This window comes from Streptomyces sp. NBC_00683 (assembly GCF_036226745.1).
GTDB lineage: Bacteria > Actinomycetota > Actinomycetes > Streptomycetales > Streptomycetaceae > Streptomyces.
In genome coordinates this window covers 2,126,267-2,240,078 of the sequence record NZ_CP109013.1, presented here as the reverse complement: position 1 = coordinate 2,240,078, position 113,812 = coordinate 2,126,267, and the positions used below count along the sequence as shown (strand labels likewise).

The window sequence follows — 113,812 nt, the reverse complement described above, 5'->3', positions numbered from 1 at the left end:
CGCGGGCGCCAGCGTGCCCGCCTCGGCACCCTTCGCGGGCGGACTGAGCAGGGTGGACGTCCGGGCCGACGGCAGCGGCTGCGACCTGGTCTGGGACAACGAGCTCCGCTCCGCCGCCGTACCGAAACTCTCCACCGCGGACGGGAAGCTGCACACGGTGCTGCGGAACCCGGTCATTCCCGGAACCAAGGGGACCAGCCTGCTCGACCCCTACCGCTACGCGCAGATCGACCCGGCCACGGGACAGGTCCTGCGCAGCAAGCTGATAGGGGTCGGCGCCCTGTACGACACCCTCCAGATGGCCGGCACCGTCGCACCGGACGGCGCCTACCTGCAGGGCACGGTCACGGGCATCCTGCGGATCACCGCGGGCTGAGGGAACGCCGAGGCGTCAGGGCCCGGTCCCGCCGGACCGGGCCCTGCGCGTCCGGAGCGCCGTGTCAGTGGCTCAGGGTGAACGCCTGGGCCGCGGACCCGTTGCACGGCTGCTGCGACAGCCCGGCACCGTTGGCGGCGGAAGAACCGTTCACCGTCAGGCACTTGCCGCTGTGGCGCGCGACGAAGCGATACGCGCCGGCCGAGCCGACGGCCTCGGGCCGCCACTGCTGGTTGGTGCCCCCTTCGTAGCTCCAGAGGTGGACCCTGGTGCCGTCGGCGGTCGCGCCGGTGCCGCCGTCGACATCCCAGACCTTCGCGTTGTGCTGGTTGACGACCTGGTAGTTCCCGTCGGTGGTCGGCCGGAACTGCCAGCTCTGGTTGGCACCGTTGCCGCAGGCCCACTGCTGGAGCCCGGTGCCGTTGGCGGTGCCCCAGTCGGCGGCGTCGAGGCAGGCGCCGCTGTGGCCCCTGACCTGGTACCAGGTGCTCGGATCGATGGAGCCGACGGGCGGCTCGGTGGTCCCGCCGTTGCCGTTCCAGACGAAGGTGGCGACCGCGCCCGCGGGGAGGGTGTAGGCGAGGGACTTGCCGTTGTCGGTCACGGAGAAGCGCTGGGCGCCGGCCGCGGTGTTGACGACGTAGGCGACGCGGGTGCCGTCGGGGTTCTGGAAGGCGACGTTCTGGACGCCTCCGGCGCCCTGGCTGGTGGAGCCGATGCGGGTGGCGCCGGGCTTGATGAACTTGGTGACATGGCCGAGGACGTAGTACTCGGCGTTGCGGCTGACGTTGCCGTTCGCGATCTCGACGATGCCGTTGCACCGGTTGGTGCAGTGGCCCTGGTGGGGGCCGCCGTTCTGGTCGAGGGCGAGGTTCCAGTTGATGACCGTCTCGCCGCCGTTGCGCATGTTCTGCACGACGAGGTTCTCGGCGTGCCACTGAAGGGTGTCGCGGAAGGTCGTGCCCGGGTCGGCGCTCTCGGTCCCGGAACACTCCGTGAAGAAGACACGCTTGCCCGCGTTGACCACCTGCTGCTGCGCCGAGGGCGTGCCGCCGTAGCAGTGGAATGCGGCGCCGATCACACGGCTGATGCCCTGGGTGCCGTTGAAGACTTCGACCGGGTAGTTCGGGTGGTCCCAGTTATGGTCGTAGGCCAGCAGGTTGGTCGGCAGGCCGGCCGAGGTGAGGGTGCGGTCGAGCACCTTGAAGAATTCGGCCTGCTGCGAGGACGTCATGCTCATGGACGGGTAACTCGTGGCGAACTCGGGCTCGTTCTGCACAGTCAGGTCGGTCAGGGTGATGCCCTGCTGGCCGTACGCCCTGATCGAGGCGACCAGGTAGTCGGCGTACGCCTGGTAGTGCTCGGTCTTGAGGCTGCCGCCGTTGAGCGAGTTGCCGGTCTTCATCCACGCGGGCGGTGACCAGGGCGATCCCATGAAGCGGATGGCGGAGTTGACCGCGGTGGCCTGCTCCAGGACCGGGATGATCTCGCTCTTGTCCCGGTCGATGGAGAAGGCGCCGCGGGTGTCCTCGTAGGTGTAGAAGTCGCCGGTGGCGTTGAAGTCGGTGCTGCCGAGCGGCTGGCGCAGGTAGTTGAGCCCGATGCCGTCCCCGTCGGCGGAGAACAGCGACGTCATCAGCGCGTTGCGCTTGTCCTGCGGAAGGCTCTGGACGAGGCGGGCCGAGGCGCCGGTGACCGAGGCGCCCGCACCGGTGAACTTCTGGCTCCTGCTGTTGCCGTCGATACGTATGTCGACGGACTGGGGGGTGTCGGTGAACGGCACTGCGCCTTCGGCGGACAGCTTCTTGCTGCCGTCGGCCGTGGTGACCCACACCTGGGCTGTCGGGTCGGCGGCCTGCGCCGTGCCAGCTCCGGTGCCGGTGAGACCCAGCCCGGTCACGGCCAGGACGAGGGCGGCGCCCGCGGCACGTGTCCGCGGACGGAGGGAACTGAGGGGACTGAGAGGTGGCATGGTGCGGCTCTCCTTCGGTCGGTACCTGACGGGGTGGTGCGGCCGGCTGTCGCACCCCGGTGCGCCGGCGCCGGGGTGGGTGGACGGGTCTCGCCGCAAGGGCTCCCGGTCGGCAGGTGAGACCGGTGCGCGTAAGGAGGCCATGAGCGCCCTTCCTGCCGTGACGTCGGCTTTTCGTGGGGACGACGGCGACATAGAAGCACACTCACTAAGTGGTTAGTAAGTACTCTGCCGGGGCTTTCCTCAAGACGTGAAGATCGCCATGGGATCACCGGGCGGGCTTAGGCTGTGCCCGTGAGCAACCAGTCAGTGGGCGGACCGGCGCGTCCGGCCGGGCCCCGTGTTCCGCGCAGCCCGGAGGCCCGGCAGCGGCAGCGGGACATCCTGCACATCGCGACGGACACCTTCGCCGCGCGCGGCTACAACAACGCCTCGCTCGCGGAGATCGCGGACCGGGCCGGCCTGACCCAGGCAGGCGTGCTGCACTACTTCCGTTCCAAGGCGCTCCTGCTCACCAGCGTCCTCGAACTGCGCGACCAGACGGACATCGAGCAGCTCGGGGCCGACCGGCCCCAGGGCCTGGAGTTCCTGCGCCATCTGGTCGACACCGCGCTGCGCAACGCCGAACGGGAAGGAATCGTCCGGCTCTACGCCGTGCTGTCGGCCGAATCCGTCACCGACGACCACCCGGCGCAGGCATACTTCCGCGACCGCTACAGCGGGCTGCGCACCTTCGTCGCGGACGCCCTGCGCGAGGCGTGCGACCTTTCCGAACACGACGCGGACAGAGCCGAGAACGCGGCCAACGCCATCATCGCCGTCATGGACGGCCTCCAGGTGCAGTGGCTTCTCGCACCCGACGCCGTGGACATGGCTGCCTCGACCGAGCTCGTGGTCACCGCCCTGCTGACAGCTCTCGCGCCGGGCACGTTCGGCCCGGCCGCCGGGACCCCGTAGCCCGGCTTCTGTCCGGCCGCCCGCAAGAGCGAGGCGTTACCGGCGACGAGCGGCCGGTCCCCGTCCGTCCGGGTGCGCGCCGCCCGGCGAACTCACAGCGCACCGACGATGGCGGAGGCGACCTCGGGGACGTGCTGGTCGAGATAGAAATGGCCGCCGTCGAAGACCTGCGCGTCGGTGCCCTTGGTGGTGTGCGCCTCCCAGGCCGTCACGTCCGCGGCCGAGGTCACCGGGTCGGATGCGCCCGCGAACACCGAGACGGGACAGGTGAGCCGGGCTCCGGGCGGGGCCGTGTACGTCTCGACCGCGCGGTAGTCGGCCCGTACGACCGGCAGGATCAGCTCCCGCATTTCGGGGTCCTCCAGAACGGACCGGTCCGTGCCGCCGAGCCGCACGATCTCCGCGACCAGGCCGTCGTCGTCGCGGAGGTGGACCGTCCCCTCGCGTGCGATCGACGGCGCCCGGCGGGAGGAGGCGAAGAGCCGCACCGGTCCGTGCGGTGTCTGCTGCTCGAACCGGCGGGCCACCTCGAAGGCGACGACTGCGCCCAGGCTGTGGCCGAAGAAGGCGAAGGGGGCTTCGAGCCGGTGGCGCAGGACGGCGAAGGCGGCGTCGGCCAGCTCGTCCACGCTGTCGAGGAGCGGCTCCCCGTGCCGGTCCTGGCGCCCCGGGTACTGGATGGCCAGTGTGTCGATCCCGGGTGCGAGGGCGTGGGCCAGGAGACGGAAGTATCCCGCCGATCCTCCCGCGTGCGGAAAGCAGACGAGTTGTGCCGTGCTCTGCGCGGTGGGCGCGAAGCGCCGTATCCAGGAATCGTCGTCATGTGCGTGCTGCTGAGACATGAGTTCACCAAGTCGGGGGGAGCTTGCTGGCGGTGGCAGAACAGGATAAGTGTTCATGACCTGCCGCACGGGACAATGCGTCCCCGCGCCCGCCGGTGCGTGCCTCGCTTGCGGTCGGCGGATCGGGGCGGCAGGGTTCCTTGGTGTGGCCACTCTGCTGATCGTGCATCACACACCCTCGCCGAACTGCCAGGCGCTGTTCGAAGCCGTCGTCTCCGGTGCGACGACGGAGGAGATCGAAGGGGTCAGGGTCGAACGGCGCGCGGCGCTCTCCGCCACCGCCTCCGACGTGCTCGCCGCCGATGGCTACCTTCTCGGGACCCCGGCGAACCTCGGCTACATGTCCGGCGCCCTCAAGCACTTCTTCGACCAGGTCTACTACCCGTGCCTGGACGCGACGCGCGGCCGGCCCTTCGGCTACTACGTGCACGGCGGCAACGACGTCACCGGCGCCGTGCGGGCCATGGAGTCGATCACGACCGGCCTGGGCTGGCGCCGTACGGCCGACGCCGTGACGGTGACGGGCGAGCCGGGCAAGGCCGACATCGAGGCGTGCTGGGAACTGGGAGCGACGGTCGCCGCCGGGCTGATGGGCTGAGGCGGCGCGCCCTCCCGGGCGCTGCTCGGCCCGGCACTGCGAGCCGCGGGTCACGCAGTGCCGGGCAGGACGAACCGTCCGCTGCTCAGTGCGGCCGCCAAGTGAGCTTGCCGCCGCCCACCCATCGCACCGTGGCGGGGTCGTCGAGGTCATGGACGGTGATTCCGGCCGCATTGGCGATGACGAGCACGTCCGTCATCGCCGTCGCCCTGCCGACGATCTCTCCGTCGATCTCCACGAGGCGGAAGGGCGGATCTCCCGGCTGAACGGCCAGGACGGTGATCGGCGGGTTCGAGGGGCTGGGGCTCGCGCTTTCGGTCATGCGTGGATCGGTTCCACGTGGACGTCCGCGGTATGCCCAGGTGCGGCTTCAATGGGCTGTATGCCGGATTTGGTCGTTTTTCGGTATTGATCCCGCAATTCATAAGGCCCCATATCGTGCGGCCCGTGATCTTTCGGCACAGCGCAAATCGCCCTTATCGGACTCCGTGACCAGCGTCACCTGTCGTGCCGACGACGTCGTGGGCCGTCGGCCGGTCCCCTTGTGCGCCAAGAAAGTTGGCTTCGCCGTGTGGGGTCGATTACACGAATTTCCATCATTCGATCTTGCGAATGAATTGTGATCACCAATTCGGGGCTTGTTCCTTTCGCTATTTCTCGCCTACGGTCACCCTCACTCCGGATGGAACGCCGAATCCTGCCGCCGTCCGGTAACCCGACCACTCACGTACGGCAGGAGCGGGGGACCCAGGTAAGCGCCGATCCGGTATCCGGAGCGGCTCGGGGTGAAGTCGCATTCGCGTGCGACCGGGCATCTCCAGCCCGAACCCGACAGCTCACTTCGCAGGCGACGGAGAGGAATTCACCATGCCCGCAAAGGGTAAGCACCGTCGTTCCAGGACCAGTTCGCTGACGCGCGGCATCATCGCCGTGAGCACGGGCGGAGCCGCTCTGGCCCTCCCCGTGATCGGTGCGACCGGCGCCTTCGCGGCACCGGCCCAGCCGGTCGCCATCGAAAAGGCGTCGACGTCGACTGCCGTTTCCGTAAAGGGAATTACGGCCAAGAAGTCCGCGCCCGTCACCTATTCCGTGATCTTGGGCGACTCTCTCGCCAAGATCGCACGGGGACATTCCGTGAGCGGTGGCTGGCAGGAGCTGTACAAGGACAATCGCGCGGCTGTCGGCGACAACCCCGATCTGATTCGCCCCGGTCTGAAGCTGACCATCGGCGCCAAGGCCGAGAACAAGGCCGCGAAGGCCGGCAAGGCCGAATCCAAGGCCTCCGGCGCTGCGGACCGCGCCGAGAAGAGCGCCGACCGCGCCGACCGTTCGGAGCGCACGAGCACGAAGCTCGCCGCCCAGGGCGCGCCCGCCGCCGCTCCCGCGGCCCAGCCGGCCACGTACACGAACGACCTCGACGGCTGGATCAAGGAGTCGCTGGCGGTCATGGCCGAGCACGGCATCCCCGGCAGCTACGACGGCATCCACCGCAACATCATGCGTGAGTCCTCGGGCAACCCGCTCGCCATCAACAACTGGGACTCGAACGCCGCCGCAGGCATCCCGTCCAAGGGTCTCCTGCAGGTCATCGACCCGACCTTCGAGGCCTACCACGTGCCCGGTACGTCCTCGGACAGCTACGACCCGGTCGCCAACATCACCGCCGCGTGCAACTACGCCGCAGACCGGTACGGCTCGATCGACAACGTCTTCGGAGCCTACTGACACACGGCCGTGTGACGGCTGAGAACGACCGACGGGTGGTGCGGGTTCGGACGAACCCGCACCACCCGTCTGTGTGTCCCGCCCTCCCGCGCCGGTCCTACGACTTCAGGTAGTGCAGCACCGCGAGGACCCGGCGGCTGTACTCCGTGGTGCTCGGCAGCTCCAGCTTGTCGAAGACGGAGCCGAGGTGCTTCTCGACCGAACTCAGCGACAGGTGCAGCCGCTGTGCGATGGCGGCGTTGGTGCGACCCTGCGCCAGCTCCTGCAGGACCGTGCGTTCCCGGGGAGTCAGCCCGGCCAGCGGATCGCTGTGGGTACTGCGGAGCACCAGCTGCCGTACGACCTCGGGGTCGAGCACCACACCCCCCGCCCGGATCCGCTCCAGCGCGTCGAGGAACTCGTCGACCTGCGCGACCCGGTCCTTGAGCAGGTACCCCACCCGCTCGGCGCCCCCTGACAGCAACCGGGCCGCATAGGTGCGCTCGACATGCTGGGACAGCACCAGCACACCGACCGCCGGCCACCGCTCGCGGATGTCCAGGGCGGCCCGCAGCCCCTCGTCGGTATGGGTGGGAGGCATCCGGATGTCGACGACGACGAGGTCCGGTGTCCGCGCCTCGGCCTCCCGGACCAGGGATGTTCCGTCTCCCACCGCGGCGAGGACGTCGTGCCCCTCCTCCGCCAGCAGTCGGACGAGGCCCTCCCGGAGCAGCGTCGAGTCCTCGGCGAGCATTACGCGCACAGCAGCTCCGCGGTGATGGTGGTCGGTCCCTTCGGGGGGCTTTCGATGTGCAGCAGGCCGTCGAGCGCGTCGACCCGGCTCCGTAGCCCGGTCAGCCCGCTGCCCGCAGGATCCGCACCACCGATGCCGTTGTCCCGGACCCGCACCGACACCCGGTTCCCGTCGCCCCGGACGGTGACGGAGATGTGTGTGGCACCGGAGTGCTTGGCCGCGTTGGTGACGGCCTCCGAGACCACGAAGTACGCGGCTGTCTCCACCGGCCTGGGCAGCGGCACCGCGAGAGCGAACTCCATGCGCAGCGGAATCACGCACCGCTCGGCCACGCCGCCGAGCGCCTCCTCGAGACCCAGGCTGTCCAGCGCCGACGGATAGACGCGCCAGGCCACCTCCCGTAGCTCCGTGAGGACGTCCCTCGACTCCTTGTGCGCCTGGCGCAGCAGCGCTTCGGCCTGTTCCGGCGTCCGGTTGCGGCGGGCGCGGCCCAGGAGCATCGCCAGGGCGACGAGCCGCTGCTGGACGCCGTCGTGCAGATCGCGTTCGATGCGCCGGCGCTCCGTGTCGACCGCTTCGAGGACCCCGGCACGACTGGCGGCGAGTTCGTCGATCCGCTGTTCCAGCAACTCCCGTGCGGAGGGGCCGAAGTGCTCACGGGCCAGCCGGGCGTCGAGGGCGCCCAGGGAGACGAGCCCCTGCAGGTCGAGGAAGAGCAGGACACCGCCGAGGGCGGCCTGGGGCAGCAACTCCTGCCAGCTCGTGGTCGACCGGACCACCCCGGCGGCCAGGAGTCCGGCCAGTACGGCCCCGAACACGAGCAGCCCGGTCACGAAGGCGAACAGGACGCCGGTCCAGGTGCGCGCGGCCACGTAACGCAGGACGGCCCGCCCGGACGCACGGTGTACGGGGAACACGTCACCGAAGAAGACACCGCGCCGCCACCGCTCCAGCTCCGCGAGCCTGCGGGCCCCACCGGCCAGCAGGGCGAGCGCGCGGCCGTGGGTACGGGGCCACAGGAGGAACGGTCCCAGCGCCGCGCCCGGAACCGCGAAGTACAGCAGGCCCAGGAGCGCGGTGCAGCAGCCGAGCAGAGCGCCGGCGGCCCGGCGGGGGAGCGGGAACGGCTGTGCCGCGGGGACGGTCCCGGCGCCCCCGGAGTCCCGGAGCGGGCGTGCCGCGTCGTCCATGACGTCCTCCTGCAGGGATACCGGGACAGGCGCGGGCCACACGATACCGGCGGACCGTGATCGTCCCGCGGACGGCCGGGAGCTCACGGGGTACGGCGGTGCTGCCCCCGGTCGCGGGAGCGCAGCCGCACTCCGACGTACCCGGCGACGGCCACCAGGGCGAGTACGACGACGGCCTTGGACAGCACTCCGACGTAGGCCTCCACGGTGTCCCACCCGTCGCCGAGCCAGTAACCGGCCATCACCAGGACCGAGTTCCACATCAGGCTCCCCAGGGCCGTCAGGACGACGAAGAGAGCGAACGGCATGCGCTCCACGCCGGCCGGTACGGAGACGAGGCTCCGGAACACCGGCACCATGCGGCCGAGCAGAACCGCCTTGGTGCCGTGCCGGGCGAACCACTGCTCCGTACGCTCCAGATCGGCGGGCTGGACCAGCGGCAGCCTCGCCCAGACCGCGTGGACGCGGTCGCGGCCGAAGAGCATCCCGACTCCGTACAGGACCACCGCGCCCACGACCGAACCGAGCGTCGTCCAGAACAGCGCGGACGTCAGGCTGATGACGCCCTGCCCGGCCGCGAATCCGGTCAGCGGGAGGATGACCTCGCTCGGCAGCGGCGGGAAGAGGTTCTCCAGGGCGACGGCGAGGCCCGCCCCGGGAGCACCCAGGGCGTCCACGAGACCGGCCGCCCAGCCGGCGATGCCGTCCGCGGGTTCCTGGGGAAGGGCAAGCGGTGCGTGATCCATGAGCGGTCTCCTGGCCGGGGCACGAGACGCGCGGGGTCCGCCACGCCTCTCCAGGAACGCTAGGGAGCGCGGCGCTTCACCGGTACGAGGGTCGCCGTCGTGGCCGTGGGGGTTCACCGCACGGGGCACCCTGCGGGTTCCCGCAGGGTGGGGACGAGAGCCGGGCCGCGGATCAGCCCCGGCATCGGACAGGTCCTCGGCGTCCGCCCCGTTGCTCCGCCGGCCGGACCGCTGTGACTGGTCTCGTACAGGTTCGTCGTCCATACTGCCCGCCGTGGAGCAGCGCATAGATTCGAACACCAAGCCCGAGTTCGCCGCGGGAACAGACCCGGCGTACATCCCCGGCCTGACGGCCCCTGCCCCCGCGCGGACGGAGGGGGATGCGGAGAAGGCGCCGGAGGAGTCCGACGTGCTCGATGAGGGCGCCGGCGAGGACGGTTCGACGGCTGTCGCCGACGAGGCGGAGACGCCGCAGGACGCGAAGCCGGAGCCTGACGGCCCGGAAACGCCGGAGGAGTCCTCGGAGTCCGCGGAGTCCTCGGACAAGGCGGAGAGCGGGGAGTCCTCGGACAAGGCGGAGTCGTCCGACGAGGAGGACGGTCCGGTCTTCGAGGTCAGCGACCGGCGCGGATCCATCAGGGTGGCCCGCGAAGGTGTCCGGTTCCGGCTGGACGACCAGGAGGCGGAGTTCGACTGGGCGGAGATCGGCGCGGTCGAGGTCAGGACCGGCCGCTTCGGGCGCCGGTTCACCGTCACGGTCCACCTGTCCAGCCGCCGGTGGTTCAACGCCGAGGTCGAGGCCGGAGCGAGGAGCAGCCTCAAGGAGTGGACGGCGGAACTCGACGCCGCCCTGGACGCCTACTTCGAAGAGGCCTGACCGCGTCCTTCGGCCGTGCGCCGGACCGTGCGCCGGGTGGAACACCCGCCCGCCGCACGGTCCGTCGGCGTGCCCGTCAGGCCCCGGCGGCCGCGTCGAGGACCACCGACCGGGTCAGGTGGCGGGGAAGGTCGGGGTCGAGGCCGCCGGCCACCGCACGGGCGATCGCCAGGCGCTGGACCCGGACCAGCTCGGCCAGCGGGTCCAGGCCGCTCTCGATCCAGCGGGCGCCGGTGGCCAGCACCTGCTCCGCAAGGCCCTCGGGCGCGGAGCCGAACATCCAGGTCGCCGTCCCGGTGGTGGCGATGCTGATGGGACCGTGGCGGTACTCCATCGCCGGATAGGACTCGGTCCAGGACAGGGACGCTTCCTTCATCTTGAGCGCCGCCTCGTTGGCGAGACCGACCGTCCAGCCCCGGCCCAGGAAGCTGAACTGGGTGCAGTCCAGCAGTCCTTCGGGCAACGGTTCGGCCAGGGCGGTCTCCGCGTCCCGCACCGCGTCATCGGTGTGCAGGCCGAGGTGGGCACGGAACAGGGTGAGTGCGGTGGTGGCGAAGCGCGTCTGCACGACGGACTTCTCGTCGGCGAAGTCGAGCACGACCACCTCGTCCGCGGCCGTCATCACGGGGGTGTCCGGATCGGCGGTCACGGCGACGGTGGGTGTGGCGCCGCTCAGCCGGCTCAGCAGGTCGAGCACCTCGGTCGTGGTCCCCGAACGCGTCAGGGCGACGACCCGGTCGTAGCCGCGGCCCATGGGGAACTCCGATGCGGCGAAGGCGTCGGACTCGCCCTGGCCGGATTCCTCACGGAGCGCGGCGTAGGCCTGCGCCATGTAGAACGACGTTCCACAGCCGACGACGGCGATGCGCTCACCGGTGGCGGGCAGGACCGCCGCACGGTCGGCTGCGACCTCTGCGGCGCGACGCCAGCACTCCGGCTGGCCGGCTGTCTCGGTCTCGACATGGGACACGTCTGGGCTCCGCTTCCGCTTCCGCTGTTCGCTCGTGCCTGGGATGCCCCGGACCGGTGCGGCCCTGGTGCAAGAAATCTTTGCGTGCATGTTCAATTTTGCATATTACATGGGTCAATCGAGCAAGAACAAGCATGAGCGGGATGGATCAAGGGGCAGTGGTCCAGCTGTTTTCAGCCATGCTCAGCGGGTAGTCGGCTCAATCCGGTTCCGTCGCAACAGGCTGGGTATCTGCCGCGTGATACGAGGCCCAAGGGTGAAATTCCGGGGAAAGAGCGGAAAGTCCGCCACACCTCAGGGGATGGGTGACCCCGGACGGTCACCGAGGCGCGGCGTGCGGCCGGACGGAGGGGCGGTTTTGCGTCATTGAGCTCTCCAGTTGGCCGAGTTCGAACACGCGGCCGGAACGCTGTCGGCATAATCGCCCCATGTCGATCACGGGTGGAGACGTCGCTGACCTCGGCAGGGGCCTGTATGCCTGGCTGCCGCCGAAGCGGGGCTGGGGGCTGGCCAACTGCGGTCTTCTCGTGTCGCCGCGCGGGGCGCTCTGGATCGACACCCCGTACGACCCCGTGCTGGGCGGACAGTTCCTCGCGGAGAGCGAGAAGCGGCTGCCCGACGGGGTGACCATCGACCGTGTGATCGTCACGCACGCCAACGGGGACCACTTCTGGGGCGCCGGCGTGCTCCCGGACGCCGAGATCATCGCGACGCGCGAGGCGCGGGAGCACATCCACTACGAGCCCACCCCGAAGCAGCAGCACGCACTCGTGGCCGGCAGCGATCCGGCCACGCCCCTCGGCGCGTACCTCAACCGCCACTTCGGCGACTTCGACTGGTCGGGCACCGAACCGGTGCAGCCGACCACGTACTTCACCGGGGAGCTCGAACTGACCCTGGGGGAGTACGCGGTCCAGCTGTCGGCCCTGCCGCCCGCCCACACCACGGGCGACCTGATCGTCCATCTGCCCGCGCAGCGCGCCGTGTTCAGCGGCGACATCATCTTCTCCTCCACCGCGGAGCAGCCGGGCGACCACCCGATCCACTGGGCCGGCCCCCTCAGCAATGTGATCGCGGCCTGCGAACAGGTACTGGCCACGGGCGCCGAGGTGATCGTGCCCGGCCACGGACCGGTGCTCGATCCGGCCGGCGTACGGGAGCACATCGGCTACCTCTCCTACGTGCGCGAACGCGCCCACGCCCTCCATGCGGCGGGAGTGCCCGCGATCGAGGCCGCACGCCGGGTGATCGGCGAAGGCCGCTACCCCGCTCTCGGCCTGGCCGAGCGGCTGGTGGTGACCATCGGGAGCGAGTACCGGCACCTGGACGGCTCCGAACTCCCCGGCGTCCTGCAGGTGATGTCCGATGTGGCGGCGCTCGCGCACGAGAGCGAGCGGGGACCGTCCGGCGGCGAGCCGGAGTGACCGCGGGCCGGAGCGACAGCCTGAAGTCCCGCGGCCCCACGGGGTGCGGCCTCCGCCCGACAAGAGAGACACGGTGACGCTGTGCTGGCATGGATCGTGGCGCTGATCGCCGTCATCACGGCGGTGACAGCCGTCGTACGGGCCCATCAGGCCCGCCTCGACGCATACGGGGCCTCCGCGCGCGCCGAGCTGGCCGACCGTCAGGCAAGGTCGGCCGAGGCCCGGACGTTGGCCCTCACCGAGGAGATACGCCAGCTGGCCGAGAAGCGGATACCCGCCGCGGCGACCGCCCTCTCCCACCCGACCGCGCCGGTTCCCGGACTGCGGGAGGCCGCCGGGATCGAGGGCGACGCCGCGCGCCTGCTGACCGAGTCCGTACAGGCCGCGCGCAACGCGGTCATGGAGGAGCGGGGGCGCGTCGACGCCGCCGCCCGGTCGGCCATGCGCGGTACGTCCGCCAAGATCCAGTCACTGCTCAACCAGTCGCAGCACCTGCTGCAGGAGCTCCAGCACGAGTACGACGATCCGCGGATCCTGCAGCTCGACTTCCGGAACGAACTGGCGCTGCGCCGCACCCAGGCAACCGCCGTGCTCTGCGACGCCTGGCCGGGGCTCGCCCGGGAGAACTCCTCGCTCGTCGAGGTCGTGCTCGGCGCCCAGTCCCGGGTCCCGGGATACGAGCGGATCAAGGTCGCCAACCATCTGCGCCAGGAGCGGCTCGCACTGGTCGCCCGGGCCGCCGAGCCCTTCGCGATCGCCCTCGCCGAACTGCTGGCCAATGCGACGGCGTACTCGCACCCGGACACCGAAGTGCCCGTGACGGTCCAGCAGACGGCGGGGCGCGGCGCCCTGGTCCTCGTCGACGACGCCGGGATCGGCATGGACGAGGACGCGCTGAAACGGGCCCGCGCGCTGCTGGCCGGGCCCTCGGAGGTACTGCTGACCGAGCTGGGGGATCCGCCGCAGACCGGGTTCGCCGTGGTGGGGAGGCTCGTCGCGCGGTACGGGTTCAGCTGCCACATCGAGTCGTCGCCGTACGGGGGCATGCGCACGATGCTGCGCATCCCCGCCCATCTGCTGACCGTGATCGACGACGACCGCACCCTGTCCGTGCTCGCGCCGAAGCCGGTGCAGACGCGTACGGTCGCGGCCGGTGCGGGTTCGGGCGCCGGCGACACGGCCGCCAGTGCGGACCCGAGCCCCATCGGCGAGGAGGACGGTTCCGCCACCCCCGTCATCCCCGCGGCCTCGCCGGACGAGCGCCCCTCCGCACTGCCCAGCCGGCGCCGCAGGAACCGTCGGACGGCCGCCCCGGACGCCGCAACAGCCGCACCGGGCGCGGCGCTGGACGAGCCCGTGCTCCGTACGCCCGAACAGGCGGGGGCGTCCTGGACCGCGCTCCAGCAGGGCACCGTCAGCGGCAGGAACGCTCCGGCAGCCGCCGCAGAGCCGGCGCCCTCAGCGGATCCGGCGTCATCCGCAGACCCGGAGCCCTCGGCCGCCCCGGCCTCCTCAGCACTCTCAGCATCCTCATCGGACGACCAAGGAGACGACGAGACGTGAGCACCACTCCCACCACCGGTGATCTCGCCTGGGTGCTGACCCCGCTGCTGGAACTGCCCGGTGTGCAGCACGCCGTGGTCGCCACCGGTGACGGGCTCGTCGAGGGCGCGTCGCCCGGCCTGGACCGTGCGTCCGCCGAGCGGGTCGCCGCGATGACAGCCACCCTGCACGCCGCCGCCCGTGCCTTCACCACCGCCTTCACGGAGGCGGAGTCCCCCCGGCTGGCACAGACGGTCGTGGAGTCCGACCTGGGCTTCGCCATCGTCGTACCCGCGGGCAGGAACACCACCCTCGCGCTGTTCGCGGCACCCGACGCGCACCTGGGCAACATCGCGTACCAGATGCAGGTCCAGGTAACCGCGCTGACCCGGGCGATGCACGCCCCCACCCGCCTGCCGGACGCTGCCACCCGGCCATGACCCCCGGCCCAGGACGCCGCCTGATTCCCGCATACCTGGTCACCGGTGGCCGTTCCACGCCCACCGGCCCCGCGCTCGACCGGCTCGCCGTGCTCGTCCGTACGGACGAGGCTCTGCCGCCGGGCTCCGGTTCCGAGCAGCGCAGACTGTGTGAACTCCTGGAGCCGGGAGCCCTCACGGTCGTCGAGTGCGCAGCACACCTGGAACTTCCGGTCAGCGCCACGGTCTTCCTGGCCACGGACCTCGTGGCCGCCGGACATCTGCACGCTCGACCACCGATCCCCAGTGCCGGTGAGATCGACCGGTCGCTCGTCGAGAGGCTGCTCGTTGGACTCCGTTCCCTCCACTGACCGGGGCGGCATCGGCTATCTGCCGAGTGCCGCCGAGACCCTGATGAAGCTCGTCGTCACGGGTCCCTTCGGCGTGGGCAAGACGACCCTGATCCGTACCCTGTCGGAGATTCCGACTCTGCACACGGAAGAGGTGATGACGCAGTCCAGCACCGGACTCGACGACACCGCCGGGCTTCCGGACAAGACCACGACCACCGTCGCCATCGACTTCGGCCGGCTGACCGTCCAGGACGATCTGGTGCTCTACATGTTCGGCACCCCGGGCCAGGAGCGCTTCTTCCCGCTCTGGGAGGACATCGCGCGCGGCGCCCTCGGCGCCCTCGTGATGGTCGACACCCGCCGCCTCAAGGACTCCTTCGCCGTCATGGACATGGTGGAGGAGCAGGGGCTGCCGTACGCCGTGGCCGTGAACCGCTTCCCCGACGCACCCGCCCACACCGACGAAGTCCTGCGCAAGCATCTCGACCTCGCCCCGGGCACCCCGCTCGTACAGTGCGACGCCCGTGAACGACGCGGCAGCATCAACGCCCTGATCGCCCTCGCCGAGCATGCGCTGACGTGCCTGCCCAAGCCCCAGGACCCGTCATGACCGCGCACACCCCGGGCGCCGTGCCCGCAACCCGCACCTCTCCCTACGAGCCGCTCGAGCTGTACGGACCGGGTTTCGCGGCCGATCCGCACGGCCACTACCGCGAACTGCGCGCCCAGGGGCCGCTGGCCCGGGTCCGTATCGCTCCCGGTATCGACGCGCTGCTGGTCACGGACTACCAGGCCGCCGTCGACCTGCTGCGCGACACCGACACCTTCACCAAGGACCCGCGCACCTGGCAGGCGGGCGTGCCGGCCGACTCGCCGGTCCTGCCCGTGCTCGGCTACCGGCCCACCGCGCTCTTCACCGACGGCGCCGTCCATGCCCGGTACCGCGACGCCATCAACGACACCCTCGCGCTGATCGAGCCGCATCTGCTCAGGACGGAGGTGGCCCGGGTCGCCCAGCAGCTCATCGGCGCCTTCTCGGCCACCGGCAGCGGTGATCTCATCGCCCAGTACGCCAGGCTCCTCCCGCTGCACGTCTTCACCGCGGCCTTCGGAGTGCCGCCGCAGGACAGCGAGCGGATCGTCCGCGGCATTGCCGGGATGATGAACTCCGCCGAGGGCGCGGCAGCGGCGTACGCCGACCTCGTCGGCGTCGTGACCGACCTCGTCGCCGACCGGCGTGCGCGTCCGGGGCGCGACCTGACGACGTACCTGCTCGCGCATCCGGCGGCACTGGACGACCACGAGGCCGTGCGACAGATCACATTGATCATGAGCGCCGGGCACGATCCGACGACCAATCTGATCGGCAACGCGCTGCTCCACATGCTCAGCGGCACCGGGCACACCGGATCCCTGCACGGCGGTGCGACGACCGCGCACGAAGCGATCGACGAAGTGCTGTGGCGGGATCCGCCGATGGCCAACCTGGGGGCCCACTACCCCCGGCACGACACGGAGTTCCACGGCGTCCCGCTCCGCGCGGGGCAACTGCTCCTGGTCTCCTTCGCCGCCGCCAACACACAGTCCCTGCCCGGCCTTTCGGACCCTGCGGTGCGTTCCGGGACGGGTGCCCATCTCGCCTGGTCGACGGGTCCGCACCGGTGCCCGGCGAAGCAGCCCGCGCTGCTGATGGCGATGACCGCGATCGAGCAGCTCACCAGTCAGCTCTGCGACCTCGAACTGGCCGTCGACGCCGCGGAGCTGGTCTGGCGACCCGGCCCCTTCCATCGTGCGCCGGCTCATCTGCCGGTCCGGTTCACCCCCCTCGACACCCTCCCCGCAACGGACACCCGTTCGACCCAGGAAGGTGTCGATCACACCGCGACCCGTGTCGGTGGTACGCCGAACGGGTGAGGGGCGAGAGAATTGCCCGATGAACAGCGAGCGCAGCCGGCGCACAGCCAACCGGCTTACGGACGGGGTGGTTCTGTGAGCAGGTACGACAGGTACGACAGATACGACGCCACCGACGAACAGTGGGAGGGGCTCGCCCAGGTCGTACCGCTGAGGGGGCGCAACGAATGGCCCTCCCGCGTCGACCACCGCACGGTCCCCGAAGAACGCGTTTCGGTCGAACAGCGCCGGCTCGTCGTGCTGAGGGTCCAGGTGTTCGCGGACGCGCGCGAGGTGGCCGAGTACCTGGTGGCACAGATTCCGGTGCTGCTCGATCTGACGGGCGCCGAGACCGACGTGGCCAAGCGGATCCTGGACTTCAGCAGCGGCGTGGTCTTCGGACTGGGCAGCGGGATGCACCGCGTCGACCGCAACGTCTTCCTGCTCGCGCCGGTCGGCATGGAGGTCGAGGGGGTCACCGCGGCGGGCGTACCCCAATCGTAGGAAGGTCGTGCGGGCGGAACGGTTCGCCGGTCGGCGGCGTGCGTACGGTCCGCTCATGACTGTGATCACCACGAGGACCACCCCGACGCGCACCGGTGTCCCGGCCCGTCCCGCCCGCCCCTTCGTCAGCGAACTGAGGCTTTCCGCCTTCGCCTCGTACCGCCGTGCCGCGATTCCCCTTGGCCCGTTCACCCTCCTGACCGGGGCGAGCGGCAGCGGGAAGACGACCGCCCTTCGCGCGCACGAGGCGCTGGCGCGGCTCGCTTCCGGCGACCCGCTGGAAGAGGTCTTCCCGGACCCAGGGGCCTGGGTGCCCGAACGGACCGGGGCCGATGCGCAGGGGCGGCGGGGATTCAGGCTCGGCTGCACCGTGGAGGGCCCCGCCGGTCCGGTGGGACTGGATCTCGCCGTCCAGGCCGAGCCCACCCTCCGCATCGTCGGCGAACGGCTCGTGGACGGCGGCGAGACGCTGCTGACCACGGCTCTGCGGGATCCCAGGCGCTCCGCCGTCCAGGCGGCCTGGCACACCGCGGGGGCGGTCCCGGTGACACGGGCACCGTTCCCCGACGACCGGCTCGGCACGGCGCTGTTGCCGCTGCGCGTCGCGGGAACCACCGAGGGGCAGTTACGGGTGCTGGCCGCCGCCGAGCAGGTGGTGGTGGCGTTGCGGTCGGCCTTCGCCTGCGATCCGCAGCCGCAGCGGATGCGTGGGGCGGTTCCGGTCGGGGAAGGGCGCCTGAGGCCCGCTTGCGACAACCTCGCCGACGTACTCCGCCGCACCCACACCCAGTGCGCCCAACGGCACGCCCGGCTGGTCGCCACCGCGGACGCCGGGTGCGCGGGACCCGTGACGGGACTGACCGTCGAACACCTCGCGGGCGGAGCCGTGCGGGCACGGGCGGGGCGCGGGGCCGGGCACAGCACCCCCTTGTGCCGTCTCGGCGACGGTGAGCTCAGGTACCTGGCGTTCGCCCTCGTGCTGCTGACCGGTCCTCATGTGCTGGTGGTGGACCCGGCCGCGGAGGTGCCGTCGGCGATGCAGGCGCTCACGGTGCTGGCCGACGGGCTCGACCGGAGCCTGGACGCGCGGCAGACACGTGAGCTGCTGGCACTGGCGGCCTCGATCTGCGGGGACGGCCACATCCGGGTGCTGGGCACCGTCACCGAGGCGACCGCGGCACTGGCCCGCGGGACGGCGGGAGTGACAGTGGTAGACCTGGCACCGTGACGGACTTTGATGTAGCTGAACTGCAGCGGCGGCTGGCCGACTTCGCGGCGGCACGGGCCTGGGAGCAGTACCACACCCCGAAGAACCTGGCGGTCGCGCTGAGTGTCGAGGCCTCCGAACTCCTGGAGATCTTCCAGTGGCTGACACCGGAGCAGTCGGCCCGGGTGATGGAGGATCCCGGGACGGCGCACCGGGTCGCGGACGAGGTGGCCGACGTTCTGGCGTATCTGCTGCAGTTCTGCGAAGTGCTCGGTGTCGACGTGCTGGCGGCGCTGGCGGCCAAGATCGACCGGAATGAGGTGCGCTTCCCGGCGCCGAAACCCACTCAACTCGACGGTCGTCACTCTTCGGAGTGATCGACTTCTCCACAATCGACTTCCTGTCCACAGATTTCCGATTTCCTCTGGCTTTCCGGTGCCGCTCACCTCACTGTGGGTAATGAAAGAGGTGAGCGGGTTTTCGCAACGACGGGGGAATCACATGGAAGCGGAGCGGCTTATCGAGGCCGGGCGGCGGGCCCTTGCGGCGAGCCGGGGGGCCCCGGCCGTCATGGCGGAGGCCTGGCAGGCGCAGGCGCTCGCCCGGACGGTCGGCGGACAGCTGGTGCGCTGCGGACCGGCGGAGTTGCGGACCGACGCACGCGGACTCAGCGAGATCGGCGGACGGGGCGCCGCCGTGCTCGACCACCCGATGGTGCCGGCCGGTGCCGCGCGGGCCGCACAGCTCTCCGAAGTGGCCGATGTGCCAAGAACGTTGGGCGCACTCGGGCTGCTCCTCGGTGACGTGGGCATCGCGCTGGTCGGGGTCGCCTGCGACACGGAGGAGGACGGGCTCTACTGGCAGTGCATCGAGGCGATAGACGCCGTCGACGAGTCGATCGACAGGGTGCACGGGATGCTCAGACGGCTCGCCGCACAGGAACAGGAGCGGGAACAGGAGCAGGGCCGGGAGCGTGACGGTCCGTACGGGGTGATTCGCGGGCCGGCCGGCTTCGTGGCCGGGCAGCCATGAGCCCGACCCGAAGGTGCAGGATGGAGGCATGGATCTTCGAATCTTCACCGAGCCCCAGCAAGGGGCCGACTACGACACCCTGCTCACTGTCGCCAAGGCCACCGAGGACCTCGGCTTCGATGCCTTCTACCGTTCGGACCACTATCTCCGCATGGGCTCCGGGGACGGGCTGCCCGGACCGACGGACGCGTGGATCACCCTGGCCGGTCTGGCCCGCGAAACCAAGCGGATCCGGCTCGGCACGCTGATGACGGCGGGCACCTTCCGACTGCCCGGAGTGCTGGCCATCCAGGTGGCCCAGGTCGACCGGATGTCCGGCGGCCGGGTCGAGCTGGGCCTGGGTGCGGGCTGGTTCGAGGCGGAGCACAAGGCGTACGGCATTCCGTTCCCCAAGGAGAAGTTCGGCCGCCTGGAGGAGCAGCTGGCGATCATCACGGGGCTGTGGGGGACCGAGGTCGGCAAGACCTTCACCTACGACGGCACGTACTACCAGCTCACCGACTCACCCGCGCTTCCCAAGCCGGCCCAGGCCAAGGTGCCTGTCCTGATCGGCGGGCACGGTGCGGTCCGCACGCCGCGGCTGGCCGCGCAGTACGCGGACGAGTTCAACATCCCCTTCGCGTCCATCGAGGACAGCGAGAAGCAGTTCGGCCGCGTCAGGGAGGCGGCCAAGGCGGCCGGCCGTGCCCCGGACGACCTGGTGTACTCCAACGCCCTGGTGGTCTGCGCCGGGAAGAACGACGCGGAGGTGGCCCGGCGGGCCGCCGCGATCGGCAGGGACGTCGAGGACCTCAAGGCGAACGGCCTGGCGGGCTCACCCGACGAGGTGGTCGACAAGATCGGCCAGTACGCGGCGATCGGAGCGTCCCGGATCTATCTGCAGATCCTCGACCTGCACGACCTGGAACACCTGGAGCTGATCTCGTCGCAGGTCCAGGCCCAGCTGAGCTGACGGGAAGGAGCAGCTGTGGAATCCGCCCGGACTCCCCACGAGCCGACCGGCCGTACCCTCGGCGACGCGCTCGCCGAAGGCACCGTTGTGCTGGACGGAGGTCTCTCCAACCAACTGGGGGCGCAGGGGTGCGACCTGTCCGACGCACTGTGGTCGGCCCGGCTCCTGGCCGACGCGCCCCAGCAGATCGAGGCGGCCCACGCGGCCTATGCGCGGGCGGGGGCGCAGGTACTCATCACCGCCAGCTACCAGGCGACGTTCGAAGGGTTCGGGCGGCGCGGCATCGGACGGGACAGGGCCGCCGAGCTGATGGCCGGCAGCGTGGCGCTGGCACGCGGGGCCGGTGCGGGCACCGGGCGGGAGCTCTGGGTAGCAGCCTCCGTCGGACCGTACGGGGCGATGCTCGCGGACGGCAGCGAGTACCGCGGCCGATACGGGCTGAGCGTCCGCGAGCTGGAGCGCTTCCACCGCCCCAGGGTGGAGACCCTGGCTGCGGCGGGCCCCGATGTGCTGGCCCTGGAGACGGTGCCGGACCTCGACGAGGCGGAGGCGCTGCTGGAGGCGGTTCAGGACTGCGCCGTCCCGGTCTGGCTCTCGTACAGCGTGGCGGGTGACCGGACCAGGGCGGGCCAGCCGATCGAGGAGGCCTTCGGGATCGCTGCGGGCAACGACCAGGTGGTGGCCGTCGGGGTCAACTGCTGCGACCCGGCGGACGCGGAGCGTGCGGTGGAGGTGGCGGCGGCCGTGACGGGCAAGCCCGTCGTCGTCTATCCGAACAGCGGCGAGGTGTGGGACGCCGTGGGCCGGAGGTGGACCGGGGAAGGCACCTTCGACCCGGGGCGGGTGCGGGACTGGCAGCGGGCCGGCGCCAGACTCATCGGGGGCTGCTGCCGGGTCGGCCCGTCCGAGATCGCCGAGCTGGCGGCTCTGCCGAGACCGACCGGACCCGAAAATGCCTGGTAGGAGGTGGGGTGCAGGGCCATACTCGGACGGGTGTTCCTGACTATCAGCACGACCGGCACCCCGGAGCGTCCCGCCACCGATCTCGGCTTTCTGCTGCACAAGCATCCCGAGAAGGCGCAGACGTTCTCCACCTCGCACGGCACCGCGCATGTCTTCTACCCCGAGGCATCCGCGGAGCGCTGCACGGCCGCGCTCCTGCTGGAGGTGGATCCGGTGGCGCTGGTTCGGCGAGGCAAGGGCAAGGGCCGGGGCGGCGCCCCCGATGCGGCGCTCGCGCAGTACGTCAACGACCGGCCGTACGCCGCCTCGTCCCTCCTCTCGGTCGCGATGACGACGGTCTTCAAGTCCGCGCTGAACGGGGTGTGCCGCGCCATGCCCGAGCGCGTCCAGGAGCCCCTCCCGCTGCGCGTCGAAGTGCCCGCACTGCCGGCCCGCGGCGGCGTCGAACTGGTGGAGAAGCTCTTCGGGCCGCTCGGCTGGAGGAGCGTGGACGCCGTAGCCGTACCGCTGGACGAGAAGTTCCCCGAGTGGGGCGACTCGCGCTACGTACGGCTCGTGCTGGAGGGGGAGTTGCGTCTCGCCGACGCACTGCGCCAGCTCTATGTGCTGTTGCCGGTGCTCGACGACGCCAAGCACTACTGGGTCGCGCCCGACGAGGTGGACAAGCTGCTGCGGGCGGGCGAGGGGTGGCTGGCCGAGCACCCCGAGCAGCGGCTGATCACCAGCCGCTATCTCTCCCGCCGCTGGGGTCTGACCCGGCAGGCGATGGAACGGCTCGAACTGGTGCGGCTCGCCGAGTCCGACGACCTGGAGGTGGAGAGCGTCGACAACGCCGTGGACGAGACCACCGACACCGAGGAGAAGCCGGTGCCGCTCGCCGAGCAGCGCCGTGCGGCGATCCTGGAGGCACTGCGCGCCGCCGGGGCGAGCCGGGTGCTCGACCTGGGCTGTGGGCAGGGCCAGTTGGTGCAGGCGCTGCTCAAGGACGTGCGGTTCACGGAGATCGTCGGGGTCGACGTGTCGATGCGTGCTCTGACGATCGCCTCCCGCAGGCTGAAGCTGGACCGGATGGGGGAGCGGCAGGCCGGCCGGGTCACGCTCCGGCAGGGCGCACTCACGTACACCGACAAGCAGCTCAAGGGGTACGACGCCGCGGTGCTCAGTGAGGTGATCGAGCACCTCGACCTGCCGCGACTGCCCGCGCTGGAGTACGCGGTGTTCGGTTCGGCGCGGCCGCAGACCGTGCTGGTGACCACGCCGAACGTCGAGTACAACGTCCGCTGGGAGACGCTCCCGGCCGGACACGTGCGCCACGGCGACCACCGTTTCGAGTGGAGCAGGGAGGAATTCCGCGTCTGGGCCCGGCAGGTGTCCGAGCGTCACGGCTACGGCGTCGCGTTCGTACCCGTGGGGCCGGACGACCCCGAAGTGGGGCCGCCCACACAGATGGCCGTGTTCACGATGTCCACGGAGAAGGACACGACCGGCGAAGAGTCCGGTGCGGAGAACGACGAGAAGAACGACGGAAAGACGAAGGAGGCGAAGGCCGCATGACCAGTACCTCTCGCACGCTGCCGGTGACCGACCTCTCCCTCGTCGTGCTCATCGGCGCCAGCGGATCGGGCAAGTCCACCTTCGCCCGCAAGCACTTCAAGCCCACCGAGATCGTCTCCTCGGACTTCTGCCGCGGCCTCGTCGCCGACGACGAGAACGATCAGAGCGCGAGCCGTGACGCCTTCGACGTCCTGCACTACATCGCGGGCAAGCGCCTCGCGGCCGGACGGCTCACCGTCGTCGACGCCACCAACGTGCAGGCCGAGAGCCGCAAGCAGCTCGTTCAGCTGGCCAGGGAGCACGACGTGCTGCCCATCGCCGTCGTGCTCGACCTGCCCGAGGAGGTCTGCCTCGCGCGCAACGCGAAGCGGCCCGACCGCGCGGACATGCCCCGCCACGTCGTCCAGCGCCACCGGCGCGAGCTGCGCCGTTCGCTGCGCGGACTGGAGCGCGAGGGCTTCCGCAAGGTGCACGTCCTGCGCACCGAGGAGGAGGCCGACAGCGCCGAAGTCGTCCTGGAGCGCCGATACAACGACCTCCGCCACCTCACCGGCCCCTTCGACATCATCGGTGACATCCACGGCTGCAGTTCCGAGCTGGAGTCCCTGCTCGGCAAGCTCGGATACACCGACGGCGCGCACCCCGACGGGCGCACCGCCGTGTTCGTCGGCGACCTCGTCGACCGCGGTCCCGACAGCCCCGGTGTGCTGCGCCGCGTCATGTCCATGGTGTCGGCCGGCAACGCCCTGTGCGTTCCGGGCAACCACGAGAACAAGCTCGGCCGGTACCTCAAGGGGCGGCAGGTCCAGGTCAGATACGGCCTCGCCGAGACCATCGAGCAGCTGGAGCGGGAGGACGCGAAGGACCCGGAGTTCCGGGAACAGGTGAAGGAGTTCATCGACGGGCTGGTCAGCCACTACGTCCTGGACGGCGGCAAGCTGGTCGTCTGCCACGCGGGCCTGCCCGAGAAGTACCACGGGCGCACCTCGGGGCGGGTCCGTTCGCACGCGCTGTACGGGGACACGACAGGCGAGACCGACGAGTTCGGCCTGCCCGTGCGCTACCCGTGGGCGGAGGACTACCGCGGCCGCGCGGCCGTCGTCTACGGCCACACCCCGGTGCCCACCACCTCCTGGGTCAACAACACCCTGTGCCTGGACACCGGAGCGGTCTTCGGCGGGAAGATGACCGCGCTGCGCTGGCCGGAGCGCGAGATCGTCGACGTACCGGCCGAGCAGGTCTGGTACGAGCCCGTGAAGCCCCTGACGACCGAGGCTCCCGGAGGCCGTGAGGGGCGTCCGCTCGACCTCGCCGACGTGCAGGGCCGCCGCATCGTGGAGACCCGGCACATGGGCCGGATCGCCGTGCGCGAGGAGAACGCGGCGGCGGCCCTCGAGGTGATGAGCCGGTTCGCCGTCGACCCGAGACTGCTGGCCTATCTCCCGCCGACCATGGCCCCGACCGCGACGTCCCACGAGGAGGGCTTCCTGGAGCATCCGGCCGAGGCCTTCGCCCAGTACCGGGCGGACGGCGTCGCCAAGGTCGTCTGCGAGGAGAAGCACATGGGTTCGCGTGCGGTGGCCCTGGTCTGCCGCGACGCGGACACGGCGCGTGAGCGCTTCGGCGCCGAGGGCCCCACGGGGGCGCTGCACACCCGTACCGGCCGGCCGTTCCTGGACGACGTGGCGCTCACCGAGGTGATCCTCGGCAGGCTCCGCACGGCCGTCACCGCCGCCGGACTCTGGGAGGAGTGGGACACGGACTGGGTGCTGCTGGACGCCGAGCTGATGCCCTGGTCCCTCAAGGCGGCCGGGCTGCTGCGCTCGCAGTACGCGGCGGTGGGCGCCGCGTCGGGTGCGGTCCTTCCCGTGGCGGGCGAGGCCCTGGCCGCGGCGGCTGCCCGCGGTGTGGACGTCGGCGCTCTCGCCGGACGTCAGCAGGAGCGTGCCGCGGACGCGGCGGCCTTCACCGAGGCTTACCGCCGCTACTGCTGGAGTACCGAGGGGCTCGACGGTGTCCGTCTCGCGCCGTTCCAGATCCTTGCCGTGCGGGGCCGCTCACTCGCCTCCGTACCGCACGACGAGCAGCTGGCCTGGCTGGACCGCCTGGTCGAGCACGACCCCACCGGGCTGCTCCAGGTCACCCGGCGGCTGGTCGTCGACACCGGGGACGAGGACTCCGTGCGCTCGGGGATCGACTGGTGGCTGGAGATGACCGGGCGCGGCGGCGAGGGCATGGTCGTCAAGCCGCTCGGCGCGCTCGTCAGGGACGCGAAGGGCAGGCTGGTCCAGCCGGGCATCAAGGTGCGCGGCAGGGAGTACCTGCGGATCATCTACGGCCCCGAGTACACGCGTCCGGAGAACCTGGACCGGCTGCGTTCGCGGTTCCTCGGCCACAAGCGGTCGCTGGCCCTGCGGGAGTACGCCCTCGGCCTGGAGGCCCTGGACCGGCTGGCCGACGGAGAGCCCCTGTGGAGGATCCACGAAGCGGTCTTCGCGGTACTGGCCCTGGAGTCCGAGCCGGTCGACCCCAGGCTGTAGCTCCCGGGCCCGTCCGGGAATCGGTTGGCCGTTCGCAGGGTGAACGGCGCTCCGCGCGGTGAGGATGGAGACATGGGATTCCATGTCGATTCCGAGGCCGGGCGGCTGCGCCGCGTCATCCTGCACCGCCCCGATCTGGAGCTGAAGCGGCTCACCCCCAGCAACAAGGACGCGCTCCTGTTCGACGACGTGCTGTGGGTGCGCCGCGCGAGGGAGGAGCACGACGGCTTCGCCGATGTGCTGCGCGACCGCGGTGTGGAGGTCCACCTCTTCGGTGATCTGCTCCGTGAGTCCCTCGACATCCCGGTGGCGCGGCGGCTCGTCCTCGACCGGGTGTTCGAGGAGAAGGAGTACGGGCCGCTCGCCACCGAGCATCTGCGTGCCGTCTTCGAGGAGCTGTCGGCCGCCGAGCTGGCCGAGGCGCTGGTCGGCGGGATGACGAAGCGGGAGTTCCTTGAGCGGCACGCCGAGCCGACGTCCGTCCGCTTCCATGTCATGGACCTGGACGACTTCCTCCTCAACCCGCTGCCCAACCACCTCTTCACCCGCGACACCTCGGCATGGATCTACGACGGGGTGTCCATCAACGCGATGCGCTGGCCGGCCAGGCAGCGCGAGACCGTGCACTTCGAGGCGATCTACCGGCACCATCCGCTGTTCACCGGCCCGGAAGCGGGCGTCTTCCACCACTGGTCGGAGGGGCAGCACGACTACCCGTCCACCATCGAGGGCGGCGACGTCCTCGTGATCGGCCGGGGCGCCGTCCTCATCGGGATGAGCGAGCGCACCACCCCGCAAGCCGTGGAGATGCTCGCCAGGGGTCTCTTCGACGCCGGGTCGGCCCGGACGATCGTGGCGCTCGACATGCCCAAGCGCCGCGCGTTCATGCACCTCGACACGGTGATGACGATGATCGACGGGGACACGTTCACGCAGTACGCCGGGCTGGGGATGCTCCGTTCCTACACGATCGAGCCGGGCAGCGGCCCCCGGGAGCTGAAGGTCACCGACCATCCGCCCGAGCACATGCACCGGGCCGTCGCCGCCGCGCTGGGCCTGGACACGATCCGGGTCCTCACCGCCACCCAGGACGTCCACGCGGCCGAGCGCGAGCAGTGGGACGACGGCTGCAACGTGCTGGCCGTGGAACCCGGGGTCGTCGTCGCGTACGAGCGCAACGCCACCACCAACACCTTTCTGCGCAAGGAGGGCATCGAGGTCATCGAGATCCGCGGCAGTGAGCTGGGGCGGGGCCGAGGCGGTCCGCGCTGCATGAGCTGCCCGGTGGTGCGCGACCCGGTGTGAGCCCGATCCGCCCGGTGGCGCGTGGCCCGGACGGGCTGCCGGGCGGCGCGCGACCGGGCTCCTTCAGGGGCGACCGGGCACCCCACCGCCTCTGTATATCAATGCGTAGTCTCGTATAGACTTCCAGGGTCAGTGTATGCGTGCCCTCAGCCCGACCCAGGAGCAGTCACCATGGCCATAGACCTCGCAGGCCGCCACTTCATCAAGGAGCTGGATTTCACGGCCGAGGAGTTCCGCGGCCTGATCGCTCTGGCTGCCGAGCTCAAGGCCGCCAAGAGGGCGGGCGAGGAGGTGCAGCGGCTGCGGGGGAAGAACATCGCGCTGATCTTCGAGAAGACCTCGACCCGCACCCGTTGCGCCTTCGAGGTGGCCGCCGCCGACCAGGGCGCCTCCACGACGTACCTCGATCCCTCCGGCTCCCAGATGGGCCACAAGGAGTCGGTCATGGACACCGCTCGTGTGCTCGGCCGGATGTTCGACGGCATCGAGTACCGCGGCGACAGCCAGGAGTCGGTCGAGCAGCTGGCGGCGTACAGCGGCGTCCCCGTCTTCAACGGCCTCACCGACGACTGGCACCCCACCCAGATGCTCGCCGACGTCCTCACGATGACCGAGCACAGCGACAAGCCGCTGGACCAGCTGTGCTTCGCCTACCTCGGCGACGCCCGCTTCAACATGGGCAACTCCTACGTGATCACCGGCGCCCTGCTCGGCATGGACGTCCGGATCGTCGCGCCCGAGGCGTACTGGCCGGCCCAGGAGGTCGTGGCGCAGGCCCGCAAGCTCGCGGAGTCCAGCGGTGCGCGCATCACCCTCACCGAGGACATCGCCGAAGGCGTCCGCGGCACCGACTTCGTCGCCACCGACGTCTGGGTCTCCATGGGGGAGCCCAAGGAGGTCTGGGACGAGCGGATCGCCGCGCTCGCGCCGTACGCCGTGACCATGGACGTCCTGCGGGCCAGCGGCAACGACGGCGTCAAGTTCCTGCACTGTCTCCCCGCCTACCACGACCTCGGTACGAAAGTGGCCCGGGAGATCCACGAGCGCCACGGCCTCACCGAGCTGGAGGTCACCGACGAGGTCTTCGAGTCCGGGCACTCCGTCGTCTTCGACGAGGCCGAGAACCGGATGCACACGATCAAGGCAGTCCTCGTGGCCACCATGGCAGGCCAGGGGCAGTACGCATGAGCATGCACCCGATTGGGTGAACATGCGTGGTGGCGCCTACGATGGTGCCACTTGGTGGGGTTCGGGCTCGCACGCTCGAACCCCATTTCTGTGCGCTCGGGCCGAGTCCTCCCCACGGGCTCCTCTGTCCCGCCCGCAGGCCCAGGTCCTCCCCACAGCTTCGCCGCACCACACCCCGCCCCACGCTCCACCAGAGAAGAGAACGTCCCCCCATGAGTTCCCTCCCCTCCCCCCGGACACCCGTGAGCCCGCCGGTGAGCCGGGCGCGCATCAAGAGCCCCGACCTGCTGGTCGCCGAGTCCGGTGCCGACCTGGAGGGCCACGGCCTCCGGCGCACCATGGGGCTGTTCCAGCTCGTCTGCTTCGGGGTCGGCGCGATCGTCGGCACAGGGATCTTCGTCGGCCTGTCCGACAGCGTCGCCGAAGCCGGCCCCGCGGTCGTGGTCTCCTTCGTCCTTGCCGCGGTCACCTGCATCTTCACCGCCTTCTCCTTCGCCGAGCTCGGCGGTGCCATCCCGGTCTCCGGCAGCTCGTACTCGTTCGCCTACGCCACGCTCGGCGAGCGCGTCGCGTTCCTCGTGGGCTGGTGCCTGCTGCTGGAGTACGGCGTCTCGGTCTCCGCGGTCGCTGTCGGCTGGAGCCAGTACGTCAACGAGCTGCTGAACAGCATCTTCGGCTGGGAACTGCCGGCCGCCCTCTCCTCGGGACCCGCGGACGGGGGAGTGGTCAACCTGCCCGCCGTCGTCGTGATCATGATGGCCGCCACTCTGCTGGTGCGCGGCATCCGGGAGAGCGCGGGGGCCACCGCGGCGATGGCGGTCCTCAAGATCGGCATCCTGATCGCGTTCTGCGTGATCGCGTTCACCGCGTTCGAGGACGGAAACCTCTCCCCGTTCGCTCCCGAGGGCGTGGCCGGGGTCACCGCAGGCGCGTCGCTGGCGTTCTTCTCCTACATCGGGTTCGACGCCATCACCACTGCGGGCGAGGAGGTCAAGAACCCCAGGCGGAACATCCCGATCGCGATCATGATCTGCATCGGCCTCGTCACGCTGCTCTACTGCGCGGTCGCCCTCGGTGCCATCGGCGCGCTGGGCGCGGACGCCGTGTCCGACAAGCCGGCCGCGCTCTCGCTGGTGGTCGACCAGGTCACCGACTCCGAGGTCGGCGGCGGGATCATCGCCTTCGGCGCGGTGGTCGCGATCGCGTCCGTCGTGCTCGCGGTGATGTACGGGCAGACCCGGATCCTGATGTCGATGTCCCGCGACGGACTGATTCCCCGGGTCTTCGAGCGGGTCTCGCCCCGGACGCACACACCGGTGGCCAACACCTGGATCGTGGCGCTCCTCTTCGCGATCCCGGCGGCCTTCTCCTCCCTGGACGTCGTGGTGAACCTGACGACCATCGGCACCCTCGCGATCATGGCGGTGGTGAACATCGCGGTGATCGCGCTGCGCCGCCGCAACCCGGAGCTGAAGCGCTCCTTCCGGGTGCCGCTCTACCCGCTCAGCCCGGTCCTGGGCGTCGCCTTCTGCCTGTACCTGATGTACGGGACGGGCTGGTCGACCTGGGTGCAGTTCGTGGTCTTCCTGGCGGTCGGTGCCCTCGTGTACGCCGGCTACGGGCGCAGCCGGTCCCGGCTGGTCAGCCCCGGGGGCCGGGCGGCGGCACCGACGGAAGGGTGAACCAGACGGCCTTGCCGTGCTCGGTGGCGCGATGACCGCAGGCGGAGCTGAGGGTGCGGATCAGGACCAGTCCCCGGCCGTGCTCCTGCCATGGGTCCGGTTCGCTGCCGGGCCGGGGGCGTGTCAGGTCTCCGGGCGGACCGGGGTCGTGATCGTGCACCTCGACCTGGCAACCGGTCGCCATGAGCTCCACGACCAGTTCGATGGGCCCCGCGCCGTCGGTGTGCTCCACGGCGTTGGCGACCAGTTCCGCCGTGAGGAGCTCTGCCGTGTCGCTGTCCGCCGGTGCGTCGATGTCCGCCAGTGCCGTACGGATGAGGGCACGGGCGATCGGCACGGCGGCCGTGGAGTGCGGCAGTGCGACGCGCCAGGAGGTGGGCACGGGGGCGGGGGCGTCGGGCGGCAAGGCGGTTTCCGTTCGGGAGCGGGACATCCTGCACCGGGCTTCCCTGCCGAGCTGCACCGGAGGGTCGTACCGGACGTCTGTACGGAGATTTCTGTACGGAGAATTCAGTACGGAGATTTCAGTAACGAAGGTTCTGTACCGATGTTCCGTACGGAGGCTCTGTACCGAAGTTCTGCACCGAAAGTTCTGTACCAGGACTTCCTGGGTTCAACCTTACGAAGTGGACCGCCTCAGACATAGGGGCGGTCGACCGGTACAAACGGGACCTTCGCCACACCGGCGCGACGGATCAGTTATTGCGTACTCATGACGGAAGTCACGTATGGGTGATAACTTCGAAGCGGATCACAGCAGCCCGACGGCTGAAGGGGACCCCTTCCATGAGCCCGTTCACCGGCTCCGTCCCGCGTACGGAGCGATGGGAACATCTGCGCCTGACGAGGCACGACGGGGTGGCGACCGTCACCCTCGCCCGGCCCGAGAAGCTCAACGCGCTCACCTTCGGCGCCTATGCCGACCTGCGCGACCTCCTCGCCGAGCTCTCCCGTGAACGCTCCGTGCGCGCGCTCGTGCTCGCGGGTGAGGGGCGCGGATTCTGCTCCGGCGGCGATGTCGACGAGATCATCGGCGCCACGCTCGCCATGGACACCGCGCAGCTGCTCGACTTCAACCGGATGACCGGACAGGTCGTACGGGCCCTGCGGGAGTGCCCCTTCCCCGTCATCGCCGCCGTGCACGGGGTCGCCGCCGGGGCCGGGGCGGTCATCGCGCTCGCCGCCGACTTCCGCGTCGCCGACCCCTCAGCCCGCTTCGCCTTCCTCTTCACCAAGGTGGGTCTCTCCGGCGGCGACATGGGGGCCGCCTACCTCCTGCCGCGTGTCGTCGGCCTCGGTCACGCCACCCGGCTCCTGATGCTCGGCGAACCCGTCCGCGCCCCCGAGGCCGAGCGGATCGGAATGATCAGCGAGATGGCCGAGGAGGGCAGGGCCGACGTACGGGCCGCGGAGCTCGCCCGCCGGCTGGCCGACGGCCCCGCACTCGCACTCACCCAGACCAAGGCACTGCTCACCGCCGAGCTCGACATGCCGCTCGCGGCGTCCGTCGAACTGGACGCCGCCACGCAGGCGCTTCTCATGAACGGCGAGGACTACGCAGAGTTCCACGCCGCCTTCACCGAGAAGCGGCCGCCGAAGTGGCAGGGCCGGTAGCGCGATGCCCTCCTCCGCTCCAGGCACTTCGCGCACCGGACGGATCGCGGTCATCGGCGGCGGGCCCGGCGGGCTCTACGCCGCGGCCCTCCTCAAGCGGCTCGACCCCCGGCGCGAGATCACCGTCTGGGAGCGCAACGCACCCGACGACACGTTCGGATTCGGTGTGGTCCTGTCCGACGAGACGCTCGGCGGCATCGAGCACGCCGACCCCGTCGTGTACGCGGCACTGCGGGACGAGTTCGTCCGCTGGGACACCATCGACGTCGTCCACCGGGGCACCACCCAGACCTCGGACGGCCACGGCTTCGCCGCGCTGGGCCGCCGTCGGCTCCTGCAGATCCTGCACGAGCGCTGCGCGTCCCTGGGCGTACGGCTCCGCTTCGGGGCCGAGGCCCCGCCCGCCGCCGAGCTCGCCGCCCACCACGACCTGGTCATCGCCGCCGACGGCGTGCGCAGCGCCACCCGCGAGGACCGTGCCGCCCACTTCGGCCCGCGGATCTCCACCCACCGCAACCGCTACATCTGGCTCGCCGCCGACTTCGCGTTCGACGCGTTCCGCTTCGAGATCGCCGAGACCGAGTACGGCGTGATGCAGCTGCACGCCTACCCCTTCTCGCCCGACGCCTCCACCGTCATCGTCGAGATGCGCGAAGAGGTCTGGCGGGCGGCCGGTCTCGACACGTGTGATGCCACCGAGTCGACCGAACGCTGCGCCAAGGTCTTCGCCGAGGCCCTCGGCGGCCGGCCGCTGCGCTCCAACAACTCCTCCTGGCTGACCTTCGCCACCGTCACCAACACCCACTGGGCCCACGGGAACACGGTCCTCATCGGCGATGCCGCCCACACCGCCCACTTCTCCATCGGATCGGGCACCAAACTCGCCGTCGAGGACGCCCTCGCGCTGGCCGCCTGCATCGAGGAGCAGCCCGACCTGCCCACCGCCCTCGCCGCGTACGAGGCCGAGCGACGCCCGGTCGTCCTGTCCACGCAGCGCGCCGCGGCGGCGAGCCTGCGCTGGTTCGAGGAACTCCCGCTGTACGTGGACCAGCCGCCCAGGAGGTTCGCCTTCAACCTCCTCACCCGCAGCCGCCGCGTCACCCACGGCAATCTGCGGCTGCGCGACTCCGACTTCACCGGAGCCGTCGAGGCGGAGTTCGGCTGCCCGCAGGGAACCCCGCCGATGTTCACCCCGCTACGGCTGCGCGGCCTCGAACTCCGCAACCGCGTCGTCGTCTCGCCCATGGACATGTACTCCGCCGTCGACGGGATGCCCGGCGACTTCCACCTCGTCCACCTGGGTGCCCGCGCGCTCGGCGGCGCCGGACTCACCATGACCGAGATGGTGTGCGTGAGCCCCGAAGGCCGCATCACCCCCGGCTGCACCGGCCTGTGGACCGACGAACAGGCCACCGCCTGGAGCAGGATCACCCGCTTCGTCCACGACTCCGCCCCCGGCGCCGCGATCGGCGTCCAGCTCGGCCACTCCGGCCGCAAGGGCTCCACGAAACTGATGTGGGACGGCATCGACCAGCCGCTGGACGAAGGCAACTGGCCACTGAGCGCCGCCTCCCCGCTCCCGTACGCACCGGGCGTCAGCCGGCTCCCGCACGCCCTGGACCGGGCCGGGCTCGACACCGTCCGTACCCAGTTCACCGACGCCGCCCGGCGGGCCGCCCGCTGCGGGTTCGACCTCCTCGAACTGCACTGTGCGCACGGCTATCTGCTCTCCGGCTTCCTCTCCCCGCTCACCAACCGGCGCACCGACGCCTACGGCGGGCGCCTGGAGAACCGCCTCCGCTTCCCCCTGGAGGTCTTCGACGCGGTCCGTGAGGTGTGGCCCGAGGACAGGCCCATGACCGTCCGGATCTCCGCCACCGACTGGGCCGAGGGAGGTACGAGCCCCGAGGACGCCCTCGGGATCGCCCGCGCCTTCGCCGAACACGGCGCCGACGCCATCGACGTCTCCACCGGCCAGGTCGTCCCGGACGAACGCCCCGAGTACGGCCGCTCCTACCAGACCCCGTACGCCGACCGGATCCGCAACACCCTGGACGTTCCCGTCATCGCGGTCGGCGCCATCTCCTCCTGGGACGACGTCAATTCACTGCTCCTCGCCGGCCGTGCCGACCTCTGCGCCCTGGCCCGCCCGCATCTGTACGACCCGCACTGGACCCTGCACGCCGCCGCCGAACAGGGTTACGAGGGACCGGGCGCCCCCTGGCCCCTCCCGTACCGTGCGGGCAGCCGCACCCCGCCGACGGGCCGCACCGACGCACCCAAGCCCCGGCTCACCCTGGGCTGAGCGTCAGACATTCGTGGCAGCGGCAGGGCTGGGGATGAGGCGAGCCCCACGAGGTGGTGCGGTACTCGGCCGCCAGCCGTTCGAGCAGTACGGCCAGCTCCTCGGCGTCCTGTCGGCTCGGCCGGCAGCCGCCCGCGCCTGCCTCCTCGCACAGCCGCAGCACGGTCGGGCTGTGGACCGGCACGGCGCGGAAGGTGTGCAGGTTGCGCGTCGCCATGTCGATGGTGATGTACGTGCCCGTGTGGCGCCCGCGTCCGATCGTGGTCAGCTGCTCGTGGGCCATTCCCGGGTAGGTCGAGACCACATGCACCTTGGAGCCGCCCCGGTAGGACTTGGTGCCCGGCCGGAGCTCCTGCCCGCCGTCCCCGTACCGCCGCCAGCGCACCACGTTCGCGGCGACCAGCCAGGCCTGTTCCGGTGGCGTCTCCCGCTCCCCGTCGGTCACTTCGGCTCCGCGGTGATCAGCAGCCGGTCGGAGACGGCCTCGTAGCCGATGCGCCGGTACACCCCGTTGCTCGTCGGATTCGCGAGGTCGGTGAAGAGCAGCACCTCCTCGGCGCCGGCCTCCCGTGCCGCCCGGCTGACCTCCGCCGTCACCGCCGCCGCGTACCCCCGGCCGCGGTGCTCCGGGGGCGTGTAGACCGTCGTCACCCGCACCGTGCCCGCGATCCTGCGCGAGACGCCCGCCATCGACACCGGGACACCGTCGTCCTCCCAGAGGGTCAGCCCGCCGTGCGACGTCCGGTCGTCCACGATCCGTTCGGCCCGGTCGCCCGACTGTCCCGTCTGTTCGCCGAAGGCCCGGAACCAGTCGATGAGCAGCGCGCGGTCGGCACCGGTCGCGGTACGCGGCCGTCCGGCGGGCGCCGGGGAGGGCGGAACCAACTCGCCCAGGCGGTACAGCCGGTGCTCCTCGTCGACACGGTGGCCGGGCCAGCGGGCGGCCAGCGCCTCGGCGGTGGCGCGGTCCGCGTTGATGCCGGGCAGGGCGAGCCCCTCGGCCAGCGGACCGATCGCCTCCGGAGCCACCGTGCCCAGGATCGGCACGAACGGCGGCGTCCGCACGAGCGTCCCGGCGACCTGCCCGTCGGCCCCGCGCCACCACCCCAGCAGCGGGGTGCCCTCGCCGTAGGCGTGCGGACCGCTGTGCCGCAGGGTCGCGGTGACGGTCAGTACCAGGGTGTTCTCCGCGGGCCGGGCGGCCAGCGACGCGCCGGCCGCGTCCAGGAAGACACCGACGTCATCAGTGAAGGTCCAGGTCATGCCTCATCCTGCCGGGTCGGCAGCCTTCGGGGCACCCCGATTTCATCCCGCGTCGGCCTTCGAGCCCACGAACTCCGCGCCCGCGTCACGCAGTTGTGCGTGCAGCCGCCCGAACACCTCCGCCGAGCGGCCGCCGGGCCAGTCCTTGGGCAGCAGTTCCTCGGGCAGCCCGGGATCCGCGTACGGCAGCCGCCGCCAGGAATCCAGGGCGAGGAGGTAGTCCCGGTAGGCACCCTCCGGGTCGGGCGCGCCCCCGCCGGACCGTGCCTCCCAGCCCCGCAGCACGGGCTCCTGCTGCTCCAGGAAGTCCAGATGGAGCCGGGCGATCGCGTCCAGGTCCCACCAGCGGGTCACCGACTCCTTCGTCGCGGCGAAACCGAGGTGTTCCCCGCGGAACAGCTCCACGTACGGGGCGAGTTCCAGCCGCTCCAGGGTGTGCCGGGTCTCCTCGTACAGTCCGGCGGGCGCGATCCACACCCCGGGGGCGGCCGCGCCGAAGCCGAGGTTGCCGAGGCGGGAGCGCAGCAGGTGACGCTTGTGGCGCTCCGCCTCCGGTACGGAGAAGACGGCGAGCACCCAGCCCTCCCGGAGACCGGGCGCCGGATGCCGGTAGATCCGCCGGTCGCCGTCGTCGAGCAGCTGACGTGCGTCGGCCGACAGGGCGTATCCGGCGGCCCCGTCCGCCGTCCGGGCGGGGACGAGCAGCTCACGGCGCTTGAGCCGGGAGACGGAGGAGCGTACGGAGGGAGCGTCGACGCCGACCGCGTGCAGCAGCCGGATCAGCTCGGACACCGCCAGCGGGGCGTTGTCCGCGGAGCGACCGTACGCGCCGTAGAGGGTGACGATCAGGGAACGGGGAGAGTGCTCGGCCACGTGATCACTCTAGAGCGACTCGGCCGTGCGGGTCCGGGGAGGTGCGCAGGAGGAAGCGCTGGAGTTTGCCGGTCGCGGTCCGCGGGAGCGAGGGCAGGAACTCGATGGCACGAGGGCATTTGTGGGGCGCGAGCTCCGACTTCACATGGGCGCACAGGGAGTCGGCCGACTGCTCGGCACCCTCGCGGAGCACCACGTACGCGGCCACGATCTGACCGCGCAGCTCGTCCGCCCGGCCCACCACCGCCGCCTCCACGACGTCGGGATGGCGCAGGAGGGCTTCCTCGACCTCGGGGCCCGCGATGTTGTAGCCGGAGGAGATGATCATGTCGTCGGCGCGGGCGACGTAGCGGAAGTAGCCGTCGGGCTCGCGGACGTAGGTGTCGCCGGTGATGTTCCAGCCGTGGCGTACGTACTGGCTCTGGCGCTCGTCGGCGAGGTAGCGGCAGCCGACCGGTCCGCGCACCGCCAGCAGGCCGGGTTCGCCGTCGGGCAGTTCCTCGCCGTCGCTGTCGACCACCCGCGCCTGCCAGCCGGGCACGGGTGTGCCCGTCGTGCCGGGGCGGATCGCCTCGTCGGCCGCGGAGATGAAGATGTGCAGCAGCTCGGTGGCCCCGATGCCGTTGATGATGCGCAGACCCGTCCGCTCGTGCCAGGACTGCCAGGTGGCCGCGGGCAGGTTCTCCCCGGCCGAGACGCAGCGCCGCAGCGCGGAGAGGTCGTGGCCGTCGAGTTCGTCGAGCATCAGGCGGTACGCGGTCGGCGCGGTGAACAGCACCGAGACCCGGTGGGCGGCGAGCGCGGGCAGGAGCTGCTTGGGGCCGGCCTGCTCCAGCAGCAGGGACGAGGCCCCGGCCCGCAGCGGAAAGATCACCAGACCGCCGAGCCCGAAGGTGAAGCCGAGCGGGGGGCTGCCGGTGAACACGTCGTCCGGGCCGGGCCGCAGGACGTGGTGGGCGAAGGTGTCGGCGATGGCCAGCACATCGCGGTGGACGTGCATACAGCCCTTGGGCCGTCCGGTGGTCCCCGACGTGAACGCGATGAGGGCGACGTCGTCGGCGGCGGTGTCCACCGCCCGGTAGGGACCCGGCCGGGCCGCCGCGAGCTGCGTCAGGTCGTCGGGGGCACCTCCGCCGAACGCCGTGACCCGCAGCCCCGGTACCTGCGCCTTCAGCAGGTCCTCGACCGACCTGATGTCGCACAGGGCATGACCGACCCGGGCGAGGAGACAGATCGTGGCGAGTTCCGTCGGCCGCTGCTGGGCCAGTACGGTCACGGCGACCGCGCCCGCCTTCATCACGGCGAGCCAGCAGGCGGCGAGCCACGGGGTGGTGGGGCCGCGCAGCAGCACCCGGTTGCCGGGGACGACGCCGAGGTCGTCGGTCAGTACATGGGCGATCCGGTCCACCCGGTCCCGCAGTTCCCCGTAGCTCCAGACTCCGCCGTCCGGGCTGCGGAAGGCGGGGCGGTCGTCCCCGAAGCGCTCCGCGGTCCGGTCGAGCAGCTCGTACCCGCAGTTCAGCCGGTCGGGATAGAGCAGCTCCGGGAGGTCGAAGACCAGCTCGGGCCACTGTCCGGCGGGCGGGAGATGGTCGCGCGCGAACGTGTCGGAGTGAGCACTTGCGGTACCTGACGGCTTCATGAAGCATCGCCCCCTTGTCGCCCTTGGAGCGTATCGTTTGAGTGACGGCAGTCAACAGTCCGCGATAGGTCCGCGAAGAGTCGTGACAAGAGAGGCGCCGGTATGACGGCATTCTCCCTCGATCCCGGTCAAACCGCATGGTGCGACGAGCTGTACACCCTCTCGGGGGAACAGCTGCGCCCACTCGCGGAGAAGGGCACCCCCGGCCGTGTCAACCGCCCGCTGGTCGCCGCACTCGGCGAGCTGGGCCTCCTCGGCCGGATGCTGGGATCCGGCGCGCTCGACCTCTGCCTGCTGCGCGAGTCCCTGGCCCGCGGCTGTACCGAGGCGGAGACCGCGCTCGCACTCCAGGGCCTCGGTACGTATCCCGTCGTCCAGGCGGGCACCCCGCTCCAGCGCGAGCGCTGGCTCCCCGAGGTGAGTGCCGGCCGCGCCGTGGCCGCTTTCGCGCTCAGCGAGCCGGGCGCCGGATCCGACGCGGCGGCACTCGCCCTCGATGCCCGGCGCTCCGCGGGCGGCTGGCGGCTGACCGGGGAGAAGTGCTGGATCTCCAACGCCCCGGAGGCCGACTTCTACACCGTCTTCGCCCGTACGGCGGAGGGCGAAGGGGCCCGCGGCGTCACCGCGTTCCTCGTACCCGCCGACCGCCCCGGACTCACCGGAACGGCCCTGGACATGCTCTCCCCGCACCCCATCGGCACCCTCGACTTCGACGGCGTACCCGTCACGGGCGACGATGTCCTCGGCGAACCCGGCCGGGGCTTCCGGGTCGCCATGAACACCCTGAACCTCTTCAGGCCGAGCGTCGGCGCGTTCGCCGTCGGCATGGCGCGCGCCGCGCTGGACGCCACCCTGGAACACACGGCGCACCGCACCGCGTTCGGCGGACCGCTCAAGGACCTCCAGGCCGTCTCCCACCAGGTCGCCGAAATGGCCACCCGCACCGAGGCCGCCCGGCTCCTGGTGTACGCGGCCGCGGCGGCGTACGACGCGGGTGAGCCCGGAGTGCCCGGGCGCGCCGCCATGGCGAAGCTGTACGCCACCGAGACCGCGCAGTTCGTCGTCGACGCGGCCGTCCAGTTGCACGGCGCACGCGCGCTGCGCCGCGGCCATCTGCTCGAACATCTCTACCGGGAGGTCCGCGCGCCCCGGATCTACGAGGGTGCCACCGAGGTACAGCGCACCATCATCGCCAAGGAGTTGTACGCGACACAGGAGACGCCCGTATGAACCCGCTCACCCGGATCAACCCCACCGAGCTCGCCCCGCCCACCGGCTTCTCGCACGCCGTCGCGGTCAGCGGCGGCCGGCTGGTCTTCCTGGCCGGCCAGACCGCCCTCGACGGAGACGGAAAGGTCCTCGGCGCCACCCTGCCCGAACAGTTCGAGACGGCGCTCGGCAATCTGCTCACCGCCCTGCGCGCGGCGGGCGGCTCCCCGGCCGCCCTGGCCCGGGTCACCGTGTACGCCACGGATGTCGCCGACTACCGCTCCCACGCCCCCGAACTGGGCAGGATCTGGCGCAGGCTGGCGGGGCGCGAGTACCCGGCCATGGCTGTCATCGGGGTGGCCAGGCTCTGGGACGAACAGGCGCTGGTCGAGCTGGACGGTGTCGCGGTGCTGGACTGAGAGCCCGGACAGCACGCACGGCGAAAGGCGGCCGGGGCAGCCGAAGGACCGGCTGCCCCGGCCCCGGTGGCTCAGTACGGCTTGACCAGCACGTGTGCGGCGCCCGGGATGCCGATCTTGAGGAGCTCGTCCTCCTCGGGGGTCGTCGCGCCGCCCGTCTCCTGCTTCAGGAGCGCGCGCGACAGGTTCTGCACGAACATGGCGCGCGGACGCCGGCGGGCCTCCCAGGCAGCGAGCGCCGCGGACACGCCGTCCTCGGCGTCCAGCGACTCGGCCAGCACCAGCGCGTCCTCCACCGCCATGGCCGCACCCTGCGCGAGATGCGGGGTGCTCGCGTGCGCGGCATCACCGGCGATGACGATCCGTCCGACGTGCCAGGGCGCGTCCACCGTGACCTGTGAGATCCGCGAGTACACGACGGCGTCCGGGTCCGTGACATGCGTGAGCGCCTCTGCGACCGGCCCGGAGAACGCGGCAAGCCGCTCCGCGAGCTGCTCGTGGGCACGCGCGGGATCCGGCCGGAAGTCCGCCGTCTCGGCGAACACCGCTCCCAGGTACATGAGTTCGTCCGTGATCGGCGTGAGCAGCGCCTTCGCTGCCTGGTTGCCCGTGCTCATCACGACACCCTGGACGGCGGGCAGGCGCGGCACGGTGACCCGCCAGTTGGCGAAGCCGGTGTACTCGGCCGAGAAGCGGTCGCCGTACAGCCGGGTCCGCAGCGGGGAGCCGATGCCGTCGAAGCCGACGACCAGGTCCCAGCGGCCCGTCGAGCCGTCGGACAGGGTCGCATCGACCCCGGCACCGTCGTCGGCCAGCTCCTCGATCGTCGTACCGAAGCGGATCGCGACCCCGTGAGCCGCGGCGGCGTCCCCGAGCACCCTGGCCAGGGCGGGGCGCGGGATGCCGTTGCCGCACGGGGCGTCGCCCATCCGGGGCTGCGGGATCTTGGCGAGTGTGGCGCCGGCCGGATCGCAGATGGTCAGCACCTCCCACTCGAAGCCCGCCGCGACGCAGGCGTCGAGCACGCCGATCTCGCGCATGACGTGAAGGGCGTTGGACGGCTGGATGATGCCGACGCCCAGTGCGTCCAGCTCGTCGCGGAGCTCGGCGACCTCGACCGTGTGACCGCGCCGGGCGAGCGCGACGGCGAGTGTCAGACCGCCGATTCCGCCGCCATGTATCAGTACACGCAGGGGTGTTGCCATCTCAGATCTCTCCAGAGCGAGAAGAATGAAGACACGTTGCCCCAGGCTCGCATGTGGGGCGGGGAGCGCCCGCACGGTCCTCCCCGTGTCCGTCGAAGTCTCGGGATGCCGGGGCCGGCCGGGTAGCGGAGCGCCTGCTCCGGGGTGACGCTGGAGAAGTCGGTATTCCGTATACAGCCCGACGCACGCGACGGGAAGGCCAGCGGTGACCAGCGAACCGCCTCCGCACCCTGCGACCAGGTCGTACGACGGTGAAGGCATCACCGTGAGCTACGACGCGCACCGCTGCCAGCACGCCGCCGAATGCGTGCACGGGCTGCCCGATGTCTTCCAGGCCGGGCGCAGGCCGTGGATCATGCCCGAGGCCGCGCCGGCCGACGAGGTGGCGGACGTCATCCGGCGCTGCCCCAGCGGAGCCCTCCAGTACCACCGCACCGACGGGCTGGCGGACGAGGTCCCCGACGTGCCGACGCACGTCTCCCTGCACGGCGACGGGGTGCTCCATGTGCGAGGGGACCTGGAGGTGGCCACACCGGAGGGCCCCCGGCGGGAGACCCGGGTGATGCTGTGTGGCTGCGGGCGGACCGGGAACACGCCGTTCTGTGACCACAGCGGAGCGTGCGCCGACCACGTCTGAGCGCGGCCGGGAGCAGGACCGAGCCCGTGCGGCGCGCCGGACGGGTGAATGCGGCCGGGGGATATATCTGTATTTGGTGCCCCTTGCTCCGGACCCCACCCTGTGATCGCGCTCATCGTCTGCCACTTCGTGCTGGCTGCCTGCGCGGGGCCGCTGGTGCGCAGGCTCGGCAGGCGCGCGTTCGTGGTGCTCGCGCTGCCCCCCGCCGCCGCCACGGTCTGGGCGGCCACCGAGTGGGGCACCGCGGCGGCCGGACGGACGGTCGACCGGTCCTGGGAGTGGATCCCCGCCTACGGCGTCTCCGTCGATCTGCGCCTGGACGCACTCGCCGAGCTGATGGTGCTGCTCGCCGCCGGAGTCGGCACGCTCGTCCTGCTGTACTGCGCCTCCTACTTCACCGACGACACCCCGCAACTGGCCGCCTTCGCGGGGAACCTGCTGGCCTTCGCCGGCGCCATGCTCGCCCTCGTCCTCGCCGACGACCTGATCACCCTCTACGTGTTCTGGGAACTGACCACGGTCTTCTCCTACCTGCTGATCGGCCACAGCAGCGAGCGCAAACAGAACCGCCGCTCGGCACTCCAGGCACTCACCGTCACCACACTCGGCGGTCTCGCCATGCTGGTCGGCTTCCTGATCCTCGGTCAGGCGGCCGGCACGTACCGGATCTCCGCGATCGTCGCCGATCCACCGGAGACGACCCTCGCCGTCTCGGTGGCCGTCGTCCTGGTCCTGTGCGGGGCGCTGTCGAAGTCCGCGATCTGGCCCTTCAGCCTGTGGCTGCCGAACGCCATGGCCGCCCCCACCCCCGTCAGCGCCTACCTGCACGCGGCGGCCATGGTCAAGGCCGGTGTCTACCTGGTGGCGCGGCTCGCCCCCGCCTTCGCCGACGTCCCCGTCTGGCGGCCCGTCGTCCTCGTACTCGGCGCCGCGACCATGCTGCTCGGCGGCTGGCGCGCACTGCGCCTCAACGACCTGAAGCTCGTCCTGGCCTACGGCACCGTCAGCCAGCTCGGCTTCCTGACCGTCCTCGCCGGGGCCGGTAACTGGGACGCCGCACTCGCCGCCGTCGCGATGATCCTTGGCCACGCCCTGTTCAAGGCCGCGCTGTTCCTCGTCATCGGCGTCGTCGACCGTGCGGCGGGCACCCGTGACCTGCGCAGACTCTCCGGGGTCGGCCGCTCGCTCCCGTACGTCTGCACGGTCGCCGTACTGGCCGCCGCCTCCATGGCCGCCCTGCCGCCGTTCCTCGGCTTCGCCGCCAAGGAGGCCGCCTTCTACGCGCTGCTGCACGGCGACGCCTCGGACCGCTGGGTGCTGGCCGCCACCGTCGTCGGGTCGGTGCTGACCGTCGCGTACACCCTCCGCTTCGTGTGGGGCGCGTTCTGGCGCAAGCCCGGCGTCGCGGACACGCCCGTGCGCCGTGTCGGCGCCGCCTTCCTGGCCCCGCCCGCGCTGCTCGCCGTGGCCGGTCTGGTACTCGGTCCCGGCGTCGGGTGGACGGACCGGCTGTTCGGCGCGTACGCCGACGCCTTCCCGGTCCCCGCCCACCCCTACCACCTCGCGCTCTGGCACGGCTTCGGGACGGTCCTGTACCTGTCCGCCCTCACCTGGGCGGGCGGCGCCGTGCTCTTCGCGGGGCGCACCGCCGTCACCCGGCTCTCCCGGCGGATCGCCTGGCCGACCGCCGACAGCGTCTTCGGGCACATGCTGCTCGGGCTGGAACGTCTCGCCCTGCAGATCACGGGCTTCGTCCAGCGCGGCTCGCTCTCCGTCTACCTGGCCACCACCCTGCTGGTGATGCTGGCCGGGCAGCTCGCGGTCCTGTTCACCGACCGCCCCTGGCGGGGAGCCGTAGCCCCCAGGCTGTGGGACGCGCCGCTCCAGGGCGCCCTGGCCGTGCTGACCTGCGCGGCCGCCCTGTTCTGCCTGACCGTCAGCCGCCGGATGAAGGCCGTGGTGCTGGCGGGACTGACCGGGTACGGAGCCGCCCTGCTCTTCGTCGTCCAGGGCGCCCCCGATCTGGCGCTCACCCAGTTCTGCGTCGAGACCGTGTCGATGATCGTGTTCGTGCTGGTGCTGCGCCGGATGCCGGTGCACTTCCAGGAGTCGGTCAGCACCTGGCGGCGGGCCGTGCGCATCCCCGTGGCGCTGGGCGCTGCGGCGACCCTCGGCGTGGTCGTGTGGGTGTCCGGCGCCGCACGCGTCGCCGAGCCGGCCGGCGCCGCGATGGTCGAGGAGGTCGCCCACCACGGCCTCAAGGACGTCGTGGCCACCATCCTCGTCGATCTGCGGGCCTGGGACACGATGGGGGAGTCCGCCGTACTGGCAGCGGCCGCGATCGGGGTGACCAGCCTCGTCTATCTGCACCGCCGCAGCGAAGCACCCCCCACCAGACAGGAGCTGCAGGGCAGGACGGCCTGGTCCCTGAACGCGCCGCAGCTGACCGGGATGCCGCAGGGCGACGACACCGCGCCCGAACGCAGCTGGCTGGCCGCCGGTTCGACGCTGGCACCGGAACACCGCTCCGTCGTCTTCGAGGTGGTGGCGCGGCTGCTCTTCCACCCGATCCTGGTGCTCTCGCTGTACCTGCTGTTCTGCGCGGAGAACATGCCGGGCGGCGGATTCGTCGCCGGACTCGTCGCGGGACTCGCCTTCATCACCCGCTACCTGGCCGGCGGCCGGTTCGAACTCGCCGAGGCCGCGCCCCTGCAGCCCGGCCTCTTCACCGGCCTCGGCCTGTTCCTCTCCACCGGGGTCGGCCTGTTCGGCCTCGCGGAGGGCACCGTGCTGCACGCCTGGACGTACCAGGGACATCTGCCCGTGTTCGGCAGCTACCACCTGGGCACACCCGTCGTCTTCGACTTCGGCGTCTATCTCCTGGTCCTGGGCGTGGTCCTGGACATCGTGCGGGCACTGGGCGCGAAGGTCGACCGGCAGATCGAACGGGCGGCGGGCGCACTCGCCCCCGTACCCCGCACCGGGACGGAGGGCCGCGGATGACGGTCAGTGTCTCGCTCCTCGCCACCGCCGTGGTGCTCTGCGCGGTCGGCGGCATCCTCATGCTCACCCGACCCCTCACCCGCATCCTGCTCGGCGCGGTCATCGCGGGCAACGGCATCAACCTCCTCGTCCTCTCCGCGACGGGTTCCGCGGGCGAGGCCCCGCTGCTCTACGGCGTGCCGCTGCGACAGGTCACCGACCCGCTGCCCCAGGCCATCGCACTCACCGCCATCGTCATCACCCTCGCCACGACGGCGTTCCTGCTGGCCATGGCCTACCGCAGCTTTCAGCTGACCGGCACGGACGAGGTCCACGACGACCTGGAGGACCGGCGCATCGTGCTGCGAGCCGAGGTGCTGGGGGAGTGGGCCGAGCTGCGCGAGGAGTACCGGGCGGAGGCCGGCCGTACGCCGGAGGAACGTGCCCGCTACCGCGAGGAACGACACCGGTTGCGCGCCCGGCTGCGCGCCGACCGCGCGCTGCAGGCCCGGGGCCGGGACGCCACCGGCGATCTGTGGCACGACGTGCTGGGAGCCGATCCGGAGGACTACGTGAGCACCGACCCCGAATCCGCCGGACCCGACGACGGGGGGCCGGACTCCGGCGGCCCCGGTCCCGACGCGGGTCCCGGTCCCGACGCAGGTCCCGGTCCCGACGCGGGTCCCGGTTCCGCCGGCCCCGACCGAGGAGCCGCCGGATGAACGCGCTCGTCCCGCTGCCCGTGCTGCTGCCGCTCTGCGCCACCGGACTGAGTCTCGCCTTCGGCACCCGGCTCGCCCACTTCCAGCGCTTCATCAGCGTCGCCGTGCTCACCGCCGTCCTCGGGCTCTCCGTCGCCCTGATGATCGCGGCCGACCGCCGGGGACCCCTCTCCGTCCACCTCGGCGACTTCGCTCCGCCGCTCGGCGTCACCCTGGTCGCCGACCGGCTGTCCGGACTGATGCTGACCGTCTCCTCGGCCGTCACCCTGGCCGTCCTGGTCTACTCGCTCGGCCAGGGCATGGCCGACCGGGACAAGGAGACTCCGGTCGCCGTCTTCCACCCGGCCTACCTCATCCTCGTGGCGGGGGTGTCGTGCTGCTTCCTGGCGGGTGACCTCGTCAACCTCTACGTCGGCTTCGAGATCATGCTGGTCGCCAGCTTCGTACTGCTCACCCTCGGCGGAACCGGGCCGCGGATCAGGGCGGGTTCCACGTACGTGATCATCTCGCTGTTCTCCTCGATGCTGTTCCTGACCGCCATCGCCATGGCGTACGCGGCTGCCGGAACCGCCAACTTCGCCCAGCTGGCGCTCCGGCTGCCCGAACTGCCGCTCGGCGTACAGACGCTGCTCCAGGCGATGCTCCTCACCGTCTTCGCCATCAAGGCAGCGGTATTCCCCCTCGCCGCCTGGCTCCCCGACTCCTACCCGACCGCGCCCGCGCCCGTCACCGCCGTCTTCGCCGGCCTGCTGACCAAGGTCGGTATCTACTGCATGCTGCGCACGGAGACGCTGCTGTTCCCCGGAAACCGGCTCGGCGACCTCCTGATGGCCGCCGCGCTCGCCTCCATGGTCGTGGGCATCCTCGGGGCGGTCGCCCAGACCGACCTGAAGCGGCTGCTCTCCTTCACCCTCATCAGCCACATCGGCTACATGGTCTTCGGGATCGGCCTCGCCACCCGCGACGCCTACGGCGGGGCGATCTTCTACGTCGTCCACCACATCACCGTCCAGACCACGCTCTTCCTCGTCGCGGGGCTCATCGAACGCCGGGGCGGCACGAACGAACTCACCCGGCTCGGCGGAATGGCCAGGGCGGCGCCGCTGCTCGCCGTCCTCTTCTTCGTACCGGCCATGAACCTCGCCGGGATCCCCCCGCTGTCCGGCTTCATCGGCAAGCTCGGACTGATGCGCGCCGGTGTCGCCGAAGGCAGTGTCTGGGCCTGGATCCTGGTCGCCGGGTCGACGGTGACCAGTCTGCTCACCCTGTATGTGATGGCCAAGGTCTGGAACCTGGCCTTCTGGCGCAAGGAACCGCCGGGTCAGACCGCCTACGGCACCGTTCTCGAGTCCGCCGACGAAACCGACGACGACGATGTCGACCCGGGTCCCGACCGGATCCCCGGCACCGGGGACGAACCGGTCGGGGGCGCTCCGCGGCCGGCGGGGCAGGCCGTTGCCGCGAGTCTGCAGGGACGGGCCGTCATCACGACGACCCGGCCGCCCGCAGCGATGACCGCCGCGACCGCGGGGGCGGTCGCACTCGGTCTCGCCTTCACCGTGCTGGCCGGTCCGCTCACCGCCTACACCGACCGCTCGGCCGACGAACTCGTCGAACGGACCCCCTACGTCGAGGAGGTGCTCGGCCCGTGAGACGCCTGATCACCCTGTCCTACCGGAACCCCGAACTCCCGCCCTTCAGCTGCGAGTTCGCCGGCCGTCGCCGACGTGTCCTCGACCTGCCGCTGGTCGCCTGGCTCACCCTCATCTGGGTGCTGCTGTGGTCCACCCTGACCTGGGCCAACGTCGTCACCGGAGTGGTCGTCGCGGTGGTCGTCTGCCTGGCGTTCCCCCTGCCGACGGTCGACCTGGGTCTGCGGCTGCACCCCTGGGGCATCCTTCTGCTGGCCGGCTACCTGCTCTACGACATGTACACCTCGGGCGTGAAGGTCACCCGGCAGATCTTCGCAGGCCGTCCGCACCGGCCCGCCGTGATCGCCGTACCACTGCGCTGCCGCAGCGACCTGATGCTCGCCGCCACCGCAGTCGCCATGTCCAACGTGCCGGGCGGATCGATCGTCGAGGTGCGCAGGGACACCGCCACGGTCTTCCTGCACGTGCTCGACGCCGACCTGCCCGCGGCGCTGGACGCGGCCAGGCGCTCCGTCTGGCGCCTGGAGGAGCTGACGGTACGGGCCTTCGGCACCCGCGACGAGATCGCGAGGGTCGCGCAGCCGCCCCCCGCGACCACACAGTCCGACGACGGGAGGGAAGGGTCATGAACGAAGTCGAGACCGTCGACCGAGTGCTGCTGACCGCCGCCGTGGTGGTCCTCGTCGTCGCGGGGGCGCTGCTGCTCGCACGGATCCGGCGCGGCCCGTCCATGCTGGACCGGGCGATCGCCCTCGACGTCGGCGCCGCCCTGATCATCGCGGGCCTCGGCGCCAAGTCGGCGCTCGCCCGGGACCCGTTCTACTTCCCGATCATGCTGGTGCTCGCGTTCCTCGGTTTCACCGGATCCGTGGGCATCGCCCGCTTCATCGCCGTGCGCGACCGGCCGCCGTCCCGCCGGACGCCCGCAGGCAAGGAGGAGCAGGAATGAGCATCTGGCTGCAGATCACCGACACGGCCGGTGCGGCCCTGGTGTTCATCGGCGCGTTGATCTGCCTGCTCGGTGTGATCGGCATGCTGAGGCTGCCCGACGTGCTGTCGCGCAGCCACGCCGCGACCAAGCCGCAGGCCCTCGGCCTGCTGCTGGTGCTGGCCGGGGTCGCCCTGCGGCTGCGCAGCGGCATGGACCTGGCGACGCTCGCCCTCATCGCCTTCTTCCAGCTGATGACGGGCCCGGTGGCGGCACACCTGGTGGCCCGTTCCGCGTACCGGACCGGTCAGATCGAGCTCGGTGAGCTGCTCTTCGACGAACTGGACGAGCAGCTCACCGAGCGGGATCCGGGCGCCGGGCCGGGAGCCGGAAAGGGGTGACTCCTCCTCATGCCCCGGGAATCCGGTCCAGGAAGCCGCTGACCGAGCTGACCCTGCCGTCCTCCGCCAGCGTGATCACGTCGAACCCAGCGGCGGGCGCCGAGCCGTCCGCCCGGGAGACCAGGTCCCAGGTGAAGCGGACCAGGCCGTGGTGCCCGTCCGGCGTTCCGGTGGGTACGAAGTCGAAGCCGGGGAACTGCGCCTGCGCGCCGCTGATCGCCGCGGTCAGCCCGTCGTGGCCGCGCACGTCGGCCAGTGGGTCGGTGTAGGTGGCGTCCTCGGTGAAGGCGGCGGACACCGCCTTCTCGAGCTCCTCGGTGCTGCCGGCGTTCCAGGCGGCGAAGTAGCGTCGGACGGCGTCCTCGTGAACGGTCACGGTGAGTCCCTTCCCAGGTGCTGTGGCTGCCGATCCGTGGTCCGGAGCGGCAGGAGCAGCTTGTCCCGGGGCGGCCGGGGGCGTCGATTACCTGCCAGGTCATGCCGCCGGTACGAATCCCGGGCGTCCGGGGTTCCTGCGTGCCATGATGCAGCGGGGAACAGGCCGGACGCTGGGGGGCGTATGGAAAGCACGGGTACGGTGCTGCGCGAATTGCGCGGTGCGCAGAAGTCGTCCAAGGGTGTCTCGCTCTACTCGCGGTACGTGAACCGGCCGGCCGGACGCCTGCTGGCGGCAGGTGCGTACCGCGCCGGGCTGACGCCCAATCAAGTCACCTTGATCAGCGCGGTCTTCACGTTCGCGGCCCTTGCGGCGGTGGCGCTCGCCGAGCCGTCGTGGTGGCTGGGGGTCGCCGTGTACGCGGGCCTGGCCGTCGGATTCGCCTTCGACTCGGCCGACGGGCAACTCGCCCGGCTGACCGGCCGGGGCGGCCCGGACGGGGAGTGGCTCGACCATGTCGTGGACTGCGCGAAGATGATCCTCGTCCACACCGCCGTACTGATCTCGTTCTACCGCTTCGCCGAACTGCCCTCGGAGGCCTGGCTATTGCTGCCGCTCGGCTTCCTGTTCGTCGCCGTGCTCACCTTCTGCGCCGGGCTCCTGCGGGAACAGCTGGGCAAGGCGGCCGCCCGCACCGCACCGGCGGCCGCAGGCGCCACGGCTCCGGTGTCCCGGGTACGGGCCGTGGCGCTGCTTCCCGCGGACTACGGGGTGTTCGCCCTTGTCTTCCTGCTGCTCGGCGCTCCCGTGGTCTTCCGGGCCGGTTACGCCGTACTCGCTGCCGTGCACGCGCTGTTCCTGGTGGCGTTCCTGGTCAAGTGGTTCAGGGAGCTGAAAGCGCTCCGGGCCGGCTGACGAGGACATCGAGGGCGCGGCGCAGCTGGGTGCTGGACGTGTGTACGGTGTACGGGAAGTAGACGACCTCCACCCCGACTTCGGCGAAGTCGCGCTCCAGGCGCTTCCCCTTCTCCGTGCCGCGCCAGTCGTCGCCCTTGAAGATGACGTCGAACCGGACCTGCTGCCAGGTCTCGACCTTGTCGGGGACGGTCTCCACGAACGCGGCGTCCACGTAGCGCACGCTGCGGACGATCTCCAGCCGCTCGGTCAGCGGGATCACCGGCTTGTGGCCCTTGGCGAGTGCGGCCATCTCGTCCGAGACGACCCCGGCGACCAAGTAGTCGCACTGACTGCGGGCATGCCGCAGGATGTTGAGGTGGCCGACGTGGAACAGGTCGTACACCCCCGGCGCATAGCCGACTCTGTGCTGCACCATCCGTTCTCTCCCCCCACGGTGGAACTGGTTCAACGACCTTACTGTGAAGAACACTTGTGCAACCCGTGAACGGATAAGCTCAAGGGGAGGCTGTTCCGGGGGGAAGGCGATCGTCCGATGTCCGCTGATGAGCACCACAGGCCGTTCGAAAACCGCAGGCTACTGGTGGTCTCCACCAACTACGCGCCGGAGCTGACGGGCATCGGTCCGTACGCCACCCAGCTCGCCGAACACTGGGCGGCATCCGGTGCCCGTACCGATGTCCTGACCGGAATGCCGCACTACCCCGCGTGGCGCGTCGACGAGCAGTACCGCGGCAGGTGGCGCGGGCAGGAGAGCCGGGAGGGCGTGACCGTCCACCGGCGGCGGCACTATGTGCCGCCGCGTCAGAGTGCGCTGCGAAGAGCGTGGTTCGAGGCGTCCGTGCTCATCCACGGGACCCTCGCACCGCCGCCGGGACGCCCCGACGCGGTGGTCTCCCAGATGCCGAGCCTCGCGGGCGGAGTCATGGGGGCCCGTATCGCGCGCCGCCACGGAGTCCCCCACATACCCGTCGTCCAGGACCTGATGGGCGCCGCCGCGGCGCAGAGCGGCATTCGCGGTGGTGGCAGGGCGGCCGCCGTCGCCGGGGCCGCCGAGCGCTACGCCCTGCGGGACGCCGCCGCCGTCGGTGTCATCCACGAGAGCTTCGTACCCGGGGTCCTGGCCCTCGGCGTCGACCCCGCGCGCATCCGGGTGGTGCCCAACTGGACGCACGTGGAACGGCCTTCCGCCGACCGGGCCGCCACCAGGGCCCGGCTCGGCTGGCGCGAGGGGACTCAGGTGCTGCTGCACTCCGGGAACATGGGCCTCAAGCAGGGCCTCGACGTCCTGATCGAACTGGCCCGGCTGGCCCCGGACATCCGCGTCGTACTCATGGGCGACGGGAACCAGCGCGAGGGACTGCGCGAACGCGCCGGAGGCCTGCCGAACATCGACTTCCTGCCGCCGGCCGGAGCGGACGACTTCACCGATGTGCTCGCCGCCGCCGACGTCCTCGCGGTGACCCAGCGTGCGTCCGTGCTCGACATGAGCGTGCCGTCCAAACTCACCTCCTACTTCGTCTCGGGGCGGCCCGTCGTCGCCTCCGTGGCCGACGAGGGCGGCACCGCCGACGAGGTGCGCCGCTCGGGCGCCGGGGTGCTCGTGGCACCCGAGGACCCGGCCGCGCTCCTCGACGCCGTACGGAAACTCGCCGGCGACCCGGAGGCCGCGGACGCGCTCGGCGCGCACGGCCCGGACTACGTCGCACAGCACCTGAGCAGGGAAGCGGGCCTCGCACGCTTCGACGCGCTGCTCACCGAGGTACTCGGGGACGCACCAAGGAGGCCAAGCCGATGACGCATCCGATCCGCGCCCTGGAGGACCAGGACGAACCGGCGCTGCTGCGCGACCAGTTCCGCCAGCTCCTGCGCTACCGGGCCCTCCTCGCCGCGGGTGTCGTGGTGGGCCTGCTCGGCGGCGGGTTCCTCGCCCTGAGCGGCGAAGACACCTACACCGCCAGCGGCGAGGTCCAGGTGCGCTCCGCGACCTCCGATCCCTTCGCCACCGGCGCCTCCGCCGACAAGGGCATCAACATCGGCTCGGAGCGGCAGACCGCGGTCAGCGACACCGTGGGCGAGCTGGCCGCCGGCACCCTGCTCAAGAAGGGGGACGACGTCACCGCCAGGAAGCTGCTCACCGGCCTCCAGGTCACCAACCCGCCCAACACGCTCACCCTCCGCTTCTCCTACACCGGGGCCACACCCCAGAAGGCCCGCTCCCGCGCCGAAGCCCTGGCCAATGCCTACCTGGCGCACCGCAAGGCGCGCACCGAGGAGAGCATCGAAAACATGGCGAACGGCTACCGCGCCCAGCTCGAACCACTGGAGGAGAAGCGCGACCTCCTGGAGGAGCGGACCGGGGCCGGTGCCGACGACGTCAGCAGTGCCCGCGCCAACATCATCGTCTCCATCTCCGAGCTGAGCCGGAAGATCTCCGAGCTCAAGGCGCTCGACACCACCCCCGGCTACCTCAACAAGAAGCCCGTCGCCCCCACCGAGCCGGCCGGAGCGGGTCTGCCGCTGCTCCTGGGGCTCGGCGCCGTCGTCGGTCTCGCCCTCGGGCTCCTGCTGTCCTGGGTGCGGCTCGTCTTCGACCCCGCCGTACGCTCCCCGCGCGAGCTCGTGCGCTCCCTCGGGGCCCCGCTGCTCGGCACCCTGCCCAGGGAGCGCGCCGCCGCGGGCACCCTGCTCGCGATCGGGCGGAGCGGTTCGCGGCTGGCCGAGGAGTACCGCGCGGTCGCCTTCCGGCTCGCCTACGACCCGTCCTTCGCGGAGCGGCGCCGGCTCCTGGTCACCGCGCCGCGCGGGGACAACGCCGCGGCGGCCGCCGCCGCGGTCAACCTGGCCGCCGCCTTCGCCGAGATGGGCCGTGACGTCCTGCTCGTCGAGGCCGATCTGCGCACCCCGTCGCTGGCCCGGGACCTGGGACCGGCGGCCCACGAGGTGCGGCCGCCGAGCTGGGCCGCCGACGAGGGCGACCGCAGCTGGCCCGCGGGCGGCAGGTCCAACGTGGACGTCCCCGGCTCAGGCGCATTCGCCCTGGTGGCCGGGGCCACCGCGGACAACGTGCCGCGCGCCCTGACCTCCGCGTCCGTCGGGCGCATCGTCGCCGAGGCCGACCGCCCCGGCGCCGTCGTCATCGTCCTGGCCCCGCCGGTGCTCTCCTACGCCGACGCCGTCGCTCTCGTGGACCGGGTCGTGGGCGTCATGATCGTCTGCGACCCGCGTGAGGTGCACCGCAGCGACCTGGAGCGCATCCGCGAGATCATCGGGGCTTCCGGCGGCCAGGTGCTCGGGGCCCTGCTCCACCCCGGCCGCGGCCGGTTGCGCCGCGCGGAACGCCGGCCCAAGCCGGCCCGGCGCCACAGCGGCGGGGGGCCCCAGGGCCCGGCCGTCGACGAGGACGCTCCGGAGGTCACCGGGGACCCCGCCGAGACGATGGGCCTGCGCTCGTTCACCCTGCCGGGGGCGCGCCGGTGAGAGCCCGTACCGCGATCCTCTGCTCGGTCGCGGACCAGGGCGTGGCCGCGCTCACCAACATCCTGGTGCTCGTGGCCGCCGCCCGGCTCTCCACCGTGGCCGACTTCGCCCGCTTCTCCGCGGTCTACCTCGTCTTCACGGTGCTGCTGGGCGTCTCCGGGGCGTACAGCGGACAGCCCCTGGTCCTGCGGCGCGGCGACGGCGAGGAGACCCGGGGGGCCTGCCGCTCGGCCGTCGCGTTCACCGTGGCCGCCTCCGCCGCGCTCGGGGCGCCGCTGGCCGCCGTCTGCCTACTCGTCCCGGGGGACACCGCACGCGCCCTGACGATGCTCGGCCTCGTCCTGCCGGTCGTGCTCGGCCAGGACGCCTTGCGGTACGCCTTCTCCGCCCTCCAGCAGCCCCAGCTCGCCCTGAGCGCGGACGTGGTGAGGCTGGCCTGCGTGCTGGGTGCCCTGTCCGCCCAGGAGTACGGGGCGAGCCCCGCCCGGCTGATCGCGGTCTGGGGGCTGTCCGCCCTGCCGGCCCTCCTGCTGTCCGCCGTGCTGCTGCACCGCAGGACCGCCGGGGCGGCGACGCGGTTGCGTCCGATGCTCGGGCGCGGTCACCTCGGGAAGCGCTTCGTCGTCGAGTTCGGTGTCGGCAACGCGACCAGCCAGCTCTCCGTCCTCGGTCTCGGTGCCGTCGGCAACCCGCTGCTGGTCGGCGCGCTGCGCGGGGCTACGACCCTGTTCGGGCCGCTCAACGTGCTCTTCACCTCCGCCACCTCCTTCGGCCCCCCGCTGCTCGGCCGCGTCGGCGACGAGAGACGCCGGGTGCGGGCCACCGCGGGACTCGCGGCCGTCCTCGCCGCCACCGCCGCCCTCTGGGCCACCGCCCTGGCCCTGCTCCCCGATGGGGCCGGGCGTGAGCTGCTCGGCGACACCTGGCCGACGGCCGCCGCCCTCCTCCCGGCGACCGGCAGCCAGTACGCGGCGATGGCCGTGGGCACCTGCGGACTGCTCGCCCTGCGCATGCTCGACCCGCGTACGACCCTGAGCATCCAGGTGGTCTTCTCACTCACCGCCGTGGCCTTCATGGCGGGGGGCTACGCCCTCGGAGGCGTCCCGGGAGCCGCCTGGGGGCTGTGCCTCGGGTCGCTCTGCAAGGCCGCCGCCACCTGGATCCGGGTGGCCCGGATCCGACGCGGGAAGCCGGTGCCCGACGAGGCCGTCACCGCCGACGCCCTGCCCTCTGCTCCTTGAACGTGCTGATCAGCAGCAGACACAGCGCGGCGATGGCCAGCTTCCCCGCCGCCTGCAGGAGCGGGCCACGCAGCAGGATGAAGGTGTATCCGGCGATCAGCGGCGCGGCGATGGCCAGCACACTCCCGGGGCCCGGTCCCGCCCGGGTGACGGCCAGCGCGTACCGGCGATCGGTGCGCGCCACCGCGTAGCCGATCAGTGCGAGGCCGCCGATCACCCCGGACGCGCCGAAGTCGACCCAGAACTCGGTCCACAGCGGGGCCGAGAGGTTGGTCATCCGCAGACCCATCCACTGACCGACCCGGACCCCGGTGTCCTCCGGCTTCCCGCTCCACACCGCGCGCGGCACGAAGAACAGGGCGGATCCCGTCAGTTGGCGGCCGTAGGTGTGTCCCCGGGTGTCGACCCACGAGATGCTGTTGGCGAACATCACCATCTGGTCGTAGTCCTTGGTCACCAGCGGCTCGAAGACCGAGGCCGACTGCGCGGGCCGCTGTCCTTCGTCGTCGTACCGGAACTTGTCGGCGTACGGGAACACCACCAGTGCCCCCACCACCCCCGTCGCCAGCACGATGCGGTAGATCGCCGCACTGCTCGGGAAGGCGGTGAACACGAAGGCCATCAGCACCGTCAGGAACCAGTAACGGGCGTTGGAGACCGGGTTGTTCACCACAAGGTTCAGCGCCACCAGCGCCACCCACACCAGCACCGTCGACGGGGCGCGCCGGGCCCGGTAGGAGGTTGCCAGACGGCGGGTGTAGAAGAGCAGCGCCAGCAGCGCCGGGACCTGGCCGAAGCCCTTGACGAACGCCGAGCCGACATTGGAGCCCTCCGAGACCACCCCGCTCGCCGCGACGGTCTCGTTGATCTCCTGCCGGCTGGAGAAGAAGACCGAGGGCCCGCCCAGCTTCAGCACGTAGAACGCGCTCGCCGCGAACGCCAGCAGCACCAGCAGGCGCAGCCGCAGCGGATGCGCCACGGCCGGTCCTCCGCCCGGGCCCCGCGTGGCGGGCGTACGGCGCCGCAGCGGGCGCCGCGAGGCCAGCAGCGCCCCCAGGTCGAAGGCGGCACACCCCACCAGGACCATCGCGATGGCCGTGACCAGGTCCTGGCGCGGCCCCACCATCGGCGTCGGTGTCTGCCCGATCACCACCTGGGCGAACGGCGCCACGCCCATCGCGATGTACACGAACATCCAGAAGACGCCCTGGAGCAGCCGCCGCCGGGTGGAGAGGATCATCGTCGCCAGCCGGGCCCCCGCGTAGCAGGTCAGCACCAACTGGAGCCAGTACGCGGTGTCCCGGACCCCGCTGCCGGGCTGGGCGGCGATCACCGCGGGCAGGAAGCACACCAGGCCGAGGATGAGCGGCACGGACAGGGCCCGCGACAGCATCGACCAGGCGATCGGCTGCTCGGTCGGCTCCGGGACGCCGCCCCGCCGTGCCCACTCCGGGGACGCGACCGAGCGGGCGGCCTGCTCCGGCGCCGATGTGTGCACCGACGTCATGCGCCCCCCCCGGGATCAGTGAACCGCTGAACACTCTAACGAATCAGCCCACTTGAGGAGGCGAGATGACTACTCTGTGAAGTATTGGCCGCAGTTGAGGGGAACTCTGGTGAAAATCCTGCACGTTGTCACGCTCCACACTCCGGACCATGCCTTCGGCGGGCCGACCCGGGTGGCGTTCAACCTCTCCAAGGTCCAGCGGGCGAACGGTGACGACGCACGCGTCATGGCCCTCGGCGACGGCTTCCCCGACGGTGAACTGCCCAGCCACGTGGAAGGCGTTCCCGTCCACCTCTTCCAGGCACGGCACCTGCTCCCGATGTTCGAGGTCAGTGGCATCACCTCCGCCGCGCTGCTTCGCACCGCACGCCGCATGATGCGCGGCGCCGACCTCGTGCACGTCCATCTGATGCGGGACCTGGTGACCCTGCCGGCCGCGCTCCTCGCGCTCGCGACCCGTACACCCCTGGTCGTCCAGACCCACGGCATGATCGACCCCACCGAGAAGAAGGTCGCCCAGCTCACCGATGTCCTCGGGGTCCGCAAGGTGCTGCGCGAGGCCGACGCCGTCCTGCACCTCACCGAGATGGAGCGGGTCGACGTGAACGCCGTCGCAGCGCCCGTTCCGCTCACCCGTACCGTACGGCTGGTCAACGGTGTCCGCCCGCAGGAGCGCAAGCCCGCCCGCGACCCCGGCCGCCCGCCGACCGTGCTGTACCTCGCCCGCATCCAGGAGCGCAAGCGGCCCGAGGACTTCATCGCCGCGATGCCGCACGTCCTCGCCCACCACCCGGATGCCCGCTTCGTGCTGGCCGGCCCGGACACCGGCGCGCTCGCCGGCACCCTCGCCCTCGCCCGGAAGCTGGGTGTCACGGACTCCCTCGACCATGTGGGCCCGCTGGAGCACGACGCGGTCCTCGCCGCCGGGCGCGAGGCCGATGTGTATGTGCTGCCGGCGATCGAGGAGCCGTTCCCGGTCTCGGTCCTGGAGGCGATGTCGGTCGGCACCCCGGTCGTCATCACCCGCACCTGCGGGCAGGGCCCCGATGTGTCGGGGGCCGGTGCGGGCCGGGTCATCGACAGCCGGGTCGGAGAGGACGCGGCCAACGCCCGTAAGGTCGCCGACGCGATCCTGGAGCTGCTGGAGCCGGAGGCCGCCGAGCAGGCGGGCAAGGCCGCCTGGCAGCTGGTCAACGACCAGTTCACCATCGAGGCCGTCACCGCCACCCTCCGGCGGACCTACGAGGACGTGGTCCGCCGGAGGCGAGGGTGAGGGCTCGGCCCGTCAACGTGCAGGCGACTCACGGGACTTGAGCGCGATCTGCCAGCGGTAGAAACTCATGGCAAGGGCGAAGTCCAGCCCGGCCCGCCCGTCCAGGAACCCGCGCCGGTAGACGTACATGTAGGCGAAGGAGACGAGCGGCTTGAACGGCGCCTTGTGGAAGAGCTGCCCCTGACGGGACTTCACCTTCCGCACCTGTTCCTTGACATCGGGGTGGTGCTCCAGCCACGCCTCCCAGTCCGAGTACCGGTTGTGGCGCTCGAACCAGGCGGTGACGGGGTCGAGGTCCTGGTGCTCGATGGGGTTGCGCAGCGCCTCGGCCGTCGCGGCGACCGGCTGGTAGTGCCCCTCCACCTCCCCGATCCCCGGCGCGTCGAGGTCCCCGACCTCCGGGTAGTGGCAGCGGGTGCGGTCGGTCAGCGATCGCTTGCGGATCGTGTAGCCGTGGCGCAGCCGCTTCCCGGAGAACCAGTACCCCAGCGGTATGTCGTACGCGGCGGGCTTCGGGGCGTCGGGGTCGGCGAATATCTGCCGCAGCTCCGCCAGCAGGCCGGGGCTGAGCCGCTCGTCGCCGTCCAGCACCAGGATCCAGTCCAGATCGGTGCGGACGTGGTCCAGGCACCACTGCTTCTTGCGCGGATGGCCCCCGTCCCAGGTGTACTCGACCACCTCGGCCCCGCACTCCTCGGCGATCTTCGCCGTGTCGTCCGTGCTGTGGGAGTCCACGACGACGACCGCCTCGAAGTGGCCGAGCACCGACTTCACGGCCTCGGCGATGTTCAGGCCCTCGTTCTTCGTGGGGATCGCCACGGCGATGGGCAGCTTGTTCAACTCTTGTCTCCTTCGGGCAGCCAGGCGTAGCAGCCTGTGGAGGTGAACGTGCGGGCAGCCTCCGGGACGGTGATCTCCACCCGTCCGCCGGTGTCCGAGGAGCCGGAGCCCAGCACCTTGCCGTTCGCCCCGGTCAGCTGCCAGCTGCAGTCCTTGGTGGGGGATGCGGCCCGGTAGCGGCCGGGCCGGAGCTTCGCTCCCTGGTGCGTGCCGTCGGCGTAGCCGAGCGCGGCCTCGTCCACCAGGTCCTGGTGCTGCGGGCACAGATGGGCGACGGCGGGCTTCGCGTCGGCGACCTCGCCCGTGACGATCGCGCCGACGGCGATGTCCCGGTCGGCCTTGACCAGGTAGCGGAGCCTGTCGCAGGTCTCCTGACCGGTCTGGAGCACCGCGGCCGGGTCCATCCCCTTGGGGACACGGTCGGTCAGGTACTCCTTCTGCTTCTTGGTGAACGAGCCGGTGGCCGGGGTGATCCCGTCGGCGGGCACCTTCGGCGGTTCGCTCGTCCGGGCGGCCCCCGGGCCGGCCGGGGAGGCGGACGGCCCGGCCACGGACGGCGCGGGCGGGGCCGCCGCGGGCGGCTTGCTGCCCGCGGCGGCCTCCTTGCTCCCGTCGGCGGACGAGCCGCAGGCGGCCAGCGCCGCCGTCGCGATGACGACGACGGCGCCGGCCAGGAACGGATACCTCATCAACCCGTCCTCAGGGCGTAATGGGCGCTGACCTGCGAAGCGGCCAGCGCGGTCGGGTACACGGCGGTCTCGTCGATCTGCCCGGCGAAGAAGTTGCTGGTCGGGCGGTTGGGCCAGTTGTTCAGGTTGTCCCCGCCGACCCGCCAGTAGCCGGGGTAGTTCTCGTTGGTGGTGTAGAGGAAGTTGGCCGCACGCAGCTGCCCGTCGACGTACAGGGCCATGCCGCCGGGGCCCTGGGTGGCGACGACGTGGTGCCAGGCGCCGTTGTTGTACGAGCCGGGCGTCGTGATGGTGCGGGTGCTGCCGTTGTGGATGCCGAAGACCAGCCGCCCGTCATTGGCCATGTACACGTGCTTGTCGTAGCGGGAGCTGTTCTGCATCGTCAGATTGCCGAACCCGATGATCTTGCCGCCCCGGACCGTGGTGGTCTTGATCCAGGTCTCCACGGAGAACCGGGTGGGCTGCGGGTGGAGCTTGTTGCTGTACGCGTACTCGTCGGAGCCGTTGAAGCCGATCGCGGTCGAGGCTCCCGCGACGGCGGCCGGGGTCTGCCGGTAGGCGGGTCCGTTGCGCAGGAAGCCGTTGTTCAGCCCGCCCGTGGTGTCGGCGGCGAAGGTGGACGTGCCCTCGTCGTAGCGCCAGTACAGCGAGGCGCCGTCGGCCAGCACACGCGCCGGATAGCTCTCCGCCGTCGCCGCCACGGTCGCGGACTGTGCCGGGGACTTGGCGCTTGTGTTGGTGCCGTCGCTCGCGGTGATGCGGTAGGAGTGGGTCTCGCCGACCGCCACATCGGTGTCGGTCCACTTCAGCTGGGGCCGGTCCCAGAACAGCGAGTACCCGGTCGTCGTGTGTACGGGCGTGCTCGCCCCGTCCTTGTAGATCCGGTAGGTCAGCTCCCCGTCGTCCGTGTCGAAGCTGGTCTGCCAGGTGACGTCGATCTGTCCTGCAGCGACCGTGGAGAGGCTGACGTTGGGCACCCACGGCACCCCGGTGTCCGGGCCGTCGGCGAAGCGGGTCAGCCCCTGCTGCGCGGCGCCGTTGACGGTGGTGAACTCCCCGCCCACCCACAGGTAGTGCCTGCCGCCCTTGTCGGTCTGGGTCATCACCCGCGGCCCGACGGGCTCGCCGATGCCGTCGTTCGTGTCCGGGAACCAGGGCAGCAGCTCCGGGTCGTCGACGGACTGGGCGAGCAGATGCCTGCGCGGCTGGTCGGGGAAGCCGCCCATGCTGGCGCAGTCATGGGCGTGGCTTCCGCTGTACAGCACGCCCGAGTGCACGAGGACGGTCTGGGTGGCTCCCAGGCAGGTGTCCCGCCACCGCTGCTGGAAGTCGTCGAGGTCGATGGCGATCCGGCCGTCGAAGACACCGCCGCCGGTGCCCTCGTTGGCGGTGTACAGGCCGGTCGCGTCCGTCGTGAGGTCCTGCACCGTGGAGGTGTTGGGGATGAAGCCGGGGTAACTCCTGGTGAGCGCACCCGTGGTGGCGTCCACGACGGCCAGTGCGTGCGAGGTGGTGCCGTTGACGGTGAAGAAGTCACCGCCGAGCACCACGTGCTGTCCGTCGGGTGTCACCTGGACTGCGCGGGCGACCTCGTCGGCGTTGGCCGTCCACGGCAGCAGGTCGGCGCCGGTGGTGACGGCGGCGAAATTGTTCCTGGTCTGCCCGCCGACACTGTTGAAGTCGCCGCCCAGGTAGACGGTGTCCGCGGTGACGTCCAGGGCCCGCACCGTCGCCGAGACGGCGATCTTGAAGTCCTGGCGCGGGGTGCAGGTCGAGGTGTCGATGGCGGCGATGTTGCTGACGCCCTCCCCGTTCACCGCCCCGAACTGCCCGCCCGCGTACAGGGTCTGTCCGTCCGGCGACAGCGCCAGCGCGCGAACGGTGGCCGTGCCCGACGAGAGCGTGAACGACAGGCTGCACCCCGTCGGTGCGCCCGTCGCCGCGTCGAAGGCGGCGAAGTTGACCGCGGGCTGCTCAGAGGTGCCGGCCGCGGCGTCCGGCGGCCGGACGGTGGAGAAGGTGCCGCCGGCGTAGACGACGCCGTCGGTCGCGGCCATCGACCAGACGATGCCGTTGGTCTGCCAGGTGGTGAGGTCGTCCGCGGTGAGAGACACCGGAGGTGTCAGTGCCGCCGTCGGGGATGCCCCGGCCGCCGCGGCGGTCAGGGCGCCGGCGAACAGGCAGAGAGCGGTGGAGACGGCCCGCACACGGCCGCGTCCTCCGGGTCTGTGCCCCGTACTTGCGTTCATCATTCAGCTCCGAAGGTGAGAACGAGCTGCGGCCGGTAGGCCGCGGTTCCTGCCTCGCCCGACCAGATGCGGAGACTGTCCGTCCCGCTGCTGGTGAGGGCGAGTGAGTAGACGGAGCCCAGGGCCCCGCCCAGTGCGGACGCGTTCAGCTCCACCGTGTCGTCGGTGGAGACCGAGGTAGCGCCGGTGATGGTCCCCAGCACGGTCGCGGCGAGCGCCGGCCGGGTGTTGTAGGTGACCGTCGACTCGGTCCACGTGCCGGTGACCGGCACGACGCTGTGGCTGTCCAGGGATCCCGCCGTCGAGTCCGACGACGTGCGGAAGGCGAGTCGGGCGCTCTTGAGCACCTGGCCGGACGGGGCCGGCGGAACGGTGAACCGCAGATAGCTCAGATAGGCCGTGGTGCCCCGGGAGGCTAGCTGGCTGTCGTTGTAGTTCGTGTTCGCCGACACGCTGTTGACGTACGCGTCCTCGTCCGGTGGGACGCTCAGCGTGGTGTCGCCGGGGCCGGGCGGGGTGTCCGCCAGCGCGTGGTGCGCGGCGACCTGGGCGGCGGTGAGCGCCGTCGGATAGACCGCGGTCTCGTCGACCTGTCCGGCGAAATAGGTGCTCGTGGGCCGGTTCGGCCAGGCGTTGTTCATGGCGTCCCCGCCCACCCGCCAGTAACCGTTGTACGAGCGGTTGCCGGTGGCCGCGTTCGTGCCGACGGCCGCCCCGTCCACGTACAGGACCATGCCGGACGGCCCCTGGGTCGCGACGGCGTGGTGCCAGGAACCGTCGTTGTACGTGCCCGCCGTGGTGATGGTGGGCCGGGTGCTGCTGTTGCCGGACTGGACGCCGAACGCGAGGCGCCCGTTGTCCGTCAGGTACAGCAGCTTGTCGGAGGTGCCGCTGGTCTGGCCCTGCGCGGTCCCGATGTTGCTGCCGTAGCCGATGATCCGTCCGCCCGTCGTGGAGGTCGTCCGGAACCATGTCTCGATCGAGTACGGCGTGGGCGAGGTGTACCGGTGCAAGCGGTCGCTGTAGACGTACTCGTCGACGCCGTTGAGGGAGAGCGCCGCCGAGCCGGCCACCGCGGACGGTGCGGAGCGGTACGTGGGGGCGTTCATGTACACCCCTGAGTTGTCGTCGGGCGAGGCGTCCGCCGCGAAGGCACCGCCCGCCTCGTCGTAGCGCCAGTACAGGCCGGCGCCGTCGGCGAGCACCTTCTCCTGGTACGGGGAGGCCGAGGCGGCGGCCGTCACCGAGGCGGCGGCGGACAGCCCGCTGGTGTTGGTCCCGTCGCTCGCCGTGATCCGGTACGAGTACGTCCTGCCCGCCACCACGTTCGTGTCGGTGAAGGTCAGCTGCGGCCGGCTGAAGAAGAGCGAGGAACCGGTCGCGGTGTGGACGGGAGTCGCGCCGCCGTCGCGGTAGACCCGGTAGGTCAGCAGGCTGTCGTCCAGGTCCAGGCTCGAACGCCAGCGGACCTTCACCTCTCCGGCCCGCGGTGCGGACACACTCACGGCCGGAGCGGCGGGCGCACCCGTGTCGGGAGTGTTGGCGAACCGCGTCAGCGCCTGCTGGGACACCCCGTTGACCGTGGTGAACTCGCCGCCCACCCAGAGGAAGTCGCGGCCGCCGCGCGAGGCGACGGTCAGGGCCCGGGGCCCGACCGGCTCCCCGATGCCGTCATTGGTGTCCGGGAGCCAGCCCAGCAGCGCCGGGTCGTCGACGGACTGGGCGGTGAGGTGCTTGCGGACCTGGTTGGGGAAGCCGCCCATGGACGAGCAGTCATGGACGTGACTGCCCGCGTACAGCACCCCCTGGTAGACGCGCAGCGCCTGGGTCGCACCCTGGCAGGTGTCCCGCCACCGCTGCTCGAAGTCGTCGAGGCCCAGGGCGAGCCTGCCGTCGAACGACGAACCCCCGGCCCCCTCGCCCGCGACGTACCAGCCGTCGGAGGCGGCGTCCGTGACGATGTCCTTGATCACCGCGGACGACGGGATGAAGTTGCCGGTGTAGGCGCGGGTCGGCGCACCCGATGAGGCGCTCGTCACCGCGAGAGCGTGCGACGCGGCGCCGCCGACGGTGAAGAAGTCGCCGCCGATGAGCACACTCGCCCCGTCGGGGGTCACCTTCAGCGCCCGGCCGGGCTCGTCCGCGTCGGGGTTCCACGCGGTCAGGGCGCCCGTGGCGGTGACCGCGCCGAAGTAGCGCCGCGTCTGGCCGTTGACCGTCTGGAAGTCACCTCCCGCGTAGACCGTGCCGTTCGCGGCGACGTCCAGGGCGCGCACCGTCGCACCGAAGTCGGGAGAGAATCCCGGACGCAGCTGACAGGTCGCGGTGTTGATCGCGACCAGGCCGTTCGCGGCCGTCCCGTTGACGGCGTTGAAGTAGCCACCCGCGTACAGCGTGGCCCTGTCCGCGGAGACCGCGAGGGCCCGGACCGTGGCGGTCCCGCCGCTGCGGGTGAAGGAGAGCGAGCAGCCGGTGGGCGCCCCGGTGGCCGCGTCGAACGCGGCGAAGTTCACGGCGGGCGTCGTGTTGCTGCCCGCGGGGGAGCCGGCCGGGCGGACGTTGGAGAACGTACCGCCCGCGTAGACCACGCCGTTCGCCTCGGCGAGCGACCAGACGATGCCGTTGGTCTGGTACGTGGAGAGGTGGTCGGCCGTGAAGCCGACCGGCGGGGTCAGCGCGGCCGCAGGGGGAGCGGCGCCCGCGCCGAGCGCACCCGCACCGAGGGCGAGAACCGCCGCGAACACGGCGCTCCGGGTCCGTCTGAGGCGTCCTGGCCCTCTCATCGGTCCACCCGCACGGCCGCACCCGTGAGCTGGTCGGTCAGCAGCCGGATGTCCGCGTCGACCATGATCCTGGCCAGCTCCTGCGACTTCACCTCGGGCTTCCAGCCCAGCAGTTCCTCCGCCTTGGAGGCGTCACCGATCAGTGCGTCGACCTCGCTGGGACGCTCGTACTTGGGGTCGTAGCGCACGTACTCGGCCCAGTCGAGGCCCGCGTGCTCGAAGGCGTACTCGACGAACTGCCGGACGCTGACCCCCACGCCGGTGGCCACCACGTAGTCGTCCGGGGTGTCGCACTGCAGCATCCGCCACATCGCTTCCACGTACTCGGGCGCGTACCCCCAGTCCCGTACGGCGTCGAGGTTGCCCAGATGCAGCCGGTCCTGGAGTCCGGCCTTGATGCGCGCCACCCCGCGGGTGATCTTGCGGGTCACGAAGGTCTCGCCGCGGCGCGGGGACTCGTGGTTGAACAGGATCCCGTTGACGGCGAACATGTCGTACGCCTCGCGGTAGTTGACCGTCGCCCAGTACCCGTACACCTTGGCCACGCTGTACGGGCTGCGCGGGTGGAAGGGGGTGCTCTCGTTCTGCGGGGGCGGGCTGGCGCCGAACATCTCGGACGACGAAGCCTGGTAGATGCGGGTGTCGATCCCGCTGGCGCGGACCGCTTCCAGAAGCCGCATGGTGCCGAGACCCGTGACGTCCCCGGTGTACAGGGGCGCGTCGAACGAGACCCGGACGTGCGACTGCGCGCCCAGGTTGTAGACCTCGTCGGGGCGGATGTCACGCAGCAGGTTCACCAGGGCGACGCCGTCGGACAGATCGGCGTGGTGGAGGACGAACGAACGATTCGCCTCCTCGGGACCCTGGTAGATGTGGTCTATCCGCTCCGTGTTGAAGCTCGACGATCTGCGTATCAGACCGTGGACCGTGTACCCCTTCTCGAGCAACAGCTCCGCCAGGTACGAACCGTCCTGACCGGTCACGCCGGTGATGAGTGCGGACTTCGCCATGACTCCCCCCTTCTGTGGTCGCCCGATGGGCGGTTGGTTCACCGAAATATCAACATCTGAGCGCTTTGGGCAAAAGCTCACCCGGACGCGGTGCTGCTGGCACAATCCGAGCCATGACGACCGATATCCCCGGCCCGCCCCAGGAATCCGTCCGCCCCCTCCTACGCCCCGGCTCCCGCATATTCGTCGCGGGGCACCGCGGTCTCGTCGGCTCGGCGCTGGTGCGCCGCCTCACCGCCGACGGCCACGAGGTGGTCACCCGTGACCGCGGCGACCTCGATCTGCGTGACGCGGCACCGACCGAGGCGTTCCTGCGCGACGCCCGTCCGGACGTCGTCGTACTGGCCGCCGCCAAAGTGGGCGGGATCATGGCCAACAGCACCTGGCCGGTGCAGTTCCTGGAGGACAACCTGCGCATCCAGCTCAGCGTGATCGCCGGGGCGCACGCGGCGGGGACGGAGCGGCTGCTCTTCCTCGGCTCGTCCTGCATCTACCCCAAGCACGCCCCGCAGCCGATCCGCGAGGACTCGCTGCTCACCGGCCCGCTGGAGCCGACCAACGAGGCCTACGCGCTGGCCAAGATCGCCGGAATCGTGCAGGTCCAGTCCTACCGCCGGCAGTACGGCGCCTCGTTCATCAGCGCCATGCCCACCAACCTCTACGGTCCCGGTGACAACTTCGCCCTGGAGACCTCGCACGTCCTGCCCGCCCTGATCCGCCGGTTCCACGAGGCGAAGAGGGACGGTGCGCCCGAGGTCACCCTGTGGGGCTCCGGCACCCCCCGCCGTGAATTCCTGCACGTCGACGACCTCGCCGCGGCCTGTGTGCGGCTGCTGGAGTCCTACGACGGGGACGAGCCGGTCAACATCGGCTGCGGCGAGGACCTGACCATCAGGGAACTCGCCGAGACCGTACGGGATGTGACGGAGTATCAGGGGAGCATCGGCTGGGACACCTCGAAGCCGGACGGCACCCCGCGCAAGCTCCTCGACGTGTCCCGGCTCTCCTCCCTCGGTTTCAAGCCGCAGATCCCCCTGCGCGACGGCATCGCCCGCACCTACGCCTGGTGGCTCGGGCAGGGCTGACCGCCCCGCCCGGCACCCATGGGCTCCTCGTCCGAGTTCCTCCATCGCGATCAGTACGCCCCGCGGCCGTCGGTGACGGCCCGCACCGTACGGGCGAGGAGCCCCATGTCCGTGACCACCGACCAGTTGTCGACGTACCAGAGGTCCAGCGACACGGTCTCCTGCCACGAGAGGTCCGAGCGCCCGCTGACCTGCCACAGGCCGGTCAGCCCCGGCTTCACCGCGAGCCGGCGCCGCTCACGCTCGTCGTAACGCGACACCTCCTCGGGCAGCGGCGGGCGCGGACCTACCAGGGACATGTCACCCCGTAGCACGTTGAGAAGCTGCGGGAGTTCATCGATGGAGGTCCGGCGCAGCGCATGGCCGATCCGGGTCACCCTCGGGTCGCGGCGCATCTTGAACATCGGGCCTTCACTCTCGTTCGCCCCGGTGAGCTGCGCCTTACGGGTCTCCGCATCCGCCACCATCGTGCGGAACTTCCACATGGTGAAGGGCCTGCTGTGCCGTCCGTGCCGGATCTGGCGGTGGAACACCGGGCCGGGTGACGAGAACCGGACCGCCAGGGCGACCACGAACAACAGCGGGGCCAGCACCAGCAGTCCGAGCGCGGCACCGCTCCGGTCCACCACGGTCTTGAGCCAGGGCTGCGGACCGTGCCGCAGCGGAGGCGCGATGTGCAGCAGGGTCAGCCCGGCGGCGTCGGAGGGCCGCACGCGGCTCGCCGAGACGCCCGACAGTTCCGAGAGCACGCAGAGCGCGAGCCCGCTGTCGTGCAGGCCCCACGACAGCGGGCGCAGCCTCTCGTCGCCGAATTGCGGCCCGGGCACCACGAGTACGAGGTCCGCATCATGGGCGAAGGCACCGCCGAGCACCGTGGACACGTCGTCGTCCGCCGGCTCCGGGGCGAGCCGCCCCGGTACCGGTGTGTCGCAGCTCAGCTGCGCAGGTCCCACCGGAACGGCGGCCGCCACCGTGTACAGGTGGTCCGTACGGGAGCTGAGCAGGGTCACCGCCCGGTCCACCCCCGCGGCCCCGCCGACCACCAGCACCCGGCGTGACGCCTGCCGGTGGCGGGTGGAACCGGGCCTGCCCCGCAGTCCCGAGGCGAGCACGGTCACGGCCAGGCCGGGCACCAGCGCCAGGACCGCGGTCGCCGGGTCGAGGGATCCGCCCGCCGCCGCACACAGCACGGCGAGCACTCCGACGAGCACCAGCCAGTCGCCGACCGCACCGGGCGCCCCACCGGAGTCCGCCGGCAGCCGGTCCGTGTACCGGCCGCGCGCCAGGCGCACCCCGGTCCACACGAGTGTCGTCAGGGCGCCGATGATCAGTGGTCGCGGCTGATCGGCGGCGCTCAGGACGAGCCAGGCCGGAATACCGAGCCCCAGCGCGTCGGTCAGGACCAGGAGCGGCAGGCGCCGGCCCGGCTTCTTCTTCGTCCGCGGGCGGTCCGCGTCGTCGCGCTGTGCGGTCGGAGCTCTCCACAACTGTTCGAGAGCCGCCGTGCGGTTCCGGGACGCAGCGGTACGCGGCCGTGGTGCGCCCGCCAGTCCCACCGGCCCGGATATGTCTGATTCAGGTATTTCGACATGCCCCATGAACCCCCCAGCCACAGTTGCATCCCCACAAACGGGACGCATCCGCCGATCCCATGGACTGACGGATGCGCCCTCGCTCGGTGCACGATATCCACACACGTGCCATTTCGCTGGAGTTCTCGTGAAGTTCAGACACCGGCGGAGCGCCCGGCTCCGCGGCATTCCGGAGCGGATCTCGGGGTCTGTGCGTAGTTGTTGGGGTCTGGTGGCTTTGGGCAAGCGCTTGCGGCCGGGTGGAGGTCAGGCCATGTGCGCCCAGTTCAGGGCCATGTGATTGTCCGTCAAATTGACTTGAAAACAGGCGAGTTGACTCTCACCGGTCGCCGGGCCCGCTACCGACCGTGCCCTCGCCGCCCGATGCCGCTCCGCCGGCGCGGGCCACTTTCAGGGCGCGGCAGAGGGCTGGATGCGCCAGATCACGTTGATCCCCGACTCGCTCTGCGTATCCGGCCCGCCGGGAACCGGCGCACGCTCGATCTCGGTGAAACCCAGACGGCGGGGGACGGCTTCGCTCGCCCGGTTCGCCGCATCGTGGTGGATCTCTATCCGATCGATCTCCGGCAGGGCGAAACCCTGCCGGAGGAGGGCGGCAGCGGCCATGGTGGCGAGGCCCCGCCCGGTCCACCCCGGGTGGAGCCAGTAGCCGATCTCCAGCCCGCCGGTGCCGATCCGCCGCATGAGGCCGCAACTGCCGATCACCGCACCGCCTGAAGTGATCGCATAGCTGTAGGCCTGGCCGGACTCCCACTCGCCCTCGCTGCGAGTCAGGTAGTCGGCGATCGTGGTGTGGTCGTAGGTGGACGCCCAGGGCATCCACGGAAGCAGGTGGGGGAGCGATTCGGTGACCACGCGGTTCAAGGTCTCGACGTCGCTCGCGCGCCACCGGCGCAGCTCGACCTGGTCGAAGGCGAGGGTCTCGGCAGGCTGTTCCATGCACGGCATGCTTCCATCCCGATGCCGGGGAGGGCATCGGGACGGCCGAGGCTGCGCTGCGGTGCGAGCGGGCTGCCGGGGCGGAAGCGGTCAGCCCCGGTTCACCGCGGCGAGGCCCTTCTGCAGGTCCTCGCTGTTCATCACCGGCTGGATCTCGATCCTCGCACCGAGTCCCTCGAAGAGCGGCTCAGCGATGCTGGGCAGCTGTGAGCTGTCCTGCATGTCGAAGACGAAGGTGCAACAGCGCCCGCCGTCGCCCGGGCCGAAGTAGGCCGCCTCCGGCTTGAGCTGTTCGGCCATCGACTGCATGATCTTCTGCAGACTGCCGTTCTTGACGGCTTCGTTCGAGATCTGTGTGTCCATCCACGCCCGCAACATGACCCTCATGGCATCGCTCCTTCCGTCCGCCGCGACCGGCGCGGGCCCGTCCGCGCTCGCTGGGACCCGGGGGACATTCGGCTCAGCCTTTCCTCGAGTCATCGGGGCGGCAACATGTGGTGCGCCATCCGTGCCCCCGGCGTCCGGCCGCCCTGCGCGGCCCGATCCCGCCGAGGCGGAAGCCGGGCCGCGGGGGGTGGTCCGTCAGGCAGGCCGCAACTCGAACCAGTCGAAGGCCGCACTGCCGCGGGTGGCGTACATGCCGATGACGCGGCCGGTGAAGCCTCCGGCGACCTCGGTGGTGAGGTAGCGGCCGTCGAGCTCGGCCAGGATCTCGAAGTCGCCGTCGGCCGTCTCGTACCCCAGGCGGAGCGTGTCGGGGCCGCCGACGCGCAGGCCGGGCGGGACCGCGGCTTCCGGATCCGTGGGGCGAACGGTGACGGTGGGCGGCAGGACGTCGGTGGTGGTGACGTCGATCCGCAGGGTCACGGGGCCCGGCGGCAGGCTCCGTTCGGCGACGGTCTGGCGCAGCGGGCCGATCCTGGCCACGGCGCGGACCGTGCCCTCGCCGGTCTCCACCTGGTAGTGGTGAGCCTCGTCCATGCGTACCGTGAGCCCGGCACGGCCGCCTTCGTCGACACCGACCAGGGTGCGCGCGCTGCAGTCGGGATCGCGCTGGCGCCGTCCCACGAAGAGGGCGCCGGGCTTGTCGAGGCCGTCCGCGCGGGCGTGCAGAACGAGGTGGCCGGGCCGCTCGTCGAGGCGGACAGCCGCCGGGTCGTGCCGCCGGAGCGTCACCCAGGAAGGGGCGAGCGCGGTGGAGTCGAAGTCGTCCCGCTCCGGCTCGTGCTGCCAGGGCTGCGGCGGCAGCGCCGGAGCGGCCGCGTGCAGTTCCAGCGGCCCCGGCAGCGGCCATTCGTCCTCCCAGCGCACCGGGACCAGGAACGTCTCCCGGCCCAGTCCGTGGTACATCGGTGTGTCACCGCGCGGCCGGGTACCCAGCAGCACCATCCACCAGGTGCCGTCCTGCGCCTGCACCAGGTCGCCGTGGCCGGTGTTCTGCACCGGGTGGCCGGTACTGCGGTGGGACAGCACGGGGTTGGCGGGGTGCGGCTCGAACGGCCCCTGCACCGTCCGGGACCGGGCCACCGACAGTGCGTGACCGCGTTCCGTGCCGCCTTCGGACAGCAGCAGGTACCACCAGTCGCCGATCCGGTACAGGTGCGGCCCCTCGGGATACTGCAGCCCGCTTCCCGACCACATCGCCACCGGTTCGCTCAGCAGGTCGCCGGTCTTCGGGTCGATGCGTACCCCGCGGATCCCCTCCGAGGAGAACACGCACCAGCAGTTTCCCTCCTCGTCCCAGGCCAGGTCGGGGTCGATGCCAGGTATGCCGACCGGGACCGGGTCCGACCACGGCCCCGCGGGGTCCTGTGCGGTCACCAGGATGTTGCCGCCGCCGGCCACCACGGTCGTGATCAACCAGAACAGGCCGTCGTGGTAGCGGATCGTGGGCGCGTACACGCCGGTCGAGGACGGGGCGGTGTCGGGCAGGTCCAGCTGCGAGGGCCGGTCCAGCGCGTGCCCGATCAGCCTCCAGTGCACCAGGTCGCGGCTGTGCCACAGCGGCACGCCGGGTACGTACTCGAAGCTGGACGTCGCCACGTAGTAGTCGTCGCCAGCCCGGCAGATGCTCGGGTCCGGGCTGAAGCCGGGGATCACGGGATTGTCGAAGAACGTCATGCTCGTCCTGAGGGTTGGGCCGGGCAGGGAAGTCCCCTGTGGGGTTATGAAGTCAACTGCGCCAGGGAGGCGACGTGCGGGTGCCAACGGTCGCGCATGACGGGTGTTTCCCACCAGTTGTTTGGAAGTGCACGAAGGACACGGTGTGCCTCATCGGTCACCACCCTGCTCGTCCGGGTCGAGGTTACGTAGGGCCCTTCACGACGGACAACCCCAGGACCATGGATCTGGCCCGGCGGCTGTGCGAGCGGTATGGCGAGGCGGAGCTGGCCGGCACCAGCGCCAGTCACTACAGCAACGCCATGCGTCAAAGGTGCCAAGGTAGCGCTGGTATCGAATCGACTGCAAGGCACAGAAATGGGGATAACGTAAAGATCGGAACGGCGGAGTTTGCAAAGAGGCCTGTCGATTGTGCTCAAGAATACTCCCGTTGATCGGTGTCACGGTTAGGTAGGCGAGGGCGACTGTGCCGGTTCTTTCCACAGTTGAAGAAGTAGATGGGTGGCTGACGAGAGGCGGGTGGTACCCGGGACGCGATGTCGGGGAGGAGGCGTCAACCGAGGCGATCGCGGTCGTAGTTGAGCGGTATTGGGCCTACGGTGTGGAAATCGAGCCCCCCGCGCCCGCCCGCGCATTCATTCGGGAGCACGCGTTCCTCCGGGCTGTCATCGACACAGCACCGGAAAACTTCGCGATTTTCACGCCGCATATTGTATTCAAGGGGGATGCCGAGGAGACCTCTGAACTCGCCGGAGACCTCGGTGTACAGCTTTTCCCGGTGGGATACGACACCTATGACGGTTCCACCATTCTCATGGATGAGAATGGACGCTTCTTCTTTTCTCATCATACGGGGGCGTATTACCTCGGTCGTGAAAAATACGAGGCGATGATGAGCCTGATGGGCAGTGAGATGGAAGACGCCGAGGACTACTTTGTCTGAACCTTGTTCCTGGCGTGGCCGCCTCTCTGCTCGTCGGGGGTCAGATCTTCAGCCGAATGAATCTCGGTGACGAATGGCAGCCTGACCTTGCCCTGTTGTGAGAGATACCCGGCGCGAGCGCGCGAGGCCCGAACCACCTCACTCTCCAAGCCTTCATCGCGCCGGAGTCCGCGGCAGGTCGCCCAGGACATCGGGATCGCCCGCCAGGTCCGGCCGCTCGTCGGGTGGACCCAGGGTGAAGGCTTGCGCCGCCTTGCGTACGCACTGAGGCCCTTCATCGACCAGGGGCTGGACGTTCACGACATCAGCGCCGACCTGACCTCTTGGTGGCTCGACTGGCGCCCGGCGCAGCCCGCCGCGTACATCACCGCTCGGCTCCGCATCAGAGCGGCGCCGCAGGAAGCCTCCGCGGAGGATGTCCACCCCGGACACCACCGACCCGGCTGGCAATCCGGCATGGCAGGCATGGTTGCGAACAGCGCGCCACCGCACCGCAGTCTTCCGCAACCTCTGCGGGACACGCCTGTGTTGTGACGCGGTAAAGCGCATCTCGTGAACCTGAGGGAGGCGGGAGAGTCTCCCATGATCATCTCGTGGCATGCTTGCTAATCGCTTTGTGGGTTGAGCTGATGAGCTGTGAACCGGGGGATGTTGCTTCGTGGGGTACACGATTCCTGAGGGCGTCGACACGATGCTCGATGTGGTCGGTGTGGGCTGGCCGAACGTCGATGAGGACGCGTACCGCGATATGGCGGACGCACTACGGGAGTTCGGGGACGACGCGGACGACGACGCGTACGCGGCCTACCAGCACATCCAGAAGCTGCTCGCGAGCGGACAGAGCGAGTCGCTGACCGCGTTGGACAAGCACTGGTCGAAGGTGCAGGGCAAGCACAAGGACCTGGCGAAGGCGGCGCGTCTCGTCGCCGGTGCGCTGGACAGGGTCGCGGACATCATCGTGGCCCGGAAGATAGCCGCCGTGGCTGAGCTGGCGGACCTGGTCGCGACGGTGGGAATCACCCTGGCGTTTGCACCGGTGACGGCCGGCCTGTCGACGCTCCTGGCGGGCGCGAAGATCGCAGCTACTCGTATCGCCTTCAAGCGGATCCTGAAGGAAATGGCCGAGGCGGCGGTGTCGGAGATTGTCGCGACGCTCACCGAGCCGGCGGTCGCCGCGATCGAGAACATCGTGGCGGACCTGGCTGTTCAGACGGCGCTGAACGTCGCGGGTGTGCAGGACGGTTACAACACCGGCCAGACGGCACAGGCGGGCAAGGACGCGCTGCGGATCAACTCGGTGGGTGGGTCGGGCGGTCCGGGTCCGGGTCCGGGTGGCGGCCCGGTGATCGACCACGATGCGCACAGCAAGGCCGGTATGCACCTGGCCGGCGTGCAGATCACGATGCGTGAGAAGACGGGCGGCAAGCTCGGCAAGGCCAAGGGGCACCACGGCCGGGCCAAGGGCAAGGATTCCCTGACCGCTGTGCTCGACACCACGATCGAGGGGGTGGTGGAGAAGCTGGGTAAGGCGCTCGGTGACCTCGGCGACCACGTGGGCAAGACAGTGCCCAACGGCCTTACCAGGAGTTCCAAGACCCACAAGGATACCGACCACGATATTCGTGACGGACTGAACAAGGTCACCTCGGGCGATGCCAAGGGTGACGGCAAGGGCGAACGGCGTGTGGACGACGGAGGGGGACGCCGCCGCCCGCCACCCTCGATGCGCAACGCACAGGAGGACCCGCGAAGCAATGCGGTCTCCCTGTCCAAACGGCGCTGCGCGACGGACCCCGTCGATGTCGCCAGTGGGCAGATGGTGCTGCCACAGACTGATCTGGCACTGCCCGGAGTCTTGCCGCTCGTGCTCCGGCGCACCCATATATCCGACTATCGCTACGGTCACTTCTTTGGAATCAGTTGGGCATCCACTCTGGACGAGCGTCTGGAACTTCTCGGCACGGGTGCCGCCTGGGCGCGCGAGGACGGTTCCGTACTCCTCTACCCGGCTCTGCCCGACGAGGACGCGGAGCTGTGTCCCGTCGAGGGCGAGAGGCTTCCGCTCACGCGTGGGGACACCACGGCGACGGGTGATACCACGTACGTGGTGACGGACCCGCTCACGGGGCTGATCCGCAGATTCACCGGCAACCCCTACCGTGGCGGCTTGTACTGGTTGTGCGAGGTCGAAGACCGCAACGGCAACGCCATCCGGATTCACCGCGACGAGTACGGCCTGCCCGCCGCCGTGCTGCACGAGGGCGGCTATCGAGTGCGGGTCACTTCCGACACGCAACTCGGGCGCGTCACCGGTCTGTCGCTCCAGACTCCGCAGGGCCCTGTCCCCGTGGTGGCTTTCGGCTTCGATAGCGACGCAAGCCTGGAAATGGTCACGAACTCCTCAGGAATTCCCCTGAGTTTCACCTATGACCAGGACAAGCGGATCACCTCGTGGACCGACCGAAACGACTCGACCTATCGGTACGTCTATGACGATTCAGGACGTGTGATCCGCACGATCGGCCCCGAGGGGTTCCTGTCCTCCTCCTTCGCCTACGGGTCCCGTACCGAGACCGGTGACCGGATCACCCAGTTCACGGACGCAACCGGTGCCACCGCGGCTTTCCACCTCAACGACCGCCACCAGGTCGTAGCCGAGACTGACGCCTTGGGGAACACCACCCAGTACACCTTCGACGCCTACGACCGGATGCTGACGGTAACCGACCCGCTTGGCCACACGACGAGGCTCGATCGCGATGAGGCCGGCAACGTTATTGCCATGACCGCGCCGGACGGTGAACGCACCACTGCGGTCTACAACGAGCAGCGTCTGCCGATCGAGATCGTCGAGCGTGGCAGAAGACGCTTCCGGTACGAGTACGACGCAGCAGGCAACCGCACCGCCGTGATCAACCCGGTCGGCGAGCGAACAGATTTCGTGTTCGACAGCACAGGCGCTGTTACCGAGGTCCGCCCACAAGCAGGCGGAGCGGTCGTTGTCTCGAACAATGCGGCAGGGATACCGCTGGCTGTCACAGCGGCCACCGGGGCCACAGCCACCAGCACCCGGAACTGCTTCGGCCGCATCACCGCGGTCACTGACGCGGAGGGCGGCACCCTTCGCCAGGAATGGACCGTCGAAGGCCGGCTGTCCTGCCGCGAACTGCCTGACGGCACCCGAGAGGAGTGGAGCTGGGACGGTGAGGGCAACCTTCGGACCCATACCGACCGCATGGGGCGCACCGTTACCCACAACTACACCCACTTCGATGTACCGGTCAGTTCCCGCAGCGGCGACGAGCCCGGCTACCACTTCACCCACGACAGTGAACTGCGTCTGACCAAGGTCACCGACACCCGCGGCCGGGAGTGGACGTACGTCTACGACCAGGCTGGACGGCTCGTGAGGGAGACCGACTTCGACGGACGCACCCTGATGTACCAGCACGACGCGGCCGGCCGCCTGACGAAGCGAACCAACATGGAAGGACAGAGCCTTGTCTACCGACGTGACGCCCTCGGCCGAGTTGTCCAGGTGTCCCACGACGACGACGTGGTCTCGTCCTTCTCCTACGCGCCGACGGGCAGCCTCCAGGAGATAGCCAGTCCTGAGGCACGCGTCACCCTCGAAACAGATGAAGCCGGTCGGATCGTTGCCGAGACGGTCAACGGGCGCACCTTCCGATACGCCTACGACGCACAGGGCCGACGCACGTGGCGGCGTGCCCCCAGCGGCGCCGAGAGCAGCCTTGAGTACGGGCTCGAAGGCCTCAGCGCCTTCACAGTCGGAGAGCACACCTTTCGCTTCCAACGCGACGCGCTCGGCCGGGAGACCTCCCGAAGCCTGGACGATTCACTGGCTGCGCGGCAGGAGTGGGACGAGGTCGGACGGCTCACGCGGCACAGCGTCAGCATTCCCGAGGCTGAGATCCTCGAGAGAGTCTTCACCTACCAGCCCGACGGTGCGCCGGTCGGCATCGACGACAGCATCACGGGCCGCCGCACATTCACCCTCGACATGGCCGGCCGAATCACCGGTGTGCAGGCCCGGGGTTGGAGCGAGCAGTACTCCTACAACTTGGCCGGCGACCAGACCCGGGCCGATCTTCCCGCGCGGGCCCCTGGGCAGGACAGCGCCGGTGAACGTCTCTACGACGGCACCCGCCTGTCCCGATCGGGAAGAACGCACTACACCTACGACGTGCAGGGCCGACTGACCTCGCGCAGCGTTCGAACCCTCAGCGGAAAACGGCAGACCTGGACCTTTGAATGGGACGCCGAAGACCATCTGGTACAGGTGCACACCCCTCAGGCAACTGTCTGGCGCTACCTCTACGACGGCCTCGGCCGCAGGATCGCCAAGGTGCAACAGGATCCGGACGGGGCCGTCCTCGAACGCATCGAATACAGCTGGGACGGCGCCCAACTGGCAGAGCAGCGGACCGGAAACACCGTTCTGGTGTGGGACTACGCCGGCCTGTACCCGCTCGCGCAGCGTGAGACGAAGCACCACGGCGACGATCAGCAGGACGTGGACCGCCGATTCTTCGCCATCGTCAACGATCTGACCGGCAGCCCGCACTACATGGTCTCCCCGGACGGAGCCGTGGCCTGGCGGGCGCGCTCCACGGTCTCGGGCGCCACACAGTGGAACAGCGACGCCACCGCGTACACACCTCTGCGGTTTCCTGGGCAGTACTTCGATCCGGAGACCGGACTCCACTACAACGTCCACCGCTATTACGACCCGCAGACAGGGCGCTACATCAGCCCGGACCCGCTGGGGCTGGCGCCGGCGGCGAACCACTACGCCTACGTGCCCAACCCGTTCACCATGGCTGACCCCTTGGGGTTGGCGGGCTGCTCTCCGGACCACACTTGGGGCGGCAAAGTCGTATTCGCCCAGGACGAGCACGGTCGGCCGAACGAGATGCATGCGACCGTCACGCGCGACATGCTCGATCAAGGCACCCATGCCAACAATGGGCTGCGACCACCAGGTTTTCTCCACGGCAACGATTACAACCAGGCACGCGGGCACATGCTGGCTCGAATGCTGGGAGGCACCGGCGACAGCCTGGACAATCTATTCACCATCACGCAGAACCCGACCAACAGTCCCCATATGCGTGACCTGGAGCAACAGATCTACGATGCTGTATCAGGCGCCCCCTCTCAGGGCGTCGCCGGCCAGACGATTCAGTACAGCGTCTACCTCGAGTACACCGACGACAACGCGAACTCCGTGCCGTCGCGCATCTACATGGCGGCTGATGGCTCCAACGGCTTCAGGCTCGACACCGACTTCGTCAACCCCGACCACGCGGCGCAACAATCCCGTCGTCGTCAAGGAATCCAATGACCGACCTCAACGACCTCACTCGGCTCTGTCCGCCCCCTGACCAGGCCATGGCCATCCGATGGGACAGGATCGAAGCCGACCTCGGCATGGCGCTGCCGCGGGACTACAAACAGCTCGCTGACCGCTACGGGCCGGGGGCCTTCAACGACTACCTGCGCCTCTTCCACCCCCACGGCGTGACCGAGTTCGTCAACATCACAGGCCCTGTGCCGGGCCGTATCCGCGCCCAATTGCAGAAGGATTACGACCAGGGCACACACCCCGTCCCCTACGATCCCGACACGCTCTTCACCTGCGGCGCGACGGACAACGGCGAGTACCTCTTCTGGATCACCGACCCCGCAACCGAACCCGACCGCTGGCACATCGCGGTCAACGAGGCCCGTGGCCCCGGCTGGTTCACCTATGAGGGAAACGCCACAGCTTTCCTGGTCGCAGTCCTCGGCAGGCAACTTCAGGTGCCCCTGTTTCCGCCCAGCTTCGTCGAGGGCCCCGCACACTTCACACCCTCACGCCCGACCCTCTGGAAGCCTCCACCCCTTTCCGACGCACAGCCTGTCGACACCGGAGCGATCCGATCCTGGGCACGGGCCAACGGCTACGACGTCCCGTCACGGGGGCGGATCCCGCCCGAGATCCGCGAAGCCTGGGAACGGGCCACTTCGGGGGAATGAAGGCTCCGACCTTGCGGTGATGGCTGACCCCGCTGCTCGGTCAGGACGCCGAGCCGGGACCTGTCCCACACGGCCGCCCTGGTCGCCGCCGAGCCGGCGGCCGACGCGCGTACTTCCGGTGGGAGGAACCGAGCATCGTCTTCGCCGGTCCGGACTCGGGCGTCGAGAACAGCAGGCGGAGCGGTGGCACGTCCTTCCTCGACGAGGTGTGGGCGGCCGCTCCGTCCACCTCCCGGGCCACCTTCCGCGGGCGCGCACAGTCGGTGACGGCGCGCTGGGTCGGCGAGGGCCTGAAGACGGAGGCCCAGGGCCGACGCGTCGAGGAGACGGCCGGGAGTGCCCCGCTCGGGTGACACCGGTCCCGACAGCCGAGCCGAGCCGGTGGGCCTCGCCATCGATCGAGTCCCGCATCGGGGTCGCCGCAGCGGAAGCCCGCGAGCCGCGATGAGTTCTGCGGCGTCCGGCGGTCATACTGTCGAACCCGCTCCCGAGGAGGCCTCCTGATGCGCAGCGTGACCTATGCGATGAACGTCTCGCTCGACGGCTACATCGTCGGGCCGGACGGCACCTTCGACTGGACGGCGCCCGACGAGGAAGTCTTCCGCTTCTGGATCGACGAGACCCGGAAGCTCGGCGTACACCTGCTGGGACGACGGCTGTACGAGACGATGCTGTACTGGGAGACCGCCGACCAGGACTCGTCGCTCGACGACTCGGACCGTGAGTGGACCGCACTCTGGACGCGGCTTCCCAAGGTGGTGTTCTCCACGACGCTGTCGGCGGTGCAGGGCAATGCCCGCCTGGCCTCCGGCGGCCTCGCGGAGGAGATCGAGCGGTGGCGGGCCGAGCCGGGGGAAGGCGACATCGCGATCGGCGGCGCGACGCTCGCCGCCGAGGCGGCAGCGTTGGATCTGATTGACGAGTACCGGGCGATGGTCTACCCGGTGCTGGTCGGCGGTGGCATTCCGTTCTTTCCCCGGGGCGAGCGCCGCGTGGACCTCGAACTCGTCGAGACCCGCACCTTCAACTCGAAATTCGTCTACCTCCGCCACCGCGTGGCGCGCTAGCCGGCCTGGTTCGTACGGCCGCCCCCGAGGTCGTTGCCGCGGTCCCGCTCGGGCGCTCATCCGACGGGGCTCACGGTGATCGTCCGTCAAACCCCGTTGTCAGTGCCTCCCCCTAGGTTGGAAGCATCAGTCGGGGAGCCTCGGAGGGGGAGTGGACGCGTGTCCGCCAACAAGATCCAGCACAAGGTCAATCACGTCGCGCTCGTAGTGGACTGTTCGGGTTCCATGCACCAGCACCAGAGTCAGCTCATCCGCGTCGTGGACGAGTTCGTGGCGGGGCTGAAGGCCGAGTCGGACAACCTCGGCCATGAGACCCGGATCAGCCTCTACTCCTTCGACCACAGGGTCGAGAACCTGGTGTGGGACATGGACGTGAAGCACCTGCCGTCCATGCGAGGTCTGTACAAGGTCAACAACGGCGCCACTGCCCTCATCGAGGCATCTCTGAAGTCCCTGGACGACCTGGGGCACATCTGGGAGGAGTACGGAGAGCACAGCTTCCTCCAGATCGTGGTCACGGACGGCGAGGAGAACGCCTCCGGCGGCGACAGGCGGCACGACGGCGACATGACCATCCTCGGGCCCTGGCTCGACAGGATCGCGGCGAAGATGGGCGCGCTTCCGGGCCACTGGACTTCCGCGATCCTCGTCCCGAACTCCCTGGCGAAGCGCACCGCCCAGAACTACGGCTTCCCGGCCGGGAACATCGCCATCTGGGACGCGGATTCCAAGGAGGGCGTCGAGGAGGCGATCGGCACGGTGCGCGCCGCCGCCACCAGCTTCCTCCGGGGCCGTGAGCAGGGTGTGCGCGGTACGAAGAACCTGTTCGCCGTCGGTCAGGACATATCCGTCGACGACGTGCGGGCGAACCTCGAACCGGTCTCGGCCGACAAGTACCGGCTCCTGAAGGTCGACAAGGAGGTCGAGATCCGGGCCTTCGTCGATTCGCATCCGGGCGTCACCTACGAACGCGGCTCCTGCTACTACCAGTTGGGCACCCGGGTCCAGGTTCAGCCCGACAAGGAAGTCATCGTGGTCGAGAGGGACACCGACCGCGCCTACACGGGTGAAGCAGCCCGCAGCCTTCTGTTCGGTACGGGTATCCACGGGACGGTCTCCGTGAAGGCCGGCAACAATCCCAAGTTGGAGGTCTACGTGCAGAGCCGTTCGGTGAACAGGAAGCTCAAGGCGAATACGCGTCTGCTCATCATGCTCTGAGGGGCGGGGATCGCCGGTGAGGTACCCCGCGCATCCGTGCCGTGCGCCGTTCGTCGGCCGGGCGCTCCTCGATAGGGTTCCGTCCGGGTCCTGACCGCAGAGGATCGGGACAACGGGCGCCGTTTCAGGCCGAGTTGTGACCGGTCCTGCAGACGCGGCAGCACCCGGAACGGCGACCGGAGAACCGAGTGAGTGGAGAACCAGTCATGCGTGGAGGCAGCATCGCCGTGGTCGGCGGCAGCATAGCGGGGTGTGCCGCGGCCCTGGCCGCGGCCCGCGGCGGGGCCGAGAAGATCACCGTGTTCGAGCGTGCCGACGCCCGACTCCGTGACAGGGGAGTGGGTATCGCCCTTCACAGCGACCGGTACGACGAACTGAGGGACGCCGGGTACGTGGCACCGGAGATGCCCTGGGCGCCACTGACCCGGCGGGTCTGGAGCGCGCGCGACGGCGAGGCGGACCACGGCCGGGCCATCGGCGAGCAGCCTTTCCCGTTCCGCGCCTACAGCTGGGGCTCCCTGTGGAGCGAACTGCGCCGCCGGGTGCCCGAGGAGGTCTCCTACCGGTCCGGTGCGGTGGTCACCGGCGTGGACCCGGACGCCGACGGCGTGACGCTGCGGCTCGCGGACGGATACGAGGAGCACTTCGACGTCGTGATCGGGGCGGACGGGTACCGCTCCGTCGTCCGTGAGGCCATGTTTCCCGGCGCCGACGCGACGTACGCGGGTTACATCGGCTGGCGCGGTACGTCGAGGGACGTCGCCGATCTTCCCTCCGAGGGCAACGACGCTCACAACATCGTGTTCCCCGGCGGCCACTGCATGATCTACCGGATCCCGGACGGAGCCGGCGGCCACCTGCTCAACTGGGTCCTCTACACCGCGCCCCCGCAGACCGAGGGCCTCCACCCGGACCTGCGGACCCCGACCTCCCTGCCGCCGGGTCGGCTCAACTCGGAGCTCACCGCGCACCTGCGTGCCCTCGTCTCCGACAACTTCCCGCCGTACTGGGCGGCCAGGGTGCTCCGTACCCCCGCCGAGACCACGTTCATCCAGCCCATCTACGACCTCGAGGTGCCGCAGTACACCTCGGGGCGGATGGTGCTCGTCGGCGACGCCGCCAGCGTCGCCCGGCCGCACATCGGCGGCGGCAGCGTGAAGGCGCTCCAGGACGCCACCGCGCTGGAGGCCGCCTGGGTGGCCGGCGACAGCTGGAAGGAGGTCCTGGAGAGGTACGACGCCCAGCGCGGCAGCGTCGGGGCAGCCATGGTCGCGCTCGCCCGCAGGATGGGCAGCGCGCAGGTCGAGAACACGCCCGACTGGTCCGCCATGGGCCAGCCGGAGTTCGACGTGTGGTGGCAGGACCAGAACAAGGGCTCCGACCGGCGCAGCGGCTTCGGCGGACACAGCATCAAGGCCGGGTAGTGCAGCGGTAAGGGGAAGGGGGCGGTGACTGACCGGTGTGACGGTCAGTCACCGCCCTGTGCCCCCGTATGCCGTCGCGTCTCAGGCCGCCGTCGGTGAGAGTTCGAGCGCGGCGTGCAGCGCGGTGGCATCTGCGCGGGCGTCCGCGCCGTCCAGCCGCAGCGTCATCCGCCCCGAGGTGAGGACCGTGAGCGTACGGGCGCATTCGGCCGCCCGGTCCGGGCTGGGGGACACCAGGAGTACGGCGATGCCCTCGTCCGCCAGCGTGGTCACCAGCTCGTGGACCTGCCGGACGAGCAGGGGCGCGAGCCCCTCGGTCGGCTCGTCGAGCAGCAGCACGCTGGGGGAGCCGAGCAGTGCGCGGGCCAGCGCCAGCATCTGCTGCTCGCCGCCGGACAGATCCGCACCCCGGTTGCCCCGGCGCTCGCCCAGCCGGGGCAGCAGCTCCAGGACGCGTGCGGGGGTCCAGACGCTGGGGCGCGTGGTGTCGCCGCGGCGCGGCGGACGGTAGGACAGCCGCAGGTGCTCGGTGACGGTGAGCCCGGCGAACACGCGGCGGCCCTGCGGTACGAGGCCGATTCCGGCGCGGGCGATCCGGTGGGCGGGCTGCCCGGTCACGTCCCGGCCGTCCAGGCGTACGGTGCCGGCGTGCGGGCGCATCAGTCCGGCGACGGTGTGGACGAGCGTGGTCTTGCCCGCGCCGTTGTGGCCGACGACGGCGTGGACCGTGCCGGCCGGCACGGACAGGTCGAGGCCGTGGAGGACGGTACCGCCGTGGTAGCCCGCGGTCAGGCCGGTGAGTTCGAGCATGGGGGCGTCGGTCATCCTCTCGCTTCGGTGCTTGACGGGTCGGCGGTGGACACGGCGACGTTCTCGATGCCGGCCTCCGGGGCATCGGCCTTTGCCCCGGCCCTGCCCGTCGTCGTGCCGGTGGTGTGGTACGCGTCGCGAACCTCGGGGTGTGCGAGTGCTTCCTGGGTCGGACCGGTGACGAGCACCCGTCCGGCCGCCAACACCGTCACACTCGTGGCGAGTTGCGCGACGACCTCGACGTGGTGCTCGACCAGGATGATCGCGACGCTCTCCGGCAGGCCGCCGAGGATGCCGAGCAGCCGCCCGATGTCCCCGTCGGTCAGCCCGGCCGCCGGTTCGTCCAGGAGCAGCAGGCGCGGGTTGCCTGCCAACGCGGCGGCGAGGTCGAGCATGCGGCGCTGTCCGTGGGAGAGCGTGGAGGCCGGCCGGTGGGCGAGGTCCGCGAGGCCGACGGTCTCCAGGTGACGGCCCGCCGACTCGGTGTGCAGCCGGTAGCGGGACGGGCTGCGCCAGGCACCCCGGCGCTTCGGGTGGTGCGGCCAGCCGGCCAGTACGACGTTGTCCAGAACCGTCAACTCGGATATGACCGAAGGCTGTTGGAAACTGCGGGCAATGCCCAGGCGGCTGCGCCTCGCGGTGGCCACATGGGTGATGTCCGCGCCGTCCAGGGTGATCGTGCCGTGGTCGGGCCGGTCGGTTCCGGCGATGAGGTTGAGCAAGGTGGTCTTGCCCGCCCCGTTGGGACCGATGACGGCGTGCCGGGCGCCGGCGGGGAGCCGCAGGCTGACGTCGTCGACGGCGGTGAGGCTGCCGTACCTCCGGGTGAGGCGGGTGAGGTCCAGTACCGGGGGTTGTGCTGCGGCGGTCGGTGCGGGCGTCATGGGGAGACCTTCCCGGCGGTGGTCGGGGTGTGTGCGGAGGCGGGCGAGGCCGGGGGACGGCCGTCGGGCCGGGGCCCGTCGGACGCCGGCCCGTCCCGGCCGGGTCCGCCGCGCAGGCCGGCGAGACCGCGGGGCAGCAGGTACACGGTGGCGACGAACAGCGCGCCGAGCAGGAGCGGCCCGTGGCCGGGCCACGAACCGGCGACCCAGTCCCGGGTGGCGACGATGAGCCCGGCGCCCATCAGGGCGCCGATGACGGACGTCGTGCCGCCGATGACGGCCGCCAGCAGGGCGAACGCGGCGATCTCGAAGCCGACGTCGGCGGGGGAGAGGTACTGCTGGACGGTGACCATCAGCGAGCCGCCCACACCGGCCAGCGCGCCGGCGCAGATGTGCGCCACCAGCAGGTAGCGCCCCACCGGGTGCCCCGAGGCGCGCATCCGCGCCTCGGCACCCCGGGTGCCGGTCAGCAGCTTCCCGGCCGGGGAGCGCAGCACGAGCAAGGTGACGGTGACGGCGACGACGGCGACGACGAGTGCGTAGGTGTAGAGCTCGCTCTCCTCGAACATGCCCTCCCCGCCCCACAGCGCCTGGGTGGCCGGGAAGCCGACGAGACCGTCGGCGCCGCCGGTGACGGACTTGATCTGGTTGATGACCGCTCCGCTGAGCTCACCGATGGCGAGCGTGATCATCAGCACGGTGGTGCCACGGGCCCGGATCACGGCCGGTCCCGTCACCACTGAGAAGACCGCTGCCGCGAGCGCCGAGAGGACGATCTGGACCGGACCTATCGTCCACCCGGCTTCCGCGAGGTTCGCGGTGGCGTACGCGCCGACGGCGAACGGCGCGGTCTGCCCGAGCGTGGGCAGCCCGGCGTAGCCGGTGAGGATGGTGACGCTGACCGCGAGCAGCCCCAGAGCCAGGGCGGAACCGGCCAGCGAGATGCTGTACGCGTCGAGCATCCCCGGCAGTGCGATCAGCACCGCGAGCAGCACGAGCAGCGGAGCGGCCTGCCGCCACGCGGCCCCACGCGACAGCCACCCGATGCCCGTGAGCGCGCCCCTGTTCTTTCCCGGCGAGAGCACCGCATCGGCCCAACGGGCTTTCTCCGGAGAGGCCTTGGTGTCACCTGTTTCGGAAGCCGTGGCGACCTGGCCCGCCACGGGCGACCTGTTCGGCCGCCGTCGCAGCCGCGCGGAGAGGTGCCGGCGCAGCCGGGCCAACGGGTCCGCGGCGGGGCCCTCCGTGCCGTGCGCGGTCGCAGGTTCCGCGAAGCGGGAGCGGAGCACCAGCACGGCCGCCATCGCGGCGAAGAGCAGGTACGGGGCCAGGTCGGGTGCCACCGAGATGCCCAGGGTCTGTACCTCGCCCACGGCGACCGCCGCCGCGAGCGTCGCCCACAGCGAGCGCAGCCCGCCGAGCACGACCACCACGAGGGACAGCATCAGCACGTTCTCCGACGTGCCCGGCCCGGGACCGATGATCGGTGCCCCGAGCACGCCCGCGGCACCGGCCAGCGCACCCGCCGCCGCGAGCACACCGGTGTGCACCGCCCGGGGGTTGTGGCCGGTGGTCGCGAGCATCTGCGGGTCGTCGGCGGCGGCCCGTACCGCCGCACCCATGCGGGTGCGGGTCAGTACCCACGTGCCGAACGCCGCGAGCAGCACGGCCATCATGATGAAGCCGAGCCGGTACGCGGGGTACCGGTGGCCCAACAGCGTCACCGAGGAGTCGAGCGCCTCGGGGACGCGTACCGGAAGCTCGTCCGCCCCGAAGAACTGGATGAGCAGGTCACCGCCGACCAGGGCGAGCCCGAACGTCAGCAGTGCTTGAGCGAGATGCCCACGCCTGGCGAGCGGAGCCGTCGCGGCGGACAGCCCCGCCCCGGCCACGCACGCCGCCGCCGTTCCGGCGGCCAGCCCGAGGGCGAGGCCGCCCCAGGTTCCGTCGCTCAGCTCGGCCCCCGTGTAGGCGCCGATCGCGTACAGGGTGCCGTGCGACAGATTCAGCACGCCCGCGGTGCCGAAGGCGAGACTCAGACCGGCGGCGACCACGAACAGCAGCAGCCCGTAGGCCACCCCGTCCACCGCCGGTATGAGGTGGGCATCCAGGAGTTCCATGTCAGCCGCCGAGCGTGGCCAGGTCCTGGACCATGACGTTGGCCAGCTGGGCACCGTCCGGCCGTACCTGGCGCAGGTACCAGGTCTGCACCGGGGAGTGCGCCTTGTCGCCGAACTCCCAGGCGCCGCGCGGGCTGTCGATCTGGCCGAGGCCCGCGATGGCCTTGTTGATGGTCTTGGGCGTCACGTCTCCGCCCTTCGCCGCATCGGCGATCGCCTTGTCGAGCACGGCGGCAGCGTCGTACGACGCCATCGCGTACGTGGTGGGCTGCGTGTCGTGCTCGGCGGTCCAGTCGGCGGCGAACTTGCGGTTGGCCTCGTTGTCGAGGTCGGCCGCGTAGTTCAGGACCGAGTAGATGTCCTTCGCCGCGGGGCCCTGGGCCTGGAGCACACTGCCCTCGGTGACGAAGGCCGTGTACAGCGGCAGATCGGCGATGTCGGACTGGGCGTACTGCTTCGCGAAGTCGATCGCGGCCTTGCCGGCGTAGAAGCAGTACACCGCCTTGGCGTCCGTCTTGGCGATGTCGGCGAAGTACGGCATGAAGTTGGTGGTCTTCGGGAACGGCGTCCAGGTGGTCTTGCCGCCCGGGTTGGCGAGCTTGCCCTTGACCCGCTTGAACTCGTCGGTGAAGCCGCGCAGTTCGTCGTAGCCGCCCTGGTAGTCGGGGCCGATCGCGTAGACCGGTCCGTCGACCTTCTCCTTGACGTACGGGGCGATGGCCTTGCCCGGCTCGTCGGACAGGAAGCTCGTCGTCCACACGTACTCGAGGTCCTTGATGGGCGGCCGGCCGTTCGAACCCAGGAAGGGGATCTTGGCCTGGTTGACCAGCGGCAGCACCGCGTTGACCGAGCCACCGCTGACGAGACCCGTCAGGACGTCGACCTTGTCCTTCTTGACCAGCTTGGTGGCCGCGGGAACGGCGGTCGGCGGACCGTCGCCTTCGTCCGCCACGATGAGCTCGACCTTGCGTCCGCCCAGCTTCTTTCCGTGGGTGTTCAGGTAGAGCTCGAAGCCGGCTCGCAGCTCGGTGCCGACCGGCTCGTAGGTGCCGGACAGGGAGGCCACCAGGCCGACCTTCACGGTGTCGTCGTCGGCACCGCTGTCGCTGCTGCATCCGGTGACGGCTGCCAGACCGAGGGCGAGGGCGGCGGCGCCGGCCGGCCGGAATCTGCGGCGGCGGGGACTGGATATGTCGAAGAACATGAGGGCTCTCATCAGGAGTATCGGGGGCATGGGTCGGAACAGGCGGAACGGGTCGGAGCCCGCAGTCGAGCGGGCCCGGCGCGGGGGGTGGTGCCGCCGGTCGTACGGGTGGTGCGGGCGGTGCGGTCGTACGGGAACGACCCGTTGATCAGCGCGAGGGCGGCAGGCTCGGATCGCGGACCTGGGGGGTCAGTGAGTCACCGACCTGGTTGATCAGTTCGGACATCATGTAACTGACCTCGCCGATGTCCGCGTCCCTGGTGGTGGTCACCAGCAGGGACGCGCCGCTGGAGACGGCCATCGAGAACATGTAGCCGCCCTCCATCGCGGTGAGGCTGTGCTCGACAGGATCGGTGTTCGTCAACTGGGCAGCGGCGGAAAGCAGGTTGACGACGCCGGAGGCGATGGCGGCCAGCCGCTCGGCGTCGTCACGTTCCACACCGGTGTAAGCCAGTGCGAGCCCGTCCACGGACACGGCTATCGCCTGGGTGACTTCCGGGATGCGTCCCGCGAAGCCGCTCAGGATCCAGCTCAGGTCGTTGGGGGAGGTCATTTCTTGGTCCGTTCGGTGTCGTCGTCGGTGGCGGAGCGCCCACGGTTCGTGCTCCTGTTGATCCCCTGGGCATAGGCCGCCAGGACGTCGGAGACCTGCCGGGAGTCCCGGCGGCGGGGCGACGGCCTCGGCGCGGTGGCGCCGGAGCGCTGTTCTGTGCCGTCCCGTTTGCCCAAGGAGGGCCACTGCTGGGGCGTGTTGCGCTGCCGTAGGGGCAGTCCTGAGGAGCTGACTCCGGCGATGCGTGAAACCGGCTCGTCGTGCACGGGATGCGGGGCAGGCGCGGTTCCGCCGTCCCGCTCATGCGTGCCGGCGCCGGATCCGCCGCCGCGGGCCCCGTCGTCGCCGGGAGGCACGCCCTGATGGTCACCACCCCGGTTCGCGCCCGGTGTGTAGTCACCGCCGGTGGGTGCGCCCCGCGTGCCGACACCCGCACCGACGGGGGCGCCGTGGCGGTCGGGCCACCCGCCCACTCCTGCCGGCTGCCTGCGGGCGGTCGGTCCGGGCCGTGTGACCGGACGGGGCGATTCGTAGCGAACATCGTTGTCATGGCTGTCGTTGCCGTGATCCTCGCCGAGCATCCCCGGCTGCGGCGGTGCGGCCTCCTCGGGCGGCACGGCCAGCACCTTCGCGGGCAGGGTGACCTCGGCGATGGTGCCGGGGCCTGACGAGTCGCGCAGTTCGACGACGATGCCGTGGCGCGCGGCGAGCCGTGCCACCACGCGCAGACCCATGGACCGTACGTCTCCGATACCCGCCTGCGGTTCGAGCAGCGCGGCGTTGTGGACGGCGCGGCGTTCCGCGGTGATGCCCACCCCCTCGTCGACGATCTGCACGACGGCGCGGTCCCACAGCCGCCAGACGGCGACCCCGACCTGCTTGTCGGGCGGTGAGAACCGGGTCGCGTTGTCGAGGAGTTCGGCCAGGATGTGCGCCACGTCGTGGACGGCGCGGGCGGTGACGCCGATACCCGATTCGACGACGCCGAGGGACACACGGTCGAAGCGTTCGATCTGCTGGGCCGCGGCCACGACGACGGTGGAACACCCGACGTCGGCCGTGCGCACCCGGGCGTGCCCGTAACCGCCCAGCACCAGGAGGTTGTTGGTGTTGCGCTCCATGCGGATGGCGAGGTGGTCGAGAGCGAAGAGGGTCTTCATCCGCACGGGGTCGGCCTCGTCGCGCTGCACCGTGTCCAGCTCGGACACCATGACAGCGGTCAACTGCGCGCCCCTTCGGGCGACACCGACCAGCGTCTCGGCGAACTGTTCGTGAATGTGGGCCTGTTGGGCCGCCAGACGGACGGCTTCGTGGTGGACGGCGTTGAACGCCTCGCCGACCTCGCCGATCTCGTCGTCTCCCGTGGTCCTCACCGGGTTGCCCGTACGCCGCGCCACCTGCTCGGGCGTCGCGCCGCTGAGGGCGCCGGGCTGGGACAGTTCGTTCATCACGGCGGGCAGCCCGGTGTGGGCGACCTCGTGCGCGGCGTTACGCAGATCGCGCAGCCGCCTGATCATGACGCGACCCAGGCGGATGGCGACGACGACGGCACCGACCAGGGTCAGCAGCACCAGGGCGACCTCGGCCCCGGCAAACCACATGAGGGTGGTGCGCGCGTCGGAGACCGTCGCGTAGACGGACTCGTCGATCCGCTTCTCCACCGAACGCAGCATCGTCTGACGGTCGTCGGAGGCCTTCTGCCACTCCTGCGGAGTGACCGTGATGTCCTTTCCGGCTCCCGTACGCCCGATCTCGTCCTCGAGCCGTCGGGCCTCCAGCGCCTTCGCACCGGAGAGGGTGCGTTCGAGCCAGGTCCGCCATTGTCCGGGGCCCAGGTCGAACAGGACGCCGGTCGATTCGGTGTAGCCCAGCCGGCCGGCGTCGAACGTCCGCTGCGAGGCGGTCGTGAAACCGCCCGCGGCCTGCGCCCTCATCACCGTGACCTGCTGCTGGGCGGTGTACTCGGCTGCCTCGGAAAGGGCGGCGGCGGCGCGGATCCGGTCCGCGATGTCGGCATCGACACCGTCAGCCTGCGCGATGCCGTCACGGTAGCCGTTGAGGTCGGCGATCACGATCCGATAGCCGAAGGCGAGCGCGGAGATGGTGCTGCTGCCCGAGCGCGCCTGGGCGCGCAGGGCGGGCATCTCGTCGATGAAGCGCTCGACACGGTCGAGGGCGCTCTGTGCGCTGCCGGGCACCCCGGACAGGTGCTCGATCTGACTGCGGAATCTGGTGATGCTCTTGTCGGTCGCGTCGGATGCTGCCCGGAACGCTTCCGCATCACCTTGTTTGGAGACCAGTGCGGTTGCTGCCGCACGTTCTCGCTGCAATTGGTGGGTTAACTCGCCTGCGCCGGTTGCGGCATCGACCATCGCGGTCAGCCGGTTTGCCTGCAGCGCCTGGTTGGTCGCGGGCGCGAGGGCCAGAACCGAGAAGGTGACGGCCACGGTGAGAGGCGCGGTGACGAGGAGGACGAGGCGACGATTGATTTTCACTGCACGGCTCCATCGCCGGAACCGGTGCTGAGTATCGGTGACACGCAGATACCTGTTAACGGGTTGTGGGGGTGTCGGTGGGAACGTCGGCACATCGTCTGCACCGATGTGGAAGGGACAGACGGGGCAGTTGGGGCAGGTGAGGCCCCAGTGGCGCGGCATGATCCTATGCCGTAGGACGTGGCTACGGATGGGTACAACGTCGAAAATTGTGCGCGGAAACAGCACGGCAGCAGTCCAACTCGGTCACAACTGCTCTGAAAACAAAGGCTCTTGTGCGCGCACGGGGGTTCGGTGCGAGCCGAGGGGACCCTGCCTGACCAGCGGTCCGGCGCACAGCGGCAGGTCCGCCCGAGGGTCACGAACCGCTCGATGAGGTTCCCGGCGCGCCGACTTGACTGCCCGTCCGATACCCGAATGTCGTTGCGGAAAGGTTAGGTCCAATCAGCCACTGACGGCGTCGGCGAGCGGACTGTCAGTCACGGGAGGCGCGGGTGCCGGACCGGTGCGCGCCTGGCCTCGCACACGGTGAGGCCCTTTTCGTGAAGGGGCAGTGATGATCTGCGGCGAGGGGCCGGGGGCGCCGCTCGGGTGCGGAGGCCGGGGGTGCGTCATGCCCTTGCCGTCTGCGCTCACTCCTGCCGCCGGGTGGCGCCATGTGGCGTCGAGTGGCGCGGCTTGGCGCCACCTGGCACCACCTGGTGCCACTCCGTGCCCACGGGGGTGCATGAACGGGCGTGGCGCCACGATCGCCCAGACGGGTGCCACTGTATTTACGCAGGTCAGCGCTGTTCTTGTGTGCGGTGCACGAACGGGGTCGCCGTGTGGCTTGCGTGTGGCGCCATTGTGGTGCCATGATGGCGTCATGGACCTCACGCCTTATGTCGACACCCTCCGCCGTGAACTCGCGGTGGCCGCCGAAGCCGGCGGTGACGAAGCACGCGAGCTGGCGGAGAGGCTCACCGCCCCCCTGGAGTCGGCGACCCGGCTGACCCTGCTCAATGTGCTTTCCGCCGCCATGGACGAGGTCACCCGCGAACTCGCCCCCGGTTCGGTCGACGTGCGGCTGCGCGGACTCGACCCCGACTTCGTGGTGACACTGCCGCCCACCGACGGCGTCGCCGCCGGGCCCGTCGAACCGCTCACGACCCCTGCCCCGGCCCCGGCCGACGGCGACGAGGGCGGCACCGCCCGCATCAACCTGCGCGTGCCCGCCCACCTCAAGGCCCGCGCCGAGGAGGCCGCGACCCGTGAGGGCCTGTCGGTCAACGCATGGCTCGTACGTGCCGTGTCCGCAGCGGTCGACGGTGGCACCCGGCCGCGTACGACGGAGAAGACCCAGACCATCGGACAGAGCTTCACGGGCTGGGTGCGCTAGCCGCGCCCCCGCCCACACCACTCCACCCACACCACGTCCCACCAGCGGGGACGCCCCGAAGACCCAAGAGGACGGGACAGCCATGCCTTCTTTCGACACTCCCGAACCGATCTCGGCCACGGCGCACGTGGAGGCCGGTTCCATCCAGTTCACCGCGGGCGACCGCCTCGACACCGTCGTCGGGGTGCGGCCCCGCGACGCGAAGAAGGACCAGGACGTACGGGCGGCCGACCAGACGGAGGTCACCTTCGCGAACGGCGCGCTGACCGTCAGGACGCCCAAGTCCAATCTGCTCGGCCGCACCGGCGCCGTCGACGTGACAGTCGAACTGCCCACGGGCTCGCGCATCGACATGACCGGCTCCTGGGCCCAGGTGCTCGGCGAGGGCAGGCTCGGCGAAGTCCGCGTGAAGACCTCGTCCGGTGACGTCCGCCTCGACACGACCGGCCCGCTGAACCTGACCGCGTCGCACGGCTCGATCACCGTGGACCGGGTCGAGGGCGCGGCCGAGATCACCACCAGTTCCGGCAGCCTCCGCGTCGGACTCGTCGACGGCCCCGCCGTCCTGAAGAACTCGCACGGCACCACGACTGTCGGCGCCGTGACCGGCGAGCTGCGGGTGCGCGGCGCCAACGGCGACATCGAGATCCGGCGCGCCGAGGACTCGGTCACCGCCACCACTGCCCACGGCACCTTGCGCCTGGACGAAATCGCCCGCGGCACGGTCGAGTTGGACACCTCCTACGGAGCCATCGACGTCGGCGTCCGCGAGGGCACGGCCGCCTGGCTCGACGTCAAGTCCGGCCGCGGGCAGGTGCGCAACAGTCTCACCGCGTCCGAGGCGCCGGAGGGGGCCGAGGACACCGTCAAGATCCGCGCCCGCACCCGCTGGGGCAACATCGACATCCGCCGCGCCAAGGTCTGACCCCGGCACAACCCGACGACCTCAACTCACCCACACCCCGAGCCACTTCAGACCTCGAATGGGAGGGCCCCGTGCCTTCGTCTGTCATGCCCGCATCAGGAATTGGTGGCGGCGCCGACCTGCCCCCGGCCGCCGTCTCCGTCGTCGGGTTGCGCAAGTCGTACGGCGACAAGCTCGTCCTCGACGGCATCGATCTGCGCATCCCGACCGGGTCCGTGTTCGCGCTGCTGGGCCCGAACGGCGCCGGCAAGACCACCGCCGTGAAGATCCTCTCCACCCTCATCACCCCCGACCCCGCCTCCGGCGAGATCCGGGTCGGCGGTCACGACCTCGCCGCCGACCCGCAGGCGGTACGTGCCGCGATCGGTGTCACCGGCCAGTTCTCCGCCGTGGACGGGCTGATCACCGGCGAGGAGAACATGCTCCTCATGGCGGACCTGCACCACCTGTCCAAGCAGGAGGGACGGCGGGTCGCCGCCGAGCTCCTGGAGCGCTTCGACCTCGTCGAGGCCGCGAAGAAGCCCGCCTCCACCTACTCCGGCGGCATGAAGCGCCGGCTCGACATCGCGATGACCCTGGTCGGGAACCCGCGGATCATCTTCCTCGACGAACCGACCACCGGCCTCGACCCCCGCTCCCGCCACAACATGTGGAAGATCATCCGCGAGCTCGTCACGGGCGGCGTCACCGTCTTCCTCACCACCCAGTACCTGGAGGAGGCCGACGAACTCGCCGACCGCATCGCGGTCCTGAACAACGGCAGGATCGCCGCCGAAGGAAGTGCCGACGAGCTCAAGCGGCTCATCCCGGGCGGGCACGTACGGCTCCGCTTCACCGACCCGGCCGCCTACCGCTCAGCCGCCCTCGCGCTGCGCGAGGTCACCCGCGACGACGAGGCACTGTCCCTGCAGATCCCCAGCGACGGCACCCAGCGCGAACTGCGCTCCATCCTCGACTGGCTGGACTCGGCCGGCATCGAGGCGGACGAACTGACCGTGCACACCCCCGACCTCGACGACGTGTTCTTCGCCCTGACCGACGGAACCACCATCCCCGACCAGTCCAAGGAGACTGTCCGATGAGCGCCCTTTCCCTCGCCGTCCGCGACTCGTCGACGATGCTGCGCCGCAACCTCCTGCACGCGCGCCGCTATCCGTCCCTCACCCTGAACCTGCTGCTCACCCCGATCATGCTGCTGCTGCTCTTCGTCTACATCTTCGGCGACGCGATGAGCTCGGGCATCGGTGGCGGCGGGGCGGACCGCTCCGCGTACATCGCCTATGTCGTCCCCGGCCTGCTGCTGATGACCATCGGCAGCACCGTGGTCGGTACCGCGGTGTCCGTCTCGAACGACATGACCGAGGGCATCATCGCCCGCTTCCGCACGATGGCGATCCACCGTCCTTCGGTACTCGTCGGGCACGTCGTCGGCAGCGTGCTCCAGTCGGTCATGAGCGTGGTCCTCGTGGGCGCCGTCGGCGTGGCCATCGGCTTCCGCTCCACGGACGCGACCGCACTGGAGTGGCTGGCGGCCTTCGGGCTGCTCGTGCTCTTCGCCACCGCGCTCACCTGGATCGCGGTCGGTATGGGCCTGGTCAGCCCGAACGTCGAAGCGGCCAGCAACAACGCGACGCCGCTGATCCTGCTGCCGCTCCTGTCCAGCGCCTTCACCCCGGTCGACTCCATGCCCGGCTGGTTCCGGCCGATCGCGGAGTACCAGCCCTTCACCCCCGCCATCGAAACCCTCCGCGGGCTGCTGCTCGGCAGCGAGATCGGCCACAACGGATGGCTCGCCGTCGCCTGGTGCCTGGGCCTCGCGGCGCTCGGCTACTTCTGGTCGACGTCGAAGTTCAACGAGGACCCGAAGTAACCGCGAGGCCCACGCGGGCCGGTTCCCGCACCTCGTACCGCCCAGGGCGGCGCACCCCGACACCGCGTCGGCGGGCGCCGCCCTGGGCGGCGTTCTCCGGCGCACCTGGGCCAGGTCCGGCTCCGCACCGTGCTCCGAGAAACGCCTAATCGAGGAGTGTCTTGCGCAGGAGTTCGCCGAACTGGGCGGGGTGCGTGGTCAGGCCGATGTGGCCGCCGGGGAAGTGCAGGAGTTCCTGGCCGAGACGCTCGGCCAGGAGAGCGGCCGGACGGTAGGCCAGCTCGCCGCGGGAGTCCTGGCCGCCGGCGAGCACGAGCTGATCCGACAGCGCCGCCAGGCGGTTCGTGTCCGGGGTGTAGGACATGAAGCTCGGAACGATGCGCCCGACGAAGTACGGCAGGTCGGCCATGGTCTGTTCGGCTCTCGCCGCCGCTTGTGGCGGAATCTCGGTGTCGGCCTTCGGCGCGGTGGTGTCGCCGTCCCTCTTCAGTCCTTCGGCGAACACGGCCATCGCCGGTCTGAGCCCGTGGGTGCGGAAGGTCTCCTGCACCCTGACGATGAACTGGCGATGGTCGGCGGCGTCCGGCAGGACCATGACCGCCGGGGGCTCGTGGGCCACGAGGCGTTCGACGCGTCCGGGATGGGTGGTGAGCAGGTGCAGGGCGGCGATCGCACCCGAACTGGCGCCGAACACACGCGCCGGCTTGCCGGGCGACAGCAGTTCCAGCATGCGGAACGCGTCGTCGGCGTGTTCGGCCACGTACTGCTCGGCCTCGGGGTCGCCCAGCGTGCTTCGGGACATGCCTCGCGGGTCGTAGGTGGCGACTGTGTTTGCGGTGGCGAGGTCGTCGGCGATGTCGTCGAAGGAGGCCGCCCCGCCCGTACCCCCGGGGATCAGGAGCAGGAGTGGGCCGTGGCCCCGCACTTCGTAGTGCAGAGTCGCGCCGTTCACGCGCAGGCTGCCAGTGGTGGGACCGGTCATGAGGAGGCCCTTTCTCCGGACGGGGGCCAGTGCTCCAGGAGCGTGTGCAGGGCGTCGAGGGCGCGGAGCCAGGACTGCTGCGGCGAACGCCGGTGTGCGAAGCCGCCCGCTGCCTCCAGGGCGACGAACCCGTGGAACGTGCTGCGCAGCAGGCGGACCGCGTCGGTCAGATCCGGCTCGGCCAGTCCGTAGCCGCGCAGCATGCCGTAGGTCAGCTCGACCGCGCGCCGGGGTCCGGGCGCGTTCGCGGCCAGTTCCGGGTCGATCTCGATCGGGATCTGCGTCGCGGTGTAGCGGCCCGGATGCCCGTGGGCGTACTCCCGCCAGGCGTTGGCGAACGCGACCAGAGCGTCCTTGCCCGACCGGCCGGTGGTCGCCTCGGCGATACGGATGGTCTTCTCGTCCGCCGCCAGCAACGCGATGCGTCCGCGCAGATCCTCCAGACCGCGGACGTGCGAGTAGAGACTCGCATCCTTCACACCGAGCCGCCGGGCAACCTGCGACATGGTCACCCGGTCGAGCCCGACCTCGTCCGCCAGCTCGGCGCCCGCGACCGTCACCCGCTCCGCCGTCAGCCCTGCCCGCGCCATGCACCCTCCCACGCCGTTCCTAGGACCACTAGGTATAGCCTAAGGATCCTAGGAACGGCAACCGGGAGGTGTGTTCGGGCGTGACCGACGTGCCGGAGATTCGCGGTGCGCGCCCGTGCCCTGATGTCCCGTCACAGAACCCGGGAGACCTTGTAGGCGATGCCGCCCTCGACGAGGTATCCCGACCCGACGCAGACCGTGCCGTTGAGCCACGCGTAAGGCTCGGCCCCGGTCTCGAAGAACGGGCTGGTCCGGAAGTAGTAGTGGGCCGGGTCGATCCGGTGGCGCTCGGCAGGGTCGGCCAGGGCGTCGCGCACCTCGGGCGGTGTGACCCAGCGGCCGCCGTAGGTCATGTGCAGGAGGGCGCCGTCGTGGGTGCGCAGCGTGAGGCGTACGTCCAGGCTCATCGTTCCGTCGGGGTCGAACAGTGCCCAGTCGCCTCCGCCGGGGAGGACGTCGCCGTGCAGCCGGGGGCCGTGGAACGTGCCGCCTGCCGCGCCGAAGAGGACGCGTCGGCCGAACGGGCCGCTGCCGATGGGCAGTGGGGGGTTCAGGTCGACGACCATGTCGAAGAGGTGCGCGGTCCGGATCTCGCCGACGTCCTTCACCCGTGGGTCCGCTGTCATGCTGCCTCGCCTCCCGCGAGTGCGGGGAACAGTCTCTGCCGGACCGCGTCCGTCGAGACGCCCGACCGGGCGCACAGTGTCGCCAGGTCGAAGAAGAAGCGTTCGCCCGCGATCAGGTCGTCCTTGAAGGCGAACTGGATGAACACCGGTATCTCGGCCCGTTCCCCGTTGGGGACCACGCCGAACCGGTTGCCTGTCATGGTCAGCCGCGCCGTACCCCAGCACGCGAGCGTGTCGCCGTCGCTCGCATGGCCCCCCAGGGCGACGTCGTAGTCGGGGAACGAGGCGAAGAACCCCCGCAGCGCCTTCTCGTTCTCGGCCAGGCCCCGATACGTCGTACCGAAGGCGGGGGTCTCGAGCGCCATGTCGGGGTGGAAGAGCCGCAGGGCGGCGGGAACGTCCTGCCGGCTCTTGGCGACGGCGAGTGCGTGGGCCAGTTCGATCATGCGTTGTTCGTGCACGGATGCCTCCTCGGTGGGCCGCTTCCAGCTTCAAACTAAACGTACGATCGGTCGTATGCTTTAAGCAAGCGCATGGCAGGATGGGACCGATGAACGAGCGTGCGGAGAGCCAGGGGCGACAGGCAGCCAAGTCCTCGGCGGAAGGGGCAGCCGCGACCGTGGAGGACCAGCGCCTCGTACGCGGTGCCCGGACCAGGCGCCGGATCGCGCGCCACGGCGTCGACGTCGCCTCGCTGGAAGGGCTCAACGGGCTCAGCATCGGCCGCCTGGCCACCGACCTGGGGCTGAGCAAGAGCGGTATCCAGACACTCTTCAAGACCAAGGAGAACCTGCAGCTCGCCGTCGCGGAGTCGGCGCGCGAAGAGTTCGCCGAAGCGGTCGTCCGCCCCGCACGGACCGCTCCGCCGGGAAGCCTGCGGCTCCGGGCGCTGACGGAGCACTGGATCTCCTACGCCGAGGCCCCGCTCTTCGCCGGAGGGTGCTTCTGGGCGGCCAGCCTCCCCGACTTCGACAGCCGGCCCGGGGAGGTCCGGGACGCCCTGCTGCTCCACCGCCGCACCTGGCTCGCTCTCCTCGCCGGCGAGCTGCGCCGCGCCGTCGACGCCGGCGAGATCGCCCGGCTCGACGTGGACCTCACGGCTTTTCAGATCGACGCGGTGCTCAACGCCGCAAACACCGCACTGCGCCTGGGCGAAGGCGACGCGGTCCCCATGGTCCGCCGCACCGTCGACGGGTTCCTGGCGCCTGCCGCCGCCATGTGATCCGACACCGGAGGGGCCGAGGAGGGCCGTCGCGGTTCGCATGATCCGCAGATGCGATCTGTACGGCGCACTGGCACCGCACCTGCGAATGTCCCAGAGCATCTTCCTGGCATCTGGGCGGCTCCGCTCGGACCTCACAGTGCTGGTCCGGCGCATGTGTGACGGGTGTTACCACCCATGATCGGTCGAGGTCACATCGACGTAATGGGCGTTTCGTACCGTCAGGGGCACGCTTCGACCGACAGAGAGGCCCTTCGGTGCCCCCACAGGATTCGTCGACAGCCGTCTCCCCGATACGGACGGTCTGCTCGTACTGCGGGGTGGGCTGCGGCCTGGTGCTCGACATCGCCTCCGGCCCGGACGGTCGCCGCAAGGTCCTCAAGGCTTCGGGCGACAAGGCACACCCGGCGAACTTCGGCCGGCTGTGCACCAAGGGCGTGACGACGGCCGACATGCTCGCCGCCCCCGGCCGGCTGACCACCGCACTGACGCGCCCCGAGCGCGGCGCCGAGCCGGTACCGACACCCGTGGACGAGGCGATCACCGGCACGGCACGACGACTGCGGACGATCATCGACGAGCACGGGGCGGATGCCGTCGCCTTCTACGTGTCCGGGCAGATGAGCCTGGAGGCGCAGTACCTGGCGAACAAACTGGCCAAGGGCTTCGTGCGGACCAACCAGATCGAGTCCAACTCACGGCTGTGCATGGCGAGCGCGGGCAGCGGCTACAAGCTCTCCCTGGGCGCCGACGGCCCGCCCGGTTCGTACCAGGACTTCGAGAAGGCGGACGTCTTCCTCGTCATCGGCTCCAACATGGCCGACTGCCACCCAATCCTGTTCCTGCGCCTGATGGAACGGGTGAAGGCGGGAGCCAAGCTGATCGTCGTGGACCCGCGGCGCACCGCCACCGCCGACAAGGCCGACCTCTTCCTCCAGATCGAACCCGGAACCGACCTCGCCCTCCTCAACGGCCTGCTGCGCCTTCTCCACGAGAACGGGCACACGGACACCGCGTTCATCGACGCGCGCACGGAGGGCTGGGAGGCGATGCCGGAGTTCCTCGCGGACTACGCGCCCGACACCGTCTCAGGGATCACGGGCATCCCCGAGGCGGACATCCGCCGGGCGGCGCAGTGGATCGGCGAGGCGGGGGAATGGATGAGCTGCTGGACCATGGGGCTCAACCAGTCCACGCACGGCACGTGGAACACCAACGCACTGATCAATCTGCACCTGGCCACCGGTGCGATCTGCCGTCCCGGCAGCGGCCCGTTCTCCCTCACCGGCCAGCCCAACGCCATGGGCGGTCGCGAGATGGGCTACATGGGGCCCGGTCTGCCCGGCCAGCGATCGGTGCTCGTGGACGAGGACCGCGCCTTCGTCGAAGGGCTCTGGGGCCTGGAACCCGGCACCGTCCGCAAGGACGGCTCCGGCAAGGGAACCATCGACATGTTCCGGCGGATGGCGGACGGTGAGATCAAGGCCTGCTGGATCATCTGCACCAACCCCGTCGCCTCGGTCGCCAATCGCCGGACCGTCATCGAGGCCCTGGAGACGGCCGAACTCGTCATCACCCAGGACGTGTTCGCCGACACCGAGACCAATGCCTACGCCGACGTCGTGCTGCCCGGCGCCCTGTGGAGCGAGAGCGAGGGCGTGCTGATCAACAGCGAACGCAACCTCACGCTCGCCCGGCCGGCGGTGGACCCGCCCGGTGAGGCGCTCGCGGACTGGCGGATCATCGCGCGCATCGCCTGCGAGATGGGCTACGCCGACGCGTTCACCTACGGCAGCGCCGAGGAGATCTTCGAGGAGATCAAGGGCGCCGCGAATCCGAAGACCGGCTACGACCTGCGGGGCGTGACGTACGAGCGCCTGCGCGCCACGTCCGTCCAGTGGCCCGCACCGACGGCCGACGGCCCCGATCGCAACCCCATCCGCTACCTCGGCGAGGACGGCCGCCCCGTGTTCCCGACAGCGAGCGGACGGGCCGTCTTCTTCGCCCGTCCGCACGTGCCGGCTGCCGAAATGCCGGACGACGACTATCCGTTCGTCCTCAACACCGGCCGTCTCCAGCACCAGTGGCACACCCTCACCAAGACCGGCAAGGTCGCCAAGCTCAACAAGCTCGATCCGGCGCCGTTCGTCGAACTGCACCCCGAGGACGCGAGCCGGCTCGGAATCGAGGAGGGGGACTCCGTCGAGGTCGCCTCCCGGCGCGGCCGGGCCGTACTGCCCGCCGTGGTGACGGACCGGGTGCGGCCGGGCTGCTCCTTCGCACCGTTCCACTGGAACGACCTGTTCGGCGAGTACCTGAGTGTCAACGCGGTGACCAGCGACGCCGTGGACCCGATTTCCTTCCAGCCCGAGTTCAAGATGTGTGCGGTGACCCTCACCAAGGTCGCCACCGCTGTCAGCATCTTCCCGGCACCCGTTGTCGCCGCCCCCGCGGCGGAGCCGGTCGTGGTCCTGCCGACCAGGAACCGGTCCGGCGCCGCAACCGCGTTCGGGCTGGAGGACACACCGCCGCCCGTACTCGCCGAGCACGAACGGCAGTACCTGGTCGGATTCCTTGCCGGGCTGTCGTCGGGCATGCCCGGTGTCCCGGTACTACCGGCCGGTGCACCGTTCACCACGGAGCACGCGCGATGGGTGAACGGGGTGCTCGCCGGCATGTACTCGCGTGCCCCGCAGACCGCGGACGAACCGGTGGCGCAGGCACCTCCGGGCCGTGACGTGGTCGTGCTGTGGGCCTCGCAGACCGGCAACGCCGAGGAGTTCGCCGCGGCCGCCGCATCCCGGCTGGCCGAGACCGGACACCGGGCCCGGCTCGTCGGCATGGACGAGGCGGATCCGCGTGCCCTCCCGCCCGCGGCCGACCTCCTGCTGATCACCAGCACCTTCGGGGACGGGGACGCGCCCGACAACGGCTCCGGGTTCTGGGAGGCACTGACCGCCGCCGACCCCCCGCCCCTGGACGGCAGACGGTACGCGGTGCTGGCCTTCGGCGACTCCTCGTACGACGACTTCTGCGGGCACGGCCGGCGCCTGGATCAGCGCCTGGACGAGCTGGGGGCCGTACGCCTCGCCCCGCGCGCCGACTGCGAACCCGACTACGAGCCCTCCGCCCGCACATGGCTGGACCAGGTTCTGGCCGGCCTCACCGCACAGCCGACGACCGCCGTGTCACCAGCCGCTGCCGTCGCCGCTGCCCCCGCCGCCACGCCCGTCCGCGGCGCCAGGCCCGCACCGGCCACGGCGCGGCTGGCCGGCAACCGGCTCCTCAGCCTCCCCGGCGCGGGCAAGGAGGTCCGCCGGTTCACCTTCGACACCCGGGACTCCGACACTCCTCTCGTGTACCAGGCCGGTGACGCCCTCGGCGTACACCCGGTCAACAGCATGGATCTGGTGGCCGAATGGCTGGCCGTCACCGGTCTCGACGCCGCCGCCGCCGTCGATGTCGCCGGCCTCGGCGAGATCCGGCTGGCCGACGCCCTGCACGGACACCTGGACATCACCCGGCTCACTCCGGCCCTGCTGGGCTTCATCACCGAGCGCACCGGGGACCGTGCACTGAAGAAGATGCTGCGTCCCGACAACAAGGGCGAACTCGCCCGCTGGTCCTGGGGCCGTCAAGCCGTCGACGTCCTCGCCGAGTACCCCGTCCGCGCCACCCCGCAGGAGTGGGCCGGCATCCTCAAACGGCTCCAGCCCCGCCTGTACTCGATATCGTCCAGTCCGCTCACCGACCCCCACCAGGTCTCCCTGACCGTGTCCGTCGTCCGGTACGAGAACCTGCACGGCCGCCCCCGCGACGGAGTGTGCTCGCCCTTCCTCGCGGATGCCGCCCCCGGCGCCCCGGTGTCGGTCTTCGTGCAGCGTGCCCCGCACTTCCGGCCGCCCGCCGGCCCCGACACCCCGATGGTGATGGTCGGCCCGGGTACCGGAGTGGCTCCGTTCATCGGCTTCCTGGAGGAACGCCGCGCACACCGCCACCGCGGCCCCAACTGGCTCTTCTTCGGCGAGCAGCACCGTGCCACCGACTTCTACTACGAGGAGGAACTGACGGCCTTCCTCGCCGACGGCACCCTCACCCGCTTGGACACCGCCTTCTCGCGCGACCAGCGCGCCAAGGTCTACGTACAGGACCGGATGCGCGAGCACGGTGCCAAGCTGTGGTCCTGGCTCCAGGACGGCGCCCACTTCTGCGTCTGCGGGGACGCCGCGCGCATGGCCAAGGACGTCGACCAGGCGCTGCGCGACATCGCCGTCACCCACGGCGGCCTCGATCAGACAGGAGCAGCCCTGTACGTCAAGCAGCTCGCCGCCGACAAGCGGTACGTCCGCGACGTCTACTGACCGGCGGATCGCCTCAGAGGGCGACGACCGTCGCCTCCGTGGCCTTGACGCTGGTCCAGACGGGAGTCCCCTCGGCGAGGCCCAGTTCCGCGACAGCCTGCGGGGTGATCTCGGCGACGAGGTCCGGTGCCCGGTCCGAAGTGATCAGGACACGCAGCCGGCTGCCGCTGGTGGTGATCTCCCGGACGGTGCCTGGCCAGACGTTGCGAGGGCTCCCGGTCGGCCTGTCCCGGTGTACGGCGACGGCCTCCGGGGCGATGACCGCGAGGGAGTCCGTGCCGGGCGGGAGCGGCTCCGCAGCCACGAGGGTGCCGCCGCCGGTGAGTTGTATGCCTTCGGCGGTGGCGATGCCGGGCCAGGCGTTGCGGCCGAGCATCCGGGCGACCCAGGGGGAGCGGGGGTGGCGGGTGACCTCGGCGGGCGGTGCGTCCTGCAGTGCCCTGCCCTCGTCCAGGACGAGAACCCGGTCGGCGAGCGCGACGGCTTCGACGGGATCGTGAGTGACGATCAGGCATACGCCGCCGAAGCCGTCGAGATGGCGGCGAAGGGTGTGCCGGACATGGGCGCGGGTCGTCTGGTCGAGGGCGGCGAGCGGTTCGTCGAGCAGGAGCAGCCGGGGGCGGGCGGCCAGGGCCCGGGCGAGCGCGACACGCTGAGCCTGGCCTCCGGAGATCTGAGCCGGCCTGCGGTGGGCGAGATGACCCACGCCGAGGCGGTCCAGCCACTGCTGGGCGCTGTGGCGGGCTTCGGCGCGCGGCACACCGCGCGCGTGGAGCCCGTACGCGGTGTTCGCCAGCGCGTTCATGTGGGGAAAGAGAGCACCGTCCTGCGGGACCCAGGCGACGCCCCTGCGGTGCGGCGGGAGTGCGGTGACATCGGTGTCGCCCAGCCGGAGTTCGGCGTGGGCGCGCGGGGTGAGGCCGAGGAGTGCGCGCAGCAGTGTGGTCTTGCCCGCGCCGTTGGGGCCGACGACGGCGATGGTGGTTCCGGCGTCCGCGTCGAGGGTGAGGTCGTTGAATCCGGTGACCGTGGCGTGGAGCGGCCAGCTGCCCTCGGTACCGGCGGGCGCGTGCGCGACCTCCGGAGCGTGCGCGTCCCCGTGAGGGGCGGGAGCCGCTTCGGCTTCCGGAGTCCGCGGCCGTGCCGGTGCCGTACTCGGGGTGCCGGTCCAGCGTCCGCGCAGTGCGATGAGCACGGCCATGGCGATGGCCAGAAGAAGCAGGGAGACGGAGGTGGCTGCCTCCGGGTTGTCCTGGAGCAGCAAATAGACCTGGAGCGGCAGGGTTTGCGTCGTGCCGGGGAGATTTCCGGCGAAGGTGATGGTCGCGCCGAACTCCCCCAGGGCCCTCGCCCAGGTCAGCGCCGCTCCTGCGGCGAGCCCGGGGGCGACCATGGGCAGGGTGACGGTGAAGAACACCCGCACCGGTGAGGCCCCCAGGGAGGCCGCGGTCTCCTCGTAGCGGGGACGCAGCCCGCCGAGGGCCCCTTCGAGGCTGATGATCAGGAACGGCATCGCGACGAAGGTCGCGGCGAGGACGGCGCCGGAGGTGTGGAACGGCAGGGTGAGGCCGAACGTGTCCTCCATCCAGGGCCCCAGCAGCCCGCGCCGGCCGAAGGCCAGGAGAAGGGCGACACCGCCGACCGTGGGCGGCAGCACCATCGGCAGGAGGACGAGCGAGCGGACGAATGCCTTGCCGGGGAAGTCGACGCGGGCCAGAAGCCAGGCGAGCGGGACACCGAGAACGACGGAAAGGCCCAGGGCCCAGGCGGACACGACCAGGGACAACGTCAGCGCTTCGGTCGTCTCGGGGCTGGTCAGATGAGTGCCCAGGTCGCGCCAGGAGGTGCGGGCGAGGATCCCGACCAGTGGCAGCAGCAGGAAGGCGATGGCCAGCAGCGCGGGGATCGCCAGGGCGATCGGCGCGCGGGGGCCGGTTGCGCGGCGGCGAAGGCGTCTCATCGAAGGTCCCTGATGCTGGAAGTGCCCTGCGGGCGGCCCGGCCCCCCGAGCCGGGCCGCATGCAGGGGGGGGCCTGCTACGGCTGCTGGAAGCCGGCGGCGGCGAGGATCTTCTGGGCCTCGGGCGAGGACAGCCACGTCACGAACGCGGCGGCGGCCTCGCTGTTCCTGGAGGTCTTCAGGGTCGCCGCCGGGTAGGAGGCGACGGCGTTCTGGGCGTCCGGGATGTCGATGGCATCGACCTTGTCGGTGGCGGTGGCGGCGTCCGTTTTGTACACGAGACCGGCGTCCGCCTCGCCGAGTTCCACCTTGCTGAGGACAGCGCGGACGTTGGGCTCCTGGGAGACCGGCTTCACCTCGATCTTCTGCGCGTCCAGGATCTGCTTGCTGTAGCGCCCGACCGGAACCTCGGGGGCCGCGAGCACCACCTTCAGCTCGGGGTCGGCGAGGTCCTTCAGACTTTTGACCTTCTCCGGGTTGCCCTTGCCCGTGGCGATCACCAGACGGTTCTTCGCGATGACGGTCGGCGCTCCCGTGTCCGACCTCAGACCGTCCATCGTCTTCGTGTCCGCCGTGACCAGGGCATCGGCGGGTGCGCCCTGCTTGACCTGGGCGGCGAGCTCCTGCGAACCGGCGAAGGAGAACGTCACCTCGGTTCCGGGGTGCTCCTTCTCGTACGCGGCACCTGCGGTCTTGAAGACATCGGTGAGCGAGGAGGCGGCCAGAACCGTCAGATCGGCCTTCGGAGCCCCGGAGGCGGAAGCGGTGCCCTTGTCGCCGGAGTCCTTCTTGTCGTCGTCGCTGCCACATGCGGCCAGCGGTACGAGGAGGGCCGCGGTGAGGATCGCGGTCGCGGTTCGGCGGCCGGTGAGAGTGAAGGACATGAGGGAGGGACTCCTTGGGGACGCGGTGGGCCTGGGCGGGTGGTGTGAGCCGCGTCAGGGACGGCGACGCCGCTGGGTGGAGCACTGGAGCACTGGAGCAGTGGAGCAGTGGGGATCAGGTGCGGTCGATGTGCACGCTGGTCGACTTGACGCGGGCGGTGGCCTGCATGCCGACCTCCAGCCCCAGTTCCTCGACCGCTTCCCGGGTCAGGAGCGATACGAGCCTGTGCGGGCCGGCCTGGATCTCCACCTGGGCCGCGACGTCGCCGAGTTTGACGGCGGTCACGATGCCGGGGAAGGCGTTGCGGGCCGACGTGTAGGACGTGTCGTCCTCACCGATGCCCCCCTGCGCGACCTCGATGGCGAACGCGGCCAGATCCCGGCCGTCGATGAGGCGGCGCCCGCTCTCCTCGCGGTGGGTCGCGACCCGGCCGGCATCCGCCCAGCGGCGGGCGGTGTCGGGGCTGACGCCGAGCAGACGTGCTGCCTGACCGATGGTGTAGGACTGCATGTGCGACAGATTAGATGAACTGAGTTCGTATTTACAAAGCTTAATGCGAAACTCCATGGCAAATGCATGGCAGCCTGGAGGATGGTCCGAAAGCCGGTAGGGCCGATCCGGGCAAGGGGGGCGGACGTCAATGGCTGCGGCGGGTAGCCGGACGTCAGGGGATCTACAGTGAAATTACAGACCAGGAAATACCAGGCATTTCATTGTGGATACGACGAATCAGAGGCGCCACGTCATGAGCCTGAGCATCCGTAACCAGTTCCCCGGCACCGTCACCTCCGTCACCGCAGGTGCAGTCATGGCCACCGTGAAGGTCCGCCTGGCGGGCGGCCAGGAGGTCACGGCCGCGATCACGCTCGAGGCCGTCCAGGATCTCGGCCTCACCGAAGGGGCCTCGGTCCGCACGCTGGTCAAGTCCACCGAGGTGTCCCTGGCCACCGGCGCCGTCGCGGGGCTGAGCATCCGCAATCAGATCCCCGGCACCATCACCGACGTCGCGACCGGCGGCGCGATGGCGAGCGTCAAGGTGTCCGTCGAGGGCGGCGAACTCACCTCCGCGATCACCGAGGACGCGGTGACCGACCTCGGTCTCGCCCCCGGAATGCCCGTCGTCGCCCTGATCAAGTCGACCGAGATCGCCCTGGCAGCCGTCTGATCCCGGCCCGGCCATCCTGCCTATGCGTCCTTCGGCAACGCGCGGACCCGCACACGGGTGATGGCGCTGATGTAGCGCGCCCCGCACCGGTCGACCGGCACGACCAGCTGGCTGCCGGCCATGTCCAGATCCTCCCCGTCCATCCGGGTGGCCAGGAGGACAGGGGCGTTCCCGAAATCGGCATCGACCTCCGCCCAGGCCAGCACCGTGTGGTGCCCGTCCCCGCCGGTGACCGACAGGACGAAGCGGGACCGGTCCTTGCGCCGGCGGGCGTCGAACAGCGGATGCGAGTCCAGGACCACCTCACGCAGCAGCGGTCCTTCGAACCGGTGCCGCCGCGGCCCGCTCGTGGCGCACTCGAACATCACCTCGGCCCGGTGCTGCTCCCATCCGGTCCGCAGGTCGTCCACTGTCAGCGTGGCCGGACGGTCGACATCCCCGAGCACGGCCAACGATGCGAGCTGCGCGGGAGAGGTGCGGGATTGCGCACGGAGTCGGCTCATGGGATCCCCCAGTCGAACGGCCCGCGGGGCGGCTGCAGAAGGTATGCCCAACAGCCGTCCAGCGGAATCGTGATTGCGAGGCAATACCCGCGATTGGCCTGGCATCTGTGAGCAGCAACCGGGGTTCGTCTGTCACATCCGGCTGCGGGAGCGGCTCAGCCCCGGCTTCCCGGCCGGTCGATGTGCACGTTCGTCGACTTGACCCGCGCCGTCGCCAGGACCCCTACTTCCAGGCCGAGTTCCTCCACGGACTCGCGACTGATCAGCGATACCAGCCGGTGCGGCCCCGACTGGATCTCCACCTGGGCCACGATGTCGTCGACCGTCACGGCGGTGACGATGCCGGCGAACGAGTTCCGCACCGACGTCAGAATCTCACCGGACACCGGATGCAGACCTGCCGCCCGCTCAGCGGCGAAGCCCGCCAGGCTGACGCCGTCGATCATCCGGTTCCCCGACCCGCCCCGGTCCATCGCGAGGTGACCGCCGTCCGCCCACCGGCGAACCGTTTCCGGGCTTACGGCCAGCAGCTCCGCGGCCTGGCCAATGCTGTACGAAGGCACGCGGGCACTCTAGGTCAAGGAGAAGGGTGCAACGGCAGAAGGGTGGCCCCCGAACACTCCGTCCCGCGCCCCCGGCCCCGTTCACGGCGCGCGCCGATCGACGCGGCTACGCTCGATGAGGCGACGCGGAAACTGTGAAGCGCGCCGCAGGGAGGCTACTTCCATGAGGCATCGCCATCACTTCCACGCCGACCATGCGGGCCACTCGGTCACCGCGACCGTCGAGACGGGCCACACGGTGCTGGTGGAGGTACTGGTCGACGGCAAGGAGACGGGCTCCGTCACGGGGCACGGCGACGGAGCGATCGTCGTACACGTGGAACTGCCGACCGACCCCCCGGAGCAGGCCACCGTACGCGTGAAGCCGGGCCCCGGCGACCCCAGCTGCCTCTTCGAGACACCGGACGCCGAACCCCGGATCATGTCCCCACGCGCATACTGACGGCCGGGATTTCCCCTGGCCGCTGGTTGGTTGGCCCGAAGGCCGCTGATCAGTTGTGCCCGAACTTCCGCTCCTTCTTGTGCGAAACGGTCTCCCCGATCGCACTCGCCGCGTCGGGGGTGGTCGCCGACGGCGTCTGTTCCTTCGTCTCCGCGGTGGCGGCGCTGCGCTCATGGCCGCCGGTGCGAGCACCGCGGTTGTGCCGGCTCTGCTTCTTGCTCATGATCGTGCCTCCTGCCATCGTCCTGAACGATGGGGCACTTCCAGATTCGCATGTGCGTACGAAAGGCGCATGTCAGGCAGAGCTCCCCGTCGCCGTACGCCCTCGGTCGGCCCGGGGCGACCGGTCCGTCGCGGCGATTCCGACACCTACGCGGCCGCGCGGGCCGAGAGGGCGAACGCCCAAGGGCCCCACCGCGAACGGTGGGGCCCTTCGTTCATCGCGGGGGTGCGACGGTTCCCGTCCTGACGGTTCTCAGATGTCGCGGAAGGGATCTGGCGGCTTCGTGGCCCGCAGCGATGGGCGGCTTGAGGGCTCTGACCAGCAGCAATGGTCTTTCGTTTCTTTCACGCTCGTCCCCGCATTTACAGCCGAAAGTCCCAGAGAAGTCCCAGGAATGCCGATGCTCCGCGTCGTACTCACGCCGCGGCCCGAGCCACCGGTGGCCGGCAGCCCCGGCCGCCGTGACAGGTCGTGATTCGGGGTGGCCGGCCCGGTTCGGATTGGGCCGGCTCAGGAAATTGTGATCGAGGCGGGCAGGGCAGGGGGCACGACGGGCTTGTTCTGGCAGTCGAGCGTGTTCGCCATGACGCGGGCTGAGTGGAGGAGGAGCGTGAGGTGATCTCGAACGTTCACGCCGGCGGTGAGTGTGTCGGTCAGTTCGCCCGCCAGTGGAACTTCGCGCTCCTGCCCTGACGGGGTGCCCGGGATTCTGCACTGCACGTAGACCTGGTACCTGGCTTCCCTGTATTCATCGGCCCCGTAAACGAGTTTCACGTCCGAGTTGATCTGCGTCAGACGAGGCTTCAGGACGATTCCTGTCTCGGATTCTTTGTCGAAAGCAGTATCGAAAGGGAAGGGGGAAGGTTTGTAGGTGAGACCGATCCGCATCCCCGTGGAGATGTCGGTTCGGATCATGCACATGTTCGACTCGGCGTACGGTGTTGGCTCCCTCTCAGGAGTCCACCTTCTGACTTGATCATGGTGGCTGGTTCGGGCGTCGGCCAAAGAGGCCGGGCTCCTGAAACGCAGCTCTTCGGATCCTTCGACCCCACGGTCTATCTGTTTCAGTCCGGACGCGCCGAACAGTGTCTGGCATCCTCTGCGCTGCGCGGCCGCCGCATCCGCATCTGTTTCACCCGTCGTTTCCGAGCAGGCGCTCACTCCGAGAGCCAAGGAGCACATCAGGAGGAGGCGGGCAGGTGTAAGTGTCCTCATACGTCACCAGCCCCGGGCGTCGTCGGTGTCGCTGAGCTTTCCGCCCGTGTCGTACGCTTCAGCGGCTTTGTCCCTCAGCTCGCGGACCTCGCCGCTCTCCATATTGTGTGCCTCCACGTAGTTGAGGAGGGGCCCCATCGCGTTCTGCCGCCCCTCAGCCTTGGCCTTGTCGATGCCCTGGGCCGCTTCGTCATGGTTCTCGAACTCGTGGTCCTTGAGCCACTGCATGGTTTCGTTGCCGAATTGCGTGGTTGCGGCGCCGCCGACGGTCTCGATGGCCAGAGGAACGGCGACCACGGCTACCGCTCCAGCAGGAACTATCGCCGCCGTCGTGACGCCCACCGCAGCGCCGATCGTGGCCTCGGCGGCGAAGTCACGCCAAGCGCCCTGTTGCTCCAACTTCAGGTTACGTGCTGTCTTTTCGTCCCCGAATTCCTTGCCTATGGCCTCGATCCGCGACTCGTCCAGCATGCCGTGCATCTTGGCACTGTGCAGGCCGGCCGCGACAGCGGAGTCGGTGTCGTTGCCCTGGGCCGTCATGAGGCTCGCCCCATAGACCTGTTGGGCCACGGAGAGAGTCGCGTGCGATTCCTCGTCGGCTCCCAGGGCCCGCATGAACTGCATGCTGCTCGTCTCACCGAAATCGCGCAGACGATGGGCGTCCTTCCCGAACAACCCGTCCCGGTCCACAAGATCGCCACTACCGCCCGTGTTGTCCATGGTGTAGTTCAAGCTGTCGATGTGCCCTGCCGCCATGGTGGCCAGACTTTCGCGGATTCCGTCCTGCTTCTCGATCGTGTCGGCGGTCTTGTAGTGGTCGACCACCTTCTCCATGAGTTCGGTCCGCTCGTCGCGAGCCGCGTTCTGTGCCTCGGAGCCCAGCTCAGGGATCGATGGAGGCGAGGCGTCGTACGGGCGCCCGAGGGTCGCCGACTCCAGGGCGTGCCCGAGGTTCGTGTAGCCGGTCGTCTTGCCGTCGCCGTCGAGCGGCCAGGTGCGGGCGTCCTTACCGTCCTTGTCGACCAGGTAATCCCAGTTGCTCACGGTGTCCAGATCATCCTTGGCGCCTTGGCCGGACGAGCCGTTGAAGAAGCCGAGGGATGCCTCGGGGTTGTGTCCCAGCGCCTCCATGAAGCCGGCGATCGGGTCGTTGTCCGGCTTGTTGGCGTTCGGAGGGTAATCGAGCTGAGCCGTGTGGCCCGGGTTGTCTACAGGTGTTCGGAAAGGGCTGGCGGGAGGCCACGGCCCGGGACGTGGAGGCGTTCAAGGACTGGCGCCTGACCGATGTACGTAATGACGACCGGATCAAGGCAGCCAGCTTCGACAGGGACCGTGCCGCTCTGAACACCTTCTACACCTGGGCGTTCGGGAAGTACGGGGTCCAGAACCCGGTGTCCGGGGTCGCCCTGGCATCGAACTCCGGCGGCCGTTCTGGACAGGGGGTCGGTACCGTCGCCGCACCGCCGGCGCAGCCACCTTCCTCGGCCGCACCGTACGCGCGCAGGCCAGCGTCAAACGGCTCCTCGAACAGAGCGACACCGACATTCATCACGGCGAAGCCATGACCTGCGTCCATCGTGCCGAAACCGCCGAGTGCCGCAAGGAGAAGCTGCTGCTCGGCCTTCCCGCCGATGATGGGCCCGACGAATCGCTGTGTCACAGCACCTGCGCAACCCTCGCCTACACCGACCGGGACATCGCCGATCACCGCATGCGACTGCTCGTCCTGGAAACCGAGGCTCGTGACCCAATGACTCCACGTCCGCGTCGGGACCGAGCTTCCGCACAAGCGGCGCAGATCTGCGCGGTGATCGAGCGGCACGAGGCGTCACGTCCGGAAGTTACGCACATGGAAGGCGGTCGGGTCGCATGACGCGGAAGAACCGAGACCGGGAAGCCGAGCGTCAGGAAATACGCGCCGCCGCAGAACGCCTTCTGGCTGGGACACCCCTACGCTCGCCCGTCGGAAAGCTCACGGGGACCGAGTTGATCGCCGAGTGTGGGCTACGGCGCGACGTCGTCTACGGCGATCACAAAGAGCTTGTGGATGAGTTCCGGGCACGGGCCAAGGCGCAGAATTTCACCCCGCAGGTCGTCCAGGACATGGCCGACGAGAACACCGCGCTGCGCGAGGCCCTGGCGAAGATCAAGACGGATCTCGCAGCGGAGCGCGAACGGGTTCGCGCCCTGGTACGTGCCGCCACCGAGCTGTCCCTGGAGCTGGAGCAGGCCCGCGAAGAACTCGCAGCGGCTCAGCAGGTCACCCGGCTTCCGGGCCCGCGAGAAACCAGACGAGTGCCCGAATGAAGCTGGGCACCTCCCATGAACACCGCCACTAGAGGACCGCAAAGTGACGCTCGTCGTCGACCAGATCCGCGCCGAGCACCATGAGAGGTGACCACCATGATTCTTTGTGGCCCAGCTGCCCGGTGTGGTGTCGCTACCGGCCCGCGTTCTTTGTGGTGGAGGGGCTGTCGCTGTTCTGGGTGGCAGCCCAGGAGGCGAGCAGGCGCAGTCCTTCTTCGGAGGGCGAGCCGGGTTCGGCGGTGTAGATGGTGAGGGTGAGGCCGGGTTCGGCGGCCATTTCCAGGCCCTCGAAGGCGAGGGTGAGCCCTCCGACGGCCGGGTGGTGGAAGCGTTTGGTGCCGGTGCCGTGGTGACGGACGTTGTGGGCGCCCCAGCGGGTGCGGAATTCCTCGCTGCGGGTGGACAGCTCGCCGACGAGGTCGTGCAGGTCCTTGTCGTGCGGATTTCGCCCGGCTTCGGTGCGCAGGATGGCCACGGCGACGTCAGCGAAGAGGTCCCAGTCGGGGTAGAAGCGGCGCGAGGCGGGGTCGAGGAAGTTGAAGCGGGCCAGGTTCGCCTGGTTGCCGGGGGCGGCGTAGACGTCGGCGTAGAAGGCGCGGGCGAGCGGGTTGGCGGCCAGGATGCCCATGCGGCCGTTGCGGACGAACGCAGGACCTGCGGTGATGGCGTCCAAGGTCCATTGCAGGCTGCGGTGCGGCCGCCACTGGTCCTTCGTACGCCGTCGGCGGGGGCGGTTGAGGACGTCCGATCCGTCGGCGGCCTGGGCCAGGTTCAGCAGGTGGGCGCGTTCGGCGTCATCGAGCTGAAGGGCCCGGGCGAGAGCTTCCAGGACGGACGGTGAGACGCCGGCGAGGTTGCCGCGTTCGAGCTTGGCGTAGTACTCGACGCTCATGTCGGCCAGGGCAGCGACCTCGCTTCTGCGAAGGCCGGGAACCCGGCGTCGGGGGCCTGCCGGCAGTCCGGCCTGCTCGGGGGTGATCTTGGCTCGCCGCGAGGTGAGGAACTCGCGGACCTCCTCGCGGTTGTCCATACCTTCGACGGTACGGCCTGCCCGGGATGGGAGGGATGTACTGCTGGTACACCCCTCGTCAGTGACTCGCTGTCCGCGCGGGATGCGGGTTACCTGGTTGACGTGGCGCTCGCCGTCCGCCCGTCACAGCGGGCAGGCCGGGCGCCGGGCCTCGGGGCCCGCAGGCGGCGGAATCGCTGTCTGCGCCGGGGCTCACCCATTCGGTGGCCTGCCGGAACCCCCCTGGCGTCGGCAGGCTTCAACAGGCAAGGAGCCTTCCTCATGCGCGGAGCAGTGATCCACGCCCCCGGTGACATCCGGTTCGAGACCGTGGACAACGCCAAGATCCTCAAGCCGACCGACGCCGTCATCCGGACGGCCGTGACCTGCGTGTGCGGTTCCGACCTATGGCCCTATCGCGGTGCGGAGCCGACGGAGCACGCACATCCCATGGGCCACGAGTACATCGGCTTCGTCGAGGAGGTCGGATCCGCGGTCACCTCGGTGAAGCCGGGCCAGTTCGTCGTCGGCTCGTTCGCCACCTCGGACAACACCTGCGCGAACTGTCGCAACGGCTTCCAGTCGAACTGCCTGAATCGCGAGTTCATGTCCACCTGCCAGGCCGAGTATGTCCGCATTCCCAACGCCCAGGGCACCCTGGTCGCCACCGAGGACGTGCCGGGCGAGGATCTGTGGCCCGGTCTGCTTGCCGTGTCCGACGTCATGGGCACCGGCTGGTGGGCCGCGGACGCCGCCGAGGTGAGGCCCGGCTCGACCGCCGTGGTCGTCGGCGACGGCGCGGTCGGCCTGTGCGGCGTGATCGCGGCCAAGGAGCTGGGCGCGGAGCGCATCATCGCCATGTCACGGCACGCCTCCCGCCAGAAGCTGGCGCGCGAGTTCGGCGCCACCGACATCGTCACCGAGCGCGGTGAGGAAGGTGTCGCCCGGATCAAGGAGCTGACCGGCGGGATCGGTGCCGACTCGGTCCTGGAGTGCGTCGGCACCGCTCAGGCCATGAGCCAGGCCCTGCACTCCGCCCGGCCCGGCGGCAACGTCGGCTTCGTCGGCGTCCCCCATGAGGTCGCTGTCGACGGGCAGGAACTGTTCTTCTCCCACGTCGGCCTGCGCGGCGGCCCCGCCCCCGTACGCCGCTACCTCCCCGACCTGATCGACCGCGTCCTTCAGGGCCGGATTGACCCGGGCAAGGTCTTCGACCTCACCCTGCCCCTGGAGCAGGTCGCCGAGGGCTACAAGGCAATGGACGAGCGCCGTGCGATCAAAACCCTCCTCAAGCCCTGACCCCCTACCGCACAAGGAGCAACCGTGCAGATCACCCGCAGCTCGATCGACACCGTCAAGGGCCCGGCAGACTGGTTCACGGGCGACGTCTACATCGACCCCGTCGCCGCCGCGCCCGCCCCGTCCCGGGTCACCGCGTCCCTGGTTCACTTCATGCCCGGCGCCCGCACCCACTGGCACCGCCACCCCTTGGGCCAGACCGTCTTCGTCACCGAAGGCGTCGGCCTGTGCCAGCGCCGCGGTGGCCCGGTGGAAGTCATCCGGCCCGGTGACCGCGTCCTGTTCGAAGCCGACGAGGAGCACTGGCACGGCGCCGCCCCGAATCGGCTCATGGTCCACCTGGCCATCAATGAGGGCGACGACACCCACGACATCGTGCACTGGCTGAACCCCGTCACCGACGAGGAATACACCGCCACCCCGGCCACCGGCTGAACCCCGGCGCACACCACTCTTTCCCCGGCCTTGATGCGGCCACCCCCACCCACGTCGTTGAGGAGAACTCCCGTGACCACCTTCGCTCTTGTTGGTGCCGGCCCCGGTCTGGGGCTGGCTGCCGCCCGTCGCTTCGGCCAAGCGGGCCACCGCGTCGCCCTCCTCTCGCGCAGCGCCCAGCACCAGGACAACCTGGCAGCTGAACTGGCCAGGGACAACATCCACGCCCGCGGCTTCACCGCCGACGTCCTGGACCCCGCCTCCCTCACCGCAGCCCTGCAAGAGGCCGCGGACACACTGGGGCCCGTCGAGATCCTCCAGTTCAGCCCGGTACCCCGCAGCGACTTCATGAAGCCGGTCCTGGACACCACCGCGGCCGACCTGGACGACCCGCTGGCCTTCTCCGTCAAGGGGCCACTCACCTGCGTGAACACCGTTCTGCCCGGGATGCGGGAGCTCGGGCGGGGCACGCTGCTGTTCGTCAACGGCGGCAGCGCGGTACGCCCGAAGGCCAGCGTGGCCGGGACCTCGATCGCGTTCGCAGCCGAGAGCGCGTACGCGCAGATGCTCCACACCACCCTCGCCCCCGAGAGCATCCACGTCACACAGCTCATCGTGCCCGGGGCGATCAGCCCCGGCTCCGCGACCTCCAGCCCCGAGGCCCTCGCTGACCTGTTGTACGGCCTGCACAACGACCGCAAGGGCTTCCGCCACTACGCCGAGCCCATGCCCGACCCGCAGGACGGCACCCCATGACCTTCACCTTTCGCCGGGCCCTGACTGCCACCGCCGCCACCGGCGTGCTGCTGCTGGCTGCGACCGCCTGCTCCGACGACTCGTCCGCCGAGCAGCCTCCCTCCACCACCTCCGTCTCGTCGTCCGCCCCGGCGTCCGGGGAGCCGCCGACCTCGGCGTCCGCGAGCCCGTCCGGATCAGACAGGAGCACTCCGATGGACATCCGCGTCACCATCGACGGCCAAGAGGTCGAGGCGACCCTGAACGACAGCCCCGCCGCCCGCGACCTGGCCTCCCTCCTCCCGCTCACCCTGGACCTGAAGGACTTCCACGGGACCGAGCGGATCGCCGACCCGCCCAGGAAACTGACCACCGAGAACGCGCCCGTACCGCAGGCGCCGAAGACCGGAGACCTCACCTACTACGCCCCCTGGGGCAACCTCGCCATCTTCTACAAGGACGGCCCCTCCGCCTCCTCCGATCTACTGGTCCTCGGTCACATCAACGCCGACGCCGACCAGCTGTCCGGGGCCGACCGGATCACCATCGAGGCCGCCTCCTGACCCCGCCCACCAGCCCCACCCCTCCTCGTACGGGAAGAAGTTTTCACATGCCCTCCGCCACCGGGTCCGCCCCCGGCAAGCTGCCCTTCGTCGTCTGGGTGCTCGCCGCCGGCACTTTCCTGATGGGCACCACCGAGTTCGTCATCGCCGGACTGCTGCCCGAGATGGCCGCCGACCTGAACGTCAGCGTTTCCCACGCCGGTCTCCTGATCACCGCGTTCGCCGTCGGGATGATCGTTGGCGGGCCCACGATGGCCATGGCCACCCTGCGCCTGTCTCAGCGTCACACCCTCATCGGCGCC

At 70.4% G+C, this 113,812-nt stretch carries 104 protein-coding genes and 1 riboswitch (2 of these 105 cut by a window edge); of the genes, 59 read left to right on the top strand and 45 right to left on the bottom strand.

Going from position 1 to position 113,812, the window contains the following annotated elements; all coding sequences use genetic code 11:
• A protein-coding gene (locus OG257_RS09820; protein WP_443054348.1) for a hypothetical protein crosses the window boundary here: on the top strand, positions 1-376 show its 3' portion. The gene continues 1,100 nt to the left of window position 1, outside the view; 376 of the gene's 1,476 nt are visible here — the last part of the coding sequence; its start codon lies off the left edge, out of view; it ends in the stop codon at positions 374-376.
• A gap of 64 nt (positions 377-440) precedes the next feature.
• Here OG257_RS09820 and OG257_RS09815 read toward each other — a convergent pair whose 3' ends face one another.
• Positions 441-2,348 carry an RICIN domain-containing protein gene (locus tag OG257_RS09815; RefSeq protein ID WP_329206549.1) on the bottom strand — a complete coding sequence of 636 codons (1,908 nt, stop codon included), beginning with the start codon at positions 2,346-2,348 and terminating at the stop codon, positions 441-443.
• Positions 2,349-2,642: 294 nt separating this feature from the next.
• Between OG257_RS09815 and OG257_RS09810 the strand changes: the two genes are divergently transcribed.
• Entirely contained in the window at positions 2,643-3,305 is a 663-nt protein-coding gene (locus OG257_RS09810; protein WP_329206548.1) for a TetR/AcrR family transcriptional regulator, read from the top strand.
• Positions 3,306-3,397: 92 nt separating this feature from the next.
• Here OG257_RS09810 and OG257_RS09805 read toward each other — a convergent pair whose 3' ends face one another.
• Positions 3,398-4,147: a thioesterase II family protein gene (locus OG257_RS09805; protein ID WP_329206547.1), complete on the bottom strand. Its 750-nt coding sequence runs from the start codon at positions 4,145-4,147 to the stop codon at positions 3,398-3,400.
• 145 nt (positions 4,148-4,292) lie between these two features.
• On the opposite strand from OG257_RS09805, the gene OG257_RS09800 reads away from it, so the two are divergent.
• The gene (locus tag OG257_RS09800; protein WP_329206546.1) at positions 4,293-4,745 is read left to right on the top strand and encodes a flavodoxin family protein; all 453 of its coding nucleotides are present in this window, start codon (positions 4,293-4,295) and stop codon (positions 4,743-4,745) included.
• Positions 4,746-4,830: 85 nt separating this feature from the next.
• Here OG257_RS09800 and OG257_RS09795 read toward each other — a convergent pair whose 3' ends face one another.
• Positions 4,831-5,067 (bottom strand): hypothetical protein, encoded by a 237-nt coding sequence (locus OG257_RS09795; protein ID WP_329206545.1) that lies wholly within the window; start codon positions 5,065-5,067, stop codon positions 4,831-4,833.
• Between the two features lie 356 nt (positions 5,068-5,423).
• Positions 5,424-5,610, top strand: a riboswitch (cyclic di-AMP (ydaO/yuaA leader).
• A gap of 2 nt (positions 5,611-5,612) precedes the next feature.
• Here OG257_RS09795 and OG257_RS09790 point away from each other — a divergent pair.
• Complete coding sequence (locus tag OG257_RS09790) at positions 5,613-6,470, top strand: transglycosylase SLT domain-containing protein (protein ID WP_329206543.1); 858 nt, start codon at positions 5,613-5,615, stop codon at positions 6,468-6,470.
• Between the two features lie 97 nt (positions 6,471-6,567).
• Here the strand turns inward: OG257_RS09790 and OG257_RS09785 are convergent, their stop codons facing one another.
• The 3 genes from OG257_RS09785 to OG257_RS09775 all read right to left on the bottom strand — a co-directional run bounded on the left by OG257_RS09785 (position 6,568) and on the right by OG257_RS09775 (position 9,139).
• Positions 6,568-7,203, bottom strand: a complete 636-nt coding sequence (locus OG257_RS09785) for a response regulator transcription factor (protein WP_329215004.1) — start codon at positions 7,201-7,203, stop codon at positions 6,568-6,570.
• Entirely contained in the window at positions 7,203-8,393 is a 1,191-nt protein-coding gene (locus tag OG257_RS09780; RefSeq protein ID WP_329206542.1) for a sensor histidine kinase, read from the bottom strand. Before OG257_RS09780 ends, OG257_RS09785 begins: the two co-directional genes overlap by 1 nt.
• Positions 8,394-8,476: 83 nt before the next feature.
• A complete protein-coding gene (locus OG257_RS09775; RefSeq protein ID WP_329206541.1) occupies positions 8,477-9,139 on the bottom strand; it encodes a DedA family protein in 663 nt (220 codons plus the stop codon).
• A gap of 274 nt (positions 9,140-9,413) precedes the next feature.
• On the opposite strand from OG257_RS09775, the gene OG257_RS09770 reads away from it, so the two are divergent.
• The gene (locus OG257_RS09770; RefSeq protein WP_329206540.1) at positions 9,414-10,016 is read left to right on the top strand and encodes a hypothetical protein; all 603 of its coding nucleotides are present in this window, start codon (positions 9,414-9,416) and stop codon (positions 10,014-10,016) included.
• 76 nt (positions 10,017-10,092) lie between these two features.
• On the opposite strand, the gene OG257_RS09765 is transcribed toward OG257_RS09770, so the two are convergent.
• Positions 10,093-10,986: an SIS domain-containing protein gene (locus tag OG257_RS09765; protein ID WP_329206539.1), complete on the bottom strand. Its 894-nt coding sequence runs from the start codon at positions 10,984-10,986 to the stop codon at positions 10,093-10,095.
• A 428-nt stretch (positions 10,987-11,414) separates the two neighbouring features.
• On the opposite strand from OG257_RS09765, the gene OG257_RS09760 reads away from it, so the two are divergent.
• The 17 genes from OG257_RS09760 to OG257_RS09680 all read left to right on the top strand — a co-directional run bounded on the left by OG257_RS09760 (position 11,415) and on the right by OG257_RS09680 (position 29,544).
• Entirely contained in the window at positions 11,415-12,410 is a 996-nt protein-coding gene (locus OG257_RS09760; RefSeq protein ID WP_329206538.1) for an MBL fold metallo-hydrolase, read from the top strand.
• An 81-nt stretch (positions 12,411-12,491) separates the two neighbouring features.
• Positions 12,492-13,973: an ATP-binding protein gene (locus OG257_RS09755; RefSeq protein ID WP_329206537.1), complete on the top strand. Its 1,482-nt coding sequence runs from the start codon at positions 12,492-12,494 to the stop codon at positions 13,971-13,973.
• On the top strand, positions 13,970-14,392 hold the full coding sequence (locus OG257_RS09750; RefSeq protein ID WP_329206536.1) for a roadblock/LC7 domain-containing protein: 423 nt from the start codon (positions 13,970-13,972) through the stop codon (positions 14,390-14,392). The genes OG257_RS09755 and OG257_RS09750 overlap by 4 nt, the downstream gene beginning before the upstream one ends.
• Positions 14,389-14,742, top strand: a complete 354-nt coding sequence (locus OG257_RS09745; protein WP_329206535.1) for a DUF742 domain-containing protein — start codon at positions 14,389-14,391, stop codon at positions 14,740-14,742. The genes OG257_RS09750 and OG257_RS09745 overlap by 4 nt, the downstream gene beginning before the upstream one ends.
• Positions 14,720-15,334, top strand: coding sequence for a GTP-binding protein (locus OG257_RS09740; protein WP_329206533.1), 615 nt, complete (start codon positions 14,720-14,722; stop codon positions 15,332-15,334). The genes OG257_RS09745 and OG257_RS09740 overlap by 23 nt, the downstream gene beginning before the upstream one ends.
• On the top strand, positions 15,331-16,638 hold the full coding sequence (locus tag OG257_RS09735) for a cytochrome P450 (protein ID WP_329206531.1): 1,308 nt from the start codon (positions 15,331-15,333) through the stop codon (positions 16,636-16,638). The genes OG257_RS09740 and OG257_RS09735 overlap by 4 nt, the downstream gene beginning before the upstream one ends.
• A gap of 75 nt (positions 16,639-16,713) precedes the next feature.
• Positions 16,714-17,121: a cell division protein SepF gene (locus OG257_RS09730; protein ID WP_329206530.1), complete on the top strand. Its 408-nt coding sequence runs from the start codon at positions 16,714-16,716 to the stop codon at positions 17,119-17,121.
• 55 nt (positions 17,122-17,176) lie between these two features.
• Complete coding sequence (locus OG257_RS09725) at positions 17,177-18,349, top strand: ATP-binding protein (protein ID WP_329206529.1); 1,173 nt, start codon at positions 17,177-17,179, stop codon at positions 18,347-18,349.
• A complete protein-coding gene (locus OG257_RS09720) occupies positions 18,346-18,705 on the top strand; it encodes a nucleotide pyrophosphohydrolase (protein WP_329206528.1) in 360 nt (119 codons plus the stop codon). The genes OG257_RS09725 and OG257_RS09720 overlap by 4 nt, the downstream gene beginning before the upstream one ends.
• 124 nt (positions 18,706-18,829) lie before the next feature.
• Positions 18,830-19,360, top strand: a complete 531-nt coding sequence (locus tag OG257_RS09715; protein WP_329206526.1) for a DUF6099 family protein — start codon at positions 18,830-18,832, stop codon at positions 19,358-19,360.
• Positions 19,361-19,388: 28 nt separating this feature from the next.
• Positions 19,389-20,312, top strand: coding sequence for an LLM class F420-dependent oxidoreductase (locus tag OG257_RS09710; protein WP_329206524.1), 924 nt, complete (start codon positions 19,389-19,391; stop codon positions 20,310-20,312).
• A gap of 15 nt (positions 20,313-20,327) precedes the next feature.
• Complete coding sequence (gene mmuM / locus OG257_RS09705; RefSeq protein ID WP_329206522.1) at positions 20,328-21,275, top strand: homocysteine S-methyltransferase; 948 nt, start codon at positions 20,328-20,330, stop codon at positions 21,273-21,275.
• Positions 21,276-21,305: 30 nt separating this feature from the next.
• Positions 21,306-22,829, top strand: a complete 1,524-nt coding sequence (locus OG257_RS09700; protein WP_329206521.1) for a 3' terminal RNA ribose 2'-O-methyltransferase Hen1 — start codon at positions 21,306-21,308, stop codon at positions 22,827-22,829.
• Positions 22,826-25,369, top strand: coding sequence for a polynucleotide kinase-phosphatase (locus OG257_RS09695; protein WP_329206519.1), 2,544 nt, complete (start codon positions 22,826-22,828; stop codon positions 25,367-25,369). Before OG257_RS09700 ends, OG257_RS09695 begins: the two co-directional genes overlap by 4 nt.
• A gap of 72 nt (positions 25,370-25,441) precedes the next feature.
• On the top strand, positions 25,442-26,674 hold the full coding sequence (locus OG257_RS09690; protein ID WP_329206518.1) for an arginine deiminase: 1,233 nt from the start codon (positions 25,442-25,444) through the stop codon (positions 26,672-26,674).
• Between the two features lie 171 nt (positions 26,675-26,845).
• Positions 26,846-27,862: an ornithine carbamoyltransferase gene (argF, locus tag OG257_RS09685; RefSeq protein ID WP_329206517.1), complete on the top strand. Its 1,017-nt coding sequence runs from the start codon at positions 26,846-26,848 to the stop codon at positions 27,860-27,862.
• Positions 27,863-28,074: 212 nt separating this feature from the next.
• A complete protein-coding gene (locus OG257_RS09680; RefSeq protein ID WP_329206515.1) occupies positions 28,075-29,544 on the top strand; it encodes an amino acid permease in 1,470 nt (489 codons plus the stop codon).
• Here the strand turns inward: OG257_RS09680 and OG257_RS09675 are convergent.
• The gene (locus OG257_RS09675; protein ID WP_329215002.1) at positions 29,504-29,950 is read right to left on the bottom strand and encodes an ATP-binding protein; all 447 of its coding nucleotides are present in this window, start codon (positions 29,948-29,950) and stop codon (positions 29,504-29,506) included. The two genes, OG257_RS09680 and OG257_RS09675, sit on opposite strands and share 41 nt — an antisense overlap.
• Before the next feature lie 380 nt (positions 29,951-30,330).
• Between OG257_RS09675 and OG257_RS09670 the strand changes: the two genes are divergently transcribed.
• Together OG257_RS09670 and OG257_RS09665 are read left to right on the top strand one after the other, a co-directional pair.
• Positions 30,331-31,158, top strand: coding sequence for an enoyl-CoA hydratase family protein (locus tag OG257_RS09670; RefSeq protein ID WP_329206514.1), 828 nt, complete (start codon positions 30,331-30,333; stop codon positions 31,156-31,158).
• Positions 31,159-31,162: 4 nt separating this feature from the next.
• The gene (locus tag OG257_RS09665; protein ID WP_329206513.1) at positions 31,163-33,463 is read left to right on the top strand and encodes a bifunctional salicylyl-CoA 5-hydroxylase/oxidoreductase; all 2,301 of its coding nucleotides are present in this window, start codon (positions 31,163-31,165) and stop codon (positions 33,461-33,463) included.
• Here the strand turns inward: OG257_RS09665 and OG257_RS09660 are convergent.
• From OG257_RS09660 to OG257_RS09645, 4 genes are read right to left on the bottom strand one after another with little or no spacing between them, the layout of a single operon-like run.
• Positions 33,450-33,908 (bottom strand): hypothetical protein, encoded by a 459-nt coding sequence (locus OG257_RS09660; RefSeq protein ID WP_329206511.1) that lies wholly within the window; start codon positions 33,906-33,908, stop codon positions 33,450-33,452. The genes OG257_RS09665 and OG257_RS09660 overlap by 14 nt on opposite strands.
• The gene (locus tag OG257_RS09655) at positions 33,905-34,726 is read right to left on the bottom strand and encodes a GNAT family N-acetyltransferase (protein ID WP_329206510.1); all 822 of its coding nucleotides are present in this window, start codon (positions 34,724-34,726) and stop codon (positions 33,905-33,907) included. The genes OG257_RS09660 and OG257_RS09655 overlap by 4 nt, the downstream gene beginning before the upstream one ends.
• 42 nt (positions 34,727-34,768) lie before the next feature.
• A complete protein-coding gene (locus tag OG257_RS09650) occupies positions 34,769-35,599 on the bottom strand; it encodes a PaaX family transcriptional regulator (RefSeq protein WP_329206508.1) in 831 nt (276 codons plus the stop codon).
• 4 nt (positions 35,600-35,603) lie between these two features.
• The gene (locus OG257_RS09645) at positions 35,604-37,241 is read right to left on the bottom strand and encodes an AMP-binding protein (protein ID WP_329206507.1); all 1,638 of its coding nucleotides are present in this window, start codon (positions 37,239-37,241) and stop codon (positions 35,604-35,606) included.
• 102 nt (positions 37,242-37,343) lie between these two features.
• On the opposite strand from OG257_RS09645, the gene OG257_RS09640 reads away from it, so the two are divergent.
• Together OG257_RS09640 and OG257_RS09635 are read left to right on the top strand one after the other, a co-directional pair.
• The gene (locus tag OG257_RS09640) at positions 37,344-38,471 is read left to right on the top strand and encodes an acyl-CoA dehydrogenase family protein (protein WP_329206506.1); all 1,128 of its coding nucleotides are present in this window, start codon (positions 37,344-37,346) and stop codon (positions 38,469-38,471) included.
• Positions 38,468-38,869, top strand: coding sequence for a RidA family protein (locus tag OG257_RS09635; protein ID WP_329206504.1), 402 nt, complete (start codon positions 38,468-38,470; stop codon positions 38,867-38,869). The genes OG257_RS09640 and OG257_RS09635 overlap by 4 nt, the downstream gene beginning before the upstream one ends.
• 71 nt (positions 38,870-38,940) lie before the next feature.
• On the opposite strand, the gene OG257_RS09630 is transcribed toward OG257_RS09635, so the two are convergent.
• The gene (locus OG257_RS09630; protein WP_329206503.1) at positions 38,941-40,074 is read right to left on the bottom strand and encodes an FAD-dependent monooxygenase; all 1,134 of its coding nucleotides are present in this window, start codon (positions 40,072-40,074) and stop codon (positions 38,941-38,943) included.
• A 205-nt stretch (positions 40,075-40,279) separates the two neighbouring features.
• Here OG257_RS09630 and OG257_RS09625 point away from each other — a divergent pair, with 205 nt between their 5' ends.
• The 7 genes from OG257_RS09625 (at position 40,280) to mnhG (ending at position 47,396) form a co-directional block, all read left to right on the top strand.
• Positions 40,280-40,711 (top strand): (4Fe-4S)-binding protein, encoded by a 432-nt coding sequence (locus OG257_RS09625; protein ID WP_329206502.1) that lies wholly within the window; start codon positions 40,280-40,282, stop codon positions 40,709-40,711.
• Between the two features lie 102 nt (positions 40,712-40,813).
• Entirely contained in the window at positions 40,814-43,714 is a 2,901-nt protein-coding gene (locus OG257_RS09620; protein ID WP_329206501.1) for a Na+/H+ antiporter subunit A, read from the top strand.
• Positions 43,711-44,415 (top strand): Na(+)/H(+) antiporter subunit C, encoded by a 705-nt coding sequence (locus OG257_RS09615; RefSeq protein WP_329206500.1) that lies wholly within the window; start codon positions 43,711-43,713, stop codon positions 44,413-44,415. Before OG257_RS09620 ends, OG257_RS09615 begins: the two co-directional genes overlap by 4 nt.
• Positions 44,412-46,067: a Na+/H+ antiporter subunit D gene (locus OG257_RS09610; protein ID WP_329206499.1), complete on the top strand. Its 1,656-nt coding sequence runs from the start codon at positions 44,412-44,414 to the stop codon at positions 46,065-46,067. Before OG257_RS09615 ends, OG257_RS09610 begins: the two co-directional genes overlap by 4 nt.
• Positions 46,064-46,696 carry a Na+/H+ antiporter subunit E gene (locus OG257_RS09605; protein WP_329206497.1) on the top strand — a complete coding sequence of 211 codons (633 nt, stop codon included), beginning with the start codon at positions 46,064-46,066 and terminating at the stop codon, positions 46,694-46,696. Before OG257_RS09610 ends, OG257_RS09605 begins: the two co-directional genes overlap by 4 nt.
• Positions 46,693-47,016: an MrpF/PhaF family protein gene (locus tag OG257_RS09600; RefSeq protein ID WP_329206496.1), complete on the top strand. Its 324-nt coding sequence runs from the start codon at positions 46,693-46,695 to the stop codon at positions 47,014-47,016. Before OG257_RS09605 ends, OG257_RS09600 begins: the two co-directional genes overlap by 4 nt.
• Positions 47,013-47,396: a monovalent cation/H(+) antiporter subunit G gene (gene mnhG, locus OG257_RS09595; protein WP_329206495.1), complete on the top strand. Its 384-nt coding sequence runs from the start codon at positions 47,013-47,015 to the stop codon at positions 47,394-47,396. Before OG257_RS09600 ends, mnhG begins: the two co-directional genes overlap by 4 nt.
• Positions 47,397-47,403: 7 nt before the next feature.
• Here mnhG and OG257_RS09590 read toward each other — a convergent pair whose 3' ends face one another.
• A complete protein-coding gene (locus OG257_RS09590; protein WP_329206494.1) occupies positions 47,404-47,772 on the bottom strand; it encodes a nuclear transport factor 2 family protein in 369 nt (122 codons plus the stop codon).
• A 183-nt stretch (positions 47,773-47,955) separates the two neighbouring features.
• On the opposite strand from OG257_RS09590, the gene OG257_RS09585 reads away from it, so the two are divergent.
• The gene (locus OG257_RS09585) at positions 47,956-48,687 is read left to right on the top strand and encodes a CDP-alcohol phosphatidyltransferase family protein (protein WP_329206492.1); all 732 of its coding nucleotides are present in this window, start codon (positions 47,956-47,958) and stop codon (positions 48,685-48,687) included.
• Here OG257_RS09585 and OG257_RS09580 read toward each other — a convergent pair.
• A complete protein-coding gene (locus tag OG257_RS09580) occupies positions 48,656-49,105 on the bottom strand; it encodes an adenylyltransferase/cytidyltransferase family protein (protein ID WP_329206491.1) in 450 nt (149 codons plus the stop codon). The genes OG257_RS09585 and OG257_RS09580 overlap by 32 nt on opposite strands.
• A 117-nt stretch (positions 49,106-49,222) precedes the next feature.
• Here OG257_RS09580 and OG257_RS09575 point away from each other — a divergent pair, with 117 nt between their 5' ends.
• The 3 genes from OG257_RS09575 to OG257_RS09565 are packed head-to-tail and all read left to right on the top strand — an operon-like array spanning position 49,223 to position 53,408.
• Complete coding sequence (locus tag OG257_RS09575; protein ID WP_329206490.1) at positions 49,223-50,485, top strand: glycosyltransferase; 1,263 nt, start codon at positions 49,223-49,225, stop codon at positions 50,483-50,485.
• Positions 50,482-52,167, top strand: a complete 1,686-nt coding sequence (locus OG257_RS09570) for a lipopolysaccharide biosynthesis protein (protein WP_329206489.1) — start codon at positions 50,482-50,484, stop codon at positions 52,165-52,167. The genes OG257_RS09575 and OG257_RS09570 overlap by 4 nt, the downstream gene beginning before the upstream one ends.
• A complete protein-coding gene (locus OG257_RS09565) occupies positions 52,164-53,408 on the top strand; it encodes a hypothetical protein (protein WP_329206487.1) in 1,245 nt (414 codons plus the stop codon). The genes OG257_RS09570 and OG257_RS09565 overlap by 4 nt, the downstream gene beginning before the upstream one ends.
• Here OG257_RS09565 and OG257_RS09560 read toward each other — a convergent pair.
• A complete protein-coding gene (locus tag OG257_RS09560) occupies positions 53,377-54,915 on the bottom strand; it encodes a hypothetical protein (RefSeq protein ID WP_329206486.1) in 1,539 nt (512 codons plus the stop codon). The genes OG257_RS09565 and OG257_RS09560 overlap by 32 nt on opposite strands.
• A gap of 109 nt (positions 54,916-55,024) precedes the next feature.
• On the opposite strand from OG257_RS09560, the gene OG257_RS09555 reads away from it, so the two are divergent.
• Positions 55,025-56,188: a glycosyltransferase gene (locus OG257_RS09555; RefSeq protein WP_329206485.1), complete on the top strand. Its 1,164-nt coding sequence runs from the start codon at positions 55,025-55,027 to the stop codon at positions 56,186-56,188.
• Between the two features lie 12 nt (positions 56,189-56,200).
• Here OG257_RS09555 and OG257_RS09550 read toward each other — a convergent pair whose 3' ends face one another.
• From OG257_RS09550 to gmd, 5 genes are read right to left on the bottom strand one after another with little or no spacing between them, the layout of a single operon-like run.
• The gene (locus tag OG257_RS09550; protein WP_443054344.1) at positions 56,201-57,028 is read right to left on the bottom strand and encodes a glycosyltransferase family 2 protein; all 828 of its coding nucleotides are present in this window, start codon (positions 57,026-57,028) and stop codon (positions 56,201-56,203) included.
• Positions 57,025-57,717 carry a hypothetical protein gene (locus OG257_RS09545; RefSeq protein WP_329206483.1) on the bottom strand — a complete coding sequence of 231 codons (693 nt, stop codon included), beginning with the start codon at positions 57,715-57,717 and terminating at the stop codon, positions 57,025-57,027. The genes OG257_RS09550 and OG257_RS09545 overlap by 4 nt, the downstream gene beginning before the upstream one ends.
• Positions 57,717-59,969, bottom strand: coding sequence for a LamG domain-containing protein (locus OG257_RS09540; RefSeq protein ID WP_329206482.1), 2,253 nt, complete (start codon positions 59,967-59,969; stop codon positions 57,717-57,719). The genes OG257_RS09545 and OG257_RS09540 overlap by 1 nt, the downstream gene beginning before the upstream one ends.
• Positions 59,966-62,749, bottom strand: a complete 2,784-nt coding sequence (locus OG257_RS09535; RefSeq protein ID WP_329206480.1) for a DNRLRE domain-containing protein — start codon at positions 62,747-62,749, stop codon at positions 59,966-59,968. Before OG257_RS09535 ends, OG257_RS09540 begins: the two co-directional genes overlap by 4 nt.
• Entirely contained in the window at positions 62,746-63,759 is a 1,014-nt protein-coding gene (gmd, locus tag OG257_RS09530; protein ID WP_329206478.1) for a GDP-mannose 4,6-dehydratase, read from the bottom strand. Before gmd ends, OG257_RS09535 begins: the two co-directional genes overlap by 4 nt.
• Before the next feature lie 113 nt (positions 63,760-63,872).
• Between gmd and OG257_RS09525 the strand changes: the two genes are divergently transcribed.
• Positions 63,873-64,844, top strand: coding sequence for a GDP-L-fucose synthase family protein (locus tag OG257_RS09525; RefSeq protein WP_329206476.1), 972 nt, complete (start codon positions 63,873-63,875; stop codon positions 64,842-64,844).
• 50 nt (positions 64,845-64,894) lie between these two features.
• Here OG257_RS09525 and OG257_RS09520 read toward each other — a convergent pair whose 3' ends face one another.
• From OG257_RS09520 to OG257_RS09505, 4 genes are all read right to left on the bottom strand, one after another.
• A complete protein-coding gene (locus OG257_RS09520) occupies positions 64,895-66,442 on the bottom strand; it encodes a sugar transferase (RefSeq protein ID WP_329206474.1) in 1,548 nt (515 codons plus the stop codon).
• 384 nt (positions 66,443-66,826) lie between these two features.
• Positions 66,827-67,375: a GNAT family N-acetyltransferase gene (locus tag OG257_RS09515; RefSeq protein ID WP_329206473.1), complete on the bottom strand. Its 549-nt coding sequence runs from the start codon at positions 67,373-67,375 to the stop codon at positions 66,827-66,829.
• 90 nt (positions 67,376-67,465) lie between these two features.
• Entirely contained in the window at positions 67,466-67,762 is a 297-nt protein-coding gene (locus tag OG257_RS09510) for a DUF3303 family protein (protein ID WP_329206472.1), read from the bottom strand.
• 195 nt (positions 67,763-67,957) lie between these two features.
• Positions 67,958-69,496 (bottom strand): glycoside hydrolase family 43 protein, encoded by a 1,539-nt coding sequence (locus tag OG257_RS09505; RefSeq protein WP_329206470.1) that lies wholly within the window; start codon positions 69,494-69,496, stop codon positions 67,958-67,960.
• Positions 69,497-69,962: 466 nt separating this feature from the next.
• Here OG257_RS09505 and OG257_RS09500 point away from each other — a divergent pair, with 466 nt between their 5' ends.
• The 6 genes from OG257_RS09500 to OG257_RS09475 all read left to right on the top strand — a co-directional run bounded on the left by OG257_RS09500 (position 69,963) and on the right by OG257_RS09475 (position 80,187).
• Positions 69,963-70,439, top strand: a complete 477-nt coding sequence (locus OG257_RS09500) for an SUKH-3 domain-containing protein (protein WP_329206468.1) — start codon at positions 69,963-69,965, stop codon at positions 70,437-70,439.
• Positions 70,440-71,097: 658 nt separating this feature from the next.
• Positions 71,098-75,804: an RHS repeat-associated core domain-containing protein gene (locus OG257_RS09495; RefSeq protein ID WP_329206467.1), complete on the top strand. Its 4,707-nt coding sequence runs from the start codon at positions 71,098-71,100 to the stop codon at positions 75,802-75,804.
• Entirely contained in the window at positions 75,801-76,478 is a 678-nt protein-coding gene (locus OG257_RS37230; RefSeq protein ID WP_443054341.1) for an Lsr2 family DNA-binding protein, read from the top strand. Before OG257_RS09495 ends, OG257_RS37230 begins: the two co-directional genes overlap by 4 nt.
• Positions 76,479-76,981: 503 nt before the next feature.
• Positions 76,982-77,545: a dihydrofolate reductase family protein gene (locus tag OG257_RS09485; protein WP_329206465.1), complete on the top strand. Its 564-nt coding sequence runs from the start codon at positions 76,982-76,984 to the stop codon at positions 77,543-77,545.
• Between the two features lie 159 nt (positions 77,546-77,704).
• Positions 77,705-78,763, top strand: a complete 1,059-nt coding sequence (locus tag OG257_RS09480; protein WP_329206464.1) for a vWA domain-containing protein — start codon at positions 77,705-77,707, stop codon at positions 78,761-78,763.
• 206 nt (positions 78,764-78,969) lie between these two features.
• A complete protein-coding gene (locus OG257_RS09475; RefSeq protein ID WP_329206463.1) occupies positions 78,970-80,187 on the top strand; it encodes an FAD-dependent monooxygenase in 1,218 nt (405 codons plus the stop codon).
• A gap of 81 nt (positions 80,188-80,268) precedes the next feature.
• Here OG257_RS09475 and OG257_RS09470 read toward each other — a convergent pair whose 3' ends face one another.
• The 6 genes from OG257_RS09470 to OG257_RS09445 all read right to left on the bottom strand — a co-directional run bounded on the left by OG257_RS09470 (position 80,269) and on the right by OG257_RS09445 (position 88,253).
• Entirely contained in the window at positions 80,269-80,997 is a 729-nt protein-coding gene (locus OG257_RS09470) for an ABC transporter ATP-binding protein (RefSeq protein WP_329214999.1), read from the bottom strand.
• An 11-nt stretch (positions 80,998-81,008) separates the two neighbouring features.
• Positions 81,009-81,881, bottom strand: coding sequence for an ABC transporter ATP-binding protein (locus tag OG257_RS09465; RefSeq protein ID WP_329206462.1), 873 nt, complete (start codon positions 81,879-81,881; stop codon positions 81,009-81,011).
• The gene (locus tag OG257_RS09460) at positions 81,878-84,001 is read right to left on the bottom strand and encodes a branched-chain amino acid ABC transporter permease (RefSeq protein WP_329206461.1); all 2,124 of its coding nucleotides are present in this window, start codon (positions 83,999-84,001) and stop codon (positions 81,878-81,880) included. Before OG257_RS09460 ends, OG257_RS09465 begins: the two co-directional genes overlap by 4 nt.
• A gap of 1 nt (position 84,002) precedes the next feature.
• On the bottom strand, positions 84,003-85,205 hold the full coding sequence (locus OG257_RS09455; protein ID WP_329206459.1) for an ABC transporter substrate-binding protein: 1,203 nt from the start codon (positions 85,203-85,205) through the stop codon (positions 84,003-84,005).
• A gap of 148 nt (positions 85,206-85,353) precedes the next feature.
• The gene (locus OG257_RS09450) at positions 85,354-85,758 is read right to left on the bottom strand and encodes a roadblock/LC7 domain-containing protein (protein WP_329206458.1); all 405 of its coding nucleotides are present in this window, start codon (positions 85,756-85,758) and stop codon (positions 85,354-85,356) included.
• Entirely contained in the window at positions 85,755-88,253 is a 2,499-nt protein-coding gene (locus tag OG257_RS09445; RefSeq protein ID WP_329206457.1) for a sensor histidine kinase, read from the bottom strand. The genes OG257_RS09450 and OG257_RS09445 overlap by 4 nt, the downstream gene beginning before the upstream one ends.
• 865 nt (positions 88,254-89,118) lie before the next feature.
• Between OG257_RS09445 and OG257_RS09440 the strand changes: the two genes are divergently transcribed.
• The 4 genes from OG257_RS09440 to OG257_RS09425 all read left to right on the top strand — a co-directional run bounded on the left by OG257_RS09440 (position 89,119) and on the right by OG257_RS09425 (position 92,426).
• Positions 89,119-89,631, top strand: coding sequence for a toxin-antitoxin system HicB family antitoxin (locus tag OG257_RS09440; RefSeq protein WP_329206455.1), 513 nt, complete (start codon positions 89,119-89,121; stop codon positions 89,629-89,631).
• An 82-nt stretch (positions 89,632-89,713) separates the two neighbouring features.
• Positions 89,714-90,556: a DUF4097 family beta strand repeat-containing protein gene (locus tag OG257_RS09435; RefSeq protein ID WP_329206454.1), complete on the top strand. Its 843-nt coding sequence runs from the start codon at positions 89,714-89,716 to the stop codon at positions 90,554-90,556.
• Between the two features lie 86 nt (positions 90,557-90,642).
• Positions 90,643-91,638 carry an ATP-binding cassette domain-containing protein gene (locus tag OG257_RS09430; RefSeq protein WP_329206453.1) on the top strand — a complete coding sequence of 332 codons (996 nt, stop codon included), beginning with the start codon at positions 90,643-90,645 and terminating at the stop codon, positions 91,636-91,638.
• Complete coding sequence (locus OG257_RS09425; protein WP_329206452.1) at positions 91,635-92,426, top strand: ABC transporter permease; 792 nt, start codon at positions 91,635-91,637, stop codon at positions 92,424-92,426. Before OG257_RS09430 ends, OG257_RS09425 begins: the two co-directional genes overlap by 4 nt.
• A 145-nt stretch (positions 92,427-92,571) precedes the next feature.
• Here the strand turns inward: OG257_RS09425 and OG257_RS09420 are convergent, their stop codons facing one another.
• From OG257_RS09420 to OG257_RS09405, 4 genes are all read right to left on the bottom strand, one after another.
• Complete coding sequence (locus tag OG257_RS09420) at positions 92,572-93,408, bottom strand: alpha/beta fold hydrolase (protein ID WP_329206451.1); 837 nt, start codon at positions 93,406-93,408, stop codon at positions 92,572-92,574.
• Positions 93,405-93,998: a TetR/AcrR family transcriptional regulator gene (locus tag OG257_RS09415; protein ID WP_329206450.1), complete on the bottom strand. Its 594-nt coding sequence runs from the start codon at positions 93,996-93,998 to the stop codon at positions 93,405-93,407. Before OG257_RS09415 ends, OG257_RS09420 begins: the two co-directional genes overlap by 4 nt.
• Positions 93,999-94,129: 131 nt before the next feature.
• Entirely contained in the window at positions 94,130-94,624 is a 495-nt protein-coding gene (locus OG257_RS09410; RefSeq protein ID WP_329206448.1) for a DUF3237 domain-containing protein, read from the bottom strand.
• Complete coding sequence (locus tag OG257_RS09405) at positions 94,621-95,085, bottom strand: ester cyclase (RefSeq protein ID WP_329206446.1); 465 nt, start codon at positions 95,083-95,085, stop codon at positions 94,621-94,623. The genes OG257_RS09410 and OG257_RS09405 overlap by 4 nt, the downstream gene beginning before the upstream one ends.
• An 89-nt stretch (positions 95,086-95,174) precedes the next feature.
• On the opposite strand from OG257_RS09405, the gene OG257_RS09400 reads away from it, so the two are divergent.
• On the top strand, positions 95,175-95,846 hold the full coding sequence (locus OG257_RS09400; protein WP_329206444.1) for a TetR/AcrR family transcriptional regulator: 672 nt from the start codon (positions 95,175-95,177) through the stop codon (positions 95,844-95,846).
• Between the two features lie 332 nt (positions 95,847-96,178).
• Entirely contained in the window at positions 96,179-100,207 is a 4,029-nt protein-coding gene (locus OG257_RS09395; RefSeq protein WP_443054557.1) for a molybdopterin-dependent oxidoreductase, read from the top strand.
• Between the two features lie 13 nt (positions 100,208-100,220).
• Here OG257_RS09395 and OG257_RS09390 read toward each other — a convergent pair whose 3' ends face one another.
• From OG257_RS09390 to OG257_RS09380, 3 genes are all read right to left on the bottom strand, one after another.
• A complete protein-coding gene (locus OG257_RS09390) occupies positions 100,221-102,167 on the bottom strand; it encodes an ABC transporter permease (protein WP_329206443.1) in 1,947 nt (648 codons plus the stop codon).
• Positions 102,168-102,243: 76 nt separating this feature from the next.
• Positions 102,244-103,050, bottom strand: a complete 807-nt coding sequence (gene modA / locus OG257_RS09385) for a molybdate ABC transporter substrate-binding protein (RefSeq protein WP_329206441.1) — start codon at positions 103,048-103,050, stop codon at positions 102,244-102,246.
• A gap of 115 nt (positions 103,051-103,165) precedes the next feature.
• Positions 103,166-103,561, bottom strand: a complete 396-nt coding sequence (locus OG257_RS09380; RefSeq protein ID WP_329206439.1) for a TOBE domain-containing protein — start codon at positions 103,559-103,561, stop codon at positions 103,166-103,168.
• Positions 103,562-103,796: 235 nt separating this feature from the next.
• Here OG257_RS09380 and OG257_RS09375 point away from each other — a divergent pair, with 235 nt between their 5' ends.
• Complete coding sequence (locus OG257_RS09375; RefSeq protein ID WP_329206438.1) at positions 103,797-104,216, top strand: TOBE domain-containing protein; 420 nt, start codon at positions 103,797-103,799, stop codon at positions 104,214-104,216.
• A gap of 20 nt (positions 104,217-104,236) precedes the next feature.
• On the opposite strand, the gene OG257_RS09370 is transcribed toward OG257_RS09375, so the two are convergent.
• Both OG257_RS09370 and OG257_RS09365 read right to left on the bottom strand, forming a co-directional pair.
• Positions 104,237-104,719 (bottom strand): molybdopterin-dependent oxidoreductase, encoded by a 483-nt coding sequence (locus OG257_RS09370; protein WP_329206436.1) that lies wholly within the window; start codon positions 104,717-104,719, stop codon positions 104,237-104,239.
• Positions 104,720-104,874: 155 nt separating this feature from the next.
• A complete protein-coding gene (locus OG257_RS09365) occupies positions 104,875-105,282 on the bottom strand; it encodes a TOBE domain-containing protein (RefSeq protein WP_329206434.1) in 408 nt (135 codons plus the stop codon).
• 163 nt (positions 105,283-105,445) lie between these two features.
• On the opposite strand from OG257_RS09365, the gene OG257_RS09360 reads away from it, so the two are divergent.
• Positions 105,446-105,724, top strand: a complete 279-nt coding sequence (locus OG257_RS09360) for a hypothetical protein (protein WP_329206433.1) — start codon at positions 105,446-105,448, stop codon at positions 105,722-105,724.
• A 49-nt stretch (positions 105,725-105,773) separates the two neighbouring features.
• Here OG257_RS09360 and OG257_RS09355 read toward each other — a convergent pair whose 3' ends face one another.
• The 4 genes from OG257_RS09355 to OG257_RS09340 all read right to left on the bottom strand — a co-directional run bounded on the left by OG257_RS09355 (position 105,774) and on the right by OG257_RS09340 (position 108,984).
• On the bottom strand, positions 105,774-105,947 hold the full coding sequence (locus OG257_RS09355) for a hypothetical protein (protein WP_329206432.1): 174 nt from the start codon (positions 105,945-105,947) through the stop codon (positions 105,774-105,776).
• Between the two features lie 510 nt (positions 105,948-106,457).
• Positions 106,458-106,862 carry a hypothetical protein gene (locus OG257_RS09350; RefSeq protein ID WP_329206431.1) on the bottom strand — a complete coding sequence of 135 codons (405 nt, stop codon included), beginning with the start codon at positions 106,860-106,862 and terminating at the stop codon, positions 106,458-106,460.
• Positions 106,863-107,165: 303 nt separating this feature from the next.
• Positions 107,166-108,305 (bottom strand): hypothetical protein, encoded by a 1,140-nt coding sequence (locus OG257_RS09345; RefSeq protein WP_329214995.1) that lies wholly within the window; start codon positions 108,303-108,305, stop codon positions 107,166-107,168.
• 208 nt (positions 108,306-108,513) lie between these two features.
• The gene (locus tag OG257_RS09340) at positions 108,514-108,984 is read right to left on the bottom strand and encodes a hypothetical protein (RefSeq protein ID WP_329206430.1); all 471 of its coding nucleotides are present in this window, start codon (positions 108,982-108,984) and stop codon (positions 108,514-108,516) included.
• Positions 108,985-109,031: 47 nt separating this feature from the next.
• Between OG257_RS09340 and OG257_RS09335 the strand changes: the two genes are divergently transcribed.
• The gene (locus OG257_RS09335) at positions 109,032-109,469 is read left to right on the top strand and encodes a hypothetical protein (RefSeq protein ID WP_329206429.1); all 438 of its coding nucleotides are present in this window, start codon (positions 109,032-109,034) and stop codon (positions 109,467-109,469) included.
• A 133-nt stretch (positions 109,470-109,602) separates the two neighbouring features.
• Here the strand turns inward: OG257_RS09335 and OG257_RS09330 are convergent, their stop codons facing one another.
• A complete protein-coding gene (locus tag OG257_RS09330) occupies positions 109,603-110,499 on the bottom strand; it encodes a helix-turn-helix transcriptional regulator (protein ID WP_329206427.1) in 897 nt (298 codons plus the stop codon).
• 261 nt (positions 110,500-110,760) lie between these two features.
• Here OG257_RS09330 and OG257_RS09325 point away from each other — a divergent pair, with 261 nt between their 5' ends.
• From OG257_RS09325 to OG257_RS09305, 5 genes are all read left to right on the top strand, one after another.
• The gene (locus OG257_RS09325) at positions 110,761-111,777 is read left to right on the top strand and encodes a zinc-dependent alcohol dehydrogenase family protein (RefSeq protein ID WP_329206426.1); all 1,017 of its coding nucleotides are present in this window, start codon (positions 110,761-110,763) and stop codon (positions 111,775-111,777) included.
• A 24-nt stretch (positions 111,778-111,801) separates the two neighbouring features.
• Complete coding sequence (locus OG257_RS09320) at positions 111,802-112,212, top strand: (R)-mandelonitrile lyase (RefSeq protein ID WP_329206425.1); 411 nt, start codon at positions 111,802-111,804, stop codon at positions 112,210-112,212.
• A 72-nt stretch (positions 112,213-112,284) separates the two neighbouring features.
• Positions 112,285-112,968: an SDR family NAD(P)-dependent oxidoreductase gene (locus OG257_RS09315; protein WP_329206423.1), complete on the top strand. Its 684-nt coding sequence runs from the start codon at positions 112,285-112,287 to the stop codon at positions 112,966-112,968.
• Positions 112,965-113,510 (top strand): cyclophilin-like fold protein, encoded by a 546-nt coding sequence (locus OG257_RS09310; RefSeq protein WP_329206422.1) that lies wholly within the window; start codon positions 112,965-112,967, stop codon positions 113,508-113,510. The genes OG257_RS09315 and OG257_RS09310 overlap by 4 nt, the downstream gene beginning before the upstream one ends.
• A gap of 47 nt (positions 113,511-113,557) precedes the next feature.
• Positions 113,558-113,812: the beginning of an MFS transporter gene (locus OG257_RS09305; protein ID WP_329206420.1), read on the top strand. 1,002 nt of this gene lie beyond the right edge of the window; the window shows 255 of its 1,257 coding nt (coding positions 1-255); its start codon is at positions 113,558-113,560; its stop codon lies beyond the right edge, outside the window.

What these genes read in the sequence shown, in the direction of transcription:
- OG257_RS09455 (WP_329206459.1), bottom strand. Translation starts at nt 85,205, where the DNA reads ATGTTCTTCGACATATCCAGTCCCCGCCGCCGCAGATTCCGGCCGGCC.
- OG257_RS09630 (WP_329206503.1), bottom strand. Translation starts at nt 40,074, where the DNA reads ATGGCAACACCCCTGCGTGTACTGATACATGGCGGCGGAATCGGCGGT.
- OG257_RS09350 (WP_329206431.1), bottom strand. Translation starts at nt 106,862, where the DNA reads ATGATCCGAACCGACATCTCCACGGGGATGCGGATCGGTCTCACCTAC.
- OG257_RS09380 (WP_329206439.1), bottom strand. Translation starts at nt 103,561, where the DNA reads ATGCAGTCCTACACCATCGGTCAGGCAGCACGTCTGCTCGGCGTCAGC.
- OG257_RS09710 (WP_329206524.1), top strand. Translation starts at nt 19,389, where the DNA reads ATGGATCTTCGAATCTTCACCGAGCCCCAGCAAGGGGCCGACTACGAC.
- OG257_RS09310 (WP_329206422.1), top strand. Translation starts at nt 112,965, where the DNA reads ATGACCTTCACCTTTCGCCGGGCCCTGACTGCCACCGCCGCCACCGGC.
- OG257_RS09475 (WP_329206463.1), top strand. Translation starts at nt 78,970, where the DNA reads ATGCGTGGAGGCAGCATCGCCGTGGTCGGCGGCAGCATAGCGGGGTGT.
- OG257_RS09680 (WP_329206515.1), top strand. Translation starts at nt 28,075, where the DNA reads ATGAGTTCCCTCCCCTCCCCCCGGACACCCGTGAGCCCGCCGGTGAGC.
- OG257_RS09390 (WP_329206443.1), bottom strand. Translation starts at nt 102,167, where the DNA reads ATGAGACGCCTTCGCCGCCGCGCAACCGGCCCCCGCGCGCCGATCGCC.
- OG257_RS09570 (WP_329206489.1), top strand. Translation starts at nt 50,482, where the DNA reads ATGACGCATCCGATCCGCGCCCTGGAGGACCAGGACGAACCGGCGCTG.
- OG257_RS09690 (WP_329206518.1), top strand. Translation starts at nt 25,442, where the DNA reads ATGGGATTCCATGTCGATTCCGAGGCCGGGCGGCTGCGCCGCGTCATC.
- OG257_RS09775 (WP_329206541.1), bottom strand. Translation starts at nt 9,139, where the DNA reads ATGGATCACGCACCGCTTGCCCTTCCCCAGGAACCCGCGGACGGCATC.
- OG257_RS09560 (WP_329206486.1), bottom strand. Translation starts at nt 54,915, where the DNA reads ATGACGTCGGTGCACACATCGGCGCCGGAGCAGGCCGCCCGCTCGGTC.
- OG257_RS09715 (WP_329206526.1), top strand. Translation starts at nt 18,830, where the DNA reads ATGGAAGCGGAGCGGCTTATCGAGGCCGGGCGGCGGGCCCTTGCGGCG.
- OG257_RS09435 (WP_329206454.1), top strand. Translation starts at nt 89,714, where the DNA reads ATGCCTTCTTTCGACACTCCCGAACCGATCTCGGCCACGGCGCACGTG.
- OG257_RS09360 (WP_329206433.1), top strand. Translation starts at nt 105,446, where the DNA reads ATGAGGCATCGCCATCACTTCCACGCCGACCATGCGGGCCACTCGGTC.
- OG257_RS09815 (WP_329206549.1), bottom strand. Translation starts at nt 2,348, where the DNA reads ATGCCACCTCTCAGTCCCCTCAGTTCCCTCCGTCCGCGGACACGTGCC.
- OG257_RS09665 (WP_329206513.1), top strand. Translation starts at nt 31,163, where the DNA reads ATGCCCTCCTCCGCTCCAGGCACTTCGCGCACCGGACGGATCGCGGTC.
- modA (WP_329206441.1), bottom strand. Translation starts at nt 103,050, where the DNA reads ATGTCCTTCACTCTCACCGGCCGCCGAACCGCGACCGCGATCCTCACC.
- OG257_RS09335 (WP_329206429.1), top strand. Translation starts at nt 109,032, where the DNA reads ATGACGCGGAAGAACCGAGACCGGGAAGCCGAGCGTCAGGAAATACGC.
- OG257_RS09525 (WP_329206476.1), top strand. Translation starts at nt 63,873, where the DNA reads ATGACGACCGATATCCCCGGCCCGCCCCAGGAATCCGTCCGCCCCCTC.
- OG257_RS09440 (WP_329206455.1), top strand. Translation starts at nt 89,119, where the DNA reads ATGGACCTCACGCCTTATGTCGACACCCTCCGCCGTGAACTCGCGGTG.
- OG257_RS09795 (WP_329206545.1), bottom strand. Translation starts at nt 5,067, where the DNA reads ATGACCGAAAGCGCGAGCCCCAGCCCCTCGAACCCGCCGATCACCGTC.
- OG257_RS09785 (WP_329215004.1), bottom strand. Translation starts at nt 7,203, where the DNA reads ATGCTCGCCGAGGACTCGACGCTGCTCCGGGAGGGCCTCGTCCGACTG.
- OG257_RS09325 (WP_329206426.1), top strand. Translation starts at nt 110,761, where the DNA reads ATGCGCGGAGCAGTGATCCACGCCCCCGGTGACATCCGGTTCGAGACC.
- OG257_RS09575 (WP_329206490.1), top strand. Translation starts at nt 49,223, where the DNA reads ATGTCCGCTGATGAGCACCACAGGCCGTTCGAAAACCGCAGGCTACTG.
- OG257_RS09520 (WP_329206474.1), bottom strand. Translation starts at nt 66,442, where the DNA reads ATGGGGCATGTCGAAATACCTGAATCAGACATATCCGGGCCGGTGGGA.
- OG257_RS09670 (WP_329206514.1), top strand. Translation starts at nt 30,331, where the DNA reads ATGAGCCCGTTCACCGGCTCCGTCCCGCGTACGGAGCGATGGGAACAT.
- argF (WP_329206517.1), top strand. Translation starts at nt 26,846, where the DNA reads ATGGCCATAGACCTCGCAGGCCGCCACTTCATCAAGGAGCTGGATTTC.
- OG257_RS09400 (WP_329206444.1), top strand. Translation starts at nt 95,175, where the DNA reads ATGAACGAGCGTGCGGAGAGCCAGGGGCGACAGGCAGCCAAGTCCTCG.
- OG257_RS09515 (WP_329206473.1), bottom strand. Translation starts at nt 67,375, where the DNA reads ATGGAACAGCCTGCCGAGACCCTCGCCTTCGACCAGGTCGAGCTGCGC.
- mnhG (WP_329206495.1), top strand. Translation starts at nt 47,013, where the DNA reads ATGAGCATCTGGCTGCAGATCACCGACACGGCCGGTGCGGCCCTGGTG.
- OG257_RS09375 (WP_329206438.1), top strand. Translation starts at nt 103,797, where the DNA reads ATGAGCCTGAGCATCCGTAACCAGTTCCCCGGCACCGTCACCTCCGTC.
- OG257_RS09510 (WP_329206472.1), bottom strand. Translation starts at nt 67,762, where the DNA reads ATGAGGGTCATGTTGCGGGCGTGGATGGACACACAGATCTCGAACGAA.
- OG257_RS09465 (WP_329206462.1), bottom strand. Translation starts at nt 81,881, where the DNA reads ATGACGCCCGCACCGACCGCCGCAGCACAACCCCCGGTACTGGACCTC.
- OG257_RS09635 (WP_329206504.1), top strand. Translation starts at nt 38,468, where the DNA reads ATGAACCCGCTCACCCGGATCAACCCCACCGAGCTCGCCCCGCCCACC.
- OG257_RS09760 (WP_329206538.1), top strand. Translation starts at nt 11,415, where the DNA reads ATGTCGATCACGGGTGGAGACGTCGCTGACCTCGGCAGGGGCCTGTAT.
- OG257_RS09370 (WP_329206436.1), bottom strand. Translation starts at nt 104,719, where the DNA reads ATGAGCCGACTCCGTGCGCAATCCCGCACCTCTCCCGCGCAGCTCGCA.
- OG257_RS09725 (WP_329206529.1), top strand. Translation starts at nt 17,177, where the DNA reads ATGACTGTGATCACCACGAGGACCACCCCGACGCGCACCGGTGTCCCG.
- OG257_RS09780 (WP_329206542.1), bottom strand. Translation starts at nt 8,393, where the DNA reads ATGGACGACGCGGCACGCCCGCTCCGGGACTCCGGGGGCGCCGGGACC.
- OG257_RS09415 (WP_329206450.1), bottom strand. Translation starts at nt 93,998, where the DNA reads ATGGCGCGGGCAGGGCTGACGGCGGAGCGGGTGACGGTCGCGGGCGCC.
- OG257_RS09790 (WP_329206543.1), top strand. Translation starts at nt 5,613, where the DNA reads ATGCCCGCAAAGGGTAAGCACCGTCGTTCCAGGACCAGTTCGCTGACG.
- OG257_RS09600 (WP_329206496.1), top strand. Translation starts at nt 46,693, where the DNA reads ATGAACGAAGTCGAGACCGTCGACCGAGTGCTGCTGACCGCCGCCGTG.
- OG257_RS09420 (WP_329206451.1), bottom strand. Translation starts at nt 93,408, where the DNA reads ATGACCGGTCCCACCACTGGCAGCCTGCGCGTGAACGGCGCGACTCTG.
- OG257_RS09580 (WP_329206491.1), bottom strand. Translation starts at nt 49,105, where the DNA reads ATGGTGCAGCACAGAGTCGGCTATGCGCCGGGGGTGTACGACCTGTTC.
- OG257_RS09485 (WP_329206465.1), top strand. Translation starts at nt 76,982, where the DNA reads ATGCGCAGCGTGACCTATGCGATGAACGTCTCGCTCGACGGCTACATC.
- OG257_RS09505 (WP_329206470.1), bottom strand. Translation starts at nt 69,496, where the DNA reads ATGACGTTCTTCGACAATCCCGTGATCCCCGGCTTCAGCCCGGACCCG.
- OG257_RS09450 (WP_329206458.1), bottom strand. Translation starts at nt 85,758, where the DNA reads ATGACCTCCCCCAACGACCTGAGCTGGATCCTGAGCGGCTTCGCGGGA.
- OG257_RS09460 (WP_329206461.1), bottom strand. Translation starts at nt 84,001, where the DNA reads ATGGAACTCCTGGATGCCCACCTCATACCGGCGGTGGACGGGGTGGCC.
- OG257_RS09425 (WP_329206452.1), top strand. Translation starts at nt 91,635, where the DNA reads ATGAGCGCCCTTTCCCTCGCCGTCCGCGACTCGTCGACGATGCTGCGC.
- OG257_RS09535 (WP_329206480.1), bottom strand. Translation starts at nt 62,749, where the DNA reads ATGAGAGGGCCAGGACGCCTCAGACGGACCCGGAGCGCCGTGTTCGCG.
- OG257_RS09615 (WP_329206500.1), top strand. Translation starts at nt 43,711, where the DNA reads ATGACGGTCAGTGTCTCGCTCCTCGCCACCGCCGTGGTGCTCTGCGCG.
- OG257_RS09355 (WP_329206432.1), bottom strand. Translation starts at nt 105,947, where the DNA reads ATGAGCAAGAAGCAGAGCCGGCACAACCGCGGTGCTCGCACCGGCGGC.
- OG257_RS09640 (WP_329206506.1), top strand. Translation starts at nt 37,344, where the DNA reads ATGACGGCATTCTCCCTCGATCCCGGTCAAACCGCATGGTGCGACGAG.
- gmd (WP_329206478.1), bottom strand. Translation starts at nt 63,759, where the DNA reads ATGGCGAAGTCCGCACTCATCACCGGCGTGACCGGTCAGGACGGTTCG.
- OG257_RS09430 (WP_329206453.1), top strand. Translation starts at nt 90,643, where the DNA reads ATGCCCGCATCAGGAATTGGTGGCGGCGCCGACCTGCCCCCGGCCGCC.
- OG257_RS09805 (WP_329206547.1), bottom strand. Translation starts at nt 4,147, where the DNA reads ATGTCTCAGCAGCACGCACATGACGACGATTCCTGGATACGGCGCTTC.
- OG257_RS09545 (WP_329206483.1), bottom strand. Translation starts at nt 57,717, where the DNA reads ATGAGGTATCCGTTCCTGGCCGGCGCCGTCGTCGTCATCGCGACGGCG.
- OG257_RS09745 (WP_329206535.1), top strand. Translation starts at nt 14,389, where the DNA reads ATGACCCCCGGCCCAGGACGCCGCCTGATTCCCGCATACCTGGTCACC.
- OG257_RS09410 (WP_329206448.1), bottom strand. Translation starts at nt 94,624, where the DNA reads ATGACAGCGGACCCACGGGTGAAGGACGTCGGCGAGATCCGGACCGCG.
- OG257_RS09470 (WP_329214999.1), bottom strand. Translation starts at nt 80,997, where the DNA reads ATGCTCGAACTCACCGGCCTGACCGCGGGCTACCACGGCGGTACCGTC.
- OG257_RS09540 (WP_329206482.1), bottom strand. Translation starts at nt 59,969, where the DNA reads ATGATGAACGCAAGTACGGGGCACAGACCCGGAGGACGCGGCCGTGTG.
- OG257_RS09610 (WP_329206499.1), top strand. Translation starts at nt 44,412, where the DNA reads ATGAACGCGCTCGTCCCGCTGCCCGTGCTGCTGCCGCTCTGCGCCACC.
- OG257_RS09585 (WP_329206492.1), top strand. Translation starts at nt 47,956, where the DNA reads ATGGAAAGCACGGGTACGGTGCTGCGCGAATTGCGCGGTGCGCAGAAG.
- OG257_RS09695 (WP_329206519.1), top strand. Translation starts at nt 22,826, where the DNA reads ATGACCAGTACCTCTCGCACGCTGCCGGTGACCGACCTCTCCCTCGTC.
- OG257_RS09645 (WP_329206507.1), bottom strand. Translation starts at nt 37,241, where the DNA reads ATGAAGCCGTCAGGTACCGCAAGTGCTCACTCCGACACGTTCGCGCGC.
- OG257_RS09735 (WP_329206531.1), top strand. Translation starts at nt 15,331, where the DNA reads ATGACCGCGCACACCCCGGGCGCCGTGCCCGCAACCCGCACCTCTCCC.
- OG257_RS37230 (WP_443054341.1), top strand. Translation starts at nt 75,801, where the DNA reads ATGACCGACCTCAACGACCTCACTCGGCTCTGTCCGCCCCCTGACCAG.
- OG257_RS09330 (WP_329206427.1), bottom strand. Translation starts at nt 110,499, where the DNA reads ATGGACAACCGCGAGGAGGTCCGCGAGTTCCTCACCTCGCGGCGAGCC.
- OG257_RS09655 (WP_329206510.1), bottom strand. Translation starts at nt 34,726, where the DNA reads ATGACCTGGACCTTCACTGATGACGTCGGTGTCTTCCTGGACGCGGCC.